This window comes from Burkholderia sp. BCC0097 (assembly GCF_902832985.1).
GTDB classification, from domain to species: domain Bacteria; phylum Pseudomonadota; class Gammaproteobacteria; order Burkholderiales; family Burkholderiaceae; genus Burkholderia; species Burkholderia orbicola.
Genome location: NZ_CADFDM010000004.1, coordinates 684,010 through 797,523 on the forward strand (window position 1 = coordinate 684,010; position 113,514 = coordinate 797,523).

The 113,514-nt window shown below is 66.9% G+C and carries 103 protein-coding genes, 2 pseudogenes and 1 riboswitch (2 of these 106 cut by a window edge); of the genes and pseudogenes, 67 read left to right on the forward strand and 38 right to left on the reverse strand.

Annotated elements, in window-relative coordinates:
• Together HWX07_RS16825 and HWX07_RS16830 are read right to left on the reverse strand one after the other, a co-directional pair.
• On the reverse strand, positions 1-617 hold the 5' portion of the coding sequence (locus HWX07_RS16825) for a 3-carboxyethylcatechol 2,3-dioxygenase (protein ID WP_175877010.1). Its footprint begins 352 nt before the window's first position; the window shows 617 of its 969 coding nt (coding positions 1-617); it begins with the start codon at positions 615-617; the stop codon falls past the left edge of the window.
• A gap of 1 nt (position 618) precedes the next feature.
• Positions 619-2,466, reverse strand: coding sequence for a bifunctional 3-(3-hydroxy-phenyl)propionate/3-hydroxycinnamic acid hydroxylase (locus HWX07_RS16830; protein WP_175877011.1), 1,848 nt, complete (start codon positions 2,464-2,466; stop codon positions 619-621).
• A gap of 165 nt (positions 2,467-2,631) precedes the next feature.
• On the opposite strand from HWX07_RS16830, the gene HWX07_RS16835 reads away from it, so the two are divergent.
• The 9 genes from HWX07_RS16835 to HWX07_RS16880 all read left to right on the forward strand — a co-directional run bounded on the left by HWX07_RS16835 (position 2,632) and on the right by HWX07_RS16880 (position 13,308).
• The gene (locus tag HWX07_RS16835; RefSeq protein ID WP_175877012.1) at positions 2,632-3,444 is read left to right on the forward strand and encodes a DNA-binding transcriptional regulator; all 813 of its coding nucleotides are present in this window, start codon (positions 2,632-2,634) and stop codon (positions 3,442-3,444) included.
• 344 nt (positions 3,445-3,788) lie between these two features.
• Complete coding sequence (locus tag HWX07_RS16845) at positions 3,789-4,199, forward strand: TIGR02594 family protein (RefSeq protein WP_175877117.1); 411 nt, start codon at positions 3,789-3,791, stop codon at positions 4,197-4,199.
• 44 nt (positions 4,200-4,243) lie between these two features.
• Complete coding sequence (gene yfcF / locus HWX07_RS16850; protein WP_175877013.1) at positions 4,244-4,876, forward strand: glutathione transferase; 633 nt, start codon at positions 4,244-4,246, stop codon at positions 4,874-4,876.
• A 168-nt stretch (positions 4,877-5,044) separates the two neighbouring features.
• Positions 5,045-5,629 carry a LysE family transporter gene (locus HWX07_RS16855; protein WP_175877118.1) on the forward strand — a complete coding sequence of 195 codons (585 nt, stop codon included), beginning with the start codon at positions 5,045-5,047 and terminating at the stop codon, positions 5,627-5,629.
• 443 nt (positions 5,630-6,072) lie between these two features.
• Positions 6,073-8,625, forward strand: a complete 2,553-nt coding sequence (locus tag HWX07_RS16860; RefSeq protein WP_175877014.1) for a type VI secretion system Vgr family protein — start codon at positions 6,073-6,075, stop codon at positions 8,623-8,625.
• Between the two features lie 10 nt (positions 8,626-8,635).
• Positions 8,636-9,439, forward strand: coding sequence for a DUF4123 domain-containing protein (locus HWX07_RS16865; protein ID WP_012338537.1), 804 nt, complete (start codon positions 8,636-8,638; stop codon positions 9,437-9,439).
• A 30-nt stretch (positions 9,440-9,469) separates the two neighbouring features.
• Entirely contained in the window at positions 9,470-12,046 is a 2,577-nt protein-coding gene (locus HWX07_RS16870) for a T6SS effector BTH_I2691 family protein (RefSeq protein WP_175877015.1), read from the forward strand.
• A gap of 12 nt (positions 12,047-12,058) precedes the next feature.
• Positions 12,059-13,027, forward strand: coding sequence for a DUF6708 domain-containing protein (locus tag HWX07_RS16875; RefSeq protein ID WP_175877016.1), 969 nt, complete (start codon positions 12,059-12,061; stop codon positions 13,025-13,027).
• Positions 13,024-13,308, forward strand: a complete 285-nt coding sequence (locus HWX07_RS16880) for a PAAR domain-containing protein (RefSeq protein WP_175877017.1) — start codon at positions 13,024-13,026, stop codon at positions 13,306-13,308. Before HWX07_RS16875 ends, HWX07_RS16880 begins: the two co-directional genes overlap by 4 nt.
• A 363-nt stretch (positions 13,309-13,671) precedes the next feature.
• On the opposite strand, the pseudogene HWX07_RS16885 reads toward HWX07_RS16880, so the two are convergent.
• The 6 genes and pseudogenes from HWX07_RS16885 to HWX07_RS16910 form a co-directional block, all read right to left on the reverse strand.
• A pseudogene (locus HWX07_RS16885) lies at positions 13,672-14,107 on the reverse strand (transposase); the annotation flags it as partial.
• A 75-nt stretch (positions 14,108-14,182) separates the two neighbouring features.
• Positions 14,183-15,625, reverse strand: a complete 1,443-nt coding sequence (locus HWX07_RS16890; protein ID WP_175877018.1) for an efflux transporter outer membrane subunit — start codon at positions 15,623-15,625, stop codon at positions 14,183-14,185.
• Positions 15,626-15,643: 18 nt separating this feature from the next.
• Positions 15,644-17,218 (reverse strand): DHA2 family efflux MFS transporter permease subunit, encoded by a 1,575-nt coding sequence (locus HWX07_RS16895; RefSeq protein ID WP_175877019.1) that lies wholly within the window; start codon positions 17,216-17,218, stop codon positions 15,644-15,646.
• A 13-nt stretch (positions 17,219-17,231) separates the two neighbouring features.
• A complete protein-coding gene (locus HWX07_RS16900; protein WP_175877020.1) occupies positions 17,232-18,326 on the reverse strand; it encodes an HlyD family secretion protein in 1,095 nt (364 codons plus the stop codon).
• A 64-nt stretch (positions 18,327-18,390) separates the two neighbouring features.
• Entirely contained in the window at positions 18,391-18,822 is a 432-nt protein-coding gene (locus HWX07_RS16905) for a MarR family winged helix-turn-helix transcriptional regulator (protein WP_043886629.1), read from the reverse strand.
• Between the two features lie 109 nt (positions 18,823-18,931).
• A complete protein-coding gene (locus tag HWX07_RS16910) occupies positions 18,932-19,852 on the reverse strand; it encodes a LysR family transcriptional regulator (RefSeq protein WP_175877021.1) in 921 nt (306 codons plus the stop codon).
• A gap of 91 nt (positions 19,853-19,943) precedes the next feature.
• On the opposite strand from HWX07_RS16910, the gene HWX07_RS16915 reads away from it, so the two are divergent.
• The 3 genes from HWX07_RS16915 to HWX07_RS16925 all read left to right on the forward strand — a co-directional run bounded on the left by HWX07_RS16915 (position 19,944) and on the right by HWX07_RS16925 (position 22,305).
• The gene (locus HWX07_RS16915; protein ID WP_175877022.1) at positions 19,944-20,372 is read left to right on the forward strand and encodes a MarR family winged helix-turn-helix transcriptional regulator; all 429 of its coding nucleotides are present in this window, start codon (positions 19,944-19,946) and stop codon (positions 20,370-20,372) included.
• Between the two features lie 204 nt (positions 20,373-20,576).
• On the forward strand, positions 20,577-21,824 hold the full coding sequence (locus tag HWX07_RS16920; protein WP_175877023.1) for an aconitase X: 1,248 nt from the start codon (positions 20,577-20,579) through the stop codon (positions 21,822-21,824).
• Positions 21,817-22,305: a DUF126 domain-containing protein gene (locus HWX07_RS16925; protein ID WP_175877024.1), complete on the forward strand. Its 489-nt coding sequence runs from the start codon at positions 21,817-21,819 to the stop codon at positions 22,303-22,305. The genes HWX07_RS16920 and HWX07_RS16925 overlap by 8 nt, the downstream gene beginning before the upstream one ends.
• Before the next feature lie 99 nt (positions 22,306-22,404).
• Here the strand turns inward: HWX07_RS16925 and HWX07_RS16930 are convergent, their stop codons facing one another.
• From HWX07_RS16930 to HWX07_RS16940, 3 genes are all read right to left on the reverse strand, one after another.
• A complete protein-coding gene (locus tag HWX07_RS16930; RefSeq protein ID WP_244130004.1) occupies positions 22,405-22,992 on the reverse strand; it encodes a hypothetical protein in 588 nt (195 codons plus the stop codon).
• Between the two features lie 11 nt (positions 22,993-23,003).
• Positions 23,004-23,549, reverse strand: a complete 546-nt coding sequence (locus HWX07_RS16935; protein ID WP_226209958.1) for a hypothetical protein — start codon at positions 23,547-23,549, stop codon at positions 23,004-23,006.
• 199 nt (positions 23,550-23,748) lie between these two features.
• Positions 23,749-24,819 carry an AraC family transcriptional regulator gene (locus HWX07_RS16940; RefSeq protein ID WP_175877027.1) on the reverse strand — a complete coding sequence of 357 codons (1,071 nt, stop codon included), beginning with the start codon at positions 24,817-24,819 and terminating at the stop codon, positions 23,749-23,751.
• A gap of 75 nt (positions 24,820-24,894) precedes the next feature.
• Here HWX07_RS16940 and HWX07_RS16945 point away from each other — a divergent pair, with 75 nt between their 5' ends.
• Positions 24,895-26,928, forward strand: a complete 2,034-nt coding sequence (locus HWX07_RS16945; protein ID WP_175877028.1) for an FAD-dependent oxidoreductase — start codon at positions 24,895-24,897, stop codon at positions 26,926-26,928.
• A 201-nt stretch (positions 26,929-27,129) separates the two neighbouring features.
• Here the strand turns inward: HWX07_RS16945 and HWX07_RS16950 are convergent, their stop codons facing one another.
• A complete protein-coding gene (locus HWX07_RS16950) occupies positions 27,130-27,534 on the reverse strand; it encodes a DUF2471 family protein (protein WP_089436111.1) in 405 nt (134 codons plus the stop codon).
• Between the two features lie 171 nt (positions 27,535-27,705).
• A complete protein-coding gene (locus HWX07_RS16955) occupies positions 27,706-28,599 on the reverse strand; it encodes a LysR family transcriptional regulator (protein WP_175877029.1) in 894 nt (297 codons plus the stop codon).
• Positions 28,600-28,685: 86 nt separating this feature from the next.
• Between HWX07_RS16955 and HWX07_RS16960 the strand changes: the two genes are divergently transcribed.
• A complete protein-coding gene (locus HWX07_RS16960) occupies positions 28,686-29,465 on the forward strand; it encodes an NAD(P)H-dependent oxidoreductase (RefSeq protein WP_175877030.1) in 780 nt (259 codons plus the stop codon).
• A 167-nt stretch (positions 29,466-29,632) separates the two neighbouring features.
• Here the strand turns inward: HWX07_RS16960 and catC are convergent, their stop codons facing one another.
• Genes catC through HWX07_RS16975 form a run of 3 tightly spaced genes read right to left on the reverse strand, consistent with a single transcriptional unit; the run spans position 29,633 to position 32,035 of the window.
• Positions 29,633-29,923 carry a muconolactone Delta-isomerase gene (catC, locus tag HWX07_RS16965; protein ID WP_006479534.1) on the reverse strand — a complete coding sequence of 97 codons (291 nt, stop codon included), beginning with the start codon at positions 29,921-29,923 and terminating at the stop codon, positions 29,633-29,635.
• Positions 29,924-29,966: 43 nt separating this feature from the next.
• Positions 29,967-30,869, reverse strand: a complete 903-nt coding sequence (gene catA / locus HWX07_RS16970; RefSeq protein WP_175877031.1) for a catechol 1,2-dioxygenase — start codon at positions 30,867-30,869, stop codon at positions 29,967-29,969.
• 32 nt (positions 30,870-30,901) lie between these two features.
• Positions 30,902-32,035: a muconate/chloromuconate family cycloisomerase gene (locus HWX07_RS16975; protein WP_175877032.1), complete on the reverse strand. Its 1,134-nt coding sequence runs from the start codon at positions 32,033-32,035 to the stop codon at positions 30,902-30,904.
• Positions 32,036-32,126: 91 nt separating this feature from the next.
• Here HWX07_RS16975 and HWX07_RS16980 point away from each other — a divergent pair, with 91 nt between their 5' ends.
• The 3 genes from HWX07_RS16980 to HWX07_RS16990 all read left to right on the forward strand — a co-directional run bounded on the left by HWX07_RS16980 (position 32,127) and on the right by HWX07_RS16990 (position 35,237).
• Positions 32,127-33,017, forward strand: coding sequence for a LysR family transcriptional regulator (locus HWX07_RS16980; protein ID WP_175877033.1), 891 nt, complete (start codon positions 32,127-32,129; stop codon positions 33,015-33,017).
• Positions 33,018-33,186: 169 nt separating this feature from the next.
• On the forward strand, positions 33,187-34,881 hold the full coding sequence (locus tag HWX07_RS16985; RefSeq protein ID WP_175877034.1) for a methyl-accepting chemotaxis protein: 1,695 nt from the start codon (positions 33,187-33,189) through the stop codon (positions 34,879-34,881).
• 44 nt (positions 34,882-34,925) lie between these two features.
• Positions 34,926-35,237, forward strand: a complete 312-nt coding sequence (locus HWX07_RS16990) for a hypothetical protein (RefSeq protein ID WP_011548238.1) — start codon at positions 34,926-34,928, stop codon at positions 35,235-35,237.
• A gap of 115 nt (positions 35,238-35,352) precedes the next feature.
• On the opposite strand, the gene andR is transcribed toward HWX07_RS16990, so the two are convergent.
• Entirely contained in the window at positions 35,353-36,312 is a 960-nt protein-coding gene (andR, locus tag HWX07_RS16995; protein WP_175877035.1) for an anthranilate 1,2-dioxygenase regulatory protein AndR, read from the reverse strand.
• Positions 36,313-36,524: 212 nt separating this feature from the next.
• Between andR and andAc the strand changes: the two genes are divergently transcribed.
• From andAc to HWX07_RS17020, 5 genes are all read left to right on the forward strand, one after another.
• Entirely contained in the window at positions 36,525-37,796 is a 1,272-nt protein-coding gene (gene andAc / locus HWX07_RS17000; protein WP_175877036.1) for an anthranilate 1,2-dioxygenase large subunit AndAc, read from the forward strand.
• Between the two features lie 14 nt (positions 37,797-37,810).
• Positions 37,811-38,287 carry an anthranilate 1,2-dioxygenase small subunit AndAd gene (andAd, locus tag HWX07_RS17005; RefSeq protein ID WP_006479528.1) on the forward strand — a complete coding sequence of 159 codons (477 nt, stop codon included), beginning with the start codon at positions 37,811-37,813 and terminating at the stop codon, positions 38,285-38,287.
• A 35-nt stretch (positions 38,288-38,322) separates the two neighbouring features.
• Complete coding sequence (andAb, locus tag HWX07_RS17010; protein ID WP_006479527.1) at positions 38,323-38,649, forward strand: anthranilate 1,2-dioxygenase ferredoxin subunit AndAb; 327 nt, start codon at positions 38,323-38,325, stop codon at positions 38,647-38,649.
• Entirely contained in the window at positions 38,639-39,859 is a 1,221-nt protein-coding gene (gene andAa / locus HWX07_RS17015) for an anthranilate 1,2-dioxygenase system ferredoxin--NAD(+) reductase (protein WP_175877037.1), read from the forward strand. Before andAb ends, andAa begins: the two co-directional genes overlap by 11 nt.
• 152 nt (positions 39,860-40,011) lie before the next feature.
• Positions 40,012-41,298, forward strand: coding sequence for a DUF445 domain-containing protein (locus HWX07_RS17020; RefSeq protein WP_175877038.1), 1,287 nt, complete (start codon positions 40,012-40,014; stop codon positions 41,296-41,298).
• 48 nt (positions 41,299-41,346) lie between these two features.
• On the opposite strand, the gene HWX07_RS17025 is transcribed toward HWX07_RS17020, so the two are convergent.
• Positions 41,347-41,646: an addiction module antidote protein gene (locus HWX07_RS17025; RefSeq protein ID WP_006490972.1), complete on the reverse strand. Its 300-nt coding sequence runs from the start codon at positions 41,644-41,646 to the stop codon at positions 41,347-41,349.
• 3 nt (positions 41,647-41,649) lie between these two features.
• Positions 41,650-41,988 (reverse strand): type II toxin-antitoxin system RelE/ParE family toxin, encoded by a 339-nt coding sequence (locus HWX07_RS17030; protein ID WP_006479524.1) that lies wholly within the window; start codon positions 41,986-41,988, stop codon positions 41,650-41,652.
• A gap of 386 nt (positions 41,989-42,374) precedes the next feature.
• Between HWX07_RS17030 and HWX07_RS17035 the strand changes: the two genes are divergently transcribed.
• The 7 genes and pseudogenes from HWX07_RS17035 (at position 42,375) to HWX07_RS17065 (ending at position 52,605) form a co-directional block, all read left to right on the forward strand.
• The gene (locus tag HWX07_RS17035; RefSeq protein WP_175877039.1) at positions 42,375-44,015 is read left to right on the forward strand and encodes an acetolactate synthase large subunit; all 1,641 of its coding nucleotides are present in this window, start codon (positions 42,375-42,377) and stop codon (positions 44,013-44,015) included.
• 28 nt (positions 44,016-44,043) lie between these two features.
• Positions 44,044-45,477: an aldehyde dehydrogenase family protein gene (locus HWX07_RS17040; RefSeq protein WP_175877040.1), complete on the forward strand. Its 1,434-nt coding sequence runs from the start codon at positions 44,044-44,046 to the stop codon at positions 45,475-45,477.
• A 231-nt stretch (positions 45,478-45,708) separates the two neighbouring features.
• Positions 45,709-47,292 carry a Na+/H+ antiporter gene (locus tag HWX07_RS17045; RefSeq protein WP_175877041.1) on the forward strand — a complete coding sequence of 528 codons (1,584 nt, stop codon included), beginning with the start codon at positions 45,709-45,711 and terminating at the stop codon, positions 47,290-47,292.
• A gap of 477 nt (positions 47,293-47,769) precedes the next feature.
• On the forward strand, positions 47,770-48,903 hold the full coding sequence (locus HWX07_RS17050) for a hybrid sensor histidine kinase/response regulator (RefSeq protein WP_027809069.1): 1,134 nt from the start codon (positions 47,770-47,772) through the stop codon (positions 48,901-48,903).
• A 124-nt stretch (positions 48,904-49,027) separates the two neighbouring features.
• A pseudogene (locus HWX07_RS17055) lies at positions 49,028-50,702 on the forward strand (methyl-accepting chemotaxis protein).
• Complete coding sequence (locus HWX07_RS17060) at positions 50,699-51,220, forward strand: chemotaxis protein CheW (RefSeq protein WP_175877042.1); 522 nt, start codon at positions 50,699-50,701, stop codon at positions 51,218-51,220. Before HWX07_RS17055 ends, HWX07_RS17060 begins: the two are co-directional and overlap by 4 nt.
• Positions 51,217-52,605, forward strand: a complete 1,389-nt coding sequence (locus HWX07_RS17065; protein WP_175877043.1) for a CheR family methyltransferase — start codon at positions 51,217-51,219, stop codon at positions 52,603-52,605. The genes HWX07_RS17060 and HWX07_RS17065 overlap by 4 nt, the downstream gene beginning before the upstream one ends.
• A 63-nt stretch (positions 52,606-52,668) precedes the next feature.
• Here the strand turns inward: HWX07_RS17065 and HWX07_RS17070 are convergent, their stop codons facing one another.
• Complete coding sequence (locus tag HWX07_RS17070; protein ID WP_175877044.1) at positions 52,669-53,721, reverse strand: RNA-guided endonuclease TnpB family protein; 1,053 nt, start codon at positions 53,719-53,721, stop codon at positions 52,669-52,671.
• 92 nt (positions 53,722-53,813) lie between these two features.
• On the opposite strand from HWX07_RS17070, the gene HWX07_RS17075 reads away from it, so the two are divergent.
• The 5 genes from HWX07_RS17075 to HWX07_RS17095 all read left to right on the forward strand — a co-directional run bounded on the left by HWX07_RS17075 (position 53,814) and on the right by HWX07_RS17095 (position 59,976).
• On the forward strand, positions 53,814-54,482 hold the full coding sequence (locus tag HWX07_RS17075; RefSeq protein WP_175877119.1) for a chemotaxis protein CheW: 669 nt from the start codon (positions 53,814-53,816) through the stop codon (positions 54,480-54,482).
• The gene (locus tag HWX07_RS17080; protein ID WP_175877045.1) at positions 54,479-56,788 is read left to right on the forward strand and encodes a hybrid sensor histidine kinase/response regulator; all 2,310 of its coding nucleotides are present in this window, start codon (positions 54,479-54,481) and stop codon (positions 56,786-56,788) included. The genes HWX07_RS17075 and HWX07_RS17080 overlap by 4 nt, the downstream gene beginning before the upstream one ends.
• Positions 56,785-57,804, forward strand: a complete 1,020-nt coding sequence (locus HWX07_RS17085; protein ID WP_175877046.1) for a chemotaxis response regulator protein-glutamate methylesterase — start codon at positions 56,785-56,787, stop codon at positions 57,802-57,804. Before HWX07_RS17080 ends, HWX07_RS17085 begins: the two co-directional genes overlap by 4 nt.
• A 79-nt stretch (positions 57,805-57,883) precedes the next feature.
• Positions 57,884-57,989: riboswitch (Fluoride riboswitch) on the forward strand.
• A gap of 79 nt (positions 57,990-58,068) precedes the next feature.
• The gene (locus tag HWX07_RS17090) at positions 58,069-59,310 is read left to right on the forward strand and encodes a voltage-gated chloride channel family protein (protein WP_175877047.1); all 1,242 of its coding nucleotides are present in this window, start codon (positions 58,069-58,071) and stop codon (positions 59,308-59,310) included.
• 87 nt (positions 59,311-59,397) lie between these two features.
• Positions 59,398-59,976: a hypothetical protein gene (locus HWX07_RS17095; RefSeq protein WP_175877048.1), complete on the forward strand. Its 579-nt coding sequence runs from the start codon at positions 59,398-59,400 to the stop codon at positions 59,974-59,976.
• 16 nt (positions 59,977-59,992) lie between these two features.
• On the opposite strand, the gene HWX07_RS17100 is transcribed toward HWX07_RS17095, so the two are convergent.
• The gene (locus HWX07_RS17100) at positions 59,993-60,706 is read right to left on the reverse strand and encodes a riboflavin synthase subunit alpha (protein WP_175786492.1); all 714 of its coding nucleotides are present in this window, start codon (positions 60,704-60,706) and stop codon (positions 59,993-59,995) included.
• A 210-nt stretch (positions 60,707-60,916) separates the two neighbouring features.
• Positions 60,917-62,779 carry an ABC transporter ATP-binding protein gene (locus HWX07_RS17105; protein WP_175877049.1) on the reverse strand — a complete coding sequence of 621 codons (1,863 nt, stop codon included), beginning with the start codon at positions 62,777-62,779 and terminating at the stop codon, positions 60,917-60,919.
• Positions 62,780-63,265: 486 nt separating this feature from the next.
• On the opposite strand from HWX07_RS17105, the gene HWX07_RS17110 reads away from it, so the two are divergent.
• Positions 63,266-64,147 (forward strand): Dyp-type peroxidase, encoded by an 882-nt coding sequence (locus HWX07_RS17110; RefSeq protein ID WP_175877050.1) that lies wholly within the window; start codon positions 63,266-63,268, stop codon positions 64,145-64,147.
• Positions 64,148-64,243: 96 nt separating this feature from the next.
• Here the strand turns inward: HWX07_RS17110 and HWX07_RS17115 are convergent, their stop codons facing one another.
• Entirely contained in the window at positions 64,244-64,645 is a 402-nt protein-coding gene (locus HWX07_RS17115) for an OsmC family protein (RefSeq protein ID WP_006487795.1), read from the reverse strand.
• Between the two features lie 97 nt (positions 64,646-64,742).
• On the reverse strand, positions 64,743-65,666 hold the full coding sequence (locus tag HWX07_RS17120) for a LysR family transcriptional regulator (RefSeq protein WP_175877051.1): 924 nt from the start codon (positions 65,664-65,666) through the stop codon (positions 64,743-64,745).
• A gap of 509 nt (positions 65,667-66,175) precedes the next feature.
• Between HWX07_RS17120 and HWX07_RS17125 the strand changes: the two genes are divergently transcribed.
• From HWX07_RS17125 to HWX07_RS17150, 6 genes are all read left to right on the forward strand, one after another.
• Positions 66,176-67,240 (forward strand): helix-turn-helix domain-containing protein, encoded by a 1,065-nt coding sequence (locus tag HWX07_RS17125; RefSeq protein WP_175877052.1) that lies wholly within the window; start codon positions 66,176-66,178, stop codon positions 67,238-67,240.
• Positions 67,189-68,505, forward strand: coding sequence for an Nramp family divalent metal transporter (locus HWX07_RS17130; RefSeq protein WP_175877053.1), 1,317 nt, complete (start codon positions 67,189-67,191; stop codon positions 68,503-68,505). Before HWX07_RS17125 ends, HWX07_RS17130 begins: the two co-directional genes overlap by 52 nt.
• An 80-nt stretch (positions 68,506-68,585) precedes the next feature.
• Positions 68,586-69,176: a phosphatase PAP2 family protein gene (locus HWX07_RS17135; RefSeq protein WP_175877054.1), complete on the forward strand. Its 591-nt coding sequence runs from the start codon at positions 68,586-68,588 to the stop codon at positions 69,174-69,176.
• A gap of 470 nt (positions 69,177-69,646) precedes the next feature.
• Positions 69,647-70,435, forward strand: coding sequence for an SDR family oxidoreductase (locus HWX07_RS17140; protein ID WP_175877055.1), 789 nt, complete (start codon positions 69,647-69,649; stop codon positions 70,433-70,435).
• A gap of 37 nt (positions 70,436-70,472) precedes the next feature.
• Positions 70,473-71,489, forward strand: coding sequence for an NADP-dependent oxidoreductase (locus HWX07_RS17145; RefSeq protein WP_175877056.1), 1,017 nt, complete (start codon positions 70,473-70,475; stop codon positions 71,487-71,489).
• Between the two features lie 195 nt (positions 71,490-71,684).
• Entirely contained in the window at positions 71,685-72,197 is a 513-nt protein-coding gene (locus HWX07_RS17150) for a thioesterase (RefSeq protein WP_175877057.1), read from the forward strand.
• Positions 72,198-72,243: 46 nt separating this feature from the next.
• On the opposite strand, the gene HWX07_RS17155 is transcribed toward HWX07_RS17150, so the two are convergent.
• The 4 genes from HWX07_RS17155 to HWX07_RS17170 form a co-directional block, all read right to left on the reverse strand.
• A complete protein-coding gene (locus HWX07_RS17155) occupies positions 72,244-73,296 on the reverse strand; it encodes an AI-2E family transporter (RefSeq protein WP_012338503.1) in 1,053 nt (350 codons plus the stop codon).
• A gap of 237 nt (positions 73,297-73,533) precedes the next feature.
• The gene (locus HWX07_RS17160; RefSeq protein ID WP_175877058.1) at positions 73,534-74,118 is read right to left on the reverse strand and encodes a YSC84-related protein; all 585 of its coding nucleotides are present in this window, start codon (positions 74,116-74,118) and stop codon (positions 73,534-73,536) included.
• Positions 74,119-74,177: 59 nt separating this feature from the next.
• A complete protein-coding gene (locus tag HWX07_RS17165; RefSeq protein WP_011548207.1) occupies positions 74,178-74,564 on the reverse strand; it encodes a DUF883 family protein in 387 nt (128 codons plus the stop codon).
• Between the two features lie 297 nt (positions 74,565-74,861).
• Positions 74,862-76,700, reverse strand: coding sequence for an ExeM/NucH family extracellular endonuclease (locus tag HWX07_RS17170; protein WP_175877059.1), 1,839 nt, complete (start codon positions 76,698-76,700; stop codon positions 74,862-74,864).
• Positions 76,701-76,906: 206 nt separating this feature from the next.
• Between HWX07_RS17170 and HWX07_RS17175 the strand changes: the two genes are divergently transcribed.
• The 8 genes from HWX07_RS17175 to HWX07_RS17210 all read left to right on the forward strand — a co-directional run bounded on the left by HWX07_RS17175 (position 76,907) and on the right by HWX07_RS17210 (position 83,993).
• Positions 76,907-77,260 carry a YciI family protein gene (locus HWX07_RS17175; protein WP_175877060.1) on the forward strand — a complete coding sequence of 118 codons (354 nt, stop codon included), beginning with the start codon at positions 76,907-76,909 and terminating at the stop codon, positions 77,258-77,260.
• A gap of 125 nt (positions 77,261-77,385) precedes the next feature.
• The gene (locus HWX07_RS17180) at positions 77,386-77,805 is read left to right on the forward strand and encodes a YciI family protein (RefSeq protein ID WP_175877061.1); all 420 of its coding nucleotides are present in this window, start codon (positions 77,386-77,388) and stop codon (positions 77,803-77,805) included.
• Between the two features lie 26 nt (positions 77,806-77,831).
• Positions 77,832-78,248: a VOC family protein gene (locus HWX07_RS17185; RefSeq protein WP_175877062.1), complete on the forward strand. Its 417-nt coding sequence runs from the start codon at positions 77,832-77,834 to the stop codon at positions 78,246-78,248.
• A complete protein-coding gene (locus HWX07_RS17190; RefSeq protein WP_175877063.1) occupies positions 78,245-79,513 on the forward strand; it encodes an RNA polymerase sigma factor in 1,269 nt (422 codons plus the stop codon). The genes HWX07_RS17185 and HWX07_RS17190 overlap by 4 nt, the downstream gene beginning before the upstream one ends.
• Positions 79,514-79,824: 311 nt before the next feature.
• Positions 79,825-80,247, forward strand: coding sequence for a rubrerythrin family protein (locus tag HWX07_RS17195; RefSeq protein ID WP_006497294.1), 423 nt, complete (start codon positions 79,825-79,827; stop codon positions 80,245-80,247).
• A 124-nt stretch (positions 80,248-80,371) separates the two neighbouring features.
• Positions 80,372-81,709 (forward strand): heterodisulfide reductase-related iron-sulfur binding cluster, encoded by a 1,338-nt coding sequence (locus HWX07_RS17200; RefSeq protein ID WP_175877064.1) that lies wholly within the window; start codon positions 80,372-80,374, stop codon positions 81,707-81,709.
• Between the two features lie 29 nt (positions 81,710-81,738).
• The gene (locus HWX07_RS17205) at positions 81,739-82,320 is read left to right on the forward strand and encodes a DUF3501 family protein (protein WP_124698263.1); all 582 of its coding nucleotides are present in this window, start codon (positions 81,739-81,741) and stop codon (positions 82,318-82,320) included.
• A 731-nt stretch (positions 82,321-83,051) separates the two neighbouring features.
• Positions 83,052-83,993, forward strand: a complete 942-nt coding sequence (locus HWX07_RS17210) for a transposase (protein WP_175877120.1) — start codon at positions 83,052-83,054, stop codon at positions 83,991-83,993.
• Between the two features lie 123 nt (positions 83,994-84,116).
• On the opposite strand, the gene HWX07_RS17215 is transcribed toward HWX07_RS17210, so the two are convergent.
• Together HWX07_RS17215 and HWX07_RS17220 are read right to left on the reverse strand one after the other, a co-directional pair.
• Positions 84,117-85,655, reverse strand: coding sequence for a mannose-1-phosphate guanylyltransferase/mannose-6-phosphate isomerase (locus tag HWX07_RS17215; protein WP_175877065.1), 1,539 nt, complete (start codon positions 85,653-85,655; stop codon positions 84,117-84,119).
• A 96-nt stretch (positions 85,656-85,751) separates the two neighbouring features.
• On the reverse strand, positions 85,752-86,009 hold the full coding sequence (locus tag HWX07_RS17220; RefSeq protein ID WP_175877066.1) for a hypothetical protein: 258 nt from the start codon (positions 86,007-86,009) through the stop codon (positions 85,752-85,754).
• A 77-nt stretch (positions 86,010-86,086) separates the two neighbouring features.
• Between HWX07_RS17220 and HWX07_RS17225 the strand changes: the two genes are divergently transcribed.
• The 10 genes from HWX07_RS17225 to HWX07_RS17270 all read left to right on the forward strand — a co-directional run bounded on the left by HWX07_RS17225 (position 86,087) and on the right by HWX07_RS17270 (position 98,901).
• The gene (locus HWX07_RS17225) at positions 86,087-87,460 is read left to right on the forward strand and encodes an undecaprenyl-phosphate glucose phosphotransferase (protein WP_175877067.1); all 1,374 of its coding nucleotides are present in this window, start codon (positions 86,087-86,089) and stop codon (positions 87,458-87,460) included.
• A gap of 74 nt (positions 87,461-87,534) precedes the next feature.
• Positions 87,535-88,947, forward strand: a complete 1,413-nt coding sequence (locus HWX07_RS17230; protein WP_175877068.1) for a UDP-glucose/GDP-mannose dehydrogenase family protein — start codon at positions 87,535-87,537, stop codon at positions 88,945-88,947.
• Positions 88,948-88,977: 30 nt separating this feature from the next.
• Complete coding sequence (locus HWX07_RS17235) at positions 88,978-89,421, forward strand: low molecular weight protein-tyrosine-phosphatase (RefSeq protein WP_011548197.1); 444 nt, start codon at positions 88,978-88,980, stop codon at positions 89,419-89,421.
• The gene (locus tag HWX07_RS17240; RefSeq protein WP_012338500.1) at positions 89,415-90,593 is read left to right on the forward strand and encodes a polysaccharide biosynthesis/export family protein; all 1,179 of its coding nucleotides are present in this window, start codon (positions 89,415-89,417) and stop codon (positions 90,591-90,593) included. Before HWX07_RS17235 ends, HWX07_RS17240 begins: the two co-directional genes overlap by 7 nt.
• A gap of 50 nt (positions 90,594-90,643) precedes the next feature.
• Positions 90,644-92,869, forward strand: a complete 2,226-nt coding sequence (locus HWX07_RS17245) for a polysaccharide biosynthesis tyrosine autokinase (RefSeq protein ID WP_175877069.1) — start codon at positions 90,644-90,646, stop codon at positions 92,867-92,869.
• 59 nt (positions 92,870-92,928) lie between these two features.
• Positions 92,929-93,888, forward strand: coding sequence for a glycosyltransferase family 2 protein (locus tag HWX07_RS17250; protein ID WP_175877070.1), 960 nt, complete (start codon positions 92,929-92,931; stop codon positions 93,886-93,888).
• Positions 93,889-93,931: 43 nt separating this feature from the next.
• On the forward strand, positions 93,932-95,077 hold the full coding sequence (locus HWX07_RS17255; protein ID WP_175877071.1) for a glycosyltransferase family 4 protein: 1,146 nt from the start codon (positions 93,932-93,934) through the stop codon (positions 95,075-95,077).
• A 10-nt stretch (positions 95,078-95,087) separates the two neighbouring features.
• Complete coding sequence (locus tag HWX07_RS17260; RefSeq protein WP_011548192.1) at positions 95,088-96,554, forward strand: glucose-6-phosphate isomerase; 1,467 nt, start codon at positions 95,088-95,090, stop codon at positions 96,552-96,554.
• Positions 96,551-97,735: a glycosyltransferase family 4 protein gene (locus HWX07_RS17265; protein ID WP_175877072.1), complete on the forward strand. Its 1,185-nt coding sequence runs from the start codon at positions 96,551-96,553 to the stop codon at positions 97,733-97,735. The genes HWX07_RS17260 and HWX07_RS17265 overlap by 4 nt, the downstream gene beginning before the upstream one ends.
• A complete protein-coding gene (locus HWX07_RS17270; protein ID WP_175877073.1) occupies positions 97,735-98,901 on the forward strand; it encodes a glycosyltransferase family 4 protein in 1,167 nt (388 codons plus the stop codon). The genes HWX07_RS17265 and HWX07_RS17270 overlap by 1 nt, the downstream gene beginning before the upstream one ends.
• A gap of 247 nt (positions 98,902-99,148) precedes the next feature.
• Here the strand turns inward: HWX07_RS17270 and HWX07_RS17275 are convergent, their stop codons facing one another.
• Entirely contained in the window at positions 99,149-100,384 is a 1,236-nt protein-coding gene (locus HWX07_RS17275) for an MFS transporter (RefSeq protein WP_175877074.1), read from the reverse strand.
• Between the two features lie 153 nt (positions 100,385-100,537).
• On the opposite strand from HWX07_RS17275, the gene HWX07_RS17280 reads away from it, so the two are divergent.
• Positions 100,538-101,008 carry a helix-turn-helix domain-containing protein gene (locus HWX07_RS17280; protein ID WP_011548188.1) on the forward strand — a complete coding sequence of 157 codons (471 nt, stop codon included), beginning with the start codon at positions 100,538-100,540 and terminating at the stop codon, positions 101,006-101,008.
• A 211-nt stretch (positions 101,009-101,219) separates the two neighbouring features.
• Here the strand turns inward: HWX07_RS17280 and HWX07_RS17285 are convergent, their stop codons facing one another.
• A complete protein-coding gene (locus tag HWX07_RS17285) occupies positions 101,220-102,659 on the reverse strand; it encodes an MFS transporter (RefSeq protein WP_175877075.1) in 1,440 nt (479 codons plus the stop codon).
• 144 nt (positions 102,660-102,803) lie between these two features.
• On the opposite strand from HWX07_RS17285, the gene HWX07_RS17290 reads away from it, so the two are divergent.
• Positions 102,804-103,247 carry a GNAT family N-acetyltransferase gene (locus tag HWX07_RS17290; RefSeq protein WP_175877076.1) on the forward strand — a complete coding sequence of 148 codons (444 nt, stop codon included), beginning with the start codon at positions 102,804-102,806 and terminating at the stop codon, positions 103,245-103,247.
• A 61-nt stretch (positions 103,248-103,308) separates the two neighbouring features.
• On the opposite strand, the gene HWX07_RS17295 is transcribed toward HWX07_RS17290, so the two are convergent.
• Together HWX07_RS17295 and HWX07_RS17300 are read right to left on the reverse strand one after the other, a co-directional pair.
• On the reverse strand, positions 103,309-104,082 hold the full coding sequence (locus tag HWX07_RS17295; RefSeq protein WP_175877077.1) for an AraC family transcriptional regulator: 774 nt from the start codon (positions 104,080-104,082) through the stop codon (positions 103,309-103,311).
• Positions 104,083-104,108: 26 nt separating this feature from the next.
• Positions 104,109-104,450: an FKBP-type peptidyl-prolyl cis-trans isomerase gene (locus HWX07_RS17300; RefSeq protein WP_059501234.1), complete on the reverse strand. Its 342-nt coding sequence runs from the start codon at positions 104,448-104,450 to the stop codon at positions 104,109-104,111.
• 580 nt (positions 104,451-105,030) lie between these two features.
• Between HWX07_RS17300 and HWX07_RS17305 the strand changes: the two genes are divergently transcribed.
• Complete coding sequence (locus HWX07_RS17305; protein WP_175877078.1) at positions 105,031-105,954, forward strand: metal-dependent hydrolase; 924 nt, start codon at positions 105,031-105,033, stop codon at positions 105,952-105,954.
• Between the two features lie 451 nt (positions 105,955-106,405).
• Positions 106,406-107,896, forward strand: coding sequence for a sigma-54 dependent transcriptional regulator (locus HWX07_RS17310; RefSeq protein WP_175877079.1), 1,491 nt, complete (start codon positions 106,406-106,408; stop codon positions 107,894-107,896).
• 37 nt (positions 107,897-107,933) lie between these two features.
• Here HWX07_RS17310 and HWX07_RS17315 read toward each other — a convergent pair whose 3' ends face one another.
• Positions 107,934-108,320 carry a GtrA family protein gene (locus HWX07_RS17315; protein WP_175877080.1) on the reverse strand — a complete coding sequence of 129 codons (387 nt, stop codon included), beginning with the start codon at positions 108,318-108,320 and terminating at the stop codon, positions 107,934-107,936.
• 609 nt (positions 108,321-108,929) lie between these two features.
• On the opposite strand from HWX07_RS17315, the gene HWX07_RS17320 reads away from it, so the two are divergent.
• Complete coding sequence (locus tag HWX07_RS17320) at positions 108,930-109,178, forward strand: hypothetical protein (RefSeq protein ID WP_175877081.1); 249 nt, start codon at positions 108,930-108,932, stop codon at positions 109,176-109,178.
• Between the two features lie 228 nt (positions 109,179-109,406).
• Here HWX07_RS17320 and HWX07_RS17325 read toward each other — a convergent pair whose 3' ends face one another.
• Positions 109,407-110,189 (reverse strand): ABC transporter substrate-binding protein, encoded by a 783-nt coding sequence (locus HWX07_RS17325; protein WP_175877082.1) that lies wholly within the window; start codon positions 110,187-110,189, stop codon positions 109,407-109,409.
• A gap of 234 nt (positions 110,190-110,423) precedes the next feature.
• On the opposite strand from HWX07_RS17325, the gene HWX07_RS17330 reads away from it, so the two are divergent.
• Together HWX07_RS17330 and HWX07_RS17335 are read left to right on the forward strand one after the other, a co-directional pair.
• Positions 110,424-110,843 carry an MbcA/ParS/Xre antitoxin family protein gene (locus tag HWX07_RS17330; RefSeq protein ID WP_027782522.1) on the forward strand — a complete coding sequence of 140 codons (420 nt, stop codon included), beginning with the start codon at positions 110,424-110,426 and terminating at the stop codon, positions 110,841-110,843.
• Complete coding sequence (locus tag HWX07_RS17335) at positions 110,840-111,541, forward strand: RES family NAD+ phosphorylase (RefSeq protein WP_175877083.1); 702 nt, start codon at positions 110,840-110,842, stop codon at positions 111,539-111,541. Before HWX07_RS17330 ends, HWX07_RS17335 begins: the two co-directional genes overlap by 4 nt.
• A 67-nt stretch (positions 111,542-111,608) precedes the next feature.
• On the opposite strand, the gene HWX07_RS17340 is transcribed toward HWX07_RS17335, so the two are convergent.
• Entirely contained in the window at positions 111,609-112,340 is a 732-nt protein-coding gene (locus tag HWX07_RS17340) for a metallophosphoesterase (RefSeq protein ID WP_175877084.1), read from the reverse strand.
• Between the two features lie 134 nt (positions 112,341-112,474).
• Between HWX07_RS17340 and HWX07_RS17345 the strand changes: the two genes are divergently transcribed.
• Positions 112,475-113,128, forward strand: coding sequence for a DUF1345 domain-containing protein (locus HWX07_RS17345; RefSeq protein WP_027808987.1), 654 nt, complete (start codon positions 112,475-112,477; stop codon positions 113,126-113,128).
• A gap of 6 nt (positions 113,129-113,134) precedes the next feature.
• Here HWX07_RS17345 and HWX07_RS17350 read toward each other — a convergent pair whose 3' ends face one another.
• Positions 113,135-113,514: the 3' portion of a glutathione S-transferase gene (locus tag HWX07_RS17350; protein WP_027808988.1), read on the reverse strand. It continues 289 nt past the right edge of the window; only the last 380 of its 669 coding nucleotides appear in the window; its start codon lies off the right edge, out of view; its stop codon occupies positions 113,135-113,137.

Consider the following 113,514-nt stretch of genomic DNA (forward strand, 5'->3'; position numbering starts at 1 on the left):
GCCGGTGACGGGTTGCGCCCCGCGATCAACCGTTCCGCGACGACATCGTCCGCGCCCGCGATTTCCGGCACCGGCGGCTCATGCGAAATGCCGCCCGAGCCGATCAGCAACACGCGTCGGTTCATCCGCGCGACGGCACGACCGATCGCATCGCCGAGCAGCCGTGCGCGGCGGCACGACGCCATCGGCGGCGCAACCGAGTTGATGAAGACGGGCACCACCGGATAGCGGTCGATGCCGCCCGTGAGTACTTCGAGCGCTTGCGCGCAACCGTGATCGACCTGCATGCGATACGACACGGCTACGTCGATCTCGCTCGCGAGCGTTGCATCGGCAAGCGCGAGCGCCACATCGCGCGCGACGGGCAACGGGCCGGCCGCGCTGCCGAAATCGCCGATGGCCGTCGCGCTCACGCCGATGCAGAACTGCGGCATCACGTCGTAGAAAAATCCGTTGTAGTGGTCAGGCGAGAACACGATCACCAACTCCGGATCGAACGCGTCGACCCGTTCGCGCGCCGCGCGCTGCACCTGCTCCACTTCCGTGATGACCGCGGGCTCCGGATCGAAATAGCCGTGCAGCGGCGAGTGCGACATGCATTCGAGATGGATCGGCATCTCAGGCCCCTGCCAGGTCGGCGACGTGCGCGAACGTCGCGTCGTGGGTCATTGCGCCCGTCGTCATCGGAAGTGACAGCCGCTGCGCAAGCTGCGACACGCAATCCGATACGCATTGCGGCGAGCACATGCCGGCCACGAAGCGGTCCGGCCGCAGCAGCACGACCGATTCCGGCACGCGCGCGAACCAGTCGCGCAGGCGAGAGTCGACGTCGCCAATGGCGATCACGTCATCGGGTACGTCATCGTGGAACGCGAGCTGAGGGTCGGGCTTCGCGATCACGAAGCATCCCCCAAGCGCGCTCCAGATGCGGCGCGCCTCTGGAGTGAGGCCGAAGGTCGGGTCCGTGCCCCATCCCACGATCGCGAAGCGATTGCCGATTGCATCGTCGAGCCGGACGATGCTGCCATCGGCGAGACGCACACGCGGCTGGATGAACATGCGGCCCACGGGCGTGCCAGCTTGCGCATCGCGGCCATGCACCATGCGCCCGATCAGCGATTCTCGCTTCTCGCTCATCAGGCCGACCAGCCGCCCGAATGCGCCGTGCCCCCGCTTCGCGATCAGGCGTGCGAGCAGGCCGTCGGATCGCTCGCGTCGAGCCAGCAGCACGACGCCATCTTCATAGCGCGGCATCGGCTTGAAGCGCATCTCGACGAAATAGCGCTTCACGGAAGGCAGCACGTCGAAGCAGCGCACGAACGCGTCGCGCACTTTCGATCCGAAGAAGCTCGTCGGCGCGAAGATGTCACCCGCGACCTCCGACAGGTGGATCATCGAGCGTGCATGGGCGCGCCGCTCTAGCGTGTAGGTATCGAGCAGCGCGTCGTGCGCCGTGCCTTTCACGACCATCGCGAGCTTCCAGCCGAGATTGCTCGCGTCGCGAATGCCGCTGTTGTAACCCTGCCCCTGCCACACCGGCATGATGTGCGCGGCATCGCCCGCGAGCAGAATGCGCTTCACGCGGAACGTGCTCGCGAGCCGGGCGTTGTGCGTATAGACCCGCTGACGAATGTAGTCGACCTTGTCGGGATCATCGACAACCCCGCGCACCAACGCCGCCATGTTCTCCGGCTTCGACAGTTCCGCTTCCGTCTCGCCGGGCATCACCATGAATTCGAAGCGCCGGATGCCGTGCGGCAGCGCCGCCGACACATAGGGGCGCCGCGCGTCGCAATGCAGATAGACATGCGGAGAACCGATCGGATCATTGCGCACGTCGATCACGATCCATTGATTCGGCTTCGTGCGGCCTTCGAACGGCACGTCGAGCGTCCGGCGCACCAAGCTGTTGCCACCGTCCGCGCCGACCATGTACGCCGCGCGGATCGTCGTCTTCACACCGTGCGCATCGGTCGCCTCGATGGTTACGCCGGACTCGTCCTGCGCGAAGCTGTCGACGGTGTGGCCAAGCAGCGTCGACACGTTTTCGAAGCGCTCGAGGCCGTGGTACAGAATCTGATCGGCGAGCGGCTGGATGAAGGCGTTGCGGCGCGGCCAGCCGAACTCGTCGGTGCGCGGCTCGATCGACGCGAAGCACTTCCCGTTCAGCGTGAAGCGCATCCAGTGATTCGGCGTGGTGTGCGGAAGCAGCGCGTCGGCCAGGCCGACCGACTGGAATACGCGCAGCGCTTCGTCGTCGAGTCCGATGGCGCGCGGATAGTCGATGATCTGCGCGAGCTTCTCGATCACGACCACGCGCACACCCTGCAGGCCGAGAATGTTCGCGATCATCAGGCCGACCGGGCCCGCGCCGATGATGGCGACATCGGCGTCGACCGAGCGATGTGTCGTTTCGTGAGGATGAGCGCGGCCGTTGCCGGCCGCCGGTTCAAAGGCGGGGCGCATGCTTGTCTCCTGATTGGGCTTGTCCGATGTGCTGAACCTGCGAAGCATTCGGCTCTCGGTCGTTCAGCTTATGAATGCAGTTTATGGGCCGCCGAAAACGCCCTCAACAAATTCTCCAGAATGTGCATAGAATGCACACGATTGATTCAAAAGGGATTTTTTGACGTGACAACCTATACGAACGTGCGTGGACTCGCGCGCGGCCTCCAGGTGCTGCGGGCGCTGAATGCGATGGAAGATGGACGCGCGACGAGTCAGCAGATCGCCGATCTGACCGGCCTGCATCGCACCACGGTGCGCCGTCTGCTCGAAACGTTGATGGAGGAGGGGTTCGTGCGCCGCAGCACATCGGACGACAGCTTCCGCCTGACGCTCGCCGTGCGCTCGTTGAGCGAGGGATTCACCGATACCGAGCGCATCGCGACCGTGGCGCCACCGATCATGGGCCAGCTACTGCAGCGCGTCGCGTGGCCATCCGATCTGACCACGCCCGATGGCGACGCGATGATCATCCGCGAGACGACCCATCGCTTCAGCCGGCTGTCGTTTCATCGTGCGATGGTCGGGCGGCGTTTGCCGATGTTGCTGACGGCTGCGGGCCGCGCTTACTTCTCAATGTGCCCGGACGAGGAGCGCGAGGATATTCTGGAACTGTTGCGCTCCGGCGCGGGCGGTGACGAGCAACAGGCGCTCGCGAGAAACGATGCGCTCGTGCGCAAGCTGATCCGGCGCGTGCGCGAGGATGGTTTCGGATCGAATCACGGCGACTGGACAGCGCAGGCGAAAATCGGGGCAGTCGCTGTCGCGGTCAGCGCAGACGAACGCGTGATCGCGAGTCTCAATGTGGTCTTCCTGTCACGCGCGGTGAGTCTCGAAGATGCCACTCGCCGGTATGTGCCCGAGCTGCAAAAAGCGGCACGGGATATTGCCGAAGCATTGAGGCAGGAACCGGCGGCGCGTCCTCGTGCGTCGACGTAGGCATCCAGCCCGTCGGGAACCGAACGGTCACGCGAATGGCTATGAGCCGACCTCGCCGGACGGTTGAGAATGGCCGAACCGAGTCAGACGATCGGACGCTGCCTGTTTGGTCTGGTGCCGCCTTAAACTGACCTGGCTGGCGCTGCGCAACGTCGTTACCATATGGACCGGTTCCCGGCGCGACTGGAAGAGCGCCATGGCCGAGTTCGCGCTGCTTTACCCGGAACGATTCAACATTGGAGTCTGAATCTCCACGCGCCTCGCACACGGAATTCCGGATACCTCCGAACGGCATGACCCCATCGAACCCTGAGAGCAAAGTGAAAGCTGCCCACCCGCCGTGGATGCCCATCGCGCTGGCCGAACTCGGCATCCGTCGCCACCCGCCCGGCAGCATCAATCCGCGCATCGTCGAATACAACAATCAGACGAACCTGGTCGGCTACGACGACAAGATTTCCTGGTGCTCGTCGTTCGTGAACTGGTGCATGGCGCACGCCGGATTCCGCGGCACCGGCTCCGCGCTCGCGCGCTCGTGGCTGGAATGGGGCAAACCGCTGGAGCGCCCGGTCTACGGCTGCATCGCGATCCTGACGCGTGACGACCCGACGAGCTGGAAAGGGCACGTCGGTTTCTACCTGCGGCACGACGCCGAACACGTTCACCTGTTTGGCGGCAACCAGCTGGAAGAGGTTCGGGAACTTGCGTATCCGTTGCATGAGGTGATCGGCTATCGTTGGCCGGCTACCGAATGACCGTGTAGCGGTAACACACAACAATCCAGAACAAGGAGCCCGCAGTGCAAACCGGCAATCTCCGCCTCTACGCGGATGCGCAATACACGAGCCCTTATGCGATGTCGGTCTTCGTCGTGCTCCAGGAAAAGTCGCTGCCGTACGAACTGGTGACTGTCGATCTCGGCAACCGTGCGCATTTCGCGCCGGACTATGCGGCGACGTCGCTGACGCAACGCGTGCCGACGCTCGTGCACGACGACTTCGCGCTGTCGGAATCGTCGGCGATCACCGAGTATCTCGACGAGACCTTCCCGGGCACGCGGCTCTATCCGGCCGATCCTCGCCAGCGCGCGCGGGCGCGGCAGGTGCAGGCATGGCTGCGCAGCGACCTGATGCCGATCCGCACGGAACGGTCGACCGAAGTGCTGTTCTACGGCCCGTCGAGCGAGCCGCTGTCGAGTCTCGCGCAGGCCGCCGCGCAGAAGCTGTTTGCGGCCGCCGACAAACTGCTCGCGCCGGGCGCGGCGAACCTGTGCGGCGAATGGAGCATTGCCGATGTCGATCTGGCGGTGATGCTGAACCGTCTGGTGCTGAATGACGATCCGGTGCCGCGGCGCCTCGCCGACTATGCGCGTGCGCAGTGGGAGCGAGCATCGGTGCAGCGGTGGGTGAAGTTGACACGTCCGGCGCTGTAATTCGCGGACACAGGAGGCATATCGGTGGCGCGAAAGACGACGCGGCGCGCCGGCACGCCGTACGCGCCGAAAATCGGCCAACTAGATTTATCCGGCTTCCACTTTCGCGACGAATCCACCGTAGCCGTCACGAGCTATCTTTCTCAACTCGCCGCAGTCGGCGGTGTGATGTTGCTGGCGTGCGTCAGCCCCGGCCCCGACCTGATCGCCGTTTCGTCCCATGCGCTCGGCAATCGCAGCGCGGGCTTACTGGTTGCGTTGGGCATTGCGTCGTCGCATGCGGTCTGGGCGGCGATGGCGATGTTTGGGCTCGGGCTCATCGTCGCGAAGCTTGCATGGCTGTATGAGGCGATCCGCATCGCGGGCGCCGCGTACCTGATTTATCTCGGTATCAAGACTTTGTCGGGCCCGCGGCAGTCGACGCAGCAAGCCGAATCCGCGAGCCAGCCAATCGTTCGCGGTGGCGTGCACGCCTATCGAAAAGGGCTGCTACTCGGCTTGACCAATCCGAAGGCCGCGGCATTCTTCGGCAGCCTGTTCGTCACGTTGCTACCCGCACACGCACCGGCGTGGGTGCCCGGCGCGACGTTGGCCGTCGTCGTCGCCGTCTCGATGACTTGGTTTTGCACGGTCGCCTTGCTGTTCTCGACGAACCGCGTGCAAGTCGGTTACGCGAAACTGCGCAAGCCGATCGACGCGGTGATGGGGACGATCCTGCTGGGGCTCGGCGCGAAGCTGGCGCTGGACCGGTAACACAGTGATGAATGTGATCTGGGGCTGAGGTTGCAATGCTCCATAAAATTTGGTTGGCCTGTTATTTCTAACAGGTCTTTCTTCTCGGTGGCAACGTTCATCAGCAAAATCGAGTAACTCGACATGGTTGCTCGGAGGCCAATTTAGCGTGCATTTTGTAGAATCGCACATGCTCCTGAAGGAGGCGACGCGACCAGGCTTTTCTATCCTGGATAGCGCCAAAGTCGATCCGCTGCTTGTTTCGGCGTTAATTTATGTAAGAAATACCAGTATTGCCGAGGCGAAGGATTAAAAATCATTGAAACATAAAATGATGTCGGTTGTCGGGAGATTGTTTTTACGTTTGTTATCAAAGCGAATAGGTTGTTGTGGCAAAATCTCTTTCGACCTTTCGCGCCGCCTCCGATGCGCGTTCATTTTTTCCTCCAGAGGAGATATTCGAAATGGGTAGGTTGCCCAATTCGTTGATGCTTGACGCGGGTATCGAGCAGACGAACCGAGCGCTCGTCCTGGAAACGCCCCTCGGGGCGAAGGTACTGTTGCCGCAACGCGCCATGGGCGAATCGCGCGTGGGCCGGGATTTCGATCTCACAGTGGACGTCGTGTCCCGGGAGCGCGCGCTTCATTTGAAGAAGCTGATGGCGCAACCTGTCACACTATGGGTGCGTCAAGCCGACGAGTCGTACCTGCCTTGGCATGGCTACGTCCATGCAACGCGACGCCTCGGAGCGGACGGAGGACTCACTTACTATCAGCTTTCGTTTTCGTCGTGGATGCGCTTTCTGCAGTACCGCAAGGACGCGCGCATTTTCCAGGACTTAACGACCGCCGACATCCTGACTAAAGTGTTCAGCGGCCATTCGCAGGCGCGCGGTCATTTCCGGCTCGATGTGAAAGACCCGGGCGCGGTTCGCTCGTACTGTACTCAGTACGAAACCGACCACAATTTCGTCCATCGGTTGATGGAGTCGGAGGGATGGTTCACGTATGTCGAGCATGCAGAGGACGGTAAGTCGCATACGATTGTCGTGACCGATGATCTCTTCAATTGCAAAGCGCTCGCTACCCAGCGAGTACCGTTCTATCGCGGCGACCGAGACGGCCAGGCTGGCACACTCGTCGAGTGGAGCGGCGAGCGTACGACGCAAAGCGTCGGATATGCGTTCAGCACGGCGGATTACAAACGTCCAGCGCGCACGTTGCAGCGGGCGGACCGGTCCACGGTTGACCAAGGCGATATCCCGCAGGAGTTGGAAGTCTACGAATACGCGGGCCACTATAGCTTTCCGGTCACGGGCGAGTCCTACGACCGTGGCGAGCGCGCTATGCGAATTCGGCTGGAAGAGATGGCCTCGCGCAGCAAACGGTTTTTCGGCGTGGGCAGTGTTCCATGCATGGACGCCGGTCGATGGTTCACGCTCGAAGACCATCCCGAGCACGACGCAGACAAGCCTGAGGACCGCGAGTTCGCGATTCTTGGCGTGCGTTGGGCTATCCAGAACAATCTGCCGCTGGGCAACAGCCGCCCCTTTCCGGGTAGCCTGCAGCGACGCCTGTCGCGTCTGCGTGCCGAATACAAGGACCGGCAGGCCGCATTCGTATCGAAGGACCCGTTAGGCAATGAAAGTTTCGTGCTGGCCGAAATCGAGGTCCAGCGCCGCTCGGTGCCATTCCGCAGCCCGTTCGAGCACAGAAAGCCGGTCATGCATATGCAGACCGCCACTATCGTGGGGCCGGCGGGTGAGGAGGTGTACACGGACGAGTTGAACCGGGTGAAGGCTCAGATGCACTGGGACCGTCTGGGGAGCAATAACGAGACGTCATCGTGCTGGATGCGGGTAATACTGCCGCACGCCGGCAAGGGATTCGGCGGTGTGTTCGTCCCTCGAATCGGGCAGGAAGTGGCCGTCAATTACCTCGACGGGGATTGCGACCGGCCGGTCGTCAGTGGAGTGCTCTTTCACTCTGTCAACACGCCACATTGGCATTCGAACGGCCTGCTGTCCGGTTTCAAGTCGCAGGAGTACAGCGGTCAGGGTTTCAATCAACTCGTCTTCGACGACTCCACGTCGCAGAACCGGGCGCAGCTTTTCAGCTCGACGGCGAATTCGTATCTTCATATCGGCTATCTCATCGACCACAGCGGCAATACGCGGGGCAACTACCTTGGCACCGGCTTCGAACTGAAGACCGAGGCGTCAGGTGCACTGCGGGCCGGACGCGGGCTCTACGTATCGACCTACGCCCGTGGCGGCACGTCGAGTCAGCCGCTGGATGTGAAGGAAGCCACGCAACACCTTATCGATTCGAGCGGCGTGATTCAGCATCGCTCACTCGCTGCTGCTGACGGCCAGGCTGAGACCCTGGACGATGCTCAGGATGCCATCAAGAACTTCGCTGCGACGACGCAGAGCGATGCACAGGGCTCTATGGCGGGTGGCAGAACAGCGGGTGGCGGCACCGGAAGCGCCAATGCGTTTTCGCAACCTGTCATGTTGCTTGCGAGCCCGGCTGACATGGGCCTGTCGACGCAGAAGTCGCTCCACGCAGCAGCTACGCAGCACGTCAATTTGGTTAGCGGAGAGAGCACCTACGTTTCGGTGGCGAGGTCGTGGATTGCCAGTATTGGCGAGAAATTAAGCTTCTTCGTGCAGAATGCCGGTATCAAGCTGTTTGCCGGCAAAGGCAAGGTCGAAGTGCAGGCGCAGTCGGACAACATCGAACTTACGGCAGACAAGACTGTAAAGGTCGTGTCCACTTCCGATTCGGTGAACGTTACAGCCCAGAAGGAAATCACCCTTACCGCCGGCGGCGCATCGATTCGCATCGCCGAAGGTAAAATCTTCATCCATGCGCCGGGGCTGGTCGAGGTCAAGGGCAGTCCGCTCATCTTCGATGGCCCGGCGGGCGATAGCGCGTCGGCGCAGCTTGCGCCTTCAAAGTCGTGCGCCCAGCAGTTCGCAGCCGCGGCCCAGGCCGGCTCGGCACTCGTGTAGGGCGGTCGGTATGGTTCACTACGTTATCGTCGAAGTCGTGAACGGGAAGCCCGAGTTGCCTGGTGTGCCGCCGGTCTATGAAGTCGGTGAGTTGGTTCCCGCTGCGCGTCCCGAACTCGAGGGCGTGGCGCCCGTGCTGTACTGTGCGGAGCATCCCGAACTGCAATTGCCAGCGTTGAGAGAACGTGCCGAATCGGACCTTGAGAATGGCTTGCCGCCAGTCGTTTGCGCCATTCTCGAATGCGGAAAGGCGACGGGCCGGCTTCAGCAACATCTGTCGAACCGGTTGATACTGCAGGCGCCGATTTCGGGCGATGCGGTCTTCCGCTACTACGACCCGCGCGTGTTTCCGCACTTGGGTCGCATCTTGAAGGCCGAGCAGATGGATGCGCTTCTGGGGCCGGTTGCAACGTGGACGTACCTCGACCCCGTGAGCGGCTGGACGGTGGTCAATGGCGCAGCCGAACCGGAAGCCGCCTTCGCGGTTACTGCGGACCAGCACGCACGAATTGCGCGCATCGAGTTGGTTCAGCGCGGGCTTGACCTACTCCGTTGCAATGGTACGGCGCCTCGTCCCGATATGTCGGCGCTGCTCGACGCGCAACTTGCAAAAGGAGAGGCTCATGGGCTCGCCGGTGGGGACCTGCTTGCTTTTGCACTTCACGGCACACTCGTTTCCCCCTGCTTTGACCGTCACCCGCGTGTTCGGGCCATTCTGCAGGCGCCGCGGAAAGGCCCGTATGCTGAAGCGGTAGCGAACTGGAGCGCGGCAGACTGGGAAGCGATTGCTCGCGAGAGCATCCAATATCAATGAGCCCGGGTGGCGGCACGAGAGAGATAAAGAATGGCACTCGACACGAATTTTGCGAGTATTTCGCAGCTCACGCAGTCCGCGATGCAGACCAGCTCGCGTGCGCCGAATTCATGCAACATGTGCAAGAAGAAGGGATTGCCGATTCTGCCTGTCCGCTACGGGGTCGTGGCCAACTCCAAGGCTCACAGCTCTGCTGGCGCGATGTCGCTCATGGGCGGAAAGTTTGGCGACGGCGTCGTCGGCATCGCGCTCAAAAAGGCAAAGTACACGCTGCGCACCCTGCGCTACGGCTACGTGTATATCTTCTATCCAAAGACACAGCGATGGCAGATATACGCGGTTACGGCAGAAGGATACTTGTACGACTATCCGGTCGGCATCAAGCTCGACCGTAGTTTTGAGAAACCGTTCAGTTGCCACCAACCTGGGCATGCGCAACTGGCTCAATGCATCACCGTTGAAGACGCCGAACATGCCGGAACCGTGTATCTGGCGTTCAGCGATGAGCTTTGGACACAGAAAGTCCGAGACACCTACGCGAAGAACTTCATGGGTTGTCGTGACAAGCGGATGCAGAAGTTCGATGCAACCGCCTGGTATAACGGCAGCATGAACCAGCCGCACGCGGATAGCGTGGACCATCTCGAGGGGCTACTGAGCGAATACAAGGGCGGTCGTCCCGATGCGCTCGTTACCGGTTGCTTTCCGTACCATGACCGTGCCGGGCAGCAGCCGGCCCTAAAAAAGGCGATGGATTCCATACTGCCGGACAAGGGGCTGTTCTTCGCGTTGTGGGACCCGGTTGGCATCACGCAGGAACTCAATTTTGAGCAGCGCGTTGCTTTCGGCGCAGTGCTTGCGCCGTATGAACACGGAATATGGGCCGCCAGCGCAATCGACGCGCTGCAAAAGGCGGTCGCGGTTTCGGCGAAAGAGGACGTGGAACGTGCCGCCGGCATGCTGGAAGCCAATACTTATGAGGGCATGGGCCTTGGGGCTCTGTTCGATGGTGGCAAGGCGCTCGAGAAGCGGCTCAAAAGCATTGAGGCGCAGAAGGAGTCTGAACTTGCAACAGCCGGACCGGAAGCATGGAAGCCCTACACGACCCACTATCGGCAGCAGGCTATCGTCGACTTTCGGCAACAGATGGCGAACGCGATGAAGTCGGAGCAGGCGAGCACGCTTATACCGCTGTCGCAAGACCATCAGGCGTGGCTGTCCAGTGCCGCATTGCTGAACGTTTTCGAGTCGGATTACGAGCCGGGAAGCTGGAGATGTGGGCTGAACTATACCAACACATTTACGCGATGCATCGAAGGCTCGGCTGACCGCAAGAATGCCGTCGATGTGCTCGTCAAATGGGCTAAAGGCAGCGTATCTGATACTCGCAATCCATTGTTGCGGGCGTTCGTTCTGAATAGTCCAGTGTTGGCCGAGAAGGTCAAAGAAGTCTCTAGTTATCCGTATATGGAGCTGAGGGAGTTTGTGGCGAAGCTCATCGAGTCATATAGCAAGATAGAGCAGGTGGAAGAGTCTAAGGATAAGGGCATCAAGGTCGCTGTTGCGAAGGCGTTGGCCTGGCTGCTCCATGAGACGGGTGGGCCCGTGGCTGAAGCTATCAGCGCGAGTGTAGATACGGCTGCAACCAAAGTGCTGTATGCGACTCTGTGCATGCGAACGAAACAGCTGTTCGAGTTTAAGGTCGTATACGGTTCGGTAAACCAATGGGTGAACTACATCGCCCGTCAGATGCAGGAAGTGATGCCGGGCCGGCAGAAAATCAGTGTCCAGGACCTGAAAAAGCAGCTTCAGGACAAAGCCAATGCAGGCGGAGGCGCCGACCCGCAAATTAAGGCGAAGCAGTTCGTGCCAGTCGAAAGCCCGGCGACAGAGGCAGCTGCCCTGGCAAACGTCAAGGCCAAACCCGGCTTCGAGAAGTTGGCCAGCGCGACGCTGACGCCCGATGTGGTCGAGACAATTTACATGCCGAAGTTCCGGCTTATGGCGAAGGGGGAACCCGGGTTCGCTGGCATCGGAGCGATATTCAGTGCCATCAATCTTCGCTTTGCTCGGGAAGAGTTGAAGAAGTCGAACCGGTTCAATCAAACGGAAGCCGGCGTCAAGTTCGACAACGCCATTGGTGGGCTCGTGGCGAGCGTGGCGCAATATGGCTCGGCTACGATTGGTGCCTTCGAAAAGGCGGGTGCTCAGTTGGGGGCTGGCTGGCGAGGATTGGCAGGCGCCCTCGAGTTTGCCGGAAAGTTTGGTGGCGCAGCGGTTGGACTCATATCTGCGGCGATTGACGGCTATCATGCGGTGCAGGATTTCAAGGAAGGGAACCTGATGATGGCTTTCCTGAATACCGCATCAGCGGTTGTAGGTCTGGCTCTTGCTTTCTCTGTCGTCTTCCTTTCTGCCTCTGCTGCGGCTGTTGTTGCCTTGCCGCTTCTGCTTATCGCTGCCCTCATTGGTATCCTCATCAACTACTTCAAAGGAAAGGAAGTGGATGAGTGGCTCGAACGATGTTTTTTTGGGTTGAAAGAGGCCAAAGACCGGTTTCCGACTCTGGCCGAAGACCAAAAGGCATTTACGGCAATGCTTTCGTGATGGAGAAAAGAGATGGCATTTGACGGACTCTCGTGGTACCGCCTGAATCGGCCGGTCAGCGAGGAAGAACAGGCTGCTCGCCTCGCAATCGGACAGCCTGCGTCTGACACGCCCAAGGATGATCGTTCCGTATTCTCGATGAGCGATACCTGTCTTGAGGTCCGCGATGGAACCTACTCGGAGAAGGGCTGGGGTGTTTTTGCCTTTATGCTGCCAGGGCTCGGCTCGTTGGCATTCACGGCGGCCCTACTTTGGATGCTGACTCATATACCTCCAATCTATGAGCAGCGAGGGCAGCTTGGGCTTGTCTATGGTGGGTTTGGCTTTTTCCTGTTTGTCGGGCTTTGCTTCTCGGGACTTGGCATTTGGGCATTGACGCGCGACTGTTTCAGCTACACCAGCAAACCTGTCCGCTTTGACCGGCGGAACCGCATGATTTATGCGTTCAAGCACAATGGCCCTGGCGGGGTTGTATCAGTACCCTGGGATAGTGCCTTCCTATACGTTGAACGCAAACCCAGAAAGGGCCTCGCGCGCACCACGCCGCGTATGGTTCGCTGCCTTGTTCTTGACGACAAGGGACTGGTTAAGGACACGTTTTCGGTAGGAACGCGAGTCGTCTTGGCATTCGATGAGAGCAGTGTGGGGGGCCAGGAGGTCATGAAAATCCTTTACCAGGACTTCGAGTTCTACCGACGCTTTATGGAGGAGGGTCCCGCTTCCGTGCCGCCCGTGACAGAGTTCCTGCCGAGGGGGGCCTCCCTGCGCAATTCGCTTAGGTTGAATTTTGAAGGCTGGTCTGCCCTGACTAACTCGCGCAATCCGATGGTGTGGCTGGTAATGGGGATTGGCGCACTTCCAGCATTGATTTTCTCTCTGATGCAGTGGTTCGCCCAACTGACTTGCCGCGAACCTGTGTGGCCCGAAAATATCGAACGTGCATGCAATGCCGAGGCTCCGTCCAAGAGGCTTCCTGTATGAGCCGACGGTTCATTCGTCAGGGCGATAAAACTGACCGCAACGGTGTTGTGGTCGACGGTATCGCCGGGACCTCGTTGCAAGGCCAACCTTTCGCTTATCTGGGCGCCCCGGTTCAATGTCCCGCCTGTGGCATGACGGGTGTCATCATAAGCGACGGCTCGCCACGCGCGATGACGATGATGGGTAAGCAGCTCGCATTAGAGAACGATTTGTGCCAATGTAAATGTGAGCCACTGCCGAAGCTGATGTCGTCCCAGACTCTCGGTTCAATAAAGACATGACGATGCGTCGCTGCCTGTTGCAGGGCAACGGGCGCGGTTGTTGAAACGTATCAGCCACGGGCTCGTTGCCGCTCGCGATGAGTTGTACGGTCATTTCCTATCATGATGCAGACGACTGCAGGGTTGGTGTGCGAAAGATGCACGATCCGCTTGATAGCCATATAGCCGATGGCGCGCCAAGGCGACGGCGCATGACCGTGAATGGCCACCTTCGCAGTGGATGACCATCGATACGATTTCTATCGGTCGGGCTTCGACAAAGGAGTGAATCGCCTGAGCCTGCTCCGCGGTGAACGTGCGGGCGAGTTTGTCCCGCGGCCTCTTCGATAGATTCGGGTTCAGGAAATTGACGTCCGTAAAGCTCAGTCGCAGCAGATGGCCCTGAATCAAGCGTGCGTTCATGCCGCGCGCATACATGCTGATGACGTGATCGTCGAAGCCGGGCAGCCGGCATTGATACTTGCCGGCCAATTGCCGTTCGAACGTTGCCTGCCGGTCATGCGGAATATCCAGCTTCAGTTCGCCGCTGGGGCGTGAGGAACGTCTTGGTGCGGGTGCCATTGCGGTGGTTGCCGGCCTTGCCTTGCTCGGTCCCGGCTTCCGGATGGTGGCTCATCTCGGCCGTGAGCATGCGCTTGGCCAACTGCTTCCTGAGCTGGCCGGCCAAGCCCCGATTCGCCCAGGATCGACTCGGCGTTCTTGCCCTGAACCTGGGCAAGCAACTGATCGTCAGTTCGTCGGGAAACACCTTCGGTGCCTTCGGATTCTTGCTCTTCTTGATCACTGTTGCATCGGTCATAGGACGTTAGTTCCGTTATCGTTTCATGACCTCGGCACACTAAAAGTCTGACAGGCTCCCGCATTGTGATCCCGCCTAGTTTTTCGCCACAGCGTCAGTTTCCGTCTGTGTTCCCCCCGCCGCGTCATTCCTGCTCCACCCACCCCCAAGCGACCGATACAACGCCACCGCCGCCAGCGCATGCTCGCGCTTGAGCTGATTGAGCGAATCCGAATCGCGCAGATAAACCTCCTGCGCCGACAGCACATCGAGAAAATCCGTCGCGCCGCCCTTATAAAGCTGATTCGCCAGCCCAAGCGCTTTATCGGAAGCCGCCAATGCGCTATCGAGTCGCCGCGTTGCCTCATCGGAGCTGACGAGATTCGCGCGCGCATCCTCGACTTCCCGCAGCGCTTGCAGCATCGTCTGCCGTAACCCGAGTTCCGACTCGCGCATCCGGCTTTCGCTCTGCGAGATATCGGCGGTAATGCGTCCCGCGTTGAAGATCGGGCTCGTCGCACTCAGCGCAGCACTGAACAGGTTATCGGTCAACGTCGGCAACCCGAGATACGAAGCTGCCAGAATCCCGTCCGTCAGGTTCAACGAGAACTTCGGATACCGCTCGGCCTTCGCCACGCCGACTTGCGCGGCACGCCGCTCAACCTGCGCATAGGCAGTCAGCACGTCCGGCCGCCGCAACAACGCCTGCGAAGGCAGCGTCCCCGGCGCGCCAACCGGCGGCGCGGGAATCTCCCCGGCCTGCGCCAGCAGGAGCCGATCGACCGATTCCGGCGTCCGCCCCGAATACACCGCGATCAGATTCAACTGATGCGAAATCTGCGCCTGCGCCGGCGGAATCCGCGCTTCGAGCGCATCGAGCTGGTTCTGCGCACGCGTCACGTCGAGTTCCGTCGACAGCCCGAACGCCTGCCGCTTGCGCGTGAGTTCGAGCGCATGCTGCCGGATCTTCGCGTTGTCCTGCAGGATCTTCAGTTCCTGCTGCGCCCAGCGCAGATCGACATACGCGGATGCCGCGTCCGCTGCAAGCGCGAGGCGCATCGCATCTTCCGCATGCTTTTGCCCGACCAGCTCCGCTTGAGCGGCCAGCAGATCGAGCCGTTCACCGCCGAACACATCGGGCGACCAGCTCAGCGCAAACCCCGCACCAGCCTGCCGCACATAACCGAGCGGCGGCGGCGTGTTCTGCCGCGCGTCGGCCGCATGCGCGGTCGCGTCGAGTTCGGGGAGCAGCACCGCGCGTTTCTGCACGGTCAGCGCCTGCGCCTGCTTCACGCGTTCGGCGGCGGCCTGCAGATCGAGATTGCCGTCGAGCACGGTCGCGATCAGCCGGTCGAGCACGGGGTCGTGGAACTGCGACCACCAGGCGGCGGCATCGATGTCCGCGCGCGGCACGTCGGTATCCCACGCGGTGGGCGCAAGCGTCTGAACGGAGTCGTTCAGCGCCGGATGCTGCGCGGGCTGCACCGCACACCCGGTGGCGAATGCGCTGACGGCCAGCGCGACGAGTAGCTTCTTCATGATGATGATCCCTGGGCCTCAGTGCGCGTCCGGCGGCGGCGCGTTCAACGTAATGGGTTTGGAAAACACGACGGCAAGCAGCGCGACGACGAAGCACAGCGACAGTGCGTAGTACGCGTCCGCATAGGTCAACGTCAGCGCTTCGCGATAGATCAGCCGATGCAGGTTCGCGAGCCCGGCCTGCGCGGTGTTCAGCGTATTGCCGGCCACCGAGCCCCAGTACGCGGCCTGGCGATCGAGCAGCGATGCGACCTGCGGTTCGCCGGCGCTCACGTGCTCGTTCAGCCGCAGATAGTGAAAATTCAGCCGGTCGTTGAGCATCGTCGCGCTCACGGCGATACCGATCGCGCCGCCGAGGTTACGCATCAGGTTGAACAACCCGCTCGCCGATTTCAGGCGCGACTGCGGCAGCGAACCGAGCGCCATCGTCACGATCGGCGGCACGCTGAACTGCTGGCCGATGCCGCGCAGCGCCTGCGGCAGCAGCAATTCCCGCCAGCCCCAGTCGTGCGTGATCGGCGTGTACAGGTAGCAGCCGAGGCCGAAGCAGATCAGCCCGAACACGAGCAGCGCACGCATGCTGACGTAGCGCGCGGCGAACGCATACGCACATAGCGCGATCAACTGGAACGCGCCGACCGACAGCAGTGCGATACCGATCTGCAGCGAGCTGAACGCACGCACCTGCGCGAGAAACAGCGGGGTCAGGAAGACGGTCACGAAGATCCCGATGCCGGTCACGAACGACAGCAGGCTGCCGATCCCGAAGTTGCGCACGGCGAGCGCACGCAGGTCGACGATCGGATCTTTCGCGGTCAGCGCATGCACGATGAACAGGAAGCCGCAGATGCCGGAGATCCACGCGCAGATCACGATCGCGTCGTCGCCGAACCAGTTCTTGCGCGGGCCTTCCTCGAGCACGTATTCGAGGCAGCCGAGGAAGCCCGACATCAGCGCGATGCCGAGATAGTCGCCGCGCTTGATCAGGCTGAGATCGGGTGCGTCGATATGCACGTAGCGCGGCACCAGCGCGGCTACCGCGATGCCGGGCACAAGGTTCAGGTAGAACAGCCAGTGCCATGACCATTGGTCGGTGATCCAGCCGCCGATCACGGGGCCGATCGCCGGCGCGAGGGACGCGAGCGCGCCGATGGTGGTCGATGCGATCAGCCGCTGCTTGCCGGGGAACAGCACGAACGCGGTGGTGAACACGGTCGGGATCATCGCGGCGCCGAGCGCGCCCTGCATCCCGCGAAACAGGATCATCGAGTTGATGTCCCACGCGAGCCCGCACAGCATGCTGGTGATCGTGAAGCCGACGGCCGACGCGGCGAACAGCCAGCGGGTCGACATCACCTTCGACAGCCAGCCCGACATCGGGATCACGATGATCTCGGCGATCAGGTACGCGGTCTGCACCCACGACAGTTCGTCCTGGCTCGCGGACAGCCCGCCGCCGATGTCGCGCAGCGACGACGCGACGATCTGGATGTCGAGCGTCGCCATGAAGAAGCCGACGCACATCAGCGCGAACGCGAACACGCGCTGTTTGGTCGGTTGCGACGCGGGGTCGCCGGAAAACGCGGTGGTCATCGTCGGCTCCCGCTCAGTTCTTGTGATCGGTATGCACGGTCACGACCGCGGACAGGCCGGGGCGCAGCACGTGTTCGATGCCGGGCTGCGGATCGAGATGCACGCGCACCGGCACGCGCTGGACGATCTTCGTGAAGTTGCCGGTCGCGTTCTCGGGCGGCAGCACGCTGAAGGTCGCGCCGGTCGCGGGCGCCAGGCTGTCGACGCGGCCATGCAGTCGCGTGCTCGACGCATCGAGCGCGACGTCGACGCGGTCTCCCGCGCGCATCTTGCGCAACTGGTCTTCCTTGAAGTTCGCGTCGATCCACAGGCCGGAGGCCGGCACGACCGTCAGCAGCGGTACGCCGACGTTCGCGAGCATGCCGACGCGGCCCGTGCGGTTGCCGACGTAACCGTCGACCGGCGAGCGGATCGTCGTGTATTCGACGTTGAGCGCCGCGACGCGCTGTGCGGCGAGCGCGGTGTTCACGCGGGCCTGCGCATCGGCGAGCTGCGCACCGAGCACGTCGAGTTGCCGCTTCGACGCGAGCAGCGCGGCGTCGCTGCGTTCGACGGCCGCGCCGGCCTTCGAGTAGTCGGCATCCGCGCGCTCGACGATCTGGTTCGATACGGCGTCCGACTTCACGAGTTCGCGGTAGCGCACGCGGTCCGACGCGGCGCGCGTCAGTTCGGCGGACGACGCGTTCTTGTCGGCCGCGTGCTGGCCGATCACCGCGAATTGCAGCTGCTGCTTCGCTTCGAGTTCGGTCACGGCGGAGCGCGCGCTGTCGACTTCGGCGCTGGCCTGCGCGAGCTTCGCGTCGTAGTCGCGCGCATCGAGCTGCACGAGCACGTCGCCGGCCTTCACGCGCTGGTTGTCGGTCACGAGGATCTTGTCGACGAAGCCGTTGACCTTCGGCGCGAGCACGGTCACGTCGCCGCCGACATACGCGTCGTCGGTGCTTTCCTGAACGCGCAGCACGAACAGCCAGTCGAGCGCGGCGGCCGCGACCACGACGACGACGGCGCCCACCGCGATGCGCATCCACGGCACGCGGCGTTGCTGCTTGGCGGGCCGTTCGGTTGTGGCTGCTTCGCGCGACGAGGCAGCGTCTTGGGTCGTATCCATCGATTCACCTATGTATATGCACTTATCAAAACGATCGACAGCACGACGTCGATCGGGGAAGGGGTCAGCGTTCCGGCAGGTTGTGCGTGATCCGGAACAATTCGTCTCTCAGTCGGGCCGCCTGCGCCGACCCGAAGCACCGCTCGAACGCTTCCTGCGCGGCGAGCCAGTGCACGTGCGCATCGGCCACCTTCGTTTCGCCGTGCGCGGTCAGCGCGAACGTCTGACCGCGGCATGGCGGCTCGATCCGCCCCGTCACCAGCGCCGCGCCGACGAGCGGCTTGAGCGCGCGCAGCAGCGCGGTGCGTTCGATCACCAGCACGTTCGACAGCGTCGCCATCGTCAGCCCGGGCCGCTCGCGCAGCAGCGCGAGGATGCTGTATTGCGACGGCGTGACGCCCGCCCGCGACAGGTAGCGCTCATAGAACTGCGAGATCCGCCGGGCGGCTTGCCGGACCGCGAAGCAATCGTCATCGGTGAGCGTGGTCTTGTGCATGTGCACATGTTAGGTGGCGAGGCGGCACGAAGCGAGGGGCGCGGCGGGATCAGATTGGTGCCGTGGTTGTATCAATCGGCGTCGGAAACGCGCATTCGCGCACCCGGCGTCACGCCGCTGCCGGAACGATCCAGCCTTCGCGGTCGCAGTACGCGGCCGTGTAGTCGATGAACGCCTTCACCTTCGCGGGCAGCAGCGCGCGGTTCGCGTAGGCGAGCTTGATTTCGACGAACGCGTCGACGAGATCGGCGTCTTCCAGCAACTGCACGAGCGCGCCCGACGCCAGTTCGGCCTCGACCAGTGTTTTCGGGACGACGCCGATGCCGAAATCGTGCATGACCATTTCGCGGTTGAACACGGGGCTGTTCGACGAGATGTCGAAACGGAACGGCACGGTGAGCAGGTTGCCGTCGACCCGGAACGACAGCGCCGGGCGGCGCAGCGACGGCGAAATCGGCACGAACGGATGATTGGCGAGGTCGGGCGGCGTTTCGGGGCGCGCATGTGCTCGCAAATATGCAGGCGTCGCGACGATCACGACCGGAATGCGCTCGACCAGCCGCACGACGGTCGATTCGCTCGTCAGCATGTACGGCACGACGATGCCGATGTCGTAGCCTTCGCCGACCAGATCGACCGGGCGCTCGGTCAGCGTGACGTCGAGGCGCACGTTCGGATGCGCGGCCTTGAAGCCGGCGATCAACGGCACGAGCCGGTTCAGCGCGGCTGTCGTATGCGCGACGAGGCGCAGCAGGCCTTCGGGCTCGCGCGTGTGCGTCTGCGCTTCCACTTCCAGCGCGTCGAGCTCGTCGAGCACGGCCGCGCAACGCTCGTAGATGCGCTCGGCCGTTTCGGTCAGCGACACCTGGCGGGTCGTCCGGTGCAGCAGCCGGCTGCCGAAACGCGCCTCCAGATCCGCGACCGCACGCGATACGACCGGCCGCGCGAGGCCGTGCATGTCGGCGGCGCGCGTGAAGCTGCGCATTTCCACCACCGACCGGAAGATACGCAGCTTGTCGATGTAGTCCATGTCCGTCTCCTTGACGCGATGGCCGGCCCCAGGCCATGTTACGGCGGAGTGTACATTGACTTTATGCATATGCACATATAGATTGCCGAACATGAACGACACCTCGATTGCCCAGGCGTGCAACTGTCTCGCGCTGCGTCAGGCGGCGCGCTTCGTCACGCAACTGTACGAACGCCATCTGGCCCCGGTCGGCGTCACGCCCGCCCAGTTCTCGATCATGGCGAACCTCACGCGCCACCCCGGCCTGCTGATGAGCGAACTCGCCGATATGCTCGTGATGGATCGCACGACCTTGCTGCGTGCGCTGAAGCCGTTGCAGCGCGACGGTTTCGTCTCGACGGCGGCGTCGGAGCACGATGCGCGTGCGCATGCGCTGCACCTCACGAAGCTCGGCGAACGCATGTTCGCGCAGGCAAAAGTCGCGTGGCAAGCCGCGCAGGACGAATTCGACACGCAGTTCGGCCGCGAGCGGGCGAAGGCGTTGCGCAACGAGTTGTTCAGCCTGACGGCGGAACGCTAGGCAAGGGTTGGACGGTTCGGCGGGGCGACCAACTGGTGCGGAATTCAAGCCAAGGGTCGCCTTGAAAGCATTTGATTGCGCAAATTGGTTTAATTTCTGTCCGGTTGAAATGTAATCTGGACAGTTTTTATTTCCAGTTGTAGAGTCCTCTGACTGATTTCACGAGCCGGCGCCGCCGCCGGTACGCGTCACGAGGAGCAACCGATGCTGCAGTTGAGCGAGCGCGACGACGCCATGTTGCGCGGGGATTTCGGCGATGGCGTCGCCCGCGCGATGCGGATCGTCGCGCGCACCGCGCAAGTGATGTCCGCGCCGCACCTGATCGACATTACGTCCGCCCATATCGACGGCTGTCTGTATCACGGCCAGACGAGCCTCGACTTCGTCGACTATTTCGTCGACACGGGCGCGAAGGTCGCGGTGCCGACCACTTTGAACGTCGGGTCGCTCGACCTGATCCATCCCGAGCTGTACCACGGCGACCGCACGATCCAGCGCGATGCGCAGCGCCTGATGGACGCGCATCTGCTGCTCGGCTGCGAATCGAGCTTCACGTGCGCGCCGTATCAACTGAAGAATCGCCCCGCGCTGGGCGAGCAGATCGCGTGGGCCGAATCGAATGCGATCGTGTTCGCGAATTCGGTGCTGGGTGCGCGCACGAGCCGCTACGGCGATTTTCTCGACCTGGCCGCCGCGATCACCGGGCGCGCGCCGTACGCGGGGCTGCATGTCGACGCGAACCGCGCCGCGCGGATCGTGTTCCATGCGCCGGATTTCAGCCGCCTGCCGTCGCGCGACATCTATTTCGCCGCGCTTGGCCTGGCGGTCGGCAAGATCGCGGGGGCGGTCGTGCCGGCGATCGTCGGGCTGCCGGCGGATACCACGGAGGACGAACTCAAGGCGCTCGGCGCGGCCGCCGCGTCGAGCGGGGCCGTCGCGCTGTTCCATGCGGTTGGCGTGACGCCCGAGGCGCCGACGCTCGACGCCGCGTTGCACGGCCGCGCGGCGCAGCGCACGGTCGATATCACGATGGCCGATCTCGACGAGATTCGCCGCACGCTGAATCACGGTGCGGCCGGCGACGCGCTCGTCGCGGTCGCGCTCGGCACACCGCATTTTTCGCTGGCCGAATTCCGCGCGCTCGACACGTTGCTCGACGCGTTCGACGGCAAGCCGGCCTGTGATTTCTACGTGAACACGAGCCGCTTCATTCTGTGGGAACTGGAGGAAGCCGGCCTCGCGGAGAAATTCGCCGCGCGTGGCATCCAGATCGTCGTCGATACCTGCACGTACATCACGCCGGTGATGAAGCAGTTGTCGGGGCTGGTGATGACCAACTCGGGGAAATGGGCGTCGTATGCGCCCGCGAACATCGGCGTGACCGTCGCGTACGGCAGCATGCGCGAATGCGTGCGGTCCGCGTACGAAGGCAAGGTGCGATTCGATGACTGAAGCGACGGACACATTCTTGACGGGCGACACGCTCGTGCCGGGCAGCGCGTGCGCGCGTCCGTTCATCCTCGACAAGCCGCTCAGCTTCTGGGGCGGCTACGACTCGGGCGCGGGCAGGATCGTCGATAGCGGGCATCCGCAGGCCGGCGCGAGCCTCGCCGGCAAGGTGATGGTGATGCCGCACGCGAAGGGCTCGAGCTCGAGCAGCAGCGTGCTCGCGGAAGCGGTGCGCAACGGCACGGGGCCGGTCGGGATCGTGCTGAAGGAACGCGATTTGATCATCTCGATCGGCGCGATCGTGGCCGCCGAGCTGTATTCGATCGCGGTGCCGGTGGTGTGCGTGAGCGACGATGTGTATGACGCGATCGTCGCCGCAACGGGCGACGTGCGGATCGAAGCGGGCGAGGGAGGTGAAGGGGACGGCGGCGCGCGGATTTATCTGGGCGCTGATGCTCGTCCGGCCGGATCCGGTTCGACCTGAACGAGCGACGCTCGCTGATGGCGAGTCAGGCGGTGGCCGCGGCGATGCGATCCGGAGCGAGCAGCGTCGTTCGCCGCGCGGTAGCCGCACCTGTCCCGGTCAGATGAAGCGCACGTGTCGGGTTTCTTCCTGCGTGAGCGACAGCGCTTGAGCGGCCGCGTTCATTTCGCGTTTGCCGCCCGGCTGCGCCAGTCTTCTGATTTCGGGCCATACGATCACGCCGAACAGGATGCGCAGGATCGCGCTCAGCACGCACAAGCCGATTACGCTCGCGCTGATCAGCGCAAACACGTCGAACGTCGATTCCATGCTGAGCGTCACTGCGGATACGATTCCGCTGACGACGGCCGCGCCGATCACGCAAATGAGCATGACGAAAAGGTCGGCCCGGGCGCCGGCGACTTTGGCGGGGCGCAGCAGATAAGCCGAACCGTCGGTCATGTTGCGAATGCCGTAGACGAACTGGCGATCCTGGTCGCCGACATAGGCGACATTCAATCGATCGCCATCGGCGATGAACAGGCGCGTCGTCCGGTTGGTCCTGAACACGAGGGGGGACGCGAGCGAATCGAGTTTGAGCGTGATTTCCTCGATACTTTGCGTCGTCGCGCCCAGGTTGTTGCTCCAGACCTTCGTCTCGATCGATTGCTGGCTGATTGCCGTCACGCGGCCGGATACGGTCTGCATGTCGTGGTTCGTCATCGGCTGCTGCGCTCCGCGCTGAAACCGGACGGTTCGCCTAGCCAGCAATCCTGGGCTTCGCGTCGCTGCGGCTGGAAGATCAGGTCGGACAAGCCGCCGATGGCGACCAGGTCGCCCACCAGACCGACGATGGACACGACGGTGGCCAGTGCCGAGGTGAACGCCCAACCCGAATGGAGTGCCGCGGCAGCGGTACCCAGACTCAGCACGACCAGGCACGACGCCCAGGCGAGCAGCGACAGGTTCCGTCGCTTTTGCGCGCGCACGTCGTACGGCGCGATGGCAAGGCTGCCGCTCCTGATCCACGCGATCCGGCGACGGCCGCGATGCTCGAATGTGCAGGCGCGCACCGACATGCCGGGCCTCAGTTTCTCGATCTGCTTGAATGCTTCTTCGTCGACGTCGTTGGCCGTGACGAAGTAGCAGACGTTCTGCATCGTCAAACGGTATGGCGGGTGCTTCCTGACATCGGCCTTGACTCGGATGAGGTTAGTATCGACACGGTCGATCGTGGCCTCGATCAGGGTGGTGCGATTGGGCATGGGTCGGAGAGGGCGCGGGTCCGCGCGACGTCGTTTTGATGTGGCGCTCATCATACGCCACCGCTTTTGGCCCACCGTCCGGCATTGCCGGGCGACAGGTTGGCCGGCGCGTGGCGCTGAAATCCGCGCGCAGCCGCCACACCCTGCCGCCGACGGTTCGGCGTTATTCGCGCCGGTGCCCGGGTCGCTGCCGACGCCATCACCTCGCAGCCGCTTCCCGAAACGCGCTCGGCGTCTGCCCGGCCCAGCGCCGGAACGCGCGCGTGAAATTCGCCGGGTCGGTGAACTGCAGCCGTTCGGCGATCGTTTTCAAATCGAGATCCGACGCGGCGAGCAACTGCCTGGCGTCGCGAAACCGCGCTTCGTCGAGCAATTGCCGATAGCTCGATCCGGCTTCTTCCAGCCGGCGCCGCAGCGTGCGCGTCGACACGAGCAGCGCGTCGGCGAGCATGTCCGGCCCCGGATAATCGCCGGCGGCGCGCGCCAGCTCCGCCCGCACGCGCTCGACCAGATCGCCTTCCTCCTGCCGCACCTGCGCATATTCGCGCTCGACCTGCACCAGCGCCTGCCGGTGCGCGACTTCGTCGGCGAGCGGCAGCGGCCAGTCGAGCACGTCGCGCGCGATCCACAGCGCATTGGCCGCACAGCCGAATGCCACCGGCGGCAACTGGTCGCGATAGCGCGCGAAATACGCGGGCTCCGGCCACGCGAATTGCAGCCTGATCGGCGGGGACGTGCGGCCGGACCATTGCGAGATGTTCTGCGCGAGCCCCGTCAGCACGAATTCGAACATCACGTGATGCTGCAGCACGGGGTTCGCCTGCACGCCGTGCAGTTCGAGCGTCGCGCCGCGCTCGTCTTCGGCATAGGTCAGCCGGTATTGGCGATTGCGCATCCGGAAGTAGCGCTGCGTGACCGACAGCGCTTCGCGGATGTCCCGCGCGGTCAGCGTCGCGTAGCCGAGAAAGCCGTGCACGGTCGGTTTCAGCAGCAACCCGAACGCGAGCCCGATGCCCGGATCGCCGCCGATTTCGATCGCATTGAGCACCAGCCGGCCCCATTGCGACGGCGCGACGCGCGCGTCCGGTTCGGCCAGCACCGCGTCGCGCAGGCCCGTGCCGGCGCGCACGGCGGCCAGGTCGACGCCGCGTGCGGCCAGCGCCTGCAGCAGCAGGCGCGTATAGGCGACCGGAATGGTCGGCCGGCGCAGCCCGAGGCGGTCCTTGCGAGACGGGGAGGTCATGTCGATTTGGCCGGAAATGACAAGCATTATGGCTGTTTGCCCCCTCACGTTCAAGGGGGCGCGCGCCTACGATGGCAGGCATCGCTTATTGGCCGAATCATCATGACGACACCCTTTCCCCACCTGCTCGCCCCGCTCGATCTCGGCTTCACGACGCTGAAGAATCGCGTGCTGATGGGCTCGATGCACACCGGCCTCGAGGACAGCCGCAAGACGCTGCCGCGCCTCGCTGAATATTTCGCCGAGCGTGCGCGCGGCGGGGTCGGCTTGATCGTGACGGGCGGCTTCGCGCCGAACGTGGCCGGCTGGACCAAGCCGTTCGGCGGCACGCTGATGACGTCGGCCGCCGCGCGCCGGCATCGCGAGATCACCGGCGCCGTGCACGCGGAGGACGGCAAGATCGCGCTGCAGATTCTGCATACGGGGCGCTACGGTTACCACCCGTTCGCGGTCGCGCCGTCGAAGATCAAGTCGCCGATTTCGCCGTTCGCGCCGCACGAACTGAGCGCGCGCGGCGTCGAGCGGCAGATCCGCGCGTTCGTGCGCTGCGCGACGCTCGCACGCGAAGCCGGTTACGACGGCGTCGAGATCATGGGCTCCGAGGGCTACCTGATCAACCAGTTCATCTCGATGCATACGAACAAGCGCACCGACCAGTGGGGCGGTTCGTACGAGAACCGCATCCGCCTGCCGATCGAGATCGTCGAGCGCACGCGCGAAGCGGTCGGGCGCGACTTCATCCTGATCTACCGGCTGTCGATGCTCGACCTGATTCCGGACGGCAGCGACTGGAGCGAAACCGTGCAGCTCGCGAAGGCGGTCGAGCGCGCGGGCGCGACCATCATCAACACGGGGATCGGCTGGCACGAGGCGCGCGTGCCGACGATCGCGACGTCGGTGCCGCGCGGCGCGTTCGCGTGGGTGACCAAGAAGATGAAAGGCGAGGTCGGCATCCCGCTCGTGACGACCAACCGGATCAACCGGCCCGAAGTGGCCGAGCAGATTCTCGCGGACGGCTGCGCGGACATGGTGTCGATGGCGCGCCCGCTGCTCGCGGATGCCGAGTTCGTCGTCAAGGCCGCGCAGGGTCGCGCCGACGAGATCAACACCTGCATCGGCTGTAACCAGGCGTGCCTCGATCACGCGTTCAAGAACAAGATCGCATCGTGCCTGCTGAATCCGCGTGCGTGTCACGAGACGGAGCTGAAATACACGCCCGCGCCGCAGCCGAAGCGCATCGCGGTGGTCGGCGCGGGGCCGGCCGGGCTCGCGTGTTCGACCGTGCTCGCGCAGCGCGGCCATCAGGTCGACCTGTTCGACGGCGCGGCCGAGATCGGCGGCCAGTTCAACATGGCGAAGCGGATTCCGGGCAAGGAGGAGTTTCACGAAGCGCTGAGCTACTTCGGCCGGCAGGTCGAATTGACCGGCGTGAAGCTGCACCTGAACCGCCGCGTCGACGCGAGCGAGCTGATCGCGGGCGGCTACGACGAGATCGTGCTCGCGACCGGTGTCGCGCCGCGCGACCCGAAGATTCCGGGGCAGGACAGGCCGAACGTGCTCAGCTATATCGACGTGCTCGCGGGCAAACAGCCGGTTGGCCGGCGGGTCGCGGTGGTAGGCGCGGGCGGGATCGGCTTCGATGTCGCCGAGTATCTGGTGCAGGACGGCGAGTCGCCGGCACTCGATCTGGATGAATGGAAAGCCGAGTGGGGCGTGACCGACCCGGCCACGACGCGCGGCGGCGTGACGCGTGCGCAGGTGTCGGCGCCCGCGCGGGAAGTGACGCTGCTGCAGCGCAAGGCCGCGCCGCTCGGCAAGGGGCTCGGCAAGACGACCGGCTGGATTCACCGTGCGACGCTGAAGATGAAGCAGGTGAAGATGATCGGCGGGGTGAACTACGAACGGATCGATGCGCGCGGGCTGCATGTGTCGTACGGCGAGCAGCGCACCGACCACGAACTGATCGAAGCCGACACGATCGTGCTCTGCACGGGACAGGAGCCGCAGCGCGCGTTGCTCGCGCCGTTGCAGGCGGCCGGGCACTCGGTGCATCTTATCGGCGGCGCTGAACTGGCCGCCGAACTCGATGCGAAGCGCGCGATCGATCAGGGTGCGCGGCTGGCGGCGCGGTTGTAACGGGCGGGCGCTGCGATGGTCGTTCGGCCGGCCGGCCGGCCGTTGCGTGGCGATGGTCGGCTTAAGCGACGGTTCGCGGCTTGCCGCTTGATGCGCGCATTCGCGGGTGCAGAACCATAACCAGCCGCAGCGCCGCTCGCGCCACCATGCAACGTGACGGCGCGAGCCCGGCAAGCCGAAACTGCGATCAACCGGCGCGGCTCAGGCCGCTTCGGCCCGCTCTTCCTGTTCCGCTTCGAGCATCGCCTTGACGATCAGATAGACGGCCGGCAGGTCGTCGTCGTCGCGCTGCCAGTCGACGGGCTCCTCGACGTCCGCGGCGACGAGCCGGCTGTCGCGCAGCCGGATGAACGCGTCGACGACGGTCGGATCGTTGCGGTTCAGGAAACCGGGATTCGAGAACGCCAACTCCTCGACGTTCAGCAGCGCCTGCCAGCTCATCGTGCGGACAGCGGCCGGGTGGGTGCGGCGGCGCAGGCCGAGCGCCCGCTGCGCGGGGCCGCCGACGACACGCTGCAGATCGACGACCGCCCGCTGCGCGGCGCGCTCGAAGTGGACGGGATTGAAGCCGGGTTGCTCGGGATCGAATGCGGAAGCCTGGAACATGGTCGCCTCACAAAAGTCCGTTCGTCTGTGGATGACGGAATTCGGGTCAAATGGTGCAAAAGCACTGTAAATATATACAGTGTTTGGTGCGGTTTCAAGCCCCGAATGCAGAATTTCGTGCGTCAGCGCTCGGCGCTCGACGCGGGCGATCGCATCGAGCGGGCGGACGATCTACATCGCCGCCGCGATCGTCTCCCGCAGCCACCGATGCGCGGGATCGCGATGCACGCGCTCGTGCCACAGCATCGACATTTCATAGCCGGGCACCTCGACCGGCGCGTCCACCACGCGCAGCGCGGGCACGTCGCGCACCAGCCGCTCGGGCAGCATCGCGACGAGATCGGTGCCAGCGACGGCGGACATCACGAACAGGAAGTGCGGCACCGACAGCACGACGCGCCGCGCAGCGCCCACCTTCGCGAGCGCTTCGTCGGTCACGCCGAAGAAGCCGCCGCCGTCGGGCGACACGATCACGTGCTCGAGCGCGGCGAACTGCGCGAGCGTCGGGCGCCGCTTCAGCTTCGGATGACCGGCACGGCCGATCAGCACGTAACGCTCGACGAACAGCGGCAGGCGCCGCATGCCGGGCGGCGACCCTTCGGTCGTATGAAAAGCCAGGTCGATGCCGTTTCGTTCGGCATCCTGCTCGATGCGCGGCGGCACGAGCTCGACGACGGCCAGCCGCGTGCCGGGCGCGGTTGAACGCAGCGTGCGCAGCGCGGGCAGCACGATCGTCGATTCGCCGTAGTCGGTCGCGGCCACGCGCCACGTGTTCGTCGCGGTCGCGGGATCGAACGGCGTGGTCGGAATCACCGCGCGCTCGATGGCTTCGAGCGCATCGCGCAACGGCTCGCGCAGCGCTTCCGCGCGCGCGGTCGGCCGCATTCCCCGCGGCCCCGGCAGCAGCAGCGGATCGCCGAATACGTCGCGCAGTTTCTGCAGCTGCACGCTGACCGAGGGCTGCGACATGTTCAGCTTCTCGGCCGCGCGCGTGACGTTGTGCTCCGCGAGCAGCACGTCCAGCGTGACGAGCAGGTTCAGATCGAGCCTTCTGAGATTATTCATGGCTATACCTGGGATATCTGGAATTCATTTCAAATATACCGTTGGAGGCGGCATCCTGCAGTCATTCAATCCACGGAGTGACGAACATGAATGTGCTGATCGTGTATGCCCATCCCGAGCCGCGTTCGCTGAACGGCGCGCTGCGCGATTTCGCCGTCGCGCATCTCGAAGCGGCTGGCCATACGGTGCAGGTGAGCGACCTGTATGCGATGAACTGGAAGTCGGCACTGGATGCGAACGACGTGCCCGATCGCGCACCCGACGCGCGGTTCGATCCGTCGCTCGATTCGAAGCGCGCGTTCGCGGCCGGTACGCAACGCGAAGACATCGCGCGCGAGCAGGGCAAGCTGAAGTGGGCCGACGCGGTGATCCTGCAGTTTCCGCTGTGGTGGTTCTCGATGCCGGCGATCATGAAGGGCTGGTTCGAGCGCGTGTATGCGTACGGTTTTGCGTACGGCGTCGGCGAACATTCCGACACGCACTGGGGCGATCGCTACGGCGAAGGGATGTTGGCAGGCAAGCGGGCGATGATCGTCGTCACGACGGGCGGGTGGGAGCCGCATTACAGCCCGCGCGGCATCAATGGGCCGATCGACGACTTGCTGTTCCCGATCCAGCACGGCGTGCTGTATTACCCGGGATTCGACGTGCTGCCGCCGTTCGTGATCTATCAAACGGGCAAGATGAACGCTGTGCGTTTCGACCAAGCGTGCACGGCGCTCGGCCAGCGTCTGAACGATCTGTGGACCACACCGCCGATTCCGTTCCGCCGGCAGAACGCGGGCGACTACGAGATTCCGGCGCTGACGTTGAAGGAGGATATCGCGCCGGGGAAGGTGGGGTTTGCCGTGCATTTGGCCGCCTGACGGTTACTGCGCACCCCGAGGCAGGGTGGCACGGACAACCGCCGCCAAACGCAAGATGCCAAACGCAGAATGCAAAAACCCGGACGGCCTGCGTGACATCGCCGGCCGCCCGGGTCGTGCATCTCGTGGCATCGCGGCCGTAGGTCACGGCCGCGATGCATCGTTGCTTACCGATCGTCGTCCCGCACCGAAGACGGATGCCGGCACAGCGCCCGCACCTCCATCTCCATATACGGAAACAGCGGCAGCTGGCTCAGCACGTCGTGCAGTTGCTGCACGCTTTCGACGTCGAAGATGCTGACGTTCGCATACTGCCCGGCGATCCGCCACAGATGACGCCAGACGCCTTCATTCATCAGCCGCTGGCACATCGCCTTTTCTTCCGCCTTCAGCGTGGCCGCCTTCACCGGGTCCATGTCCGCCGGCAGGCGAACGGTCATTTCCACATGAAACAGCATCCTGCACTCCTTGCGTTGTCGATTCGTCGAACGGGAAGGGCGCTCACGCCTGCGCGCGGGCCCGCTCGACTTCGCTGCCCGGCACGTCCTGCTTGTCCTTGAGCAGCGCGAAGTCGAAGTCGATCAGCGCGAACTGCCCGTCGACACCATACGGCTTGCCTTCCGCGCCTTCCGCCTGCCTGACCGGCGGGATCAGCCCGTCGCGCGTCGCGAATGCGAAGTCGTCCCACAGATGCGGGTCGCCATCGATGTTGATCTGCGTCGTCAGCTTACGATAACCGTCCGCCGAAACGAAGAAGTGGATGTGCGCCGGACGATGGCCGTGGCGGCCGAGCTGGTCGAGCAGTTGCTCGGTCTTGCTGCCCGGCGGCACGCTGTAGCCGACCGGCAGCACGCTGCGGAAGCTGTAGCGGCCTTCGGCATCGGTGCGGATCGAGCGGCGCAGGTTGAACGCGGGCTGCGACGCGTCGAAGTACGAGTAATTGCCCAGATGGTTCGCATGCCACACCTCGACCAGCGCGTTCGCGAGCGGCGCGCCGTCCTGGCCGAGCACCCGGCCGCGCATGATCAGCGTCTGGCCCGGATCGGTGCCGTCGTCGAGCCGTGCGTGGCCGACCGATTCCGGCGCGCCGGCGACGTAGAGCGGCCCTTCGATCGTGCGCGGCGTGCCGCCCTGGATGCCGGCCTTTGCCTCGGCTTCGTCCATCCGCACGTCGAGGAAGCGTTCGAGGCCGAGGCCCGCGGCGATCAGCCCGAATTCGCGGCCGGCTTCGTTCAGGTAGTTCAGGGCCGTCCAGAATTCGCTCGGCTGCACGTCGAAGTCCTCGATCGTGTAGCAGAGGTCCTTCACGATCCGGTTGACGATCGCGCGCACGCGCGGGTTGCCGGGCTTCTCGGCGGCGTCGTCGAAGGTCTTCAGCAGGGCGTCGATGGCTTGCTTGTTCATCTGTGTCTCCGGTGTCGGTTGTCGTGTGGGGATCAGCGGGCGCCGCGTCGCATCCGTTCGATGCGGGCCCAGTCGAAGGTGATGCCGAGGCCGGGCGTCGCCGGCAGATGCAGCTTGAAATCCTCGTAACGCAGCGGCTCGACGAGGATCTCCTCGGTGAGCAGCAGCGGGCCGAACAGTTCGGTGCCCCATTTCAGCGAGTCGAACGTGCTGAACAGTTGCGCGGACGCCATCGTGCCGGCCGCGCCTTCGAGCATCGTGCCGCCGTACAGTTCGATGCCGGCCGCCGCGGCGATCGACGCGACGCTCGCCGCGCCCTGCAGGCCGCCCGATTGCGCGATCTTCACCGCGAACACGTCGGCCGCGCGATCCTGCGCGAGCGCGAACGCATCGAGGGGGCCGTGCAGCGCCTCGTCGGCCATGATCGGCACCTGCGCGAGCTGCGTGAGGCGTTTGAGCCCCGCGCGGTTGGTCGCGGCGATCGGCTGCTCGACGAGGCTCACGCCGGCGTCGGCGAGCCGCGCGCCGGCCCAGATCGCATCGGTTTCGCTCCAGGCCTGGTTCACGTCGACCCGCACGTCGCCGCGCTCGCCGAGCGCGCGCTTGATCGCGACCACGTGGGCCACGTCGTCGGCGACCGCGTTCGAACCGATCTTCAGCTTGAACGCACGATGGCGGCGCGCGTCGAGCATCGCTTCGGCTTCCGCGATGTCGCGTTGGGTATCACCGCTCGCGAGGGTCCACGCGACATCGACGGCATCGGTCCGGCGCCCGCCGAACAGCTCGGACAGCGGCACGCCCAGGCGCCGCGCCTGCGCGTCGAACAGCGCGGTCTCGATCGCGCACTTCGCGAAGCGGTTGCCCTGGAACAGCTTGCGCGCCCGCGCCAGCGCGGCGCCCGGCCGCGTCGCGTCCAGGCCTTGCAGCAGCGGCGCGAAGTAGGTGTCGATGTTGACCTTGATGCTTTCGGGGCTCTCCTCGCCATAGGCCAGGCCGCCGATGGTCGTCGCCTCGCCCACGCCTTCGATACCGTCCGTGCATCGAATGCGGACCAGCACGAGGGTCTGGCAATTCATCGTCGCGACCGATAATTTGTGGGGCCTGATCGTCGGCACGTCGACCAGCAGCGTCTCGATGCGTTCGATGGTGGCGGCAGTTGCTATCATGCGATTCCTCCTGTTGGTGCACATGGTAGGAATTCCCGCCCCGCGTCGTCCAACACTCTTTCCGACTATTTCCATACCTTTGAGGCATGAAATGGAATTGCGTCAGCTCCGTTACTTCATCGCCGTCGCCGAGGAAATGAACATCACGCGGGCGGCGGAGCGGCTGCACATGACGCAGCCGCCGCTGAGCCGCCAGCTCCAGGCGATCGAGGAGGAGATCGGGCTACCGCTGTTCGAGCGCGGCGCGCGGCCGCTGAAACTGACCGATGCCGGGCGCGTGTTCTATGCGCAGGCGAAACGTCTGGTCGACCAGGCCGACGAGCTGGGGCCGCTCACGCGGCGGCTCGCGCAACTGTCGGAGCGGATCGTGATCGGCTTCGTGCCGTCGGCGCTGTACGGCGCGCTGCCGGACGTGATCCGCGCGTTTCGCGAGGCGCAGCCCGGCGTCGAGCTGTCGCTGATCGAAATGTTCACGCTCGAACAGCTCGGCGCGTTGAAGGGCGGGCGGATCGACGTGGGGTTCGGCCGCCTGCGCTTCGACGACGACCAGCTAGTGCGCGAGGCGCTGATCGAGGAAAAGCTGATCGCGGCGCTGCCGGCCGGGCATCGGCTCGCCGATCCGGGCCGGCCGCTGACGCTCGCCGATCTCGCGAGCGAGACGATGATCGTCTACCCCAGCACGCCGCGGCCGAGCTTCGCCGATCAGCAGTTGTCCGCGCTGCGCGACGGCGCGGTCGTGCCGGCGGCCGTGCACGAGGTGCGCGAGTTGCAGACGGCGCTCGGGCTCGTGGCCGCGCAGGTGGGCGTGTCGCTGGTGCCGGAGAGCGTGGAGGGCGTGCGCGTGAAGGGCGTCGTCTACCGGCGGCTGCCGGAGCCGGGCGCGACGTCGCCGATCATCATGAGCCGCCGCCTGCACGGCGAAAGCGCGGCCACGGCGGCGTTCTGCGCGATCGCGCGGGAGATGATCGTGCCGGCCGCATGACGGTTGCCGGACGCCCCCAAAAACGCTCGCCGCGTGGGCCGATTATTGCCGCACATGGTTTTTTCTATCCTGCTCGTGCCGGATAAACCGGCAAGGTCGCTCTCCGTAAACAGGGTTGGACGCGGGGTTTCCCGTTCCGCATCGACCTGGAACATTCGAGGAGAGCAGCGTGAGCCGATTTGGGAAAAGCATAAAGTTCAGGATCTTTTTCGCGCTTGCCGCGTGTGTCGCGCTCATGGTCGCCATCGGCGTGTTCGGGCTGTTCGGCCTGTCGAGGCTGAATTCGAACGTCCATGATGCCTATACGGGCAATACCTTGCCGATCAGCGAGTTGTCGGAAATTCGCGCCGCGACTTTCGAGACGCAGTTGCGGCTGCGTGGGGCGCTGTCCGAGCGCGATCCCGCGCGGCTCCGCAGCGGGATCGACGGCACGCGTGCCGAGCAACGCCGTCTCGACACGATATGGAACCGCTATTACGGCCAGTCGATCACGAGCGGGAAGGAGCAGCGCATCGCCGATCGCATTCGCGACGTGCTGCCCCGGTTCCGGGCCGGCGTGGACGCGGCCCTCGCGGCGGTGGACGGCGGGGACCGCGATGCCGCCACGGCGGCGATCGACCGGCTGGCGCCCGCCGCCGGCGCGCTCAAGCAGGCGCTCGACGACGACATCGCCCTGAACATCGACCAAGCGAAGTCGTTCGCCGACGACAGCGCGTCGACCTTCGTCATGATCTTGTGGATCGCGATCGGCCTGATCGGCATCGGCGTGCTGGTCGCGGCGTGGGTGTCCGCGCACCTGATGCGGCACATCTCGACGCCGCTCGGGCAGGCCGTGAGCGTGGCCGACGAAATCGCCGGCGGGTCGCTGGACAACCGGATCGACGTCGCTTCGCACGATGAATTCGGCCGGTTGCTCGAGGCGCTGGCGACGATGGACCGGCAGCTCGGTGCGACGGTGCGCGGCATCAAGCGCAGCGCGGAAGCGGTGGCGGTCGCGTCGCGCCAGATCGCGAGCGGCAATGCCGATCTGTCGGCCCGCACGGAAGAGCAGGCCGCGTCGCTCGAGGAAACCGCGTCGAGCATGACGCAACTGACCGAGACCGTGAGGCAGAACGCCGACAACGCGCAGCAGGCCAATACGCTGGCGACGCGCGCGACCGGCATGGCCGATGCCGGCAACGACGCCGTGCAGGGCATGGTCGCGACGATCGGGCGGATCAGCAGCAGTTCCAGCCAGGTTTCCGACATCACGGGCGTCATCGAGGGCATCGCATTCCAGACCAACATACTCGCGCTCAACGCCGCGGTGGAGGCCGCGCGCGCCGGCGAGCAGGGGCGCGGCTTCGCGGTGGTCGCGAGCGAGGTGCGCAGCCTCGCGCAGCGCTCGGCCGCCGCCGCGAAGGAAATCAAGGAACTGATCGGCGCGTCGGTGTCGATGATCCGGGACAGCGCGCAGCAGGCCACGGGCGTCGGCGCGACGATGGGCGAGGTGAAGCTCGCGATCAAGCAGGTGTCCGATATCGTCGCCGAAATCGCGGCTGCGTCGCGCGAGCAGAGCCAGGGGATCGGGCAGGTCAATCTGGCGATCGAGCAGATGGACACGGTGACGCAGCAGAACGCGGCGCTCGTCGAGCAGGCGGCCGCGGCCGCGCATTCGCTCGAGGAGCAGGCCGGCCGCCTGCAGGCGGCGATGGCCACGTTCAAGCTCGCCCCGAATGCCGTCGATGTGCCGGTCGTGGCGTCGGCCGCGCCTGCGCCCGCATCCGCGCTCGCCCTCGCGCCGACGAAACCGCCGGTGGTGGCACTGGCGGCAGGGCTGAGCGCCCCTGTCGCGGGCGCAGCCGTCGACTGGAAGGCATTTTGATCGGGATAACGGTTCGCAGCGTGCTGCGACGGGAGTATCGACCCTTGAAAGGCTCGACGCGTTCTGCTCACGTGGTACTCACGCTCGATGCGCTCGTCGACGCATGCGTGCGTTTCGATCCGTCGGACGGGGATCAACGGCTGATCGTCCGGACGCTGGTCGTGCCGATGCTCGCACGGCGGCTGAAGTGGCTGGGGCTGTTGCTGCGCGCGAGCCCGCGCAGCGAGGCCACGCGCACGATGCTCGAACGGATCGAAGGCGCGCTGGCGTGCGCGGCGGCACGGCTCGAGGCTGCGCGCCGGCCGTCCGCGGATACGGCGACGAATGCCGTGCCGCGGCGCGGACCGCGGGCGTAGATCCCGACGTCGTCGCGGGAGCGAGGGCCGACCGTTGCTCGGGGCGCGGTCGCCCGCACGAACGGAAGGCGAATGGCGGGGAGGCGATCGGCAGGACGGCGCGCGGACGGCTGCTTCAGCGCCTGGCGTCGAGCGTTTCCGACGGCGATTCGCCGAACTTCTCGCGATACGCGATCGCGAACCGGCCCAGGTGGGTAAACCCGCAATCGAGCGCGATATCGGCGATCCGCCGGTCGGATGCCGCGCCGCGCAGCAGTTCGCGCGCGTGCGCGAGTCGCGTCGCACGCAGGTACTGCATCGGGCTCATCCCGCGGAATTGCAGGAATGCATCGCGCAGTGTCCGTTCGGGCACGTTGGCGGCCTGGACGATATCGGCGAGCTGCAGCGGCTGCGCGTAGTGCGCATCGACGAACTCCTGCGCGCGCCGCACGAAACCCGGCGCCGGGTCGCGGTGCGCCGCCTGCAGCACCGACGGCGGATGGCCTTCGATCAGCAGGTCGATCAGCAGATGCTCGAGCTGCGACGCGACCCGCGGGTTCGCGTTCGCACGTTCGAGCAGCTCGGGCGACCGCGCCACGAGCATCAGTTGCTGGCGCCACGCGGCAAGTGCGGCGTCGCTCACGTGCAGCACGGGGTCGAGCATCGCGCGCGGGTCGCCGGTCAGCGCGCCGACGGTCGCCGCGTCGATGCGCAGCACGAACTGCTCGCAATCGGCCGACAGCACCGCGTCGAAGCGCTCGCCGGGCGCGCACAGCACGCCGGTCTGGCCATCGACGCCGAGTTGCCGCCCCATCGCGCGCACTTCGGCCTGGCCGGACAGGCAGAACATCAGCAGGTAGTAGCCGTCGACGGCATCGACCTGCACGCGCATCGCGTCGCCGAACGCGATCGTGCCGATCCCGAGCCCGCCGAGCTTGACGAAATCCATGTGCGACGCACCCCGCACACGGCCGCTCGGCAGCAGCGCGTGCGGCTGCATCACGCGCGAGATCCGCTCGCGCGTCTCGTCGAGATCGCGGGATTCGAACAGCCGGTGCGCGCGCAGCGCGAGCGGCTCGAACGACGTTGGGGACATGGGCCTGTGCCTTGGTATGGACGACGCGCGCTTCGATCCGACGAATGGGTCGCGATCGTGCGGCGGCCGCGTGTGCCGCCATGCTAGCGCAGAAATCCGCCGAAAGTGGATATTGCGCCGCCGCAATCGCACTTTCCGGATAGACGCCGAATATTAGCTTTTCAAAAATCGGCTCCATGCATTCAACGCAACGGAACCACAAGGAGTCCGACATGGAGCAGACAGAATCGCCCGTCGTTTTCGCCGCGCGCGGCGACGCGTCCGACGTGACCTTCCCGCACGACGACGGCTCGCGCGTGCCGTACAAGGTGTTCAGCTCGCGGGCGGTCTACGATCGCGAGCAGGAACGCATCTTCCGCGGGCCGACGTGGAACTTCGTCGCGCTCGAAGCGGAAATCCCGAACGCCGGCGACTTCAAGAGCACGTTCATCGGCGACACGCCGGTGGTCGTCACGCGCACCGAGGACGGCGCGCTGTCCGCGTGGGTGAACCGCTGCGCGCACCGCGGCGCACAGGTGTGCCGCAAGTCGCGCGGCAACGCGAGTTCGCACACGTGCGTCTATCACCAGTGGAGCTTCGACAGCCAGGGCAACCTGCTCGGCGTGCCGTTCCGGCGCGGCCAGAAGGGGATGACCGGGATGCCGGCCGATTTCGATCCGAAGCAGCACGGGCTGCGCAAGCTGCGCGTGGACAGCTATCGCGGGCTCGTGTTCGCGACCTTCAGCGACGAAGTGGCGCCGCTGCCCGACTATCTCGGCGAGCAGATGCGCCCGTGGATCGACCGGATCTTCCACAAGCCGATCGAGTATCTCGGCTGTACGCGCCAGTATTCGAAGTCGAACTGGAAGCTGTACATGGAGAACGTGAAGGACCCGTATCACGCGAGCATGCTGCATCTGTTCCATACGACCTTCAACATCTTCCGCGTCGGCATGAAGGCGCGCTCGATTCCGGATGCGAACCACGGGCTGCACAGCATCATCACCGTGACGAAGACGGGCGACGATACGTCGGCCGCGTACAAGCAGCAGAACATCCGTTCGTTCGACGAAGGCTTCCATCTGGAAGACGAATCGATCCTCGATCTCGTGTCGGAATACGACGAGGACTGCACGAACCATATCCAGCCGATCTTCCCGCAGCTCGTGATCCAGCAGATCCACAACACGCTGGTCGCGCGGCAGATCCTGCCGAAGGGGCCCGACAACTTCGAGCTGATCTTCCACTTCTTCGGCTATGCGGACGACACGCCCGAGCTGCGCGCGCTGCGCATCAAGCAGGCGAACCTCGTCGGGCCGGCCGGCTACATCTCGATGGAAGACACCGAAGCGACCGAACTCGTGCAGCGCGGCACGGTGCGCGATGCGGATGCGACGTCGGTGATCGAGATGTCGCGCGGCAATCCGGACCAGCAGGACACGGTGATCACCGAGAGCCTGATCCGCAAGTTCTGGGTCGGCTACCAGAAGCTGATGGGCTATTGAGGCGGGAGCAAAAAATGACGGAAGACATGAAGACGTGGTTCGAGATTTACATGCTCCAGAACCGCTACATCGGGCACCTCGACAACGACCGGCTCGAACACTGGCCGGAGATGTTCACCGAGGACTGCACGTACGAAATCGTACCGAAGGAGAACGCCGATCTCGGGTTGCCGGTCGGGATCGTGCACTGCACGAACCAGCGGATGCTGCGCGACCGCGTGGTGTCGCTGCGGCACGCGAACATCTACGAGGAGCACACGTACCGGCACATGACGTCGGGCCTGACGATCGTCGCCGAACGCGACGGCGAGTTCGATACCGAGAGCAATTACGTGGTCGTGCAGACGCGCAGCAACGGCGAATCGAACGTGTACCAGGCCGGCAAGTACTACGACACGGTCGTGCGCACGCCCGACGGCTTGCGCTACAAGACCAAGCGCGTGATTTACGACACGTCGCGCGTGCAGACGCTGCTCGCGACGCCGATCTGATCGATCTGACCGTTCTGACGAAGCAAGGAATCGACATGACCGAAGCAACGCTGGCCGAGTGGCATCCGCTCGGCGCTTTCGACGAATTCTCCGAAGATGAACCGGCGGCGCGGGTCGCCGGCCAGAAGCCGATCGCCGTGTTCCGGATCGGCGACGAACTGTTCGCGATGCACGACCTCTGCACGCACGGCCATGCGCGGCTCTCCGAAGGCTATGTGGAGGACGGCTGCGTCGAATGCCCGCTGCACCAGGGGCTGATCGACATTCGCACCGGCGCGCCGAAATGCGCGCCGATCACCGAGCCGGTGCGGACCTATCCGATCCGGATCGTCGACGGGCAGGTGGAAGTCAATGTCGGCTGATCCGTTCGTGATCGTCGGCGCCGGCCACGCGGCGCGGCGCACGGCAGAAGCACTGCGCGAACGCGATGCGGCGGCGCGCATCGTGATGATCGGCGCGGAGCGCGAGCTGCCGTACGACCGGCCGGCGCTGTCGAAGGACGCGCTGCTGACGGACGGCGGCGAACAGCGCGCGTTCATCCGTGATGCCGCGTGGTACGACACGCAGCGTATCGAGCTGCGGCTCGGCACGCGCGTCGACGCGATCGAGCGCGAGGCGCGGCGGGTGCGGCTCGACGACGGTGCGACGGTGCCGTACGGCAAGCTCGTGCTCGCGACGGGCTCGCGCGTGCGCACGTTCGGCGGGGCGATCGACGAAGGTGTCGCAGTGCGCTACGTCCGCACGGTCGACGACGCGCGTGCGTTGCGTGCGCAACTTGCGCCCGGGCGCCGCGTGGCGGTGCTCGGCGGTGGCTTCATCGGCCTCGAGGTCGCGGCGGCGGCACGCCAGCTCGGCTGCGACGTGACGGTGATCGACCCGGCGCCGCGGTTGCTGCAGCGCGCGTTGCCGGAAGTGGTCGGTGCGTACGCGCGCCGGTTGCACGATGCGCGCGGCGTGATCTTCCAGTTGGCGACGCTGCCGCGCGCGATTCGGCGCGCGCCGGGCGGCGGCGCAGTCGTCGAGACCGATCGCGGCGACGTGCCGGCCGACATCGTCGTGGTCGGCATCGGCGTGGTGCCCAACGTCGAGCTGGCGCAGGCGGCCGGGCTCGACGTCGACAACGGGATACGCGTCGACGCGGGCTGCCGCACGGCCGATGCCGCGATCTTCGCGGCCGGCGAGGTGACGATGCACTTCAATCCGCTGCTCGGGCGGCATGTGCGGATCGAATCGTGGCAGGTGGCCGAAAACCAGCCGACCGTTGCGGCCGCGAACCTGCTCGGCGCCGACGAGACCTATGCCGAGCTGCCGTGGCTGTGGTCCGATCAGTACGACTGCAACCTGCAGATGCTCGGGCTGTTCGGCAGCGAGCGCACGATCGTCGTGCGCGGCGATCCGGCGAGCGGACCGTTCACGGTGTTCGGGCTCGGCGACGACGGCAGGATCGTGGCGGTGGCCGCGGCGAACCTGGGGCGCGACATCGGCGCGTCGCGCCGGCTGATCGCGGCAGGCGCGGTGCCCGATCCGGCGAAGCTGGCCGATCCGGCGGTGAACCTGAAAACGTTTCTGTGACACGGTGGGCGAACGCGGCCGGCGTGGCCGCGTTCGCGTCGGGCAACCGGAACGTGGGCGAAGCCCGTTCCGGGCGGCATGCGCGGCGTGCGGGTTTGTCGTCGGTCGGCGATCGGTGCATATTAGCGGCATTGCCGTTTCACCGGTCGCCCATGACGCCAGACAAAGCCCTCGAACTGAAACGCAGCAAACGCCGCGCGCTATGGCTGCTCCTGGCCGCCGTCGCGGTGTTCGTCACTACCATCCTGCTGCCGCGCGGCCCGTGGGTCGACGGTTTCAAGGCCGTCGCCGAAGCCGCGATGGTCGGCGCGCTCGCCGACTGGTTCGCGGTCGTCGCGCTGTTCCGTCGCGTGCCGATCCCGTTCGTGTCGCGCCATACCGAGATCATTCCGAAGAACAAGGACAAGATCGCCGACAACCTCGCGGTGTTCGTGCGAGAGAAATTCCTCGGCCCGGACGCGCTCGCCGCGCAGATCCGCCAGCACGATCCCGCGCAGAAGCTCGGCGCGTGGCTCGGCGAGCCGGCGAACACCGACGCGCTCGGCGGCTACGTGACGAAGCTGATGAGCTTCGCGCTCGACATGACCGACGACGCGCGGATCCAGTCGTTCGTCCACGATGCATTCCGCGCGGTGATCGACCGGGTCGACCTGTCGCAATCGGCCGGCGCGATCCTCGACACGCTGACGAAGGACGGCCGCCACCAGGCGCTGCTCGACGACGCGATCGAACAGGTGGTCGACGTGCTCGACAAGGAAGAGAACCGCGACGTGATCGCGGGCTTCATCGTCGAATGGCTGAAGACGCAATACCCGAAGGTCGAGAAGATCATGCCGACGCAGTGGTTCGGCGAGAACGGCGCGCGCATGCTCGCGAGCGCGGTGAGCCGCGTGCTCGAAGGCGTGGCGGCCGACCCCGAGCACGAGCTGCGGCAACGCTTCGACCGCACGGTCGTGCGGCTGACGGAGCGGCTGAAGCACGACCCCGCGTTCATCGCGAAGGGCGAGGAGATCAAGCGCTATATTCGCGACGGCGATGCGTTCAACGAGTATGTGCGCGATTTGTGGGAGCAGTTGCGTGCGTGGCTGAAGGCCGATCTCGCCCGCCCCGATTCGGCGCTGCACCGGCAGGCCGCGACGCTGGGCGGCTGGCTTGGCGCGCGGCTCGCCGAGAGTCCGGCGCTGCGCGCGTCGCTGAACGAGCACGTCGAGAAGGCCGTGCACGAAATAGCGCCTGATTTCGCCGATTTCCTGATGCGCCACATTCGCGACACGGTGCGCAATTGGGATGCACGCGAGATGTCGCGACAGATCGAGCTGAACATCGGCAAGGATCTGCAATACATCCGGATCAACGGCACGCTGGTCGGCGGGCTGATCGGGCTCGGGTTGTATCTGGTGTCGCTGGTGCCGCGCTGGGCGGCCGGGTGGCTGCACTGACGCGGGTACGGGCATTGCGCCCGTGGCGCGGCGCCGTGCACCGCCGGCTCACGCAGCAGCCTTGGCGCCGTGCAATTGCAGGCCGAGCGCCTTGATGACCTTCAGGATCGTGCCGAAGCTCGGATTGCCGTCGTGCGACAGCGCCTTGTACAGCCCTTCGCGCGACAGTCCGGCATCGCGCGCGACCTGCGACATGCCGCGGGCGCGGGCGATCACGCCGAGCGCATGCGCGATGAAGGCCGGATCGTCACCGGCCTCCTGCAGACAGGCGTCGAAGTAGTCGGCCATGTCGTCTTCGGTTTTCAGGTGTTCGGCCGAATCCCACGGCCGCGTCTTGATCTTGTCCATCGATCACTCCATGTCGAGGTGCGCGAGCATTGCGTGCGCCGCGCGGATGTCGGCCTGTTGCGTCGATTTATCGCCGCCGCAGAGCAGGATGACCCATATCGTTCCGCGCCTCACGTAATAGACGCGATAGCCGGGGCCGTGGTCGATCCGCATTTCGACGACGGGGGAGCCGGCGGATTTCCAGTCGCCCGGATTGCCCATCGACAGACGGTCGATGCGCGCCTGGATGCGCCGCCGCGCGACGCGATCCGGCAGGCCGGCGAACCACGCTTCGAAGACGTCGGTGGTCCGGATGCTGAACGTAGGCGCACTGTAGGGCACGGATTGCAGGATGTCAACCATGGTTCACATGCTCGATGAATGGAATTCGGTTGCGCCTACGGTAGCGCCGCGCGCGTCGTTCGAGGTGGAATTGGCCGTCAGGCCGATCCTCGTCGCGCGGCGGGAGTCGGCCATCCGGTCGAAGTCGGAATCTCGCGAATCCGTCTACAATCGAAAACGTCTTTGCCGCCCGCGCGTGCTTGCCGCGTGCGGGCGGGTCCGTTCGTCCTCCGGTATCCGGAGGCGCCGCCGCGCATCGAGCATCGAGCATCGAGCATCGCGTGTTGCGCGGCGAGCAGTGCCGTGGTCTGTGTCCAGTAGGTAAGGCGTCCGCGTGCCGTAGGCCGGCCCGCGTCCTGAGCGCCGCGTGTCCGTAGGCCGGGCAGGCGGCATAACCGAGAGTCCCCATGAAAGCATCGGATCTGTTCGTGAAGGCGCTGGAAGCCGAAGGCGTCGAGTACGTGTTCGGCATTCCCGGCGAGGAAAACCTCGATCTGCTCGAATCGCTGCGGCGATCGAAAATCAAGCTCGTGCTGACCCGGCACGAGCAGGCGGCCGGGTTCATGGCCGCCACCTACGGCCGCCTCACGGGCCGCACCGGCGTGTGTCTCGCGACGCTCGGGCCGGGCGCGACGAACTTCGTGACGGCCGCCGCGTATGCGCAGCTCGGCGGGATGCCGATGCTGATGATCACCGGGCAGAAGCCGATCAAGTCCAGCAAGCAGGGCCACTTCCAGATCGTCGACGTGGTCGACATGATGCAGCCGCTCACGAAGTTCACGCGGCAGATCGTGTCGATCGGCAACATCCCGTCGGCGGTGCGCGAGGCGTTCCGCCGCGCGGAGGAAGAGCGCCCGGGCGCCGCGCACCTCGAACTGCCCGAGGACATCGCGCACGAGGAGGGCGACGGCAAGCCGATCCCGCGCAGCTACAGCCGGCGGCCGGTGGCCGAGGAAAAGGCGGTCGCGCATGCGGTCGACGCGATCCAGGCCGCGCGCCATCCGCTATTGATGATCGGCGCGGGCGGCAACCGCAAGACCACCTGCAAGATGCTGCTCGAATTCGTCGACAAGACGGGCATCCCGTTCTTCACGACGCAGATGGGCAAGGGCGTGATCGACGAGACGCACCCGCTGTGGCTCGGCAACGCGACGCTGTCCGACGGCGACTTCGTGCATCGCGCGATCGAGCACGCGGATTGCATCATCAACGTCGGCCACGACGTGATCGAGAAGCCGCCGTTCTTCATGCGCACCGACGACAAGACCGTGATCCACGTGAACTTCCTCGGCGCGCAGGTCGATCCCGTCTATTTCCCGCAGATCGAGGTGGTCGGCGACATCGCGAATGCGGTGTGGCAGATGAAGGAGGCGCTGACGCCGCAATCGCACTGGGATTTCGAGCGCTTCAGGATGATCAAGGAGCATTTCGACGCGCATCTGCAGAAAGGGCAGCACGACCCGCGCTTTCCGATGTATCCGGTGCGGATCGTCAACGACCTGTACAACGCGCTGCCGGTGGATGGCATCGTCTGTCTCGACAACGGGATGTACAAGATCTGGTTCGCGCGCTACTGGCGTGCGCACGAGCCGAACTCGCTGCTGCTCGACAACGCGCTCGCGTCGATGGGCGCGGGCCTGCCGTCGGCGATCGCGACGAAGATCGTGCATCCGCAGCGCAAGGTGATCGCCGTGTGCGGCGACGGCGGCTTCATGATGAATTCTCAGGAGCTCGAAACGGCCGTGCGGCTGAAGCTCGACATCGTCGTGATGATCCTGCGCGACGATGCGTTCGGGATGATCCGCTGGAAGCAGGAGAACATGAATTTCCCCGATTTCGCGATGACGCTGCAGAACCCCGATTTCGTGTCGTACGCGCAAAGCTACGGCGCGCACGGGCATCGCGTCGAGTCGGCCGACGATCTCGAGCCGCTGCTGCGCGAGTGCTTCTCGTCGCCGGGCGTGCACGTGATCGACGTGCCGATCGACTACTCGGACAACGAGCGCGTGCTGAACCGCGAGATCAAGCGCCTGTCGGCGCAACTTTGAATTCCCGTTCACAGGAAGGAGTCGTTCCATGTTGAAGGAAACCTATCCGTACTACCTCGCCAACGAACCCGTCTACGCGAACACCGATCTGGAGGTGACCGACAAGTTCAGCGGCAAGGTCGCCACGCGCGTCGCGCTGGCCGACGCGAAGGCGATCGATGCGGCGATCGCCGCGGCCGTCGACGCCACGAAGCCGATGCGCGAGATGCCGGCCTACCAGCGGCAGGCCGTGCTCGATCATTGCGTCGCGCGCTTTCGCGAGCGTTTCGACGAGCTGGCCGAGGCGCTGTGCATCGAGGCCGGCAAGCCGATCAACGATTCGAAGGGCGAAGTCACGCGGCTGATCGACACGTTCCGCGTCGCGTCCGAGGAATCGGTGCGCATCGACGGCGAGATCGTCAACCTCGAAATCTCCGCGCGGGCGCAGGGCTATACGGGCTACACGAAGCGCGTGCCGGTCGGCCCGTGCTCGTTCATCTCGCCGTTCAACTTCCCGCTGAACCTCGCCGCGCACAAGGTCGCGCCCGCGCTCGCGGCCGGTTGCCCGTTCGTGCTGAAACCCGCGAGCCGCACGCCGATCGGCGCGCTGATCATCGGCGAGGTGCTCGCGGAAACCGACCTGCCGAAGGGCGCGTTCTCGGTGCTGCCCGCGCATCGCGACGGCGCCGACCTGTTCACGACCGACGAGCGCTTCAAGCTGCTGTCGTTCACCGGCTCGCCGGCCGTCGGCTGGGCGCTCAAGGAGAAGGCCGGCAAGAAGAAAGTCGTGCTGGAGCTCGGCGGCAACGCGGCCGCGATCGTCGATGCGGACCAGCGCGACCGGCTCGACTACGTGGTCGAGCGGCTCGCGTTCGGCGCGTACTACCAGTCGGGCCAGAGCTGCATCGGCGTGCAGCGGATTCTCGTCCATGCGGAGCTTTACGACGCGCTGCGCGAGAAGCTGATCGCGAAGACGCGTTCGCTGAAGATGGGCGATCCGAAGGACCCGTCGACCTTCGTCGGCCCGATGATCTCCGAATCCGAGTCGCGCCGGCTGTCGGGCTGGATGGACGCGGCCGTCGCGGCGGGCGCGAAGATCGTCGCGGGCGGCAAGGTCGACGGCGCGATGTTCGAGGCGACGCTGCTGGAGAACGTCGGGCGCGAGCAGGACCTGTACCGCAAGGAGGCGTTCGGCCCGGTCGCGATCCTCGAGAAGTTCGACCGCTTCGACGACGCGCTCGCCCGCGTGAACGACAGCGACTTCGGGCTGCAGGCCGGCGTGTTCACCGATTCGCTCACGCATGCGCACCGCGCATGGGACGAACTGGAGGTCGGCGGGGTGGTGATCAACGACGTGCCGTCGTTCCGCGTCGACAACATGCCGTACGGCGGCGTGAAGGATTCGGGCCTCGGCCGCGAAGGCATCCGCTACGCGATCGAGGACATGACCGAGCCGCGGCTGATGGTCGTGCGGCGCCGGTAGCGCACGGCAGGCGGCGCGGTGCCATGACGGCACGCGGGCGGGCGATCGGCCGGCCCGCGTGCCGTTTTTCATGGCGGCGCGCGCGGCGGCACGGCGCCCGCGTGCGCACCACGCGGCAGGCCGCCCGAAACAGGCTCGACTACGAGCCGCCCCTCGTGATGTAATCGCGCGAAACTGCCGACCGGGGTACGACGCCGGAACGCGCGAATTCATTCTTCACGAGGTCGATTCATGTCCCCCGTCTCGGCATTCAAGCTGGTTCTGTTGTCATTCCTCGCGATCGTCGCGCTCGAATGCATCGCCAAGCGGTTGCGGCTGCCGCCCGCGGCCGCGCTGCTGATCGGCGGCATCGGCATCGCGTTCATCCCCGGGCTGCCGCCGATCAACCTCGATCCCGAACTGGTGCTGCTGGTGTTCCTGCCGCCGCTGCTGATGGACGGTGCGTACTTCTCCGTGTGGGAAGAATTCAAGCGCAACGTCGGCGGCATCCTGATGCTGGCGATCGGTGCGGTGGTATTCACGACGTTCGCGGTCGGCTTCGCCGTGCACTGGGTGGTGCCGGCGCTGCCGTGGGCCGCGTGCTTCGCGCTCGGCGCGATCGTGTCGCCGCCCGATGCGGTCGCCGCGAAGGCCGTGCTCGAACGCGTCGCGCTGCCGCGCCGGTTGATGGTGCTGCTCGAAGGCGAGAGCCTGCTGAACGACGCGGCCGGCCTCGTGCTGTTCCGTTTCGCGGTCGCGGCCGCGCTCACCGGCGCGTTCAGCCTCGAGCACGCGGTCGTGCGTTTCGCGGAGCTCGGGCTCGGCGGCGTGGTGGTCGGCTTCGTGGTCGGCAAGCTCGTGGTGTGGTTCCTGAAGCTGCTCGACGACGACTATCTCGTGATCACCGTCGCGGTGATCGCCGGCTGGATCGCGTACATCGCGGGCGAAATGGTCGAGGTGTCGGGCGTGATCTCGACCGTCACGGCCGGCATGATCATCGGCTGGCATCAGCACGAGGTGTTCTCGGCGGCCGTGCGCACGCGCGGCACCGCGTTCTGGCAGGTCATCGTGTTCCTGCTCGAGGCGATGGTGTTCGTGCTGATCGGGCTGTCGCTGCGCGGCGCGATCCATCGGCTCGGCGGCTTCGAGCAGGTGCTCGGCACGATGGTGCCGCCCGTGCTCGCGGTGCTGGCGGCGGTGGTCCTGTCGCGCTTCGTGTGGATCTACGCGGTCGAGGCGCTGAAGTGGCCGGTGCGCGGCCTTGCGGGGCGCGGCGAGGCGCCCGACTGGAAGGCCGCGACGATCATGAGCTGGGCCGGCATGCGCGGCGTGGTGACGCTGGCGATCGCGCTGTCGCTGCCCGAGGCGCTGCCCGGCCGCGACGTGATCCTGGTCGCATCGTTCGCGGTGATCCTCGTCACCGTGCTGCTGCAGGGCACGACGATCGGGCCGCTGATTCGGCTGCTGCGCCTGCCGCAGCGCGAAGAGCGCGCCGCGCACCACCTGACCGAGCCGCAGACGTGGGCGTACGTCGAAGCCGCGCAGCTCGCGGCGATCCAGCCGCTCGTGCGCGACGAGAACGGCGTCGTGATCCATCCGCGCCTGCTCGAGCAATACACGTATCGCGCCGAGCTGACCGAACGCTCGAAGAACGAGCCGGCGTATCCGGCGGAAGTGCGCACCGCGCACTACGACGTGGTGCTGGCCGCGATCCGGGCCGGGCGTGCCGAACTGTTGCGCCTGCACCGGTCGGGGCGCATTCACGACGAGATGCTGCACGCGCTCGAACGCGACCTCGACCTGCAGGAAGTGTCCGCGCAGCACGCGCGAGGCTAAGCGGGCGCGCGGCTCACGAATCGCACCACGGGCCGGCGTCCTGCCGGCCCTGCAGCGCGCGGGTCGAGCGCCCGTTGCGCGATTGTCTCTTTTCCGCCTGCCGATTCGCGTTATTCGAATCCGGCCCTCAATACGCTTGACCGCGAGCCTTGCAACGCATGCAAACCTCGTGGCGGCGGTCTCGCAAACGTTATCGTCTTTCGAATCCGGAAATGATCCGATTTATCTGTTTCCGTCTCTTTCTGCATATTTGGCAAAACTAAACCGGAAGGAGATAGATGCTGTGTTCTAATTTCATTTAGAATCAGCCGGTTATGTTTATTGAGAGAAAGAATGCGGAGGTAATGCGGTCGCCAACGGGGAAACAAGCGGCGTCCGAAGCCCCGCAAGGCAGTGCCGACAGGCCAAATCGGCGGAATCAGGCGGGTTTTTCAACTGCCAATATAAGATAGCGTCCAAGTCGGATAAACAACTCCTATGAAAGAATCGATTGGAGATTCGGCGTTTGAAACTGGATTTATGAAAGAATCGAGCAGTGATAATGCCTCGGATTGCCTCGAATCGGGGTTATCGGTCCTCCTCGTCGACGACCAGCCGTTCGTCGGCGAGGTGATCCGCCGCGCGTTGCGCAGCGAGCACGACATCGACCTGCACGTGTGCACCGACGCACACCGGGCGATGGCGGTCGCGCGCGACGTGAAGCCGACGGTCATCCTGCAGGATCTCGTGATGCCGGAGATCGACGGCCTCGATCTCGTGCGCGCCTGGCGCGCGGACGCCGGCACCGCACGCGTGCCGATCATCGTGCTGTCCGCGAAGGAGGAGCCGATCGTCAAGCGCGAGGCGTTCATCGCCGGCGCGAACGACTATCTGGTGAAGCTTCCCGACGCGATGGAGCTCACCGCGCGCATCCGCTATCACTCGAATTCGTACCTGATGTCGCGCCAGCGCGACGAGGCGCTCGATTTCCTGTCGCACGACATGCGTTCGCCGCAGACGTCGATCCTCGCGCTGCTCGACGTCTACCGGACCGAACACGGCGACATGCCGGCGATCATGGAGCGCATCGCCGGCCATGCGCGGCGCGCGCTCGCGCTCGCCGACGGCTTCATCCACCTGACCCGCGCGCAGTCCGAGCGCCGCGCGCACGAGGTCGTGAGTCTCAACGAGATCGTGCTCGACGCCGTCGACCAGCTGTGGGAGAAGGCGGCCGGGCTCGGCTGCCGGGTGATCGCGCACGTGCCGGATACCGAGTGCGTGACGATGGGCGACCGCATGATGCTGACGCGCGCGGTCGCGAACCTGGTCGACAATGGGCTGAAGTACGGCCCGGCCGGGATGGACGTTCATTGCACGCTGACCGGCGAGGGCGGCGCGTGGCTGATCGGCGTCGAGGATGCCGGCACCGGCATCGCGCCGGAACAGCGCACGGCCGCGACCGAGTCGTTCGTGCAGCTCGAATCCGCGCACGGCGCGGCGCGCGGCGGCTTCGGCCTCGGGCTCGCGTTCGTCCGCGCGACGGCGGCGCGGCATCGCGGCCAGATCCTGATGCGCAATACGGCGCGCGGCTTCATGGTCGCGCTTCGGCTGCCGGCGCAAGCGGAGCGGTGATTTCGCGGCGCGGCCTGCCGGCGCCGCGCCGCCCGCGAGACCCCGACGCGCTCGTGGCGCGCCCTCCGGCGCGCAGGCGGGCGTGGATTTTTTCAACGCAGAATTTAGAAAGCCCATAACGAACATGGCCACCGTGACGCCCCGTGCGACCAATGAAAGCCTGCATCCGACCATCGGCGCTGCCCGGCTGACGCTCGGCAATCGCATCCTGCTCAGCTTCGGCGTGCTGTTCGTGCTGATGCTGGTGACAGCCGGCGTGTCGTACGAGCGACTGCGCGCGATCAACGCCGAAGCCGTCAGCATCGAGCGCGACTCGTTGCCCGGCGTCTACCTCGCGTCATCGCTGCGCGCGGCGGTCAACGAAACGTTCGTCATGCTGCAGCAGGCGACCTTCGTCGAGACCGAGCCCGACGCCGCGCAGCGCGATCTCGCGAAGATCGCGGACGCGACGAAGCAGGTCGAGTCGCTGTCGGCCGACTACCAGGCATCGATCTTCCGCGACGACGACCGCGCGCGTTTTGCGACGTTTCGCGGCGCATACGATCGCTACCTGCCGCTGTTGACCGACGCGGTACAGAAGCACCGCGGCTCGCGCGACGAAGCGATCGCCGCCTACGCGAAGGTGTTGCCCGGGTGGGCCGAGGTCGTGCAGGACGCGAACATCATGGTCCAGGAGAACCGCAAGTTCGCGGACCAGTCCGCGAGGATGATCCGCGAATCCGTGCAGGACACGGAAGTCGTGCTCGTCGGCGCGCTGACGATCATGCTGCTGTCCGCGCTCGGGCTCGGCTACATGCTGTACCGCTCGGTCACCGTGCCGATGGCGCGGCTCGTCGAGGTGCATGACGTGATGCGCACCGGCAACCTGACCCATCGCCTCGATTTGCGCCGCCGCGACGAATTCGGCACGCTCGAGACCGGCTTCAACCGGATGGCCGACGAATTGACCGAGCTGGTCGCGCGCGCAGCAGTCGTCGATGCAGGTGACGACGTCGGTGGCCGAGATCGCGGCGACGTCGCGCGAGCAGCAGGCGACCGCGAACGAGACCGCGGCGACGACGACCGAGATCGGCGCGACCTCGCGCGAGATCTTCGCGACGTCGCGCGACCTGCTGCGCACGATGAACGAAGTGGCCGGCGTGGCCGAGCAGTCGGCGACGCTCGCGGGCGTGAGCCAGAGCGGGCTCACGCGGATGGGCGAGACGATGCGCAGCGTGATGGACGCGGCCGGCTCGGTGAACGCGAAGCTCGCGATTCTCAACGAGAAGGCGCTGAACATCAACCAGGTGGTCGCGACGATCACCAAGGTGGCCGACCAGACCAACCTGCTGTCGCTGAACGCGGCGATCGAGGCCGAGAAGGCCGGCGAGTACGGCCGCGGCTTCGCGGTCGTCGCGACCGAGATCCGCCGCCTGGCCGACCAGACGGCGGTGGCGACCTACGACATCGAGCAGACGGTCAAGGAAATCCAGTCGGCGGTGTCGGCGGGCGTGATGGGGATGGACAAGTTCTCCGAGGAAGTGCGCCGCGGGATGCTCGACGTGCAGCAGGTCGGCGGGCAGCTGTCGCAGATCATCGCCGAGGTGCAGACGCTCGCGCCGCGCTTCCAGATGGTCAACGAAGGGATGCAGACGCAGGCGAACGGCGCCGAGCAGATCACGCAGGCGCTGTCGCAACTGTCGGAGGCCGCGCAGCAGACGGCCGAGTCGCTGCGCCAGTCGTCGCAGGCGATCGACGACCTGACGCTCGTCGCGAACCAGTTGCGCACCAGCGTGTCGCGCTTCAAGGTCGACGCGTGACGCGCGCCGATCCGCAGAACGGCGCCCAAGCGCTGTTCCTGATGTTCGAGCTCGACGGCGAGCGCTATGCGCTCGACGCGGCCGGCATCGACGAGGTGCTGCCGCTCGCCGTCATGAAGGCGGTGCCCGGCGCGCCCGACTGGATCGCCGGGCTGCTGATGCGCGGCAGCCAGCCGGTGCCGGTGATCGACGTGCCGATGCTGGCGCTCGGGCGGCGCGCGCAGGCGCTGCGCTCGACGCGGCTCGTGATGGTGCGCCATCGCGCCGGTCACGCCGGTCACGCCGATGGCGAGCGCACGATCGGCCTGATCGTGGAGCGCGCGACGCAGACGATGCGGATCGACCGCGCGGCGTTCCGCGCCAGCGGCATCTCGACCGCGCGCACGCGCTGGCTCGGGCGGGTCGCGAACACGCCCGACGGCGTCGTGCAGCAGGTGTCCGTGCCCGACCTGGTCGACGACGTTGCACGCCTGTCTCTGTTCGATGGCCTGCCGGGCCACGGGGAGGAGTCCGCATGAACATGTCCGAATCGCGATTTCGCGGCTGGTTGCTGCGCGAGACCGGCATCGACCCCGATTCGCTCGGCAACGATTTCCTGATGCGGGCGCTGGCGGATCGCGTGCATGCGTTGCAGGCGGACGGCGAGCGCGTGCCGTCGGCCGCGCGGCCGCCCGTGACGCCGGAAGCGCTCGACGCGTACTGGCAGCAGCTCAACGCGTCGGCCGACGAACGGCGTGCGCTGATCGAGCTGTTCGTCGTTCCCGAGACGTGGTTCTTCCGCGACCGCGAGGCCTTCGCGACGCTCGCGCGGCTGGCCGCCGAACGGCTCGCCGCGATGCCCGGCCGCGTGATCCGTGTGCTGAGCGCGCCGTGTTCGACGGGCGAGGAACCGTATTCGGCGGCGATGGCATTGCTGGATGCAGGGCTCGAACCGGCCAGCTTCACGATCGACGCGATCGACCTCAGCGCGCGTGCGATCGAGCAGGCTCGGCTCGGCTGTTACGGGCGCAATGCGTTCCGCGGGACGGCGACGGAGTTTCGTACGCGGTATTTCACGCCGACCCGCGACGGCTGGCTGCTCGACGAGCGCGTGCGCGCGTGCGTGCAGTTCAGTCATGCGAACCTCGTCGAACCGGTGGCCGATACCGGCATTCGCTACGACTTCGTGTTCTGCCGCAACGTACTGATTTATTTCGACCGCGATGCGCAGGATCGCGTGATCCGCTCGCTCGACGCGCGTCTTGCCGACGACGGCATGCTGTTCGTCGGGCCGGCGGAGACGGGCGTTGCGATGCGGCACGGGATGCGCTCGGCGCGCGTGCCGCTGGCGTTCGCGTTTCATCGCGAGCCGGCCGGCGCGGCGGCCGATGCCTGCGCGGCGCCGCCTTACCCGCGCGCGGAGCGCTTCACGGTTGCGCCGCTCGCCGCGCCGCGGCCGGTGTTGGCCGTCGCGCCGCCGGCCTGGCTCGGCGACGTGCGTCAGCCGTTTGCGGCGGCGCCTCCGGCCGTGACGACGGCCGCGATCGACGCACGCGCCGATCTGGCGGTGGCCGCCGCCGCGGCCGCACCCGCCAACGACGGTATCGCGCCGACGCTCGACGAGGCGCCGACGCTGGAAGACGCGCAGGCGCTGGCGAACGCGGGCGCGTTCGACGAGGCCGAGCGCGTGCTCGCGCAGTTCTCCGCGCGCGTCGGCCCGCATGCCGATGCGTTCTATCTGAACGGACTGATCGCGGATGGGCGCGGGCGCGCCGCGGAAGCGAGCGACTTCTACCGCAAGGCGCTGTACCTGCGCCCCACGCATCACGAGGCGCTGACGCATCTCGCGACGCTGCTCGACGTCGGCGGCGATCGTGCGGGCGCGCAATGGCTGCTCGAACGCGCCCGGCGTTCGGCCGGCTGACACGACGACGGGAATGGGACCGACACCGCGATGACCAGAGGAACGCTTGACGTCCTCCACCGCCTAAAGGCGGAGGATTCCCACACCTGGCGATGCACGTCCGCATCGGAGAATGTTCAGCGCAGCGTTGATATCACGATCATGCTCGACACCACAGTCACTGCAGGCCCATTCTCTTATTCGCAGTCCCGCGATACCTTTCGGCCGCGTCGTGCTGTCTTTCGATCCGCACGACGAACAGGACTGGGTCGAACCGCTTTCGTCGACTTCCTCGAACGTAGCCCCGTGCGCGATCGCTTTGTAGCGGAGCTTGTTTCGGAAGGACGACCAGGACGCGTCGTAGACGCTCTTCGCCATCCTGGTTCTGGCGAGTTTTGCGGCCGACACGTTGCCGACAGCGATGTAATCGAAGCGCCGCACCAGATCGAGCGCGAGCTTGTGTTGGAAATCGCCACGGGCGTTCGCCACCTTGGCGTGCAGCTTCGCGATATGCCGCTTGTGCTTTCGCGCCCGCTGCGCTTTCGCCAGCTTTTCCGCCGCGCGCCGACCGAATCGGTCATTGGGCAGCTTTTCTCCGGTCGAAAGTGTGGCGAAGTCTTTCAGGCCGAGATCGATGCCGACACCGGAACGGATCGGACGAGCCTGAACATCTGGCATCTCGATCACGATGTTCAAGAACCAGTTGCCGCGCGCATCCTGCGCGAAGTTGGTCCCGTCCTTGATCTTGCCTTCGGGAAGCGGGCGGCTGTTAAACACGCGAAACGTGTTGCCGGCGAAACGGAACGCTTCGCCCTCGCGCTTCAGGTCACGGCCCTTCAGCGGCACCCAGCCCAGCGATTTCCTGCCGCGATAGCGCAGGTACGGGCGACGGTGCTGACTGCGCGACTTCGCGTATTGCTCGCACGTCGCGTTGACGGTGCCGGAGTGAATACCGAGTTCCTTGCTGCTGCCGGTCGTCAGCACGTTCAGGTCGAATCCTGTAGGCCACTTCTTGCCCCACTTGAGCGCATGCTTCTGCGTGTCATTGCAGAAGTTCCACACGTAGTTCACCGCACGGCTCTGCTTGTTGAGCAGTCCGTTGAGCGACTTCACGCGGTAGCGGTAGACAAGGATCATGCCGGTGATCCCAACCCGCGGAGGAAGCTGTCTGTCAACAGCACGCCTTTCCTTCCCGCCATCAATGGCGGAGTTTCTCGGAGCAAATTCTGATGAACCGCGCCGCCACTGACGACGCGACGCTCGACGTCGACGATTGCTGGAACCGGATCGGCACGCGCGGCGACCGCTCGTGCGAGCGGCTGAACGACTGCCTGCGCTGCCTGAACTTCGAGCGTCCGCTCGACGTGGCCGAGATGACCGACGTCACGCGCCGGATGAGCGCGTTCGGCACGGCACACGCGAGCGACGACGACGGCGTGGCGCGCCATGCGGCGCTCGCGTTCCGGGTGGCCGACGAATGGCTCGCGCTGCCGATCGGCGTGCTGCGCGAGATCGCCGGCACGCGCCCGATCCATTCGCTGCCGCATCGCCGCAATTCGGCCGTGCGCGGCGTGGTGAACATCCGCGGCACGCTGCGTATCGCGATCTCGATCGGCGCGCTGCTCGGCCTCGATGCCGGCAAGGCCGGCAGCGGCAGCGACGACGGCCGTTTCACGCGGCTGCTGGTGGCCGCGCACCAGGGCGAACCGGTCGTGTTCCCGGTGGACGAAGTCGAGGGCGTGCTGCGCTTCGGCGCCTCCGACTGGGTGCCGGTGCCGGCGACGGTCGGGCGCGCGAGCGCCGGCCTGTCGCGTGGCGTGCTGTCGTGGCGCGGCAAGTCGGTGGGCCTGCTCGACGACGATCGTCTGTTCGACGCCGTGACACGGAGCATGCGATGAGCGGCGATGACGACCTGAGCCACCTGTCGCTGCTCGAGCTGTATCGCGAGGAGACGCGCACGCAGACCCAGGCGCTGTCGGAGCGGCTGCTCGCGCTCGAATCGGGCGAGCCCGATGCCGTCGCGCTCGAAGCGTGCATGCGCGCCGCGCATTCGCTGAAGGGCGCCGCGCGGATCGTCGGCGTGCCGCTCGGCGTCGAGATCGCCGGGCGGATGGAAGAATGCTTCGTCGCCGCGCAGACCGGCACGATCGCGCTGACGGCCACGCACGTCGACGTGCTGCTGGCCGGTGTCGATTTGCTGGTGCGGGTCGGCGATCCGCAGGGGCAGCCCGTGTCGCAGACCGAGATCGACGTGTTCGCGGCGGCGCTGACGGGCGCCGACGGCGCGCAGGCGATGCAGGCGCCGGCCGCCGCGCCACCGCCCGTGCCGCCGTCGTTCGCGCCGTATCGCGATCACGACGGCGCCGCGAACGAGCCGGTCGGGGCGAGCGCCGCGGTGCCGCCGCTCGCCGTCTCGGGCACGGTGCCCCATCCGGCCCAGGCCGGCCGCGTGGCGGGCGCCGGCGCGATGCGCCGCGTGCGCGCCGATACGCTGAACCGGCTGCTGAGCCTGTCCGGCGAATCGCTGGTCGAATCGCGCTGGCTCAAGCCGTTCGCGGAATCGATGCTGCGCGTGAAGCGCGCGCAGCGCGACGCGGCCCGTTCGCTCGACCTGATGGTCGAGCAGTTCGCCGACGAGCTCGACGCCGGCATGCTCGCGTCGATGAACGAAGTGCGGCACATGCTCAACGACCTGCAGCGCTCGCTCGCCGAGCGAATGGACGAATTCGACCGCTTCGAGCGGCGCAGCACGCATATCGCCGAGCAACTGTACGACGAGGCGCTGCAGTGCCGGATGCGGCCGTTCGGCGATGCGACGCGTGCGTATCCGCGCATCGTCCGCGACCTCGCGCGCTCGCTCGGCAAGCAGGTGCGTTTCTCGATCGTCGGCGAAGGCACGCAGGTCGATCGCGACATCCTCGATCTGCTCGACGCGCCGCTCGGCCACCTGCTGCGCAACGCGATCGACCACGGCGTCGATTCGCCCGACGCGCGCCACGCGCGCGGCAAGCCGGCCGAGGCGAGCGTCACGCTCGAGGCGCGCCACAGCGCCGGCTCGCTGCTCGTCAGCGTGATCGACGACGGGCCGGGGGTCGACATGGACGCGCTGCGCGCGGCCGTCGTGCGCCAGCGCCTGACCGACGACGAGACGGCCGCGCGGCTGTCCGATCCGGAATTGCTCGAATTCCTGCTGCTGCCGGGCTTCTCGATGCGCGATGCGGTGACCGACGTATCGGGCCGCGGCGTCGGTCTCGACGCGGTGCAGGAGATGGTGCGCGGCGTGCGTGGCGCGGTGCGGATCTTCAACGAGCCGGGGGCCGGCATGCGCTTCGTGCTGCAGTTGCCGCTCACGCTGTCGGTGATCCGCAGCCTGCTCGTCGAAGTCGGCGGCGAACCCTATGCATTCCCGCTCGCGCACGTGCGCCGCACGCTCGAACTCGCGCACGACGACATCGACGTGCTCGAAGGGCAGCCGCATTTTCCGTTCGACGGCCGGCGCGTGGGCCTCGTCGCCGCGCACCAGCTGCTCGATGCGGGCGAACCGGACGTGGCGCGCGCGAGCACGGCGGTCGTGGTCGTCGGCGGCGAGCCGGAGCTGTACGGCGTCGCGGTCGACCGTTTCCTCGGCGAGCGGATGCTCGTCGTGCAGCCGCTCGACAGCCGCCTGCACAAGATCCAGAACATCGCGGCCGGCGCGTTGCTCGAGAACGGCGACCCGGTGCTGATCGTCGACGTCGAGGACCTGATCCGCTCGGTCGACAAGCTCGTGCGCGGCGGCCAGCTCGCGCGGCTCACGCGCGATCCGCAGCTCGCGCTCGCCGACCGGCGCCGCCGCGTGCTCGTCGTCGACGATTCGCTGACGGTGCGCGAGCTCGAACGCAAGCTGCTGGAAAAGCGCGGCTACGACGTGACGGTCGCGGTCGACGGGATGGAAGGCTGGAACGCGGTGCGCAGCGATGCGTTCGATCTCGTCGTGACCGACGTCGACATGCCGCGCATGGACGGCATCGAACTCGTCACGCTGATCAAGGGCGACCCGATGCTCAAGCGCGTGCCGGTGATGATCGTGTCGTACAAGGATCGTGACGAGGATCGCCGCCGCGGGCTCGACGCCGGCGCCGATTACTACCTCGCGAAGAGCAGCTTCCACGACGAGGCGCTGCTCGATGCGGTGCACGACCTGATCGGAGATGCGCGAGGATGAACATCGGCATCGTCAACGACCTGCCGCTGGCCGTGGAGGCACTGCGCCGCGTGATCGCGCTGCGCGCGGATCATCGCGTGCTGTGGGTCGCGACCGATGGCGACGAGGCGGTGGATTTCTGCGTCGCGCATCCGCCCGACGTCGTGCTGATGGACCTCGTGATGCCGAAGGTCGATGGCGTCGCCGCGACGCGCCGGATCATGGCGCGCGCGCCGTGCGCGATCCTGATCGTGACGGCGAGCGTCAGCGCGAACACGTCGTCGGTGTACGAGGCGATGGGCGCCGGCGCGCTCGACGCGGTCGACACGCCGACGCTCGCGCTCGGGCTGTCGACCGACGCATCGCCGCAGGCGCTGCTCGCGAAGATCGACCAGATCGGCCGGCTGCTCGAAAGCCGCACCACGGCGCTCGTGCCGCCGGGGCCGGCGCCCGCGCGCGGACAGCCGACGCTCGTCGCGATCGGCGCATCGGCGGGCGGGCCGACCGCGCTCACCGCGCTGCTGCGCGCGCTGCCGGCCGATTTTCCGGCGGCGATCGTGATCGTCCAGCACGTCGATCAGGCCTTCGCGTACGGCATGGCCGAATGGCTCGACGGCTATACGCGGCTGCCGGTGCGCGTCGCGCGGCAGGGCAGCGTGCCCGAGGCCGGCGCGGTGCTGCTCGCGGCGACCAACGACCATCTGATGCTGTCGCCGCGCGGCGTGCTCGGCTATACGCGGCATCCGGCCGAAACGCCGTACCGGCCGTCGATCGACGTGTTCTTCAACAGCGTCGCGGACGGCTGGCAGGGCGATGCGCTCGGCGTGCTGCTGACCGGCATGGGGCGCGACGGCGCGCTCGGCCTGAAGGCGATGCGGGCGAAGGGCTGCTACACGATCGCGCAGGACCAGGCGACCAGCGCCGTGTACGGGATGCCGAAGGCCGCGGCGGCGATCGGCGCGGCGTCGGCGATCCTGCCGCTCGACCAGATCGCGCCCCAGTTGATCGCGCGGATCGCGCTGACATCGCGCGACTGACCGCGCATCGGGCAGGCGCCGTTGGTTAGGGGCGTGCCGGCGGCTGCATTGCGTGCGTGGCGAGGCGTCGCGTACAATTGCGGCCTGCGGAGATGGCATGCCTCCCTGCGGTCGTTCCCGGCGCATGGCGCGCGCGGCGCGACCCTCAACCGCCGGTTTGCCCGGCTGATGATGCCTGCGTGTTCCTGGGTCGTCAGGAGGTCGCAGGCCGTCCACGCGGTATTCTGCCGCCCAGGTTTTGATGTTCCGTCGAATCTGGAAATCATGTTTTTCACCACTTCTGCCGATCTTTTCGCGACCGTGCGCTACGTGTGCCGCTGGCTCGCGCTTTCAGCCCTGCTCGGCGCGCTCGCCGGCACGGCTTCCGTACTGTTCCTGATCGCGCTGGACTGGGCAACCGGCACGCGTGTCGCGCATCCGTGGCTGCTGTGGGGGCTGCCGGCCGCCGGGTTCGCCACCGGCTGGGTCTACCATCGGTTCGGCCAGTCGGTCGCGCGCGGCAACAACCTGCTGATCGACGAGATTCACGACCCGAAGGCGCTCGTGCCGAAGCGGATGGCGCCGCTCGTGCTCGTCGCGACCGTCGTCACGCACCTGTTCGGCGGCTCGGCCGGCCGCGAGGGCACGGCCGTGCAGATGGGCGGCGCGCTCGCCGATCGCATCACGCACGTGCTCGGCCTCGATCGCGAGCATCGCCGCGTGCTGTTGATGGGCGGCATCGCGGCCGGCTTCGCGTCGGTGTTCGGCACGCCGCTCGCGGGCGCCGTGTTCGGGCTCGAGGTGCTAGCGATCGGGCGCCTGCGGTACGACGCGCTGCTGACCTGCGTTGCATCGGCGATCGTCGCGGACGTCGTGTGCCGCGCGTGGGGCGTCCATCACACGGCCTATGCGATTCCGTTCGTGCCGGCCGTATCGGCGACGGGGCTCGCCGTGACGGTCGTCGCGGGCATCGCGTTCGGCGTGGTCGGGCGGCTGTTCGCGTTCGCGACGCATGCGCTGACCGCGTGGTTTCGTCGCGTGATCCGCCATGCGCCGCTGCAGCCGGTGCTCGGCGGCCTGCTGGTCGCGGTGGCCGCGACCGTGCTGAACGTGCCGCAGTATCTCGGCCTCGGCATCCCGACGATCGAGGCCGCGTTTCACGGGCCGCTGCCGCTTTACGATTTCGCGGGCAAGTTCGCGTTCACCGTCGTCACGCTCGCGTCGGGGTTCAAGGGCGGCGAGGTGACGCCGCTGTTCTACATCGGCGCGACGCTCGGCAATGCGCTCGGCCAGGTGCTGGCGCTGCCGGTGCCCGTGCTCGCGGGGCTCGGCTTCGTCGCGGTGTTCGCGGGCGCGGCGAACACGCCGATCGCGTCGACGATCATGGCGATCGAACTGTTCGGCGCGGATATCGGCGTGTATGCGATCGTCGCCTGTGTCGTCGCGTATCTGTTTTCCGGACACGCGGGGATTTATCGCTCGCAGCGCGTGGCGGTGGGGAAGGGGGCGCAGGGGGAGGTGGAGTGAGGCAGGGCGTGCGGCCGCGGCTGATGTCGCCCGACCGCGGCGGCTCCATGCGATACCCAGGATGCAAAACGACTGACGGACATCCCAATGACACTGGACGATTTCCTGAGCGAAGCAAAGCGGCTTGCGAAGCCGTGCCGTCAGTACCGCTTCGCGGACGACGGCGAACCGGTCACCGGCTACTGGCACGGTATCGACGACGGCGCGTGGTGCATCTCCATCGAGCGCGACGGCGTCTGGCTGCACGTATATCTCGACGAAAGCGGCACGTCAGGCCGCGTGGAGACTTCCGCGCAACCTGTCCGCTCCGACCGGCCGCTGTGCCGATCCGACGCGATGTCGCTTCCGCCAGTCGATGCGGTGTTCCGCTTCGGCTCCGCCGCGATCGGCGCGTACCTCGACGCACACGGCTGGCAGCGCGACTGGGGATTCAACGGCAACTTCAAGGGCGCGGCCGCCCATGACTACGAGCGCGCGTGGATGGCGCAATGCCCGCTCTACACGGGCGGCGTGGTAGCCGTCGCGGGCGGGTGGAACATGCCATGGCCCGAGGACGACGAACTCGACGATCGCGAGCTCGTCCTCTGGACGTTCGAGGCATCGGAACCGTGGGTCGAGGTGTTCTTCGACGGCGCCCGGTATTCGGTGATCCAGCGGATCACCTAGCACGCGGGCATCGCGCTTACTGCTTCGGCAGCCGCGCGACGTTGCGCGCCAGCAGTTCCTCGATATCGATACCCTTTTCCGCCAGCAGCGCGGTGACGACGCCGTTCAGTTCGCCGAGCGTTTCCTTGACCGATTCGCGAATCGTGTCCACGACGACCTGCGTGCTGCGCTCGATCTCGATGTTGACCTTGTCGTTGACGCCCTTCGCATCGAACGTGGTCGCGCGTCGCGTTTCGGGAATCAGCCAGACGTCGAACCAGCCTTCGTCGCGATTGACGTCCGATACGGTGAGGCTGCAACCGTTGATCGCGATGTAGCCTTTCGCGAATACATAGCGCTTGAACTCGGCCGGCACGCCGATGCGGATCATCCGGTTGTGCTCGGACGATGCGATGTGCGCGATGGTCCCCGTGAAATCGACATGACCGGACAGCGGATGGCCGCCGATCTCGGCACCGTCCTTCGCGGCCCGCTCGACGTTGACCCGCGCGCCGGTCGCGAGGTCGGCGAGCGTCGTGATCCGCAGGCTCGGCAGCATCACGTCGAAGTCGATCAGCACGGGGGAATGGATGGTCGTCACGGTCAGGCACACGCCGTCGACCGACACGCTCGCGCCGATCTCGATATCGTCGGTAAACCGCTCGGGGAATGCGATGCTGAACGTTCTCAGCTCGCCGTGGTCCTTGATGGCGTCGATGGTGCCAACGCCCTGAACAATGCCTGTAAACATGGTCTGCCTTTCGTCGCGAATTGCCTGGCCGACATGATAAGTGATCCCGGCGACGGATACCCGACAGCGCGCGGCTCGGCGCCGGCGAGCCCGTGCCGCGTGCACAAAAAAGGCCGTGCGCGTGGCACGGCCTCGATCCGGAACCGATTGTCGCCGACACGGCCCGGCGGCGATGACCGCGCCGCGGGGCCGCATCGCGATGCGCTGGCATCAAACCTTCGCCGGCTCCCCCAGCGGCCCGGCATCGCGATCCGCCACGCGCCGCGGCGAATCGGCGAGCCCCTTCGCCAGCTCCAGCGCCTGCCGCTCGAACAGCCGGCGGTAGATGCCGCCGTCGATGCGGATCAGCGCGTCGTGGTTGCCTTCCTCGATCACCTTGCCGCGATCGAGCACCAGCAGCCGGTCGAGCGCACGCACGGTCGACAGCCGGTGCGCGACGACGAGCGTCGTGCGGCCGACCATCAGCCGCTCCATCGCCTGCTGGATCAGCAGCTCGCTTTCGCTGTCGAGGCTCGACGTCGCTTCGTCGAGGATCAGGATCGGCGCATCGGCGAGGAACGCGCGCGCGATCGCGACGCGCTGGCGCTCGCCGCCCGACAGCTTGATCCCGCGTTCGCCGACGAGCGTGTCATAGCCGTCCGGCAGCGCGGCGATGAAGTCGTGCGCGCTCGCCAGACGCGCGGCGCGTTCGATGTCGGCGCGGCTCGCGCCGGGGCGCGCATACGCGATGTTCTCCGCGAGCGTGCGGTGGAACAGCACGGGCTCCTGCTGAACGATCGCGATCTGGCTGCGCAGTGAATCCTGCCGCACCTGCGCGATGTCCTGCCCGTCGATCGTGATGCGGCCGCCCGACACGTCGTACAGGCGCTGGATCAGCTTGATGAACGTCGTCTTGCCCGAGCCCGAATGGCCGACGAGGCCCACGCGTTCGCCGGGCGCGATCCGCATCGAGAAATCGTCGTACAGCGGCACCGGATGGTTGCCGTAGCGGAACGTCACGTGCTCGAAGCGGATCTCGCCTTGCCCGATCCGGATCGCCGGCGCGCCGGGGCGATCGTCGATGCCGAGCGGCTGGCGTTCGAGCGCGACGAGTTCTTCCATGTCGTTCACCGAGCGCTGCAGGTTGCGGATGTGCATGCCGACGTCGCGCAGGTAACCCTGCAGCATGAAGAACATCGTCAGCGCGAACGCGATGTCGCCGACGCTCGCTTCGTCGTTCATCCACAGCCGCAGCGCGACGCCGATCATCGCGGCCTGCATCGCGACGAGCATCGCCCCCTGCAGGCCGCCGTTGAACGTGCCGCGCACCCATGTGCGGCGCGTGCGCTGCCGCCACTTGTCGATCACGCGTGCGAGCCGCGCTTCCTCGCGCGTTTCCGCGCCGAACGCCTTGACGACCGCGTTGCAGCTCACGGCGTCCGCGAGCGCGCCGCCCATGCGCGTATCCCACAGGTTGCCGAGCCGCGCAGCCGGCGCGACGATGCCGAGCGACACCGCAACCGTCACCGCGATGTACAGCAGCGAACCCGCGCCGACGACGAGCCCCATCACGGGCCAGTGGGTGCCGAGCAGCACGGTCGCGCCGACCAGCATCGCGACCGACGGCAGCAGCGCGATCAGCACGGTGTCGTTGAGCAGGTCGAGCGCCCAGATCCCGCGCGTGATCTTGCGCACGGTCGAGCCCGCGAAGCTGTTCGCGTGCCAGTCGGTCGAGAAGCGCTGCACGCGGTGGAACGACGCGGCGGCGATCTCGCTCATCATCTTCAGCGTGAGCGTGATGATGTTCAGGTAGACGCCCTGGCGCAGCACCGTCGCGCCGATGCCGAGCGCGGCGAGCGTGCCGAACGCGACGAGGGCCGAGTGCCACGCGGCGGCGCGGTCGGTCAGGCCGGTCGACAGCGCGTCGACGAGGCGGCCGGCAAACAGCGGCGTGAGGACGTCGGCGAGCGCGGCGAGCAGCGCGAGGCTCGCGACCGTGGCGATGCGCGCCGGCTGCTTGCGCCAGTAACGGATGGTGAAGCCGAAGACGGCCTGGAATGCGTGGCCGCCCAGATGGGAGGTTTTTCTGGTCATGTATCGTTGCCCGGCGCATCGCGCGACGGGACTTTCCGGTTCGGAGAACGTCGAAAACGCAACAGCCGGGCCGCGCGAAACGCGCGGGCGGAACGAAACGGGCTGTCGGAAAAAGCGCGGCTGACGGGTTAGCGGAAAACTCGGGAGCCGGCGCGGACGGCGGGCTGGATCAGCGGCGCCGCGAGACCACGTTCGGGAAGGTGGCTGGCATTCGGAACATCTGCACCTCCCTGAAGTGAACGGTTGAATGAAAGGACGCCGAAAAGGCGTGAAAAGATTCTATCAGGACAGTCACGCGCGCCGCAACGTCTGACGAATGCGGCGTTGCTGCGCCGATACGGTTAGTATTCGGGGTTTTGGCCCCTTTTCGCGTACGTTGGGCGAGGGGGCCGCGAGGCCGGCGTGCGCATCGATTACACTTCCGCGTCCGCGGCGCGCGACGATGCGGCCCGCCCAGATTCACTCCGAACCCTTCCCGAGGAAACGATGAGCGACGTTCAGCAAGGCATCCTGGCTCCGATCGATACGGCAGCCCGATACCTCACTTTCACAATGTCGAATGACGGCAATGTCGCCGCGGCGCTGGCCGCGCTGCGCGAGATCGTCGACGGACGCGACACGGTCGTCGGGTTCGGACACGCGTTGGCCGCCTGGCTCGGGCATCCGGTGCCGGGCCTGACCGAGTACCCGGCATTCGCGGTGAACGACCGCACGTTGCCGAGGACGCCGGCCGACGTGTGGGTCTGGCTGCGCTCGGACGACCGCGGCGAGATCGTGCTGCGCGCGCGGGAGATTGAACGCGCGCTCGCGCCGGCGTTCGCGCTGCGGGAGGCCGTCGACGGCTTCCGCTATTCGAACGACCGCGACCTGTCCGGCTACGAGGACGGTACCGAGAACCCGGAAGGCGACGACGCGGTGGCCGCGGCGATCGTTGCGGGGCAGGGCGCGGGGCTCGACGGCTCGAGCTTCGTCGCGGTGCAGCAGTGGGTGCACGACTTCGATCAGATGGAGCGCATTCCGTCGGGCGAGATGGACCACATCATCGGGCGCCGCCGTTCGGACAACGAGGAACTCGACGACGCGCCCGAATTCGCGCACGTGAAGCGCACCGCGCAGGAAAGCTTCGAGCCCGAGGCGTTCATGCTGCGCCGTTCGTCGCCGTGGTCCGACACGCGCCGCGCGGGCCTGTACTTCGTCGCGTTCGGTTGCTCGTTCCGCGCGTTCGACGTGCAGATGCGCCGGATGAGCGGCGCGGAAGACGGCATCGTCGACGGCCTGTTCCGCTTCACCCGGCCGCTGACGGGCGCGTATTTCTGGTGCCCGCCGATGAAGGACGGCAAGCTGGATCTCGCCGCGCTCGGACTGTAAGCACCGGGCGGGATCGATGAACGGGCGGGTCGCGCCGGATGCGCGGCCCGCCCGTTTCGTTTTTCAGGTGGTGGTGCGTGCGGCCTGCCGCGTGCGTCAGTTCAACGTCGTTTCGATCCGCGTGCCGCGCTTGATGAATTGCGTCACCGGGGTTTTCTCGCAGATTTCCGCGAGACGCTGGCGTTGCGCGTCGTCGAGCGGGCCGTCGAGCGTCACGACGCGGCGCACGTACTGCACGCCTTCGCGATCGGCGTGCAACTCGGTGCGCACGGCGATGCGCGCGGCCGGCCACGTCTTGCGCTGCATGTACATCCGCAGCGTCGCTGCCGTGCATTGCGCGAGCCCGGCGAGCACGAACTCGTATGGCGCCGGCCCGCGGTCCTGGCCGCCTTCGCGCGGCGCTTCGTCGCCGGTCAGGGCATGTGTGCCGGCCTGCAACTGGACGACGTAGTCGGGCGCGTCGGCATCGAGGACGGCGGCGGCGTGGATGAGCGACATGGCGAATCTCCGGTAAGCGGATCGGGGAAAGCGGGCGCCGGGTGGCGGCGTGCAGCCGCCAGCATACCGTCCCGGCCGCGCGGGCGTGCGCTGCGTGCTACGCGTCGGCGATGCCGGCGCTGCTGCGCACGAGCGCGGCGATGCGTTCGCGCACCCACTGATGCGCGCGGTCGGTGTCGCGCGACTCGTGCCAGTACGCGAGCAGCGGGAACGGCTTGAGCCGCAGCGGCAGCGGCCGCACGACGATCGGCAGCAGCGCGGCCATGCGCAGCGCATAAGTGTGCGGCAGCGTGACGAGCAGGTTGCCGGCCGCGGCGATCTGGCAGGCGGCGAAATAGTGCTGGCAGGTGAGCCGGATGTCGCGGAAGCGTCCGTCGTTGCCGAGCAGGACGTCGAGCGATTGCGGCTCGCCGAGCGACGACACGGCGATATGCTGCGCCGCGAAATAGTCGCCGCGTCGCAGCGGGGCGTGCGCGAGCGGATGATCGCGGCGCAGCGCGACGACGAGCGAATCGTCGAGCAGGTGTTCGGTGGCGATGCGCGGGCCCGTCTGCACGCGACGGTCGACGACGAGATCGAGGTTGCCCGACGCGAGTTCGCGCTCGATGTCCGGTACCGCGATGCGGCGGCTGACGAGCCGCAGGCCCGGCGCTTCGTCGGCGAACGCGGCGACGATGCGTGGCAATGCGATGGATTCGAGCACGTCGCGAATGCCGACCGCGATGCTCAGGTCGAGCGTCGCGGGATCGAAGGCGGACGGATCGCGTGCGGTGCCTTGCAAGCCTTTCAGATGCAGCTGCACGTCCGTGATGATCGACCGCGTACGCTCGGTTGGCACGACACGGTTGCCCTGACGCACGAACAGCGGATCGTCGAAATGCACGCGCAGCCGGTTGAGCGCATGCGTGACGGCCGGCTGCGTGAGATGCAGCGCACGGGCGGCCGCGCCGATACCGCCGTGCACGTAGACGGCGTCGAGCACGCGAAACAGGTTCAGGTCGAGACGATGATCGGCGGGCACGGAGCGCGGGTGGCGTGATGAAGGACGGATCGATTCTAAAGGATGCGTGGGCAACCGATGCGCCGGTTGGCGTGCGCGGGCGATTGCGCGCGTTCGATGCGGGTCGATGCCGGTCGAGCCGATGCGCGAGCGTTCGCTTTGCCGATGTACGACGTAGTCGAACACGCATGTCATTACGCACGGCATTGCGCCGTCATTACGCATGACGGCCGCAATAATGGGCCGCATCGCATACGCATTTCCATGCCGGCATACCAGCGGCGCACGCCAGCCTGTAGTAATCCGCCATCATGCTGTCCCGGTCGGCCATTTCGCGCCAAAGGCGCTACCCGTTCGGCTAAGATGCCGTCGCTTCATATTTCGGGATAGCCGTCCTGTCGCACGCATTCAAACCAAATATAAGCCTGACAGTTCGACGGTATTAGAAGAAGTCGAACGAGTCGGGGGCTTGGCCAGTGAATGCAGCAGATCAGCGGTGGGTCGTTATCTATTTGAGTACGGGGTTTTCGTTGGCCCAGGCCGCGCGCCTCGGCGAAGCCTTCAACCTGGCGAATCGCCTGCATGCGTACAGTGCGGATTACCAGCTCAAGTACGTCTCCGAAAGCGGGGGACTGTTGCTGTCGTCGTCCGGCGTGCGCATCGCGGCCGAGCCGCTCGGCGACGAACATAGCCGCCGTGCGCGCGCGTTCTTTCATCTTCATGGCGAGCGCGCGGCCGTCAATTGGGACGACGCATTGCAGCGGCGCCTGTCCGACATTCGCCAGCACGCGCGCTGGATCGTCGACGCGATGGAGCTGCCCGCGCTCGCCGCCACGCGGCGGCCGTCGTCGTCAATCGACGTGCGGCCCGGCCGGGCCGGGCGCCGCGCCACCACGACGATCGAATTGCAGGCCGGCGAGACCGACGTGTTCGCCGCCGCGCTCGACATGTTTCGCGCCGACCTGGGCGACGGCGCCGCGCAGGAGATCGCCAGCAACATGATGCGGCCGGTCGAGCAGCGCTATGCGCAGTCGATGTGGGCGTTTCGTGAACTGAGCGCGAGCCCGTCGATCCGGATGTCCGCGCAGCGGCTGCGCGCGCAGAGCGTCAACCGCATCTCGATCGCGAACGCCGCGCAGGTGGCCGCGATGAGCGAGCGCAATTTCCTGCGGCGCTTCAAGAAGGAAATCGGCGTGACGCCGACCGAGTTCGTCCAGCACGTGCGGCTCGAACGGGCGTGTCACATGCTGATCCATACGACGCTGCCGGCCGACAAGGTCGCACGGCGCACCGGCTTCGGCAGCGGCGAGCGGCTCGCGAAACTGTTTCGGCAGCGCCTGTTGATGTCGCCGACCGAATTTCGCGTCGCCGAGCGGGAAAAGATTCTCGCGCACGGCGCGGCGTCGCCCGCTCCTGACGAACGGCTTGCCGCCGCGTGTTGCGACGGCGACGGGGCGGATTGCGACGCCTGCGTGGCCGCGCGCGGGAAAACGGGACGGATACCCGTAAAATCGGCGGATCGCGATCTCGATTCCCGGTTTCCATGCCCTTCCTCCCCACTACCGCCACCGCCCCTTTCTGCCCGTCGGAAGTAAAGGGCAGCATCACGATCGACGCCGCCGCGCCGCGCTGGCAGAAGCTCAGGCGTTTCTTCGGCCCCGGCCTGCTGGTCGCGATTGGCTACATGGACCCCGGCAACTGGGCGACCGATATCCAGGCCGGCTCGCAGTTCGGCTATTCGCTGCTGTGGGTCGTCGCGTTCTCGAGCCTCGCGGCGATCTTCCTGCAGATGCTCGCCGCGCGGCTCGGCCTCGTCGCGGGCAAGGATCTCGCGCAGGCGAGCTACGAACGCTACGGCCGGTTCAGCCGCGTCGTGCAGTGGATCACCGCCGAAGTGTCGATCATCGCGTGCGACATCGCGGAAGTGCTCGGTTGCGCGCTCGCGTTCAAGCTGCTGCTCGGCGTGCCGCTCGCGTGGGGCGTCGTGCTCACCGCGCTCGACACGGTGATCGTGCTCGGCCTGCAGGGCAAGGGCTTCCGGCAGATCGAGGCGATCGTGCTCGGGCTGATCGCGACGATGGCGTTCTGCTTCGTCGCGCAGGTGGCGATCACGCCGCCCGACTGGCATGCGGTGGTGGGCGGCCTCGTGCCGGGCGACCCGGGCCACGACCGCAAGGATGCGATCGTGCTCGCGCTCGGCATCGTCGGCGCGACTATCATGCCGCACAACCTGTACCTGCATTCGTCGGTCGTGCAGACTCGGCACGTCGTCGGCGGCGCGCGCGGCGTGATCCGCGACACGCTGGCGCTCGTGCGCATCGACACCTGCGTGTCGCTGTTCGTCGCGATGCTCGTCAATGCGGCGATCCTCGTCGTCGCGGGCGCGGCATTCCACGCGACGGGCCAGCACAACGTGACCGACATCGAGCAGGCGTACCGGCTGATCACGCCGATCGCGGGCGGCGCGGCCGCGCTGTTGTTCGGCATCGCGCTGCTCGCGTCGGGGCAAAGCTCGACGCTGACCGGCACGATCGCCGGCCAGGTCATCATGGACGGCTTCCTCCATACGAAGATCCCGTGCTACCAGCGCCGGCTGATCACGCGCGGGCTCGCGCTCGTGCCGGCGCTGATCGGCGTGCTGTGGCTCGGCGACGGCTCGGTCGGGCAACTGCTCGTGTGGAGCCAGGTGCTGCTGAGCCTGCAGTTGCCGTTCGCGATGTGGCCGCTGATCCGCTCGGTCAGCGATCGCCGCACGATGGGCGAGCACGCGATCGGGCGCGGGATGCAGGTGGCCGCGTGGGCGCTGTTCGCCGTGATCACCGGCACGAACCTGCTGTTGATTACCGGTGTCGCGGGCTGATACAGCCTGTCACAGGCTGACACAGGCACGCTGCGTGCGTGCGGTAAACTGCGGTCTTTCGATCGTCTCCGAAGTCCATTATGTGGAGTGAAATCAGCAACATCGGCGATGCCGCGCTGACCCTGCCGATCGCGTTGACCTGCGCGGCGTGGCTCGCGCTGACCGACTGGCGCGTCGCCGCCCGCTGGGGCGTGCTGCTGGCCGCCGGCATGGGCGTCGTCGGTGCCACGAAGATCCTGTATGCCGGCTGCGGCATCGAGCTTGCGCAGTTCGATTTCCGTGTGATCAGCGGCCATACGATGCTGTCGACGTCCGTATGGACGGTCGCGCTGTCGATGCTGTGGCAGGCGTTCCGGCCCGGCAAGGCGCCCGGCATCGCGGCCGGGCTGGCCATCGGCGCGATCACGGCCGTTGCCCGCGTATTCGATCACTCGCACACCGTGCCGGAAGTCGTCGTCGGCTGGCTGCTCGGCGCGCTGGTCGCGCTGGTGTTCCTGCGCGGCTACGACGGCGTGCGGCAGCGCGCGTTCTCGCCGCGCGTCGCCGCGGTCTGCCTGCTGCTCGTGTCGGGCATCGCGTACGGGCACCGCGCGCCGTTCCAGCAGATGATCGACACGCATTCGCCGCAGCTCTGCGCGTTCGTGCGGGCGCCGTCGGGCGAAGGCTTCTGACGGTTGCCGGGGGCGGGCGCTGCGGCGCTCCCTTCTGGCCGCCGGCATTCGGTCCGTTGTTTTCCGGCCGACGCACGATGCCACGCCGGTTCATCTTCCCCAGGGCGTTCTCTTCCGTGCGGGACGCCACGCTTCCGTTATCCCGATAATCGATTCGTCTGCCCGTCCATCCGGCTGGTCGCGCCGGCCTCTTTGCGTACCGTCGCCGGTACGCGCAAGTCATGAATGAGGTCTATGACCGGGCATAACGAATATTCATTTCATCGATTGGCGGCATTCGCGTACGCTGGCTGTCGTTCAACTGCGGGCAGGCCGTCCAGCCGGTTCCGCGTGCGTCGCATTCATCTCGATATACTCGCGGAAAACCCGTGCGATGCGTCGCCATGCCGGCGCACGTCGGCTGGAAGATGCACGGAAAACCCCGTCGCGGCAGCGTTCCGCGACGACGATTCACGACAGGAGCAGGTCACATGACAATCCTTTCTCCGCGCCTCGCTGGCAAGTGCGCATACATCACGGGCGCCGCGGGCGGCCTCGGCCGCGCGATCGCGCGCCGCATGGTCGAGCAGGGCGCGCGCGTGTTCGTGACCGACATCGCGGAAGCGGCGGTGCTCGACGCGTTCGCGCAGGAACTCAACGTGGGTCACGCGACGCCGGTCGCGTTCGCCGCGACCCAGGACGTGCGTGACGAAGCGCGCTGGCAGGCGCTGCTCGCGCAGGCGACCGATGCGATGGGCGGCCTGTCGGTGCTCGTCAACAACGCGGGCGTCGGCTCGATCGGTTCGCCCGCGCAAATCGAGCTGGACGAATGGCGGCGCGTGATGGCGATCAACGTCGAAAGCATCGTGCTCGGCTGCAAGCATGCGCTGTCGTATCTGGCCGAGAGCCATCCCGCGTCGATCATCAACATCTCGTCGGTCGCCGCGTTCAAGGTCGAGCCGGATTTCACCGCATACAACGCATCGAAGGCGGCGGTCGCGTCGCTGACGAAGTCGGTCGCGATCGACTGCGCGCGCCGCGAGATCGACGTGCGCTGCAATTCGATTCACCCGGCGTTCATTCGCACGGGGATCGTCGAGCCGCTGTTCCAGTCGCTCGGCGAACGCGACGCGACCCGCAAGCTCGCGCGCGGCATTCCGCTGCGCCGGCTCGGCGAGCCGGACGACGTCGCGCATGCGGCCGTGTATCTCGCGTCCGACGAGAGCCGCTTCGTGACGGCCGCCGAACTCGTGATCGACGGCGGCATGTGCGCGGTCTGACGCGTATCCCGAACCACAACGATTGGAGGAGAACATCATGTCGACACCCGTGAACCGCCAGCTGCTGCTGAAGACGCGCCCGGAAGGGCGGGTCGGCCGCGAACATTTTTCGCTCGTCGAGACGCCGGTGCCGGCGCTCGCCGACGGCGAGGTGCTCGTGCGCGTGCTGTATCTGTCGATGGACCCGACCAACCGCGTATGGATGAGCGACGTGCCGCAGTACCTGCCGCCCGTCGCGATCGGCGAGGTGATGCGCGCGCTCGGGATCGGCCGCGTGGTCGCGTCGCGCCATGCGGGTTTCGCGGAAGGCGATCTCGTGCAGGGGCTGGTCGGCTGGCAGGACTACGCGGTGGTGCCGGCCGAACAGGCCGCGCAGCTCGTGAAGCTGCCCGCGCAGTCGGGCCTGCCGCTGCCCACGCTGCTCGGCGCATGCGGGATGAGCGGGCTGACCGCGTACTACGGGCTGACCGACATCGCACCGGTGCAGCCGGGCGAAACGCTCGTCGTGTCGGCGGCGGCCGGCTCGGTCGGCTCGATCGCCGGGCAGATCGGCAAGATCCACGGCGCGCGGGTGGTCGGCATCGCGGGCGGCGCGGACAAGTGCCGCTACCTGACCGAGACGCTCGGCTTCGACGCGGCCGTCGACTACAAGGCCGACGATTTCCGCCAGCAACTGAAGGCGGCGACGCCGGACGGCGTGCACGTGAACTTCGAGAACGTCGGCGGCGAGGTGATGCGCGCGGTGCTGTCGCGGATGGTGATCGGCGGGCGCGTCGCGCTGTGCGGCGTGATCTCGAACTACAACAGCGGCCGCGCGGCCGACGACGTCGGCGTGCTGATCTCGAAGCGGCTGACGATGCGCGGCTTCCTGATCCTCGACTACCGCAAGAGCCGCGAAGCCGTGCAGACGCTTTCCGGCTGGCTGCGCGACGGCCGGCTCAAGGCCGAGGAAACCGTGGCCGACGGTCTCGAAAACGCGCCGGACGTGCTCAATCGCCTGTTCGACGGCGACCATCGCGGCAAGCTCGTGCTGCGTGTCGATCCGGATGCGTGACGGGCGTGTCTCGCCTGTCGGATCGGGCCGCGGGCGCGTATCGACCGCGCTGAGTTCGATCAACTCGGCTGCAGTTTAGGACTTGTCCCGTATATTGTCCGAGCCGCTCTCCCTACAGTGATTGCCAGCACACAGGCGGCGTGACGACGCGTCACGCCGCCTGTTTTTCTGGTGACGCGGCAGAGGAGAGGGAGCATGCGGAACAACGCGAAGCGATTGGTATCGGTAACGGCAATGAACGCCGGGGCCGTGCGGAAGAGGGTATTCGGGCTCGGTATCGTGCTCGCGATGTCGACTGCCATGTCGAGCGCGATGGCGGCCGGACAGCCCACATCGGATGGCGTCGTGCGGTTCACCGGCTCGCTCGTCGATCTGTACGACGTGACGCTCGATGCCCCGGTGGGTGCGCTCGTCGACGCGGGGCAGGCGGCCGATGGCGGGGCAACGGCCACGGTCCGGTTCGATGCGCATGGCCGGCGTTTGCCGGGTGCGCAGGTCGCGCTGGTGAAGCCCGACGGCGCGGCGTTCGCGCCGGATGACGGCACGGCGGTTCGTGCCACGTGGCGCGATGCGCACGCCGAGCGAAGCATGCCGCTGGCGCCGGGCCGTGTTCATCGCGTCGGCCCGTATGGCGGCGTGATGACGGTCGCGGCGGATGAAGCAACGGGCGCCGTGGCGCCCGTCGTGATCCATATCCGTCATCCTTGACCGCCGCTCTCCGCACGCGTGCGGATCGCCGGCGGCCGGACAGGCGTCATTCGCCCTGTTCGGAGCGTGCGTAGATGTCCCAACTGGCCATGAACAGCGCGGCGACGAGCGGCCCGATCACGAAGCCGTTGATGCCGAACAGCGCCATCCCGCCGAGCGTCGAGATCAGCACGACCCAGTCGGGCATCTTCGTGTCCTTGCCGACGAGGATCGGGCGCAGCAGGTTGTCGACGAGGCCGATCACGCCGACGCAGAACGCGACGAGGATCACGCACTTCCAGACCGCGCCGATCATCAGGAAGTAGAGCGCGGCCGGCACCCAGACGAGGCTCGCGCCGATCGCGGGCAGCAGCGACAGGAACGCCATCAGCGCGCCCCACAGCACCACGCCCTCGATCCCGAGGATCCAGAAGATCAGCCCCCCGAGCGCGCCTTGCACGAGCGCGACCGCGATGTTGCCCTTCACGGTTGCGCGCACGACCGTCGTGAATTTCGCGAGCAGCAGGTTCTTGTGCTCTTCGTCGAGCGGCAGCGCACGGCGCACGCGGCGGCCGATCTCGCCGCCGTCGCGCAGCAGGAAGAACACCATGTACAGCATCACGCCGAAGCTCACGACGAACTGGAACGTGTTCTGGCCGATGCTGAGCGCCTGAGTGGCCGCGAACTGGCTGATCTGCGCGGCGCCGTCGGTCAGCTTTTTCTGGATGCCCGGGATGTTGGTCAGCCCGTATTTCTGCAGCAGGTTCTGGATCGACGTCGGCAGCGCGTGAATGATGTCGTGGAAGTACTGCGAATAATTCGGTTGCGCGTCCTTGAGCTCCTGGTACACGTAGGCGATTTCCTGCACGAGCGTGGCCGTGACGAACACGAGCGGCAGGATCACGATCAGGATGATGAGCGACATCGTGACGAGCGCGGCCAGGTTGCGCCGCTTGCCGAAGCGCGCGGCGAGCCAGCGTTGCACGGGCTGGAACAGGATCGCGAGAATGGTGCCCCAGAAGACGGCGCCGGAGAACGGCGCGAGGATCCAGCACAGTCCGACGGTGACCGCGAACAGCAGGAAGTAGAAGAATTTTTGGTGGTCTTGTCCGCTATCCATGAGTGGCATTCGCGCAGATTGATGCGTGGTTGGATTGAATCTCGTTGTCCCGCGCGCGATAGGTTCGCGAACGTCACGGGTTCGCGGCGAAACGCGCCGCCGGGCGGCCCCTGCGGAGTATGCCCGCAAAGGTGCCGCCATCATAGCCGCTGCGAGAGACGCATGCGAAAACGCCGCGGCCGGGGCCGCGGCGCTGTGCCGGGAAGCGAACGCGGCGCGAGGCCGCGTGCCGCATCGTCAGATGTTGAGCTTGGTGACCTTCGTGCCGTTCACCGACAGGTCGCCCATCAGGCCCGCGTTGGTCAGGACCAGCACTTCCACCGGTGCGGTAGCCGTGTTGGAGTCCACCGCGCCGTTCGCGCCGACCTTCACGACCGCGACCGACGCGTCGGCGCCGGCCGACCAGCCGTCCGACTTGCGGAACGAGTCGAGCGCATCCTGCGTCATGAACAGGAACACGACCGCCTTCGACTGCGCGCCGGCCTGCAGGCCGACCGACAGCGACGACGTGTTGTAGTAGCCGACGGTGCTGCCGCCGACGCGCAGCGCGCCGTTGCCGGACTGGGCGCCGACGATGAAGCCGGCCTGCAGCACGTTCGGGAACACGAGGACGCCGCGTGCTTTCGAGACGAGCTCGCGCGAACCCGGCACCGTCGAATACAGGCGCGACAGCGTTGCGTTCACGCTGGCGTCGATCGACTGGCGCTTCGACGCGCTGGCCGCGGCGCTATCGGGTTTGCCTGGCGTGGTCGTGCAACCGGCAAGGGCGAGGCTGCCGAGCATCACGGCGGCGGCGGCTTTCATGGCGAGGGACTTCTGCATGGCGGTTCTCCTTCGTTGTCTGATGGATGACGGGCGGGCGGCGGTGCACGCCGCCCCGTTCAACGGCGGGAAAGGAGCAGGCCCGCAACGAACGCAAGGCCCGCGACGACGCCGGCGGTTTGCCACGGGTTCTCGTGCACGACCTGCGATACGCGCTCGGCCGAATCGCGCAGCCGGGCGGCCGCGCTGCCCGACGCGTAGTCGAGTGCGCCGCGCGCTTCATCGAGCCGGGATTGCACGCGCTTGCGCAGCGCGGCGATATCGCCGTCGCCATCGTTTTTCAGCAGATCTTCCAGTTCGTCGACCAGCCCGCGCAGATCGTCGGTCACGTCGGCATGCAGGTCGCGGGCCGCCGCGCGCGTCGTGCGGCCCACGCGCCGGCCGGTGCGACGGATGTCGGACAGGCCGCGGTCCAGCTTGTGTTCGATCGAGTCGGTAAGCGCCATGGTGTTTATCCTCCTTTGATTCCAGGCAATTTGAAGATAAGACGAATCCCAGCAACTGATGTGATTCACTTGATCCGTTTGAGTTTCGAGATAAATTTTCAATTCGTCGGCGGGATCGCCGGGAAGCCCCGCCGCACGGGGCGGCGCAGCGGTTGAAAAAATTTCGCGTCTCGGGGCGATACAGCGTGTCGAGCAGCGGGTCGCAGTGAAGGTCCGGTAAATATGGCGTCGCCAGGGGCATCAGGTAAATAGTGCCATTGCAGGTTGGAGGCTGATGCAAATGCACTACTCGACGCGTCATCGATGCGCACGATTTGTGCCCGGTGCCGGTTGCGTGGCGGCGCGGTCCAGCGCGACGTCGATGATGACGGGATCGTGGTCCGACGAGCGGTAGGCGTCGGGTGCGTAATAAGCCGACCGTTGCGCGGACGTTTTGTAATCGGGCACGGGTTGCAAGACCACCGGTTCGTCTGCGTTGATGTGCCAGAACCGCACGGCCTTCACGCGCGCGGCGAGCGCCGGCGTGGCAAGCGCATGGTCGAGATTGCCGGCTTCGCCGCGAAATACGTAGCTGTACGCAGCATCGCCGACGAAGCGCGCAACCAGGTTCGCGTAGCCGCGTGCTTCGAGCGTGCGAAGCGGGTCTTCCTTCGCATAACTGTTCAGATCGCCGATCAGCAGCACGCCGTCGGCCGCGATGCCCGTCGGCGAGGTGGCGAGCCAGTCGGCGACGCGTGCGGCCGCCCGCGTGCGCGCCGCATTCCAGCAGCCCTGGCCGTCGGACTGATCGAGATTGACACCGCTCGCATGCGGGCAGTTCTTCGACTTCAGGTGATTGACCGCGACGGTGAGCGTGCGTGCGCCGTCGATGCGCCGGAACGTCTGCGCAAGCGACGGGCGGTGGCGGCCGCCGAGTGCGACGGTGACGGCGCGCCCGACCGGCTCGACCGTGCGGCTGTCGTACAGCAGCGCGACCGCGATCGCGTCGCGGCCCAGCCGCACGGTGCCGGGATCGGCCGCGCGCCAGCCGTCGCCGAGTTGCGCGGCGAGCCGACGGATGGCGCTCGCGTCGCCGTGACCGTTGTTCGCGATTTCCATCAGCCCGATCACGTCGGCGCGCAGCGCGCGCAACGCCGCGACGATCTTCGCTTCCTGCCGCGCGAACGCGGCGGGTGTTTTTGCGCCGCGGTTGCCCGGCGCGTCGAATCCGCCGCCATGGCCGTCGCCGTTGAAATAATTGAAGACATTGAACGACACGATGCGCACGTCGGCATCGGGACGCCGGGCCGGTGCCGCGGGACGCGGGTTCGCCGCGGCATCGAACACGGGCGCCGCGCCGGCCACCGGTTGCAGCCGCCACGCGCCGTAGCGCCATTCGAGCACGCCTTCGACGCCGCGTACGGTGTAGCCCGCGCGAAGCGTGTTGGCGGCGCTCAGCGCGGGCGACGGATAGCGGACGGTCGCCGGGTCGCGGCGGCTCGAACCGTCGTCGAGCACGATGCGGTTCAGTGCGTTGGCCGCGGCGTGCGCGGCAGCGTCGGCCGGCGGCGCGACCTGGGTCGGCACGCGCAACCGGCCATTGCTCAGCACGATGCTGCCGTAGCGACCGAGTGCGTAGGTATCGCTGACCGTCAGCGTTTGCGGCAGGCGTACGCGCATGGCTTCGTGCGCGGCCAGGGTGGCGGGCGACGCGACGGGCAGCGTGAGCGTCGCCGGCGTGACCGTCTGCCCGCGCGCGCAAACGGCCATGCGGCCCGTCAGCGTGAATTGCGTCCGGCCGTATTTCTCGTCGACCTTGCCGGTCAGATGCACGAGATCGCCCGGCGCCGCGTGCGCGTTCGGTGCGTAGACGAACACGCCTTCGGAGACGCCGGGCCGGTGCTGCCGCTGCGCGTCGGCCTGCTGGACGAAGAAACCGCCCAGGCCGCCGGCGCCTCCGAACACCGCGGTGACGACCGCTTCGATCGACGTCGTTTGCCCGGCGAGCCGCGACGGCCCGCCGCCGCGCCGGATCTCGGCAATCGCCGTGGCTGCACCGCCGCAACCGCTGCTGACCGGCAGCGCGGCGGCGGCGGTCGGCGGAGCGAGGAGCGCCACGAACAGCGCAACGGCAAAGAGGGGAAGCGGGCGTGACATGAGACGGTCCACAGGATGAAAATCCGACAGTTCGGGACCGCATCTTGAAGGCAAAATGTCAGGCTGCGGCTGAAATGGCCGTCCGGCCAATGCCGGTTGGCCAACGATGCGGCAAGCCGCCCCGCGGCTGTTACGCTTTCGCACCGGGCGTCGTGTGCCGCTCGCCCGGCGCATGTCGCCGCGCCCCGTTCCCACAGGAGAAATCCATGTCTTACATGCTGTTGATTGTCGAACCGACCGAACAGCGCGCCGAGCGCACGCTCGACGAAGGCCAGGCGCTTTATGCGCGGATGGTCAATTTCGCCGAGTCGCTGAAGGCGCGCGGCGTGCTGCGCGGCGTCGAGTCGCTGGAGCGGTCCGAACGCGGCACGCGCGTGCAAGTGCGCGACGGCGAGACGCGGCTGCTCGACGGCCCGTTCGCCGAGGCGAAGGAGATGGTCGGCGGCTTCTTCCTCGTCGACGTCCCCACGCGCGAAGAAGCGATCGAGATCGCGCGCCAGTGCCCGGCCGCGCAATGGTGCACGGTCGAGGTGCGCGCGGTCGGCCCGTGCTTCCTGTGAACATCGCGACTCGGTATATACCCTGATTTGTCGTGGCGCGTGTCGATCCGGCCGTCTTTCGTCCGTCGTCCGGATAAGGCGCCGCGGAACGGGCGCCGCCTTCCACCGACGACAAGGAGTAAACGATGCGATTCATGATCATGATCCGGGCGAACGCCGTCAGCGAATCCGACGCGTTGCCGGACAACCGGCTGGTCGAGGCCATGACGGTCTATCACGAGGAACTGGCGAAGGCCGGCGTGCTGCTCGACGCCAACGGGCTGCGCTCGAGCGCCCACGGCTGGCGGGTGCGCTACTCCGGCGGCAAGGGCACGGTGATCGATGGCCCGTTCGCCGAAACGAAGGAGCTGATCGCCGGCTATACGCTGATCCAGGTGCGCTCGCGCGACGAGGCGCTCGCATGGACGCGCCGGTTCCCCGCGCCGTTCGGCGCCGAGCTCGATTGCGAGATCGAGGTGAGGCCGCTGTTCGAGCTCGACGACCTCACGCCGAGCGACGCGGTCGAGCGGTTCCGCGATCTCCACGTCGGCCGCGGCCACGCCTGAATCCAATCTCACCGGGAGCACCCGTCATGCACAGGATGGTTTTCATCAACCTGCCGATAGCCGACCTGCCGCGCGCGAAGACGTTCTACCAGGCGCTCGGCTTCGAGGTCGTGCCGGCCTATACCAACGAGCAGGCCGCCTGCATCCAGATCAGCGACACGATCTTCGCGATGCTGCTCGTGCGCCCGTTTTTCCAGACCTTCACCGACAAGACCATCATCGATCCGGCGACGCACATCCAGGTGTTGTCGTGCCTGTCGTGCGACAGCCGCGCCGAAGTCGACGCGCTCGTCGCGAAAGCGTTGGCGGCCGGCGGGGCCGCGCCGCAGGCGCCGCGCGAGTACCCGAACATGTACGGCCACGGGTTCACCGATCCGGACGGCCATACGTGGGAGCTGATGGCCATGCCGCTGGATGCGTCGGCCCAGGGGCAGGCGTCGTGACGCATGAGGCGACGCATCGTGCGATCGAAGCGGTCTGGCGAATCGAGGCGCCGAAGATCATCGCGCGGGCCGCGCGCGTGGTGCGCGACGTCGGCGTGGCCGAGGAGCTGGCGCAGGACACGCTCGTCGCGGCGCTCGAGCACTGGCCCGTCGACGGCGTGCCCGACAACCCGGCCGCGTGGCTGATGACGGCCGTGAAGCGGCGCGCGCTCGACCGGGTCCGGCAGGAGTCGCTTCATGCGGCGAAGCGCGACCAGCTCGGCCACGAGATGGACGCGCTCGAGGCGCACGTCGTTCCCGACATCGCGGACGCGCTCGCCGATGCGGGCGACGACGACATCGGCGACGATCTGCTGCGGCTGATCTTCACGTCGTGCCACCCGGTGCTCTCGACCGACGCGCGCGTCGCGCTGACGCTGCGGCTGCTCGGCGGACTGACGACGGGCGAGATCGCGCGCGCGTTCCTGACGCCGGAGCCGACGATCGCGCAGCGGATCGTGCGCGCGAAGCGCACGCTCGCGGCGGCCCACGTGCCGTTCGAGGTGCCGGCCGCCGACGCGCGGCCCGCGCGGCTTGCGTCGGTGCTCGAAGTGATCTACCTCGTGTTCAACGAAGGCCATGCGGCGACGGCGGGCGACGACTGGATGCGTCCGGCGCTGTGCGACGAGGCGCTGCGGCTCGGCCGCGTGCTGGCCGGGCTCGCGCCGGACGAAAGCGAAGTGCTCGGGCTCGTCGCGCTGATGGAACTGCAAGCGTCGCGCATGCATGCCCGCGTCGACGCGCAGGGCCGGCCCGTGCTGCTGCTCGACCAGGACCGCAGCCGCTGGGATACGTTGCTGATCCGGCGAGGCCTCGCGGCGCTGGAGCGCGCGACGAAGCTCGGCGGCGTGCGCGGGCCGTATGCGCTGCAGGCCGCGCTCGCCGCGTGCCACGCGCGTGCACGGCAGGCGGCGGACACGGACTGGGCACAGATCGTCGCACTGTATGACGCGCTCGCCGAAGTCGCGCCGTCGCCGGTCGTCGAGCTGAATCGCGCGGTGGCGGTGGGGATGGCGTTCGGGCCGGCCGCGGCGCTCGAACTCGTCGACGTGTTGCGCGACGATCCGGCGCTCGCGCGCTATCACTGGCTGCCGAGCGTGCGTGGCGATCTGCTCGCGAAGCTCGGCCGCGCCGACGAGGCGAAGCGGGAGTTTCGCCGTGCGGCGGAACTGACGCGCAACGAACGTGAGCGCGAATTGCTGCTCAAGCGCGCGATGGACGCGTGACGCGGCGCCGTATGCCGTATCCCCTATGCCGCACCGCGCACCGCGCACCGCGCACCGCGCACCGCGCACCGCGCACCGCGCACCACGCACCACGCACCGCGCATGACGACCGCGCCCAGTCCATCTTCCCGACTGTCCGCCCCACGCCCCGCGCAGCACACTATCGCCCGCATTGAAAAAGCCTATTGGGGGATGCGAACTTGAGCGCCTAGATTGAAGAGCACGATGCGCGCCCGGCGCAAGCATCGTTCCCCACATATCTGATCGGCCCGGCGTCGCACGCGGCCGCGCCGACTCGAACGGAGGCGCAAATGGCTCAGCTCAAGGGCAGCAAAACCGAAGAGAACCTGAAGGCCGCATTCGCGGGCGAATCGCAGGCGAATCGGCGCTATCTGTATTTCGCTTCGAAGGCCGACGTCGAGGGGCAGAACGACGTCGCCGCGCTGTTCCGCTCGACCGCCGAAGGCGAAACCGGCCATGCGCACGGCCATCTCGAATACCTGGAAGCCGTCGGCGATCCGGCCACCGGCTTGCCGTTCGGTTCGTCGCGGCTGAATCTCGAATCGGCGATCGCCGGCGAAACGCACGAATACACCGACATGTATCCGGGCATGGCGAAGACCGCGCGCGACGAAGGTTTCGACGAAATCGCGAACTGGTTCGAGACGCTCGCGAAGGCCGAACGCAGCCACGCGAACCGCTACACGAAGGCGCTGGACAGTCTCGTCGACTGACGGGCCGCCGCGCGGCCGCCCGGCAGCGCCGCGCGTCCGGCACGCGGCCGGCTGTTCGTTCCGTCGCCGCCCGCACCGTGCGGGCGGTGCGCTTGCGCACATGCGCGCCACGCGGGAGCGCCCCATGCCCCACAAGGAAGGCAGTCTCGAAGCGCCGACCCGGCATCCGCTCGACTGGCAGTCCGAAGCGTTCTACGACCAGGCGGCGATCGATGCGGAAATGACGCGCGTGTTCGACATTTGCGCCGGCTGCCGGCGCTGCGTGTCGCTGTGCGGCGCGTTCCCGGCGCTGTTCGACCTGGTCGACGACACGCCGATGGGCGACGTCGAGGAAGTGCCGAAGGCCGCGTTCGGCAAGGTCGTCGACCAGTGCTATCTGTGCGACCTCTGCTACATGACGAAATGCCCGTACGTGCCGCCGCACGCATGGAACGTCGACTTCCCGCACCTGATGCTGCGCGCCAAGGCCGCGCGCTACAAACGCGGCGAAGCGCCGCTGCGCGACAAGGTGCTGTCGAATACCGATGCGCTCGGTCATTTCGCGGGCATTCCGGTCGTCACGCAGGCGGTCAACGCGGTGAACCGCACGCCGCCCGCACGCCACGCGCTCGAAGCGGCGCTCGGCGTCGATCGCCATGCGTGGCTGCCGGAATTCGCGCCGCGGACGTTCCGGCGCGCCGCCACGCGCTCGGACGACCCGCCCGTGCGCGACGGCGAACGCACGCCCGGCAAGGTCGCGATCTATGCGACGTGCTACGTGAATTTCAACGAGCCGGGGATCGGCCACGACCTGCTCGCGATCCTCGCGCACAACGAGATCCCGTACGAACTCGTCTCGCGCGAAGCGTGCTGCGGGATGCCGCTGCTCGAGCAGGGCAATCTCGACGGCGTCGCCGCGAAGAAGGCCGTCAACATCCCGGTGCTCGAACGCTACGCGCGCGAAGGTTATGCGCTGATCGGCGCGATTCCGAGCTGCGTGCTGATGTACAAGAGCGAGCTGCCGCTGATGTTCCCTGATGACGCAGCCGTGCGCACGGTGGCCGACGCGTTCTGGGACCCGTTCGAATACGTGATCGCGCGGCATCGCGACGGGCTGCTCAAGACCGATTTCAAGACCGGCCTCGGCACCGTGTCGTATCACGTGCCATGCCATGCGCGCGTGCAGAACATCGGCCGCAAGACGGCTGATGCGCTGTCGCTCGTGCCCGATACGCGCGTGAACGTCGTCGAGCGTTGCTCCGGCCACGCGGGCACCTTCGGCGTGAAGAAGGCATTTCATGCGGACGCGATGCGGATCGGCGCGCCGGTGTTCAAGGCGATGGCCGAGCCGCGGCCGGATGTCGTGTCGTCCGACTGCGCGCTCGCCGGCCATCACATCGTGCAGGGCATCGACGAGAAGGGGTTGCCGCAAGCGCCGCTCGCGCATCCGCTGACGCTGCTGCGTCGCGCGTACGGCATCTGAGCCGCTGCCGGCCATTCACGAGGACACCCATGACGCTGACCCGCGACTCCCTGCTGACGCTCGAAGCGTACGCGAAGATCCGCAAGGCCGAACACGCGCGGCTCGTCGCGTACAAGCGCCGCCGCGCGGTGGCGCTCGGCAACCACTTGCGTTTCCTGTTCGAGGACGAAACGACGATTCGCTACCAGATCCACGAGATGCTGCACATCGAGAAGATCTTCGACGAAGCCGGCATCGAAGGGGAGCTGGAAGCGTATCTGCCGCTGGTGCCCGACGGCACCAACCTGAAGGCGACGATGCAGATCGAGTATGAGCACGAGATCGAACGGCGCGCGGCGCTCGCGCGGCTGATCGGGGTCGAGGATCGCGTGTACCTGCGGGTCGACGGATACGCGAGCGTCTACGCGATCGCCGACGAGGATCTCGAGCGCGACAACGCGGAGAAAACCTCGGCCGTGCACTTCGTCCGCTTCGAGTTCGATGCGCCGATGCGCGCGGCGCTCAAGGGCGGGGCGGCGCTGTCGATCGGCTGCGATCACCCGGCCTACACGATGCCGCCGCAGCGGGTGGACGCGGACGTGACCGCGTCGCTGGCCGGCGATCTGCGCTAGCGCCACTGCCACCCCACCGCGTGCCACGCCCGCGGGCTTGTTCTTTCCGTTCCGACCCGAAGAAACCCCCCGCCCACGCCGTGCGGCGCGGCCGCGTGGCGCTTGCCGCCAAGTTGTAACAAGCGTGACGGATTTGCATGCGGGGACACATTGGGCGCGCCGCGTCAGTGTGTTTTCATCACTCGCAGGGAAACAATAAAGAGATTGTGCATGAAGATAATTTGATACAGCTCAATTTGAATGATTTACCGATTCGTGAATATCTCGTTACGAATTTTTCCCTGATTTACCGATTTTCGGGGGCTATTCCGGGCGGTGTTGTCGGCAGGGGCCTGAGCAGCCCGAAACCGCCGTTTCAGCGCATTCTTCAGACGCTTCAGAGCCCCGCCAGACGGGCCTTTGCAGCCTTCGGCATAAAGATCTCGCAAAAAAATTCAAGCATAAATGGTTTGCCCGCCCATGGCAGGTTGTTTCAGTGCGTAACATTAAGTCATTGTCATATTGAGATAAACCCTAGGGATGGTATGCTTCGTGCACAAAAATTCCCACATTGGAGTGAGACCGCGATTTGTGCGCCATTGCCGGGAATCGCGGCACCGAGAAAGTGCGGTGTCGCCCGGTATGCACAACGCCGGATAACCATAATGTGCAACCTGGCCGCCCCGCGACGCGAAGTGTCGCGACGGCGCCGCCAATCGCAGCCCCGGCCTGGCTGCGTGGAGAGATCGACTATGTTCTTCGATGAGCTTAACGATGAAGAGTGGTTTCGCCTTTCAGCGCTGATCGCCGATGAACCCATCCGGCTGAACCGTCGCGGGCGTCCACGCGCCGAACCGCGCGTCGTCGCCAATGCGGTGCTGTGGATCCTGACGACCGGGGAAGCCTGGTCCAAGCTGCCCGGTCGCTATCCGTCCGGGCCGACGTGCCGCCGCCGCTACGAGGAATGGCTGGCGAACGGCACGCTGCTGAAGATGATCGACGTGCTGACCCAGTTCAGCGGGCGCACGTTCGCGTATATTCCGCCGCCGCCGGAGGCGGTCGCGCCGGCCCGTCGCGCGGAGCCCGTGCCCGACAACGATCGTCTGCGCGGCGTGTTCTGGCAAAACCCCGAGTCGTGGCAATTGCCGGTTGCGCAGGCAAACGTTTGGCAGGGCGAGGGTGCGTCGTTGAGTACGATGCCGGACGACCGGATGGACGGCCGCGCCGACGTGTCGTTCACGGTGCCCGGCGCGCCCGTCGCGGAGCTGCGCCATGCGCGGGCGTCGGCGGCGAGCTTCGCCGCGGCCGAGCCGCAGGTCGACGAGTATCGCGGCTATACGATCAGCGGCATCGCGCAGCCCGTGCAGAACCTGATGTATCGCGCGTGGGCCGAGATCTCGCAGGACGACCGGCGCGTCGAACGCTCGGGTCTGATCGGCCCGCGCTTCACCGACGCCGAGGCAGCCGAGCAGTACGCGCTCGAGTGGGCGCGCCAGTGGATCGATCGCCACGGTGCGAGCGACGCGCCGGCGCGCGAGCCGCAAGGTGAGGTGCTGGCCGGCTTGTCGGCGCTGGCGCGCGCGGAATCGGACATCAAGCGCTTCATCGCCGAGCGTCGCGCGGGCGTGTTGTCGGAAAGCCGCAACGATCCCGTGCAGTCGGAGCGTCGCGAATACGCGTACCGCGTAGGCTGATCGCCGCTGCCGTGCAACGCGCGGGCCGTCGTGTGCCACGACGCCCGCGCGGAAGTCCCGTGTCTCCATGTCTGCCTATCCCGGGCGCCGCTGTATAAGCGGCGCCCTTTGTTGCATGACGCGTTACTGCCGGCCGTAGGTATCGTCGAAGCGGACGATGTCGTCCTCGCCGAGATACGCGCCCGACTGCACTTCGATCAGCTCGAGCGGCATCTTGCCCGGGTTCTCCAGGCGGTGCGAGACGCCGAGCGGAATGTACGTCGATTCGTTTTCGGACAGCAGGAACGTTTCGTCACCGCGCGTGATGCGTGCCGTGCCGCGCACGACGATCCAGTGTTCGGCGCGGTGGTGGTGCATCTGCAGCGACAGTTGCGCGCCCGGCTTCACGACGATGCGTTTCACCTGGAAGCGCTCGCCGGTGTCGACCGAGTCGTAGTGGCCCCACGGACGATGCACCTTGCGGTGATCGGTCGCTTCGGTGCCCTGTCGCGCCTTGATGTGCCCGACGATCTTCTTCACGTCCTGCACGCGCGATTTATCCGCGACGAGCACGGCGTCCGGCGTTTCGACGACGACCAGATTCTGCGTGCCGACGCAGGCGACGAGCCGGCTTTCCGAATGCGCGAACGTCGAGTCGGCGCCTTCGAACAGCACGTGGCCGCGGCCGACGTTGCCGCTCTCGTCCTTCGGCGAGATCTGCCAGATCGCGTCCCATGAGCCGACGTCGGACCAGCCCGCATCGAGCGGCACGACGACGCTTTCGCACAGTTGCGGCTGGCTCGCGAGCGGCTCCATCACCGCGTAGTCGATCGAGTTCGATGGCGATGCGGCGAATGCGTCGCGATCGACGCGGAAGAAATCGCCGTCGTCCCTGCCTTGGGCGACGGCCTGTTCGCAGGCCGCATGGATGGCGGGTTCGAGCTGCCGGATCGCCTTCAGCCAGACCGACGCGCGCACGATGAAGATGCCGCTGTTCCACCAGTATTCGCCCGACGCGACGTACTGCTGCGCAAGTTCGAGGTGCGGCTTCTCGACGAAACGGTCGAGGCGGCGCACGTCGAGGGTGCCCGTTCCGGCGTCGCCGAGCGGCGCGCCGACACGGATGTAGCCGTAGCCGGTTTCCGCGTGCGTGGGCACGATGCCCATCGTCGCGATCTTGCCTTGCGCCGCGCAGTGCACGCCGGCCGCGACGGCCGCGTGAAAGCGCGGCAGGTCGGCGACCGCATGGTCGGCCGGCATCACGGTCATCACCGCGTCGTTGCCGTTCGCGACGAGCCGCAGCGCGGCGAGCGTCAGCGCCGGCGCGGTGTCGCGGCCGAGCGGCTCGAGCATGATGGTCGCGTTCCTGGCCGTCAGGCGCAGCTGTTCGGCGGTCGTGAAGCGATGATCCTCGCCGCATACGATCAGCACGTCGTCGTTCAGCGGGTAGTCGGCCGTCAGGCCGTCGAGGCGCAGCGCGGTGGACTGCAGCAGCGAATGATCGCCGAGCAGTCCGATCAGCTGTTTCGGAAAGCGCTCGCGCGACATCGGCCACAGGCGCGTGCCGGAACCGCCGGCGAGAATCACGGGCTGCACGGCAAGACGTGTGCCGGCGGCGGTACCGGCGGCGGGTGCGGCGGAAGAAGCATGGCGCGTTTCGGCGACCACTGCCGGAGCATTCATGATGACACTCTCCACGGTTGAAGTCAGTGCCTGTCGTTGTAGCATGAAGTAAATCGACAATAAAACCTGACCCAATGGCGGATATCCGCCACGCATTCATCCGGGAGAATTTTCCGCGCTAGCACCGGCCGGAAATAAAAAAATAAAAAATAATTCCGGAAACCGGCCCGGCATGCCTGCCCGCAAAGGGCGAGCGGAAATCGTAAAGATGCCGAAAAAATCCCCGTTCCCGCCCCATTCGGGAAAAGCTGCCGATTTAATTAAAAAAGATCGCGGCAAGAATTTCCGATTATTTTTCGAAATACTTGTGCGCTTGAGGATGAATTTTCTTGTCGCTTCAATAGCGTCATGCAACGTTTGAATCGAGTGTGCGGCACGGGCTGCACAAGGCGCTGTTCGGCAAACGCCTGTTCAAAGAAGAGGAAACAGACATGTTGAGCGTGCTGGCGAGAGTCATCGATATCGCGATGGTCGTGACGGGCGCGCTGATCGCGGCCGCGCTGCACGACGGCAGCATCGGGCTCAGCGACCTGCAGCGCACGACGGTGCTGTTCGACTGCCTGCTGGTCGTCGTGTTCTTTCCGGCCTTCGGCATCTACCAGTCGTGGCGCGGCAAGCGCCTCGTCGGGCTGATGGGGCGGGTCGTGTTCGCATGGCTCGCGGTCGAGCTCGCGGGCATCCTGATGAGTTTCAGTTTTCACCAGTCGGGCGACCTGTCGCGGCTGTGGCTGGGTTACTGGGCGCTCGCGACGACGGTGCTGCTCGCCGGTTCGAAGGCTTGCGTGCACGTCGTGCTGCGGCAATTGCGCCGCGGCGGCTACAACCTGAAGGCGGTGGCGATCGTCGGCGGCACGCCGGCGGCGCGGCGGCTGATCGCGCAGATGCGGGCGCGTCCGGAGGCCGGCTTCAACCCGGTGTGCGTGTACGACGAAAGCGAGGCGCCGGGCGAAGTCGCGCTCGACGACGTGCGCATCGAACGGCAGTTCGAATCGCTGGTGTGGCTGGTGCGCAGCCGCGCGATCAGCGAGCTGTGGCTCACGCTGCCGATCACGGAAGAGCGCCGGATTCACCAGATCGTGACGGTGTTTCGCCACGACTTCGTGAACATCCGCTTCATTCCGGATGTGCGCACACTGTCGTTCTTCAACCAGGAAGTGGTCGAGGTGCTCGGCGTGCCGGCGATCAACCTCGCGGCGTCGCCGATCACCGACGTGCGGATCTTGCCGAAGTTCGTGTTCGACCGGCTGTTCGCGCTGGCGGCGCTCACGGCGCTCGCGCCGGTGATGGTGCTGATCGCGGCGCTGATCAAGCTGACCTCGCGCGGGCCGGTGTTCTTTCGGCAGAAGCGCAAGGGCATCGACGGGCACGAGTTCGAGATCTACAAGTTTCGCTCGATGAAGGTGCACCAGGAAGTGGCCGGTCAGGTCACGCAGGCGACCAAGAACGACTCGCGCGTGACGCCGGTCGGCCGGTTCCTGCGCCGCACGAGCCTCGACGAGCTGCCGCAGTTCATCAACGTGCTGAAGGGCGAGATGTCGGTGGTGGGCCCACGCCCGCATGCGCTCGCGCACGACGACATCTACAAGGATCTGGTCAAGGGCTACATGTTCCGCTACCGGATCAAGCCCGGCATCACCGGATGGGCGCAGATCAACGGCTATCGCGGCGAGACCGACCAGATCGAGAAGATGATGGGCCGCGTGAAGCTCGACCTGTACTACATGCAGAACTGGTCGTTCTGGCTCGACATCAAGATCGTCGTGCTGACGCTGTGGAAAGGCTTCACCGGCAGCAACGCGTACTGACACCGACGCGCCGCGTCACGCAGGCATTCCGGTTTTCCGAATTTCGAATCATTGGTCAAGGGGTCCGACACATCATGAATCTGACTATCATCGGCAGCGGTTACGTAGGGCTCGTCACCGGCGCCTGTCTCGCCGACATCGGGCACGACGTGTTCTGTCTCGACGTCGACCAGGCAAAGATCGACATCCTGAACAACGGCGGCGTGCCGATCCACGAGCCGGGCCTGAAGGAAGTCATCGCGCGCAACCGCTCGGCCGGCCGGCTGCGCTTCTCGACCGACATCGAGGCGGCGGTCGCGCACGGCGACGTGCAGTTCATCGCGGTCGGCACGCCGCCCGACGAGGACGGCTCGGCCGACCTGCAGTACGTGCTCGCGGCGGCGCGCAACATCGGCCGCTACATGACCGGCTTCAAGGTGATCGTCGACAAGTCGACGGTGCCGGTCGGCACGGCCGAGCGCGTGCGCGCGGCGGTCGCCGAGGAGCTCGCGAAGCGCGGCGGCGACCAGATGTTCTCGGTCGTGTCGAATCCGGAATTCCTGAAGGAAGGCGCGGCCGTCGACGATTTCACGCGCCCGGACCGCATCGTGATCGGCTGCGACGACGACGTGCCGGGCGAGCGCGCCCGCGAGCTGATGAAGAAGCTCTACGCGCCGTTCAACCGCAATCACGAGCGCACGCTGTACATGGACGTGCGCTCGGCCGAGTTCACGAAATACGCGGCGAACGCGATGCTCGCGACGCGCATCTCGTTCATGAACGAGCTGGCGAACCTCGCCGACCGCTTCGGCGCGGACATCGAGGCCGTGCGCCGCGGGATCGGCTCCGATCCGCGCATCGGCTACCACTTCCTGTACGCCGGCTGCGGCTACGGCGGCTCGTGCTTCCCGAAGGACGTCGAGGCGCTGATCCGCACGGCCGACGAGCACGGCCAGTCGCTGCAGATCCTGAAGGCCGTGTCGTCGGTCAACGCGACGCAAAAGCGCGTGCTCGCCGAGAAGATCGTCGCGCGTTTCGGCGAGGACCTGACCGGCCGCACGTTCGCGCTGTGGGGTTTGGCCTTCAAGCCGAACACCGACGACATGCGCGAGGCGCCGAGCCGCGAGCTGATCGCCGAGCTGCTGTCGCGCGGCGCGCGCGTCGCCGCGTACGACCCGGTCGCGCAGCAGGAAGCGCGCCGCGTGATCGCGCTCGATCTCGCCGATCACCCGAGCTGGCTCGAACGCCTCTCCTTCGTCGACGACGAGGCGCAGGCCGCGCGCGACGCCGACGCGCTCGTGATCGTCACCGAATGGAAGGCGTTCAAGAGCCCGGACTTCGTCGCGCTCGGCCGCCTGTGGAAGACGCCCGTGATCTTCGACGGCCGCAACCTGTACGAGCCGGAGACGATGAGCGAGCAGGGCATCGAGTACCACCCGATCGGCCGGCCGGGTTCGCGCCAGGCGGTCGCCGCGCGCGTGCCGGGCGCCGCGCGCGCCAACGCGTAACCCGTTTTTCGTCACCCGTTACGAGACGCCATGTTCCGGAACATCCTGATCGTCTGCCACGCGAACGTCTGCCGCAGCCCGGCGGCGGAAATGCTGTTCAAGTCGCACGCCGCGTCGCGCGGCGGCCCGCGTCCGACGTTCCATTCGGCCGGCGTTCACGCGAACGACGGCGACGGCATCGATCCGGTGATGCGGCGACTGCTCGCCGAGCGGGGCGTCGATGCGACGACCCATCGCTCACGGCGGCTGTCGCGCCGGATCGTGCGCGACGCCGACCTGATTCTCGTCAGCGAGCGCGAGCAGATCAAGGCCGTCGAAGCGGTCGATCCGTTCGCCCGCGGCAAGGTTCACCTGCTCGGCAAGTGGGAGGGGGCCGAGATCGCGGACCCGCACGGCGGCCCCGAGGCCGACTACCGCGAGAGCTACTCACTGATCGAACGTCTGGTTCAAGGATGGCTACAGAAACTATGCTGAAACGCCCGATGCGCCCGGTGGCGCTTGCCGTCGCGCTGACGACTTTCCTGTCAGCCTGTGCAACCGCGCCCGGCAACTACCTCGACTCGTCGAACCTGAAGGACGAAGGCCGGCAGGAAGCGGCCGAAACCTATCCGGTTCATTACATCGACGCCAAAGTGGTGATGGACCAGCTGCAGAAAGCGCAGGTCGATCATCCGCTGCCGCCCGGGCGCTATACCGATCCGTCGCAGTACACGTATCGCGTCGGCCCGCAGGACATCCTCGGCGTCACCGTGTGGGACCACCCGGAGCTGACGACGCCGCAGGGCCAGTCGTTCTCGAGCGGCGGCAACACGACGCAGTCGGTCGCGGGCGCGCTGCAGCAGCCGTATACGACCGCGCTGCCGGGCCAGGCCGATCCGTACGGCCAGACGGTCGCCGCCGACGGCACGATCTTCTTCCCGTTCGTCGGCCGCATCCGCGTGGCGGGCAAGACGGTCGCGCAGATCCGCGACGAGATGGCGTCCAGCCTGTCGCGCTACGTGAAGAATCCGCAGCTCGACGTGCGCGTGCTGTCGTTCCGCAGCCAGAAGGTGCAGGTGACGGGCGAGGTGAAGCAGCCGGGCCCGCTCGCGGTGAGCGACGTGCCGCTCACGCTCGTCGACGCGATCTCACGTTCCGGCGGCTCGACCGCCGAGGCCGACCTGCAGCGCGTGCGCCTGACGCGCGACGGCAAGCTCTACACGCTCGACGCGAACGGCGTGCTCGATCGCGGCGAAGTGAAGCAGAACGTGATGCTGCAGCCGGGCGACATCGTCAACGTGCCGGACCGCAGCGACAGCCGCGTGTTCATCATGGGCGAGGTCAAGACGCCGGTCACGGTGCCGATGCTCAAGGGCAAGCTGACCATCGCCGATGCGCTGACCGCGGGCGGCGGGATTCTCGACACCGATGCGAACCCGCGCAAGATCTACGTGATGCGCGGGATGCGCGACAACCCGACGAAGCCCGAGGTGTACCGCCTCGACATGACGCAGCCCGATGCGCTGATGCTGTCGAGCCGCTTCCCGCTTCAACCGCTCGACGTCGTCTACGTCAGCACGGCCGGCTCGGTGCAGTTCAACCGCGTGCTGCAGCAGGTGCTGCCGACGATCCAGACGATCTTCTACATGCGGCAAATCACGCGCTGATAGCCCGCCGGGGCGGCGCCCGCCCCCCGGCACCACTCAAGCGGGAACGAATGGTGAACACGCAAGCGAAACACTCCTACGCGGACCTGACCGCGAAAACCGAGGAAGAGGACGTCGTCCTCGGCCAGTTGCTCCAGGTCATCATGGACGACATCTGGCTGCTGCTCGGCATCGCGGTGACGGTCGTCGCGCTCGCCGGCCTCTACTGCTTCATCGCGAAGCCGGTCTACCAGGCGGACGTGCACGTGCGGGTCGAGGGCAACGACAACACGTCGCAGGCGCTCACACAGACGCAGACGGGCGCGTCGATCAACAGCGGCCCGCAGCAGGCGCCGACCGATGCGGAAATCGAGATCATCAAGAGCCGCGGTGTCGTCACGCCGGTCGTCGAGCAGTTCAAGCTGAACTTCTCGGTCGCGCCGAAGACGCTGCCGGTGCTCGGCAGCCTCGCCGCGCGCCTCGCGACGCCGGGCGTGCCGGCGCGGCCATGGCTCGGCCTGAAGTCGTACGCGTGGGGCGGCGAAGTCGCCGACGTCGACTCGATCAGCGTCGTGCCGGCGCTCGAAGGCAAGAAGCTGACGCTGACGGCCGGCCCGAACGGCACCTATTCGCTGGTCGACGAGAACGGCACGCGGCTGCTGGCCGGCCGCGTCGGCGAAGCGGCGCAGGGCGGCGGCGTGACGCTGCTCGTGAGCAAGCTCGTCGCGCGCCCCGGCACGCAGTTCACGGTGGTGCGCTACAACGATCTCGACGCGATCAGCGGCTTCCAGGCCGGCATCCAGGTGAGCGAGCAGGGCAAGCAGACGGGCGTCGTGCAGATCTCGCTCGAAGGTAAGGACCCGGACCAGACCGCCGCGATCGCGAACGCGCTCGCGCAGTCGTACCTGAACCAGCACGTGGTCGCGAAGCAGGCGGAAGCGACCAAGATGCTCGACTTCCTGAAGGGCGAGGAGCCGCGCCTGAAGGCCGACCTCGAACGCGCGGAAGCCGCGCTCACGCAATACCAGCGCACGTCGGGCTCGATCAACGCGAGCGACGAGGCGAAGGTCTACCTCGAAGGCAGCGTGCAGTACGAACAGCAGATCGCCGCGCAGCGGCTGCAGCTCGCGTCGCTTGCGCAGCGCTTCACCGATTCGCATCCGATGGTGATCGCCGCGAAGCAGCAGCTCGCGGAGCTGCAGGGCGAGAAGGACAAGTTCAGCAACCGCTTCCGCAGCCTGCCGGCGACCGAGGTGAAGGCAGTCCAGCTCCAGCGCGACGCGAAGGTTGCCGAGGACATCTACGTGCTGCTGCTGAACCGCGTGCAGGAGCTGTCGGTGCAGAAGGCCGGCACGGGCGGCAACATCCACCTCATCGATTCGGCGCTGCGCCCGGGCGCGCCGGTCAAGCCGAAGAAGGTGCTGATCCTGTCGGCCGCCGTGTTCCTCGGGCTGATCCTCGGCACGGGCGTCGTGTTCCTGCGCCGCAACCTGTTCCAGGGCATCGAGGATCCCGATCGCATCGAGCGCACGTTCAACCTGCCGCTGTACGGGCTGGTGCCGCAAAGCGCCGAGCAGGTGAAGCTCGACGCGGCGGCGGAGAAGGGCGGCAGCCGTGCGCGGCCGATCCTCGCGAGCCTGCGTCCGAAGGACCTGAGCGTCGAGAGCATGCGCAGCCTGCGCACCGCGATGCAGTTCGCGATGATGGACGCGAAGAACCGCGTGATCGTGCTGACCGGCCCGACACCGGGCATCGGCAAGAGCTTTTTGACGGTCAACCTCGCGGTGCTGCTCGCGCATTCGGGCAAGCGCGTGCTGCTGATCGACGCCGACATGCGCCGCGGGATGCTCGACCGCTACTTCGGCCTGACCGTGCAGCCGGGCCTGTCGGAGCTGCTGAGCGATCAGTCGCCGCTCGAGGAAGCGATCCGCGAGACGCCGGTGCCGGGCCTGTCGTTCATCGCGGCCGGCACGCGGCCGCCGAACCCGTCGGAGCTGCTGATGTCGACGCGCCTGCCGCAATACCTCGAAGGGCTCGGCAAGCGCTACGACGTCGTGCTGATCGATTCGCCGCCGGTGCTGGCGGTGACCGACGCGACCATCATCGGCCGCATGGCCGGCTCGACGTTCCTCGTGCTGCGCTCGGGCATGCATACCGAAGGCGAAATCGCCGATGCGATCAAGCGCCTGCGCACCGCGGGCGTCGATCTGGAAGGCGGGATCTTCAATGGCGTGCCGCCGAAGGCACGCGGCTATGGCCGCGGCTATGCGGCCGTGCATGAATACCTGAGCGCTTGACCGCATTTCACGACACCGGGCCGGCGCGAGCGCCTGCCCGGCCGACTGGAGAATCCTCGATGAAAATTTCCGTGCTCGTTCCGACCTATCGGCGCCCCGCCGACCTCGCGCGCTGCCTGCTGGCGCTGCAGCGGCAGCAGCGGCTGCCCGACGAGGTGATCGTCGTCGCGCGCCCGGAGGACGACGCCACGCACGAACGGCTCGCCGATCCGGCGGTCGGCGGCGCGCTGCCGCTGCGCATCGTGCCGGTCGACGTGGGGGGGCAGGTGGCCGCGCTGAACAAGGGGCTCGACTCGGCGACGGGCGACATCGTCGCGATCACCGACGACGATGCGGCGCCGCGCCCCGACTGGCTCGCGCGCATCGAAGCCGTATTCCAGGCCGACCCGCGCGTGGGCGCGGTCGGCGGACGCGACTGGGTGCACGAGAAAGGCCGCGTGCTCGACGAATCGCGCGAACTCGTCGGCCAGCTCACGCTGTCCGGCAAGATCGTCGGCAATCATCACCTCGGCGTCGGCGGCGCGCGCGAAGTCGACATGCTCAAGGGCGCGAACATGAGCTACCGCCGCGCGGCGATCGAACGGCTGCGCTTCGACACGCGGCTGCGCGGCGCCGGCGCGCAGGTGCACAACGACATGGGCTTCAGCATGCACGTGCAGCGCGAAGGCTGGAAGCTCGTCTACGACCCGGCGATCGCGGTCGATCATTTTCCGGCCGAGCGCTTCGACGACGACCGGCGCGATGCCGCGTCGCTGAACGCGATCAGCAACGGCGCGCACAACCTGCACCTGATCCTGCGCGAGCATCTGCCGCCGCTGCGGCGCGAGATCGCGTGGTGGTGGTGGACGCTGGTCGGCACGCGCGTCTATCCGGGCTTCGCGCACCTGCTGCTGGCGCTGCCGACCGCGCGGCGCGCCCGCGTGCTCGCGCACTGGCGCGCGGTGCGCCGCGGCGCCCGCGATGCGCGTCGCACCAACCTTGCCCCCCACCGTGCGGCGATGCCGCCGGTGACGTCTTGAACGCCCTGCGCGCACCGCGCGCGGCCATACCCGGAGGGCTCGCATGACCACGAAGGCTGCAACCAAAGTCCACGTCCATCTGTTCTACGGCGCCGATCCGCGTACCTACCGGAAAGGCGACGACATCGGCTGCCTGTATGGCTATCACCACGCCGAATCCGACGAATTCCGGCTGACCTATTCGCAGGACGTCGGCGAGAACCGCGTCGTGAGCGTCGCGCGCCGCGCGCTGAAGGCGGCGCTCGGCTTCGACGTCGTGCATGCGTGGCGCAATCGCGCGGCGCTGCTCGCCACCGACGTGATCTGGACGCACACCGAGCAGGAACATCTGGCCGCCGCGCTGGTCCTCAAGCTGGCCGGCGCGCAGGGCAAGCGCCCGCTGCTGCTCGCGCAGAGCGTGTGGCTGTTCGACAAGTGGGGCAGTTTCGGCGGCCCGCGCCGCTGGCTGTACCGCAAGCTGCTCGCGCGCGCCGACGCGCTGACCACGCTCGCCCGCGACAACGCCGACCTGTGCCGGCGCTATCTCGGGCGCGAAGCCGAGTTCGTCTACTACGGGCTGAACACGCAGGATTTCCCGCCGGTCGAGCCGCGGCAATGGCAACCGAACCGGCCGCTGCGGATCGCGGCGATCGGCAACGACCGCGACCGCGACTGGCGCACGTTCCTCGCCGCGTTCGGCGGCGACGAACGCTACGAGGTGCGGCTCGCGACGCGCCGCCGCGTGCCGCGCGAGTGGCATGCGCCGAACGTGCGGATCGGCCCGGCGTCGGGGCTCGCGAAGCAGCATGAGCTGTACGCGTGGGCCGACGTGATCGTCGTGCCGCTGCGGCCGAATTTCCACGCGTCGGGCATCACGGTGATGCTCGAGGCGGCGGCCGTCGGCAAGCCGATGATCGTGTCCGACGTGGGCGGCCTGAGCGACTACTTCCCGCACGATACGGCCGCCTATGTGCCGGCGTTCGACGCGCAGGCGATGCGCCAGGCCGCCGACCGCTTCGTCGCCGACCCGGCGGCGGCGCTCGACTGCGCGCGGGCCGCTGCTGCGTCCCTGCGCGAACGCGACCTGACCACGCAGGCGTTCGCCGAGCAGCACGTGCGGATCACGCGCGACATGCTGCGCCGGCGCCGCACGCCCGCGCCGGCCGGCGTCGCGATGCCGCTCGCCGATTCGAGCGCGTCGTCGCAGTGAGCGCGGATCGATGAGTACGATTGCCGCCGAACGCGCGCCGTCACGCGCCCGCAGCTGGTTCGCCGAGCCGAAGCACTGGGCCGGGCAGGCCGGGCTGTGGGCGTTGACCGCCGCGCTGATTGCCATCCACCAGGGCAAGGTGCTGACGCTCGCGTTCCCGGTGCTGGCCATCGGGGTCGGCATCTGGCTGTATTTCAAGAGCCCGGCGCGCTACGTCGGCTTCATGTGGTGGGTGTGGTTCCTGAGCCCGGAAGTGCGGCGTTTGGCCGACTGGTCGAAGGGCGCGTTCACGCCGACGAGTTTGATCCAGGTCGCGCCGCTCGCGGTGACGATGATCGCCGGCCTGGGGCTCGTCAGGCATTACCGCGTGCTCGCGCAGCGGCGCGGGATTCCGGTGCTGCTGATCCTGTTCGGGCTCGTGTATGCGTACCTGGTCGGGATCGTGTCGAGCGGCGTGATGGCCGCGACCTACGACCTCGCGAACTGGCTGTACCCGATCCTGATCGGCTTTCACATCATGGTGAACGCGCGCAACTATCCGGAGTATCGCGACGTGCTGCTGTCCACCTTCATGTGGGGCATGCTCGTGATGGGCCTGTACGGCGTCGTCCAGTATTTCGTGATGCCGCAGTGGGACGTGCTGTGGATGGTCGGCTCGCAGATGGGCTCGCAGGGCGAGCCGGTGCCGTACGGCGTGCGCGTGTTCAGCACGATGAATTCGTCCGGGCCGTTCGCGTTCGCGATGATGGGGGCGCTGGTGTTCGTGCTGGTCGCGCCGCAGAAGATCCGCTGGTTCGCGGGCGCGGCCGGCTTCGTGTCGTTCGCGCTGTGTCTCGTGCGCTCGACCTGGGGCGGCTGGGTGATCGCGCTCGCGATCCAGCTCGTGCAATCGAGCAACCGCGTGCGGATGCGGATCCTGATCAGCGGCGTCGTGCTGGTCGGGCTGTGCGTGCCGCTGCTGACCGTCGGGCCGGTGGCCGACCGGCTCGGCGCGCGCCTGCAGTCGATCACGAACCTGAAGGATGACCGCAGCTACGACGACCGCAACAAGTTCTACGCGACCTTCGCGCAGACGGCGTTCACCGACGTCGCCGGCGAGGGAATGGGCGCGACCGGCGCGTCCACGAAGCTGTCGAGCGACAGCGGCGAGCTCGGCAAGTACGGCAGCTTCGACAGCGGCGTGATGAACGTGCCGTTCGTGCTCGGCTGGCCCGGCACGCTGCTGTATCTCGCCGGCGTCGTGATGCTGTTCGGCCGCACGCTGCGCGCGGCGTTCAAGCTGCGCAAGGACAAGTTCGTCGGCGCGTGCCTGAGCCTGTGCCTGTCGACCTTCGCGATGCTCGTGTTCACGAACTCGCTGATCGGCACCGGCGGCTTGCTGATGTTCACAGCCATTTTTTCGATACTTGCCGCGGCGCACTGGCAGAAGGCGCAACGCCTGCTGGCCGCCGCGCGTTCACGGGGAGGCGACCATTGAGAATCGCGATCGTCACGCACGTCGTGCGACATAACGACGGGCAGGGCCGCGTCAATTACGAAATCGCGCGCGCGGCGCTGGCCGAAAACTACGAGGTCACGCTGGTCGCGTCGCATGTCGCGCCCGAGCTGCTGGCCGACCCGCGCGTGCGCTGGGTGCCGGTGAAGGTCGGCGGCTTCTGGCCGTCGAATCTCGTCAAGCAGCAGGTGTTCGCGCTGAAGAGCGCGGCGTGGCTGCGCGCGCACCGCGGCGAATACGACGTGCTGCACGTGAACGGCTTCATCTCGTGGATCAAGGCCGACGTGAATACCGCGCACTTCGTGCACGGCGGCTGGTTCAAGAGTCCGTACTATCCGTTCGGCCCCACCAAGGGGCTGTGGTCGGCCTACCAGTACGTCTACACGCGCGTGAATACCGTGCTCGAGCGCTGGGCGTACAAGCGTTCGCGCGCGATCACCGCGGTGTCGCAGAAGGTGGCCGACGAGATCGCCGCGCTCGGCATCGACAGCCGCAAGATCAGCGTGATCTACAACGGCGTCGACGGCAGCGCGTTCGCGGGCGCGCAGGCCGACCGCGCGGCGTTCAAGCTGCCGGACGACGCGTTCCTGCTGCTGTTCGTCGGCGACCTGCGCACGCCGCGCAAGAACCTCGGCACCGTGCTGAAGGCGCTGACGAAGCTGCCCGCGAACGTGCATCTGGCGGTGGCCGGCTATCTGCCCGGCAGCCCGTACCCGGAAGAAGCGCGCGCGCTCGGCATCGATTCGCGCGTGCATTTCCTCGGGCTCGTGAAGAACATGCCGACGCTGATGCGCTCGGTCGACGCGTACGTCTTTCCGTCGCGCTACGAAGCGATGAGCCTGTCGCTGCTGGAGGCGATGGCGGCCGGCTTGCCGGTCGTCACGGCGCGCACGGCGGGCGGCGCGGAAATCATCACGCGCGAATGCGGGATCGTGCTGGAGGACCCGGACGATCCGGCCGCGCTCGCGCAGGCGATTGGCGCGCTCGCGGCGTCGCGCGACACCTGCCGCGCGATGGGCGACGCGGCGCGCGAACTGATGACCCGTTTCGGCTGGGCGCACATGGGCGCCCAGTACGTCGCGCTTTACCGGCGCATCGGCCAACCCACGCAGCCGTCCGCCTTCGAGCGGGTCGAGCATGCGATCACGCAGGAGCAACCGTGATGTCCCACTCTTTCCGGCCGATCAAATCGTTGCAGATCGGCATGCACTGGTTTCCCGAACGCGCGGGCGGCCTCGACCGGATGTACTACTCGCTCGTCGGCGCGCTGCCCGGCGCGGGCGTCGAGGTGCGCGGGCTCGTGGCCGGCTCGCCGAAGGTCGCCGACGACACGGGCGGGGCGATCCAGGGCTTCGGTCCCGCGTCGGAGCCGCTCGCGCGCCGAATGCTCGCCGCACGGCGCGCGCTGCGCGACGAGATCCGCAGCGAGCGGCCGGACGTGATTTCGTCGCACTTCGCGCTGTACACGTTCCCGGGCCTCGACGTGACGCGCGGGATTCCGCAGGTGTCGCACTTCCAGGGGCCGTGGGCCGACGAAAGTCAGGTCGAGGGCGCCGCGTCGCTCGGGCAGCGCGCGAAGCGCTATCTCGAACAGGCGGTGTATACGCGCTCGTCGCGGCTGATCGTGCTGTCGCAGGCATTCGGCCAGATCCTGACGAATCGCTACGGGATCGATCCGTCGCGCGTGCGCGTGATTCCCGGCTGCGTCGATACCGCGCAGTTCGACACGCCGCTCACGCCCGCCGAGGCGCGGCACAAGCTGCAACTGCCGCAGGACCGGCCGATCGTGCTGGCCGTGCGCCGGCTCGTGCGGCGCATGGGGCTCGAGGACCTGATCGATGCGATCGGTGTCGTCAAGCGCCGTCACCCGGACGTGCTGCTGCTGATCGCCGGCAAGGGCAAGATCGGCGAGGAGTTGCAGCAGCGCATCGACGAAGCGGGGCTGCAGGACAACGTGAAGCTGCTCGGCTTCGTGCCCGACCATCATCTCGCGGCGCTGTACCGCGCGGCGACGGTCAGTGTCGTGCCGACGGTCGCGCTCGAAGGCTTCGGGCTGATCACCGTCGAATCGCTGGCATCCGGCACGCCGGTGCTGGTCACGCCGGTCGGCGGGCTGCCGGAGGCGGTCGCCGGGTTGTCGAACGATCTCGTGCTGCCGTCGACGGGCGCCGATGCGATCGCCGAAGGGCTCGGCGGCGCGCTGTCGGGTGCGATCGCGCTGCCCGACGAGGCCGCATGCAAGCGTTATGCACGCGAGCATTTCGACAATGCGGTGATCGCGCGGCGCGTGGCCGGCGTGTACGAGGAAGCGATTCAGGCGGCAGGCTGAACGTTCGCGGCGCACCGCGCCGCCGAGTCGCAGCGGAACCGAAGCGGAACCGAAGCGGAACCGACATGCGCCGCGACGTTGCCGGCGCGCCCACTTCTCTGCCGCGGGGGATGCCCCGAGCTGAACCGAAGCCGAACCGCAGCGGAACCGAAAGCCCGAGCGGCGCACGTACTTGGCTGGTTCGCGTGCCGGCCGCCCGGCGAGGGCGGGCGAGCGTTTCCCGTTCGACCCGCATGGCCGGCGCGTCTCATGCGCGCCGCAGCGTCGCGGCCCACACGCTGAGCGCGGCCACACTCACCCCCGCGCCGAGCACGCAGACGCCGGTCCAGCCGGCGCGCGCATACATCATCGTCGCCGCGATCGCACCGAGCCCGCTGCCGGCCGAATAGAACAGCATGTAGCAGCCGACCAGGCGCGCATGCGCATCGGGCCGCGCGCCGAGAATCATGCTCTGGTTGATGACGTGGACGGCCTGCCCGCCGACGTCGAGCAGCACGATGCCGACGACCAGCCACGCAATCGACGTATTGCCGAACGCAAGCGGCAGCCACGCGCACGCGAGCAGCGCGAGTGCCGCGCCGGTCGTCGCCTCGCCGCGTCCGCGATCCGCGAGCCGGCCCGCGCGGGCGGCGGCCGCCGCACCGAGCGCGCCGACGAGGCCGAATGCGCCGATCTGCGTATGCGACATCGCGTGCGGCGGCGCGCTCAACGGCAGTACGAGCGCGCTCCAGAAGATGCTGAACGCCGCGAACATCAGCAGCGCGATCGCGCCGCGCACGCGCAGCACGCGTTCGTCGCGCAGCAGCGACACCATCGAGCGCAGCAGCGCCGCGTAGCCGATGCGTTCGCGCGGTTCGCGCATATCGGGCAGCAGCCGCGACAGCACGACGAGCATCGCGATCGCGAGCGCGCCCGATACGAGATAGACGGCCCGCCACCCCGCGATGTCGGTGACGACGCCCGCCAGCGAGCGTGCGGCCAGCAGCCCGACCACGACGCCGCCTTGCGCGGCGCCCACCACGCGCCCGCGTTCGCCCGCACCGGCGAGAGCGGCCGAGCACGCGATCAGCCCTTGCGTCATCGCGGTGCCGAGCAGCCCGACCGCGACCATCCCGGCCAGCAGCGCGCCACGCGTCGGTGCAATGGCCACGCCGATGCAGGCCGCGCTCAGCAGCACAAGCTGCACGTCGATCAGGCGCTTGCGGTTCAGCAGGTCGCCGAGCGGCACGACGAACAGCAGCGCGAGCGCGCAGCCGAGCTGCGTCGCGGTGATGACGCCGCCGACGGCGGCCTGCGACACGCCGAAATCCCGTGCGATCGAATCGAGCAGCGGCTGCGCGTAGTAGACGTTCGCGACGTTCGCCGCGCAGCAGACGGCCAGCAGCGCGACGCGCGCGGACGACAGGCGGCCGTCCTCGGCCGGATGAATCGCGTCGGTCGACGCGTTCGATGCAACGGTGCCGGAATGGCAGGACGATTCCATGGGTTCCTCGCGCAATGTAGTTGCAATTTGAAACTTGTTTGGAGTGTAGGGAAAGTAGTTTTAAAATGCAACTGGTTGAGTGGTGGGCCAGAGGCCCGTGCACGGATGGCCGGCATGCCCGTGAAGGCGGCCGGCACGATTGCGGAGAGAGAGATGGCCAGGCAGAAAAGTCTTGCGGATTCGCCGTGCCCGGTGGCGCGCGCGACCGATATCGTCGGCGATCGCTGGGCGTTGCTGATCGTGCGCGATGCATTCGACGGCGTGCGCCGCTTCGGCGATTTCCGCGCGAGTCTCGGCGTCGCGAGCAACATCCTGTCCGACCGGCTGAAGATGCTGGTGGATGCGGGCGTGTTCGACGTCGTGCCGGCGTCGGACGGCACCGCGTATCAGGAGTATGTGCTGACGAAAAAAGGCGAAGGACTGTTTCCGGTGATCGTGATGCTGCGGCAGTGGGGTGAGGCCAACCTGTTCGCGCGCGGCGAGCGGCATTCGGTGCTCGTCGATCGCGGCACCGGGCGTGCGATCCGCAAGCTCGCGCTGCGGCACGACGACGGTCGGCCCGTGAAGGCTGCCGACACCGTCGTCAGGAAGGTCGACGACGAGGCGAGCGCGACACGGCGATGAGCGTCAGGCGCGATGGCTCGGCCGGCAGCACCCACGTTGTTTCTGAGAAATACCTGTCTCGATCGCGATGCACTCGACACGCCGCATCCGCGCTTGCAGTTCATGGTGGTTCAGGCGAGCAGCGGCGGGCACGTGAGCCACCTCAGGCGTAACGTCTTTCCGTGGCGTCACCTGATCCAGCCCGACCCCGGAGATGCATGACCGCACGCGCTCAATCATGCGCCGACAAGGCCTGACGCGACCGCGGCGCACCGCGATCCGCATCGGTCCGCACGCGGGTCGCGAGCAGCGCGGCCGCGAGCAGCAGTGTGACCGACACGACGGTTTCGATCCGCAACCCGCTGACGACCTGCGCTGCGCCGCCGCCGCCGGCGAGCGCACCGAACGCCGCGACGCCGATCGCGCCGCCGGCCTGCCGCGCGGTATTGAGCACGGCCGACGCGATGCCGGCCCGCTCGGGCGCGACCGAGGCGAGTACGGCCGTCGTCATCGCGGGCACCGCGAAGCCCATGCCCGACGGAATCAGCAGGAACGGCACGAGCAGCACGCCGAGCGGCGTCGCTGCATCGACGAAATGCAGCGACCCGTAGCCGAGCGCGGCGACGAGCGCGCCGGCCGCCATCGGCATGCGCGGGCCGTGGCGGGCGACGACGCGTCCGCTCGCGAGATTCGACAGCAGGAAGCCGCCGGTGAGCGGCAGGAACGCGAGCCCGGCCTGCAACGCCGATTCGCCGCGTGCGCGTTGCAGGTACAGCGCGAGCACGAACACGGTGCCGTAGTACGTGAGGTTCACGCAGATCCCGAACAGCACGGCCGTGCTGAACGCAGGGTGGCGGAACAGCGACAGCGGCAGCATCGGCGTGGCCGTACGCGATTCGACCGCGACGAACGCGAGCGCGGCCAGCGCCGCCAGCACGAAACCGCCGGCCACGACCGGATGCGTGAAGCCGAGCGGCCTCCATTCGATCACGGCGCCGGTCAGCGCGGTCAGCATCGCGATCGCGATGAACTGGCCGCGCGGATCGAGCGAACGGGTCGAGCGCGCCGGGGCAGCGTGCTCGCGGCGCGCCGGCACCCACGCGAACGTGGTGGCGAGCCCCGCCGCGCACAGCGGCAGGTTCACGAGGAAGATGCCGCGCCAGCCCCACGCGGCGATCAGCAGGCCGCCGACGACCGGGCCGGCCGCGATCGCGATCGACCCGGCCGCCGTCCACCCGCTGACCGCACGGGCGCGCAGGCGCGGGTCATGCCGGCACGCGTCGTTGAGCAGCGCGAGCGAATTGGGCAGCATGGCCGCGGCGCCGACGCCTTGCAGCGCGCGGGCCGCGATCAGCATCGCGGGCGCGACGGCGGCGCCGCACGCGAGCGACGCGAACGCGAACAGCAGGAGGCCCGCGACATACAGCCGGCGTGTGCCGAAGCGGTCGCCGAGCGCGCCGCCCGACAGCATCAGCACCGCGAACGCGAGCGTGTACGCATCGACGACCCACTGCAGGCCGGCGACCGGCAGGCGCAGGTCGGCGGCGAGATGCGCGAGCGCGATATTGACGATCGTCACGTCGAGCTGCGTGACGACGAACCCGATGCTGACGGTGGCGACGATGCGCGCCAGCGCGGGCGGGAAAGCGGGGGATGGTGTGGTCGTATCCATGCGTCCATCGTAGGTGGCGACGGACATCCAATGTTTCAGCGGGACGTGAAGCGTCGATACGCGGCCCGTGCGCGGCGATTAACATGGCAATGCGGCGAGGCATGCATGCCACCGCGCACATCGACTTTCGACAGGCCTATCCGGATGACTCCCTCCAACCTGACGACGCGCGACGCGCAGATCGCCGATCACGCCGACATCGCACGGCTGATGCACCAGCTTGGCTACGATGCGCCCCCCGCGATGATCCGCGACAAGCTGGCAACACTGCTGCCGAGCGCGGTCGACCGCATCTTGGTCGCAACGGTCGCGCACAGCGTGGTCGGCTGCATCAGCCTGCATGCGCTTGCGCTATTTCACGCGCACGGCAATCTCGGGCGCATCACCAGCCTGGTCGTCGACGAACGCTCTCGCGGGCAGGGTGTCGGCGGCGCGCTGATCGCAGCGGCGCACAGCTGGTTCGAGTCGGTGGGGTGCGTGAAACTGGAGGTGACGAGCGGCGACCATCGGCTCGATGCGCACCGCTTTTACGCGCGGTACGGCTTCACGCGGGACGGGCAGCGGCTGTCGAAGCGCGTCCGGCCGTGATGCCACGGCGCGAGCGGCCGCCGCATCCGCTATCGCGGGAAAACCGGCGCCGCTTGACCGTTCAATGCCGTTCGCCGCGCCAGCGTCCCGGCGCCACGCCGAAGCGCTTCGTGAACGCATGCGTGAACGTGCTCTGATCCGCGAAGCCGACGCTGCCCGCGATGTCGACGAGTGCATGCCGGCCGTCGGCGAGCAGCACGACGGCCGCGTCGAGCCGCAGCCGCTGCAGGTAGCGATGCGGCGTTTCGCCGAATGCGTCGACGAACAGTTGATGAAACCGGCGCATCCCGTAGCCGCAGTGTGCGGCGAGATCGGCGATGCGCAGCGGGTCGGCGAGCCGCGCGCGCAGCCAGCGGTCGATGCGCGCGAAATCGAGGCCCGACGCGGGCGCGGCGATGCCCGCGTCGTCGAGCAGCGCGTCGCACAGACGCGCCGCGGCCTGCCACTGAAAGCGATGCGCGGCGGCCTGCCGTGCGTCGCCGGCCGGCGCATCGTGTTGCGCGGCGGCCGCCGCGACCTGCGCGACGAGCGACGTGAGCGCCGGGTCGATCGACACGGCGCGCGCATGGTCGAACAGCCGCCGAGGTACCGCGAGCGACGCGGCGGGGAGGTCGATCACGAGCTGGCGATTGTCGCCGAGGCCCGCGTAGTCGTGGCGCGCGCCGGCCGGAATCAGCCAGGCCGCGTGCCGGTCGATGCGCCGGCCGATTCCGTCCACCGCCATCACCATCGCGCCATCGACGCCGAGCACGACCTGGTGGAAGTCGTGCACGTCCGACGCTTCGCACGTGTCGTAGCGGCGCAGCGCGATGGCGGGGGAGGCGATGCGTTCCATCGGGAAGGAAACGGCCGGGCGCAGGGTCAGACGTCGAGCAGTTCGACTTCGAACACGAGCGTCGCATTCGGCGGAATCACGCCGCCTGCGCCGCGCGGGCCGTAGCCGAGTTGCGGCGGGATCGTCAGGCGACGCACGCCGCCGACCTTCATGCCCTGCACGCCTTCGTCCCAGCCCTTGATGACCATGCCGCCGCCGAGCACGAACGCGAACGGGTCGTTGCGATCCTTGCTCGAATCGAATTTCTGACCGTCGGTCAGCCAGCCCGTGTAGTGGACGCTGACGGTCTTGCCGGCTTGCGCTTGCGCGCCGGTGCCTTCGGTCAGGTCTTCGTACTTGAGGCCCGATTCGGTCGTGATGACGGACATGATTTCTCCTGAAAGAGGTTGCGTGAAACCGCTATTGTAGGCGAGCGGGCAGCGGGCCGGCGCGCGTGGATTTCGTGCCGCCGTACGCGTGTCAGCAAGCGTGTCGGCGCGCCGCGCGCGGGATTGCCCGACACGCAATTGGAACGTGCGTTTGAATTTTTCGCGAGCCGCTGGGCCAGGGTTGCACCACCGCAGTGCGTTGCGCGTATGAATCGATGTGACCGACTCACGTACAGCCTGCTGCACGATCGTTGCCCGATCCCGCGAAAGGCCCGCCACACGGGGCTTGCGGGCCGATCGGCGGGCGCCGCACTGCGTCCGACCACGCGCCCTCACGCACACTCCCGCGTTCGAATCGCAACCCGTCGGCGCGTCGTTCGAGCGCTGTTTTTTCCGCCTTGCCGACCGTGCCCTGTTTGGAAGCGCGCGTCTACCGCGCGGCTTGCGTGTGCCGGCGCGCGCGGCCTATCTTTACATCTGTCGATGTCATGATTTTGGCGGCGCGCGCTGCGCCGCCCGGGGTGGCGCCGGCCGCGTCGGACGATGCGCCGGGCCGCGCCGCAACAGGAGAACGATGAACATGAAGTCAGCCGCTGCCGCCACCGCGGCCGGGATCATGCCGGTGCGCCGCGACCTGCGCTTCGACCTGCCGGTCGAACGCGCGAAGGACTGGCATGGCCTCGGGTCGCACGTGACCCATTTCTTCAACGCGCTGTCGCTGCTGTTTCCGGCCGGCGAGCGCTTCTTCATGGATTCGGTGCGCAACTATCGCGACCGGATCGACGATCCGGTGCTGAAGCAGCAGGTGCTCGGCTTCATCGGCCAGGAGGCGATGCACACGCGCGAGCACATCGAATACAACGAGCTGATGCAGGCGAACCGGCTGCCCGCGCGCAAGCTGGACCAGCGCGTGTGGACGGTGCTCGGCTACATGAAGCGCAAGCTGCCGCATTCGGTGCAACTCGCGCATACGGTGGCGGCCGAGCACTACACGGCGATGCTCGCCGACTGGCTGCTGCGCGACCCGACGCGTCTCGACGGTTCGGTCGAAGGCTACCGGCAGATGTGGATCTGGCACGCGCTGGAGGAAACCGAGCACAAGGCCGTGTCGTTCGACGTGTGGAATGCCGCGATGAAGCCGGGGCTGCGCCGATACCTGATCCGCATCGGCGTGTATCTGCTGACGACGCTGACGTTCTGGCCGACCGTGTTTCTGATGCATGCGACGCTGCTGTGGCGCGATCGCGGCGCCGGCCATCACGTGCGCGGCATGCTGCGGATGATCGCGTTCCTGTACGGGCCGCGCCGTGGGCTGTTTCCGCGCATCGCCGGCGAATGGCTGAGCTTTTTCCGGCCGGGCTTCCATCCGTGGGATCACGACAATCACCATCATCTCGCGCGGGTCGATGCCTTGGCCGCCACCTACGGCGAACACGGCGCCCCGCCCGCCGGCCGCGGTCGCGGTCGCGCCAACGCACCGGCGCCGCTCGCGTCGGGCCGCTGACCCGGCCGCTCCCGCCCCGCCCACGCGGCGGGGCGCCGTGCATGTTGCGTTCGTGCATCAGCCGCCTTCTTCCGACGATTGACGCAAATCAACCGGAACCGGTTGCCCGGGCGCCCGCATGCCCGGCCGACCGGTTGCGCGCGCATGCGCCGTCGCGCCGATCGGGGGTGTGCAGCGCGCTCCACAATCGCCGAGCGCCAGCACCGGCGCGGCTTTGCGCGCAAGGTGCCGGTCCCGCTCCGTCGCGCGCGGCGCCCGCCACCGGGATAACACCCATCTAGCCGCGGGCCTGCCGCATCGATATACCGTTCATGGCAACGTCGACCTCCGGCGCGATTCATGCGAAGGGGGATGTTATTCGGACGGAAATACGGCCAATATGTCGGTTCGATCGTGTCCGTCGTACGCGGCGGCGAACCGGCGCGATACCAACGCCAAGCGGGGAACAACGATGGTTGCTAGGTCACCCGACGCAAACGGGCCGGCGGCGCCCGAGATGACGGACGTGTCCGTCACCGCTCCCGAGGCCGGCCGCAAGCTGTTCGTGATCATGCGCACGCCGGACGAGCCGTTGCTGGCGCAACTGCGCGGGCTCGGCTGGGAGATCACGGTCGCGAAGACGGCCGGCGCCGCGCAGAACATGACCTGCGGCGTGAGCGTGGCCGCCGGGCTGGTCGATTTCACCGGGTTCACGTCGCGCGACTATCCCGCGCTGAAGATGTGCCTGAGCCAGCCGGCGATCGGCTGGATTTCCATCGCGCAGGCCGGCATCACGATCGGCGCCGCCGTGCGCGAGCTGATCCGCAGCTATTGCTTCGATTACGTGACGCTGCCGCTGCCGTACGAATGGATTTCGCACGTGCTGGGCCATGCGCGCGGGATGGCCGCGCTCGATCGCGTCGACGGCGCCGCCTATGCGGCGTCGATCGGCGAACACGGGATGATCGGCAACTGCGAGGCGATGCAGCAGTTGTTCAGCACGATCCGCAAGGTCGCGAAGACCGACGCGAGCGTGTTCATCTCGGGCGAGTCGGGTACCGGCAAGGAGCTGACGGCGCTCGCGATTCACGAGCGCTCCGGCCGCGGCAAGGGGCCGTTCGTCGCGATCAATTGCGGTGCGATTCCGCATCACCTGCTGCAGTCGGAGCTGTTCGGCTATGAGCGCGGCGCGTTCACCGGCGCGAACCAGCGGCGCGCGGGCCGGATCGAATCGGCGAACGGCGGCACGCTGTTTCTCGACGAGATCGGCGACATGCCGGTCGAAAGCCAGGCGAGCCTGCTACGCTTCCTGCAGGAGGGCAAGATCGAACGGCTCGGTGGCCAGGAATCGATCGCGGTCGACGTGCGGATCATCTCGGCCACGCACGTCGATCTCGACGGCGCGGTCGAGGCCGGGCGCTTCCGCGCGGATCTCTATCACCGGCTGTGCGTGCTGCGCATCCACGAGCCGCCGCTGCGCGCGCGCGGCAAGGACATCGACATCCTCGCGCACTACGTGCTGCAGAAATTCAAGGCCGACAGCGGCCGCAAGATCAGCGGCTTCACGTCGGCCGCGCTCGACGCGATGCGGCGCTACGAGTGGCCCGGCAACGTGCGCGAACTGATCAACCGCGTGCGGCGCGCGATCGTGATGGCCGAGAGCCGGCTGCTGACGCCGCACGATCTCGGGCTCGATACGCCCGGCGAAACCGAACCGGTGACGCTCGAGCAGGCGCGGGCGCTGGCCGAGCGCACCGCGATCGAGAACGCGCTGCTGCGCAACGACCACCGGATCAACAAGGCCGCCGCCGAACTCGGCATTTCACGCGTGACGCTCTACCGGATGATGATCGAGCACGGGCTGAACGATCACGACAACAACGGTGGCAACGGCGGGAATGGCGACAGCGGCGGGCACGACGGCGCGCCGTCGGGCGACGCGGGGCATCAGCGGGTCGGCTGAGCGGCGGGTGCGAGGCGTGTGATGCGTGCGGACCGGTTCAGCGATAGGTCCACAGCCGGTGCAGCACGAACGTGACGGGCGGCACGCACAGCACGACCGCGACGATGCTCCACGCGCGGGCGAGCCCGAGCGCGTCGGTGCCGTGCGCCAGCAGCATCGTCACGGCCAGGCCGGCCATCGCGACCGCGAGAAAGCGCACGAAGTTGCCCCACGTCACCGGTGACGAAAAACTCCACAGCGTGTTGGCGAGATACGAGAACGCGGTCGAGCCGACGAACGCGGTCGCGTTCGCGATGACGGGCGTCGCGTCGAACAGCGCGAACATCGCTGCGGCGATCAGCGCATGCAGCGCGGTCGAGCCGAGGCCCGACACGCCGAAGCGGATCAGCCTGGCGCGCTCGGCGGCATGGAAGGTACGGATCATCGTGGGCGGTTGTCTGCGTGAAGTCGCATGAGATCGCGTGAAGCGGTGTCGCAGTATAGCCATGCGATCGGCGGCCGCGTCCAGCGTCCGGCAGCGACGTGCGGTGCGCGTTGCCGCCCGCGTCGGCATGTAAAGCGCATGAAACATTTCGTGTGGATCGCCGGGCGGATTTGCGCGGCGAAACGGGCCGATCGGCCATCCCGCCGCCGGTAAAAATTCCGTGCTCCATTGTTCAGCCTTATTCCGCAAGGCCCTGCCGTCGCGGGGCCGGCGCCCGCCGTTGCGCCGACGTTTCAGTTTCGTAACTTCCTGCATGCCACGCCCGTTCCGGCCGCCAGCCGGCCCGGCCGCCGCCTTGTCCGGCCGGGCTCGCGCCGCGCTGGCCCGGTCCTTGCGAAGAGAGACGTGCGAGAGTCGACGACGCGAGGTTCTCCGGTCCGGCAGCGAAAGCTTTCCGTACCGGCCAGAACGCGGTCCGCGGGGATGCGGCGGTCGGGCGCGGTGCAGCAGCCGCGTCACGGCGAGCACGGAACGTCGTCGACTGATCGCCGGAGCATCGGCATCGTCCGGTTGCCGGAACCAACATCAGACAGCAAACGGGGTAGAAAAATGATCGATCATCACACGCCGCGGCTCGCAGGCCGCGATCGCAGTGATTCGGGACATCGCCGTTCGAGCATCGCGCTTGCAGCGGACCGGCATGCCTCGACAGGCCATCTCTCCGCGCCCGGTGCGAGGCGGATCCGGCTGGTTGCCGGTCATCCGCGCCGGGTCGGCACTTTCCTGCACGCGAACCCGATCCGCATGGGCATGTGCGCACGGGCGCCCGTGCCGCGCCGCCCGGTTTTCGCCTATTGAATCGATCCGCACGTTCGTCCGTTCGCGCCGCCCGTCGTTGCCGCGAACGATCGATATGCAATCCGAACGATGACGCGAAGCGTCGTGCCGCGCGCTGCGTGCGACGCAAGATGACAGGCATTCGATGCAACGGCGAACCGCGCGATGCCGTTGCCATCCGGTTGAAGGGGAGGGGCGGTCGGACGCGCGCGACGGAAGCAGTCATCCGTACGCGCGCGACGCCGTTTTTCAACCGCCGTAGATGTCGAAGTCGAAGTACTTCGATGCGAGCCGCTTGTAGGTGCCGTCCTTGACCATGTCGAGGATCGCGCGGTCGATCTTCGCCTTCAGGTCGGTGTCCTCCTGGCGCAAGCCGATGCCGGCGCCGATGCCGAGCACCTTTTCATCGACGAGCTCGGGCCCGACGAACGTGTAGTTCGCGCCGCGCGGCGATTTCAGGAACCCGATCGCGGCCTGCACTTCATCCTGGAGGGCCGCGTCGAGGCGGCCGGCGATCAGGTCGGCATACACGCCGTCCTGGTTCTGGTACGACACGACGTTCGCGCCTTGCTTGCCCCAGTACGCCTTCGCATACGTTTCCTGCGTCGTGCCCTGCTCGACGCCGATCGATTTGCCCCTCAGCGATTCGGCGGTCGGCAGCAGCGACGAGCCCTTCTTCACGACGAGCCGCGTCGGCTGGTTGTAGATCTTCGTCGTGAAGCCGATCTGCTGCGCGCGCTGCGGTGTGATCGACATCGACGACAGCACCGCGTCGAACTTCTTCGCCTTCAGCGCCGGAATCATCCCGTCGAAATCGTTCTCGAGCCATACGCATTTCGCCTTCAGGCGCGCGCAGATCTCGTTGCCGAGGTCGATGTCGAAGCCGACGAGCTTGCCGTCCGGCGCCTTCGATTCGAACGGCGCGTAGCTGGCATCGGTGCCGAAGCGGATCGTGGTCCAGTCCTTCGCGACGGCGGGGCCTGCGGATACCGCGAGCAGGGCGATCGAAACAGCGGCAATCAGTCTCTTCATGGTGCGTTCCTTGGCATGGTGCATCCGGTTTCCGTGCGACATGGTCTCCACGGACACGACCCGCGCCGTGACGCGGTGTCCGCCCGACCATTAACGCAGAAAATAAAATAAGAGTCCAGAATGGACAAAAAATATCGATTTGTCGGACGGGCTTGACGATCGTTGGGTGCGACCCTTGCAAAAATACGAGAATGGACTAATCTTGTTAGTAAATTCGTTTCGAGACTAACCGTCATGTCACAGCCCGCTTACGATTCGCATTCCGCCGTGCCGCATGCTTCGGTCGCGCAGATGTCGGCGGCCGGCCTGCGTGCGTTTTTCAACATCGCGCGCGATTGGGAACTGACGATCGACGAGCAGATCGTGCTGCTCGGGTCGCCCGGCCGCTCGACGTTCTTCAAGTGGAAGGCCGCGCCGGAATCGGCGCGTCTGCCGCGCGATACGCTCGAGCGGCTATCGCTCTTGCTTGGCATCTACAAGGGGTTGCAGATCCTGCTGCCGCAACCGGCCGCGGCCGATGCGTGGGTCAAGCGGCCCAACGATGCGGCGCCGTTCGGCGGCAAGCGCGCGCTGGACCGGATGCTGGCCGGCAACGTCGGCGACCTGGTGGCCGTGCGTCAATATCTCGACGCGATGCGGGGTGGCTGGGCGTGACGACACCGATCGAAGTCACCCGGTGGCCCACGGCCACCGTCGACTGGGCGCCTGCCTATCGCGTGATTCCCACCCGTTTTCCCGCCATCAACCTGTTCGACCGCGTTGCGTCGGCGGACGATTTCGACGCGCTCTACGCGCTCGAATCGCTGACCAACGACCGCATTCGAAACGAAGTCGGCGCGCTCGACCTGGTGCCGCTCGCCGAGCGCCGCTACGGGCAGGGGTGGGGACCGATCATGGCCGCGTTCACGCATCTGAATCCGCTGGGCAGCCGCTTTTCGGACGGCAGCTACGGCGTGTTCTACTGCACGCGCTCACGCGACACGGCGATCGCCGAAACGCGCTATCACAGCGGGCTGTTCCTCGCCGCGACCAAGGAGCCGCCGATGCGCCAGCAGATGCGGCTCTATACCGTGCTCGCGCATGGCGAGGTCGCCGACGTGCGCACGTGGCCGCAGCGCGATCCCGCGTTGCTGGACCCGATCGACTACAGCGCGGGGCAGGCATTCGGCCGCGCGGTGCGCCAGGCGGGCGGCGCGGGGATCGTCTACCCGTCGGTGCGCGACTCGCGCGGCGAATGTCTCGCCGCATTCCGCACGACGCTGCTGCGCGACTGCCAGCATGCGGCCTATCTCGAATACAACTGGAACGGCTCGGCCGTCGATGCGGTGTTCGAACTGAATCAGGTCGGCTAGCGTTCGCTTGGCCGGGCACGGTGGGCCGTTGCATTGCGCGGAGCGGGCACCGCCACCGGCCGGCCCGTCACGGCAGCGGCCAGTCGCCCGCGTGGCGTTCGCGCGCTTCGGCCTGCGTCATCGACCACGTACGCCCCGTGCGCGGCTCGGCGAGCGTGAGCCGCCCGGCCGGCGCGAACGCCCCCGTGTCGATGAACCATTGCGCGCCGATCCGTTGCGGTTCACGTACCGGCGTGTGCCCGGTGCAGGTCAGCGACAGTCCGGTCTGCCGCGCCGGATCGGCGAGCCCCTGGATCAGATCGCGGCCCCAGATCAGCCGCTCGCGCACGTCGTGCGGATAGCTGCCGGTATCGAGCTCCGCATCCGAGCCGAAGAATTCCGCATGCAGCACGTTGAAGCGCGCCGGGCCGTCGCCGATCACGCGCACGAGCGGCAGCGCGTCGACGCGTGCCGCATGTGCATGCAGCCGTTCCGGCGGCAGGTCGGCGCCCCAGTCGCCGCCGATCCCGCGCCACGCGTCGGGCGGCAGCTTGCCGCGCGCGACGAGGCTCAGCACTTCCTCGTGATTGCCGCGCACGACGTGGCACCACGGCCGGTCGAGCAGGTCCAGCGCGGTTTCGGAGGCCGGGCCGCGGTCGACGAGATCGCCGACCGAGAACAGCCGGTCGCGGGCCGGATCGAAGCGGACGTCGTGCAGCAGCGCGCGCAGCACGTCCACGCAGCCGTGCAGGTCGCCGACGACGAAGTCGCGGCCGGCCGGGTTCGCGGGATGGCGGCAGAGCAGGGCGGTGGCGGTCATCCCCTTATCTTAGGCGCTCGTGCCCATCGCCACGTCACGACGGAATGGCGATAATCGGGGCGCGTTACCCCGCCGGCGCAGCGGTTTTCGCGCGCACCGCCCGAACCCTTTCCATCCGCTTTCGGAATCACACGATGACGCTTTATCCGCAGGTATTACGCAACCGGCCGCGCATGGTCGCGGCATTCGTCGCCGGCGTGCTGTGCGCGGTGCTGCTGCCGTTTCCGCTGCGCCCGACCGCGCGCGCGCTGATCGGCTGGGATTGCGCGGTCTGGCTGTATCTCGTGCTGATGTGGGTGCGCATGGTGACCGCGCATCATCACAAGGTGCGCGAAGTCGCGATCCGCGAGGACGAAAACGCGACGACCGTGCTGACCGTCGTGTGCCTCGCGACCGTCGCGAGCGTGGCGGCGATCGCGATCGAACTCGCGACCGCCAAGAGCGTCGGCTTCAGCGCGGGGCTCAGCCACTACGCGATCACGGGCGCGACGCTGTTCGGCGCGTGGTTTCTGATCCCGACGATCTTCACGCTGCACTATGCGCGGCTCTATTACGGCTCGCCGAGCAACGATCGCGCGCTCCGTTTTCCCGACCGGAACCCGGAGCCCGATTACTGGGATTTCCTGTATTTCGCGTTCACGCTCGCGGTCGCGTCGCAGACGGCCGACGTGTCGCTCGCGAACCGCTCCGCGCGGCGCTCGGTGCTCGCGCAGTCGATCCTGTCGTTCTACTTCAACATGGCCGTGCTCGGCTTGTCGATCAACGTCGCGGCGGGGTTGCTGAGCTGACGCCGGTTACTTGAGCAGGTCGTACCGGCCGCCGCGCTCCAGCGCGCGCTGGTACGCGGGCCGCGCATGGATCGTGTCGAGAAAGCGCGCGATCGCCGGATACCGGCTGCCACCGCCGCGCGCGGTCGCGGCTTCGAGCGGAAAGCTCATCTGGATGTCGGCCGCGCTGAAGCCGTCGCCGACGAACCAGCCGCTGCGCGCCAGCGCACCGTCGACGTGGCCGAGATGCAGGTCGATCTGCGGATCGACGAAACCCGACTGCAGCGTCGCGGCGATCTTGCGTGCGATCGGCCGCGCGAAGAACGGCATCGGCGCATGCGCGATCCGCAGCGCGACGAGCTTGAGCAGCAGCGGCGGCATCGCCGACCCTTCCGCGTAGTGCAGCC

Coding starts and splice junctions, on each gene's coding strand:
- HWX07_RS17235 (WP_011548197.1), top strand. CDS start 88,978: ATGTTCCGGAACATCCTGATCGTCTGCCACGCGAACGTCTGCCGCAGC.
- HWX07_RS17295 (WP_175877077.1), bottom strand. CDS start 104,082: ATGGAACGCATCGCCTCCCCCGCCATCGCGCTGCGCCGCTACGACACG.
- HWX07_RS17160 (WP_175877058.1), bottom strand. CDS start 74,118: ATGCAGAAGTCCCTCGCCATGAAAGCCGCCGCCGCCGTGATGCTCGGC.
- catC (WP_006479534.1), bottom strand. CDS start 29,923: ATGCTGTTTCATGTGGAAATGACCGTTCGCCTGCCGGCGGACATGGAC.
- HWX07_RS16950 (WP_089436111.1), bottom strand. CDS start 27,534: ATGTTCCAGGCTTCCGCATTCGATCCCGAGCAACCCGGCTTCAATCCC.
- HWX07_RS16860 (WP_175877014.1), top strand. CDS start 6,073: ATGGGTAGGTTGCCCAATTCGTTGATGCTTGACGCGGGTATCGAGCAG.
- HWX07_RS17155 (WP_012338503.1), bottom strand. CDS start 73,296: ATGGATAGCGGACAAGACCACCAAAAATTCTTCTACTTCCTGCTGTTC.
- HWX07_RS16895 (WP_175877019.1), bottom strand. CDS start 17,218: ATGACCACCGCGTTTTCCGGCGACCCCGCGTCGCAACCGACCAAACAG.
- andAa (WP_175877037.1), top strand. CDS start 38,639: ATGTCGGCTGATCCGTTCGTGATCGTCGGCGCCGGCCACGCGGCGCGG.
- HWX07_RS17095 (WP_175877048.1), top strand. CDS start 59,398: ATGACACTGGACGATTTCCTGAGCGAAGCAAAGCGGCTTGCGAAGCCG.
- HWX07_RS16975 (WP_175877032.1), bottom strand. CDS start 32,035: ATGATAGCAACTGCCGCCACCATCGAACGCATCGAGACGCTGCTGGTC.
- catA (WP_175877031.1), bottom strand. CDS start 30,869: ATGAACAAGCAAGCCATCGACGCCCTGCTGAAGACCTTCGACGACGCC.
- HWX07_RS17310 (WP_175877079.1), top strand. CDS start 106,406: ATGGTTGCTAGGTCACCCGACGCAAACGGGCCGGCGGCGCCCGAGATG.
- HWX07_RS17140 (WP_175877055.1), top strand. CDS start 69,647: ATGACAATCCTTTCTCCGCGCCTCGCTGGCAAGTGCGCATACATCACG.
- HWX07_RS17170 (WP_175877059.1), bottom strand. CDS start 76,700: ATGTCACGCCCGCTTCCCCTCTTTGCCGTTGCGCTGTTCGTGGCGCTC.
- HWX07_RS17340 (WP_175877084.1), bottom strand. CDS start 112,340: ATGACCGCCACCGCCCTGCTCTGCCGCCATCCCGCGAACCCGGCCGGC.
- HWX07_RS17275 (WP_175877074.1), bottom strand. CDS start 100,384: ATGGAATCGTCCTGCCATTCCGGCACCGTTGCATCGAACGCGTCGACC.
- HWX07_RS17175 (WP_175877060.1), top strand. CDS start 76,907: ATGTCTTACATGCTGTTGATTGTCGAACCGACCGAACAGCGCGCCGAG.
- HWX07_RS16960 (WP_175877030.1), top strand. CDS start 28,686: ATGAATGTGCTGATCGTGTATGCCCATCCCGAGCCGCGTTCGCTGAAC.
- HWX07_RS16935 (WP_226209958.1), bottom strand. CDS start 23,549: ATGCCCAATCGCACCACCCTGATCGAGGCCACGATCGACCGTGTCGAT.
- HWX07_RS17345 (WP_027808987.1), top strand. CDS start 112,475: ATGACGCTTTATCCGCAGGTATTACGCAACCGGCCGCGCATGGTCGCG.
- HWX07_RS17110 (WP_175877050.1), top strand. CDS start 63,266: ATGAGCGACGTTCAGCAAGGCATCCTGGCTCCGATCGATACGGCAGCC.
- HWX07_RS17050 (WP_027809069.1), top strand. CDS start 47,770: ATGAAAGAATCGATTGGAGATTCGGCGTTTGAAACTGGATTTATGAAA.
- HWX07_RS17080 (WP_175877045.1), top strand. CDS start 54,479: ATGAGCGGCGATGACGACCTGAGCCACCTGTCGCTGCTCGAGCTGTAT.
- andAd (WP_006479528.1), top strand. CDS start 37,811: ATGACGGAAGACATGAAGACGTGGTTCGAGATTTACATGCTCCAGAAC.
- andAc (WP_175877036.1), top strand. CDS start 36,525: ATGGAGCAGACAGAATCGCCCGTCGTTTTCGCCGCGCGCGGCGACGCG.
- HWX07_RS17165 (WP_011548207.1), bottom strand. CDS start 74,564: ATGGCGCTTACCGACTCGATCGAACACAAGCTGGACCGCGGCCTGTCC.
- HWX07_RS17215 (WP_175877065.1), bottom strand. CDS start 85,655: ATGAATGCTCCGGCAGTGGTCGCCGAAACGCGCCATGCTTCTTCCGCC.
- HWX07_RS17030 (WP_006479524.1), bottom strand. CDS start 41,988: ATGGTTGACATCCTGCAATCCGTGCCCTACAGTGCGCCTACGTTCAGC.
- HWX07_RS17280 (WP_011548188.1), top strand. CDS start 100,538: ATGGCCAGGCAGAAAAGTCTTGCGGATTCGCCGTGCCCGGTGGCGCGC.
- HWX07_RS17285 (WP_175877075.1), bottom strand. CDS start 102,659: ATGGATACGACCACACCATCCCCCGCTTTCCCGCCCGCGCTGGCGCGC.
- HWX07_RS16830 (WP_175877011.1), bottom strand. CDS start 2,466: ATGCGCCCCGCCTTTGAACCGGCGGCCGGCAACGGCCGCGCTCATCCT.
- HWX07_RS17085 (WP_175877046.1), top strand. CDS start 56,785: ATGAACATCGGCATCGTCAACGACCTGCCGCTGGCCGTGGAGGCACTG.
- HWX07_RS17200 (WP_175877064.1), top strand. CDS start 80,372: ATGCCCCACAAGGAAGGCAGTCTCGAAGCGCCGACCCGGCATCCGCTC.
- andAb (WP_006479527.1), top strand. CDS start 38,323: ATGACCGAAGCAACGCTGGCCGAGTGGCATCCGCTCGGCGCTTTCGAC.
- HWX07_RS17145 (WP_175877056.1), top strand. CDS start 70,473: ATGTCGACACCCGTGAACCGCCAGCTGCTGCTGAAGACGCGCCCGGAA.
- HWX07_RS16945 (WP_175877028.1), top strand. CDS start 24,895: ATGACGACACCCTTTCCCCACCTGCTCGCCCCGCTCGATCTCGGCTTC.
- HWX07_RS17090 (WP_175877047.1), top strand. CDS start 58,069: ATGTTTTTCACCACTTCTGCCGATCTTTTCGCGACCGTGCGCTACGTG.
- HWX07_RS17325 (WP_175877082.1), bottom strand. CDS start 110,189: ATGAAGAGACTGATTGCCGCTGTTTCGATCGCCCTGCTCGCGGTATCC.
- HWX07_RS17070 (WP_175877044.1), bottom strand. CDS start 53,721: ATGATCCTTGTCTACCGCTACCGCGTGAAGTCGCTCAACGGACTGCTC.
- HWX07_RS17105 (WP_175877049.1), bottom strand. CDS start 62,779: ATGACCAGAAAAACCTCCCATCTGGGCGGCCACGCATTCCAGGCCGTC.
- HWX07_RS17205 (WP_124698263.1), top strand. CDS start 81,739: ATGACGCTGACCCGCGACTCCCTGCTGACGCTCGAAGCGTACGCGAAG.
- HWX07_RS17330 (WP_027782522.1), top strand. CDS start 110,424: ATGTCACAGCCCGCTTACGATTCGCATTCCGCCGTGCCGCATGCTTCG.
- HWX07_RS17185 (WP_175877062.1), top strand. CDS start 77,832: ATGCACAGGATGGTTTTCATCAACCTGCCGATAGCCGACCTGCCGCGC.
- HWX07_RS17260 (WP_011548192.1), top strand. CDS start 95,088: ATGAGTACGATTGCCGCCGAACGCGCGCCGTCACGCGCCCGCAGCTGG.
- HWX07_RS17210 (WP_175877120.1), top strand. CDS start 83,052: ATGTTCTTCGATGAGCTTAACGATGAAGAGTGGTTTCGCCTTTCAGCG.
- HWX07_RS16870 (WP_175877015.1), top strand. CDS start 9,470: ATGGCACTCGACACGAATTTTGCGAGTATTTCGCAGCTCACGCAGTCC.
- HWX07_RS17315 (WP_175877080.1), bottom strand. CDS start 108,320: ATGATCCGTACCTTCCATGCCGCCGAGCGCGCCAGGCTGATCCGCTTC.
- HWX07_RS17025 (WP_006490972.1), bottom strand. CDS start 41,646: ATGGACAAGATCAAGACGCGGCCGTGGGATTCGGCCGAACACCTGAAA.
- HWX07_RS16900 (WP_175877020.1), bottom strand. CDS start 18,326: ATGGATACGACCCAAGACGCTGCCTCGTCGCGCGAAGCAGCCACAACC.
- HWX07_RS17065 (WP_175877043.1), top strand. CDS start 51,217: ATGAACATGTCCGAATCGCGATTTCGCGGCTGGTTGCTGCGCGAGACC.
- HWX07_RS16865 (WP_012338537.1), top strand. CDS start 8,636: ATGGTTCACTACGTTATCGTCGAAGTCGTGAACGGGAAGCCCGAGTTG.
- HWX07_RS16890 (WP_175877018.1), bottom strand. CDS start 15,625: ATGAAGAAGCTACTCGTCGCGCTGGCCGTCAGCGCATTCGCCACCGGG.
- HWX07_RS17230 (WP_175877068.1), top strand. CDS start 87,535: ATGAATCTGACTATCATCGGCAGCGGTTACGTAGGGCTCGTCACCGGC.
- HWX07_RS16845 (WP_175877117.1), top strand. CDS start 3,789: ATGCCCATCGCGCTGGCCGAACTCGGCATCCGTCGCCACCCGCCCGGC.
- HWX07_RS17020 (WP_175877038.1), top strand. CDS start 40,012: ATGACGCCAGACAAAGCCCTCGAACTGAAACGCAGCAAACGCCGCGCG.
- HWX07_RS17270 (WP_175877073.1), top strand. CDS start 97,735: ATGTCCCACTCTTTCCGGCCGATCAAATCGTTGCAGATCGGCATGCAC.
- HWX07_RS17320 (WP_175877081.1), top strand. CDS start 108,930: ATGATCGATCATCACACGCCGCGGCTCGCAGGCCGCGATCGCAGTGAT.
- andR (WP_175877035.1), bottom strand. CDS start 36,312: ATGTCCCCAACGTCGTTCGAGCCGCTCGCGCTGCGCGCGCACCGGCTG.
- HWX07_RS16910 (WP_175877021.1), bottom strand. CDS start 19,852: ATGGACTACATCGACAAGCTGCGTATCTTCCGGTCGGTGGTGGAAATG.
- HWX07_RS16855 (WP_175877118.1), top strand. CDS start 5,045: ATGTTGCTGGCGTGCGTCAGCCCCGGCCCCGACCTGATCGCCGTTTCG.
- HWX07_RS17255 (WP_175877071.1), top strand. CDS start 93,932: ATGACCACGAAGGCTGCAACCAAAGTCCACGTCCATCTGTTCTACGGC.
- HWX07_RS16875 (WP_175877016.1), top strand. CDS start 12,059: ATGGCATTTGACGGACTCTCGTGGTACCGCCTGAATCGGCCGGTCAGC.
- HWX07_RS16925 (WP_175877024.1), top strand. CDS start 21,817: ATGACTGAAGCGACGGACACATTCTTGACGGGCGACACGCTCGTGCCG.
- HWX07_RS17150 (WP_175877057.1), top strand. CDS start 71,685: ATGCGGAACAACGCGAAGCGATTGGTATCGGTAACGGCAATGAACGCC.
- HWX07_RS17115 (WP_006487795.1), bottom strand. CDS start 64,645: ATGTCGCTCATCCACGCCGCCGCCGTCCTCGATGCCGACGCGCCCGAC.
- HWX07_RS16915 (WP_175877022.1), top strand. CDS start 19,944: ATGAACGACACCTCGATTGCCCAGGCGTGCAACTGTCTCGCGCTGCGT.
- HWX07_RS16920 (WP_175877023.1), top strand. CDS start 20,577: ATGCTGCAGTTGAGCGAGCGCGACGACGCCATGTTGCGCGGGGATTTC.
- HWX07_RS17035 (WP_175877039.1), top strand. CDS start 42,375: ATGAAAGCATCGGATCTGTTCGTGAAGGCGCTGGAAGCCGAAGGCGTC.
- HWX07_RS17300 (WP_059501234.1), bottom strand. CDS start 104,450: ATGTCCGTCATCACGACCGAATCGGGCCTCAAGTACGAAGACCTGACC.
- HWX07_RS17240 (WP_012338500.1), top strand. CDS start 89,415: ATGCTGAAACGCCCGATGCGCCCGGTGGCGCTTGCCGTCGCGCTGACG.
- HWX07_RS17075 (WP_175877119.1), top strand. CDS start 53,814: ATGAACCGCGCCGCCACTGACGACGCGACGCTCGACGTCGACGATTGC.
- HWX07_RS17135 (WP_175877054.1), top strand. CDS start 68,586: ATGTGGAGTGAAATCAGCAACATCGGCGATGCCGCGCTGACCCTGCCG.
- HWX07_RS16955 (WP_175877029.1), bottom strand. CDS start 28,599: ATGAATAATCTCAGAAGGCTCGATCTGAACCTGCTCGTCACGCTGGAC.
- HWX07_RS16880 (WP_175877017.1), top strand. CDS start 13,024: ATGAGCCGACGGTTCATTCGTCAGGGCGATAAAACTGACCGCAACGGT.
- HWX07_RS16940 (WP_175877027.1), bottom strand. CDS start 24,819: ATGCTTGTCATTTCCGGCCAAATCGACATGACCTCCCCGTCTCGCAAG.
- HWX07_RS16905 (WP_043886629.1), bottom strand. CDS start 18,822: ATGCACAAGACCACGCTCACCGATGACGATTGCTTCGCGGTCCGGCAA.
- HWX07_RS17100 (WP_175786492.1), bottom strand. CDS start 60,706: ATGTTTACAGGCATTGTTCAGGGCGTTGGCACCATCGACGCCATCAAG.
- HWX07_RS17040 (WP_175877040.1), top strand. CDS start 44,044: ATGTTGAAGGAAACCTATCCGTACTACCTCGCCAACGAACCCGTCTAC.
- HWX07_RS17130 (WP_175877053.1), top strand. CDS start 67,189: ATGCCCTTCCTCCCCACTACCGCCACCGCCCCTTTCTGCCCGTCGGAA.
- HWX07_RS17225 (WP_175877067.1), top strand. CDS start 86,087: ATGTTGAGCGTGCTGGCGAGAGTCATCGATATCGCGATGGTCGTGACG.
- HWX07_RS17290 (WP_175877076.1), top strand. CDS start 102,804: ATGACTCCCTCCAACCTGACGACGCGCGACGCGCAGATCGCCGATCAC.
- HWX07_RS17250 (WP_175877070.1), top strand. CDS start 92,929: ATGAAAATTTCCGTGCTCGTTCCGACCTATCGGCGCCCCGCCGACCTC.
- HWX07_RS17245 (WP_175877069.1), top strand. CDS start 90,644: ATGGTGAACACGCAAGCGAAACACTCCTACGCGGACCTGACCGCGAAA.
- HWX07_RS17045 (WP_175877041.1), top strand. CDS start 45,709: ATGTCCCCCGTCTCGGCATTCAAGCTGGTTCTGTTGTCATTCCTCGCG.
- HWX07_RS17305 (WP_175877078.1), top strand. CDS start 105,031: ATGAAGTCAGCCGCTGCCGCCACCGCGGCCGGGATCATGCCGGTGCGC.
- HWX07_RS16930 (WP_244130004.1), bottom strand. CDS start 22,992: ATGCAGACCGTATCCGGCCGCGTGACGGCAATCAGCCAGCAATCGATC.
- HWX07_RS16980 (WP_175877033.1), top strand. CDS start 32,127: ATGGAATTGCGTCAGCTCCGTTACTTCATCGCCGTCGCCGAGGAAATG.
- HWX07_RS17195 (WP_006497294.1), top strand. CDS start 79,825: ATGGCTCAGCTCAAGGGCAGCAAAACCGAAGAGAACCTGAAGGCCGCA.
- HWX07_RS17180 (WP_175877061.1), top strand. CDS start 77,386: ATGCGATTCATGATCATGATCCGGGCGAACGCCGTCAGCGAATCCGAC.